Below are 115,343 nucleotides of genomic sequence, written 5' to 3' on the forward strand. Positions count from 1 at the left end.
GAGAGTTCGAGTGAGCTTGCAACCTTGTTTGGCTCGTACTATGCCAAAGGGGACATCTCTCCACTACTCACCTATGAAGAGAGCATTAACACACTAAAAAAAGAGGATATTATCAAAGCTGTCAATACCTATTTGGTTCCACAATCATCCACGACCGTGATATTAAGAAAGGATTACTAACATGCAACAGGCGTTACAAGGAGCGATGACCGCGCTTATCACACCGTTTAAAAATGGAAAACTTGATGAAGTTCAATACGCAAAATTAATCGAAAGACAGATAAAAAATGGGATCGATGTTGTTGTTCCTGTAGGCACAACGGGGGAGAGTGCGACGCTTGATCATGACGAGCACCGTCGCTGTATCGAAATAGCCGTTGATGTCTGTTCCAACAGCGATGTCAAAGTACTGGCAGGGGCTGGAAGCAATGCAACGCATGAAGCCATTGGTTTAGCCAAATTTGCGCAAGCGCATGGTGCACATGGCATTCTCTCCGTCACACCGTACTATAACAAACCAACGCAAGAAGGGCTTTTTCAGCACTATAAAGCTATCTCTTGCTCTGTAGACATTCCTGTGCTTTTGTACAATGTCCCTGGACGTACAGGCTGTGATTTATTGCCTGACACTATCTTTAGACTTTTTGAAGCTTGCCCCAATATTTATGGGGTAAAAGAAGCAACTGGTTCGATTGATCGTTGTGTTGATTTGCTCGCACACCAACCCAAACTTTCTGTTTTTAGTGGGGAAGATGCGATTAACTACCCTATCTTATCTAATGGTGGATCGGGCGTTATTTCGGTAACTTCGAACATCTTGCCTGATCAAATTGCAGAGCTCACGCATTTGGCACTTAAAGGTGATTTTCACGGTGCAAAAGCGATCAATGACTCACTCTATGAGATCAATAAAACACTTTTTTGTGAGAGTAACCCAATTCCTATTAAAGCTGCCATGTACATTGCAGGATTATTGGAGAGTTTAGAGTATCGCTTACCACTGTGTGCACCAAGCAACGAAAATATGAAACGTATTGAAAATACGCTCAAAAAATATACGATCAAAGGATTTTAATGAAGGGAAAAACACTTGTCATTAGTGGCGGTACCAGAGGTATCGGACAAGCTATTGTGTATGAATTTGCCAGAGCGGGTGTGAATATTGCGTTTACCTATAACTCCAATGAAGAGATTGCAATGGAGCAAGTTAAGGATTTGGAGGCAAACTATGGCATTAAAGCCAGGGCCTATACTCTCAATATCTTAGAGCCAGAGACCTATAAAGACCTCTTTTTAGAGATCGATAAAGAGTTTGATCGTGTGGATTTTTTCATCTCCAATGCCATCATCTCGGGTCGCCTCGTAGTAGGTGGATACACAAAGTTTATGAAACTCAAACCACGTGGCATCAACAACATCTTCACGGCAACTGTTAATGCTTTTGTTGTGGGAGCACAAGAATCCGCCAAACGTATGGAAAAAGTCGGTGGTGGGAGCATTATCTCTCTCTCCTCTACGGGCAATCTTGTTTACATCGAAAACTATGCCGGTCATGGTACCGCCAAAGCAGCGGTTGAGACGATGGTACGTTACGCAGCAGCAGAACTTGGCTGTAAGGGCATTCGTGTCAATGCCGTCAGCGGTGGTCCCATCGAAACCGATGCTTTAAGAGCGTTTACGAACTACGAAGAGGTGCGTGATGTCACTGCAAAACTCTCTCCTTTGGGACGTATGGGTCAGCCACAAGACCTTGCAGGGGCGTGTCTGTTCCTTTGCTCTGAGAAAGCTTCGTGGATCACAGGTCATACCATGCTCATTGATGGTGGAACGACGTTTAAATGATGAACTTACCCAACGCACTTGCAAGCATGAGAATCGCCTTAGCACCTCTTATGTTTATTTTTTTAGTCAATCGCGATTCAAGCCTCTTTTCAGGTTTACATGTAAGCTGGATAGACTACTTTGCCACACTCATTTTTGTGATCGCCAGTGCGACGGATTTTTTTGATGGCTACATCGCACGCAACTGGGATCAAAAAACGCAACTGGGTGCTATCCTAGATCCCCTCGCCGATAAAATGCTCACCCTAGCCGCTTTTTTAGGACTGATGATAATCGATCGTGCCAATCCTTGGGCGATTTTTCTCATCCTGACGCGTGAATTTTTCATCACGGGACTTCGCGTGGCTGCGATGGGTGAAGGTAAAGATATTGCTGCGAGCATGGCAGGCAAAGTTAAAACGGTTCTTCAGATGATCGCCATTGGCTTTTTAATGATGAACTGGCCTTTTGCAAACCTCCTTTTGTGGGCAGCTGTGGCACTGACACTTTACTCTGGCTATGAATACATCATCGGCTACACCCAAAAAGGAACCCACTAATGGGAACACTTACCTCCATTCTGGTTCTCTCGTTTCTGATTTTTTTTCATGAATTGGGACACTTTTTAGCCGCACGTTTTTTTGGCGTGCATGTCGAAGTTTTCAGCATCGGATTTGGCAAAAAAGTCTTCTCCAAAGTGGTTGGAAAGACGGAATATTGCCTCTCGCTCATTCCTCTAGGCGGTTATGTGCAGATGAAAGGGCAAGACGATCGTGATCCGACCAAAATCAGTTATGACGCGGATAGCTACACGACTAAAACGCCGTGGAAGCGCATTATCATCCTTTTTGCAGGCCCTTTTGCGAACTTTTTACTTGCTTTTTTACTCTTCATCGCCATCGGTTCCATGGGTGTTACCAAATTTGCTCCGATTATTGGTCAAATCAGCCCAAGCTCACCCGCACTTGAGGCAGGTCTTCAAGAGAATGACCGCATTGTGATGATCAACGGCACGCTCATTGAGGCATGGGATGAAGTAAGTCAACTGATTCAAGAGAGCACAGGCAAACTCGAAGTCAAAATCGAGCGTTTAGGCAGTCTCCAAACCCTTCTTTTAACCCCAAAAATCAACGAATACCAAAATATGTTTGGCGAGACCAAACAGAAAAAGATGATCGGCATTGCACCGAGTGGAAAAACAATGGAAGTGGTCTATGGCATCAGCGAGCTTCCAAACTTTGCGTGGCAGCAGACGGTTAAATCGACCACGCTCATTTTGACCAGTCTTCAAAAATTGATCGAAGGCGTTGTTTCACCTAAAGAGTTAGGCGGTATCATCTCCATCGTTCAAGTCACATCCGAAGCGAGCGAAGCAGGTCTTGTAGCACTTTTTGCGTTAACAGCGCTCATTTCAGTCAACCTTGGCGTGCTCAATCTTCTTCCCATTCCTGCCCTTGATGGCGGACACATTATGTTCAATCTGTACGAGCTTATCACAAAACGAGCACCGAGCGAGCGCGTACTGACCAGTATGACAACCGCCGGTTGGATGTTGCTTTTAAGTCTGATGGCGCTCAGCATTTTTAATGATATTTACAGGCTAACCAATGGAAGCTAAAAATTGTGTCACCACACTGGATGAAATTCTCACACGCGTTGAAAAAGCGCGTTTGAGTGTCGATCAACACCTGATTGTTAAGATCGTTGCGGCAAGTAAAAGTGCCGATCCTTCAATGATCGAAGCGATGTACAACGCAGGGCAACGCTGTTTTGGAGAAAATAAAATCCAAGATATGAGCGATAAAGTGCACGCCCTCTCCCATTTGCCATTAGAGTGGCATTTCATCGGGCGTTTACAAACCAATAAAATCAATCAGCTCATCGACCTAGACCCTTCGTTAATGCACTCGCTTAGCTCACTCGAACTCGCACTAGAGATCGACAAACGGTTACATGTAAAACATAAAACGATGAACGTTCTGCTTCAGATCAACAGTGCGTATGAAGAGCAAAAAACAGGCGTTCTGCCTGAAGAGGCGATGGAAGTGTATGAGCAAATTAGCCTTACATGTAAGAACCTTCACCTCAAAGGGGTCATGAGCATCGGTGCGCACAGCGAAGAGAGTGCCATCATTCAAAAAAGTTTTGAAACCACGCACAAAATTTTTGAATCCCTCCAAAAGCATGGTGCAAAGTACTGTTCGATGGGCATGAGCGGTGATTTTGAACTTGCCATTGCGTGTGGCTCTAATATGATTCGTTTAGGCAGTATCCTATTTAAATAGCGTTCTGTACAGAACGCTTAACACGCTTTTAAAGCAAAGCTTCTTAAGCTACGTTAACGCTGAGTTTTCCTCAGCGGAAAGCTCACGCACCTTTGGCGCTTTCATTTAAATAAGTTCTCTACCTTTTTTAAAGGAGATGATCACATGTCACACCTCACTTCACGAGAAGGTTACACGCACCTCATTGAGCGGCTTAACCGCTTTCCTTTGGGTGCGCCTCCCTCTCAAACCCTCTATGAAATTCTAAGCCTTCTTTTTACACCCAAAGAAGCCGAACTGGTTGCTCTCCTTCCCATCAAACCTTTTAAAGTAGAAATTGCCGCACAAAGCTGGAACGTCAGTGTTTTGGAAGCACACAAAATGCTCGATACACTCTGTTCCAAAGCACTTTTGATCGACATTGAACAAGAGGGAAGTTCAACCTATGTGCTTCCTCCTCCGATGGCTGGTTTTTTTGAGTTTAGCTTGATGCGCACAGGCGGCAATATTGATCAAAAATTGATCTCAGAGCTTTTTTACCAATACCTCAGTGTCGAAGAGGATTTCATCAAAGCGCTCTTTACCGGTGAAACCAAACCCGGTCGTGCCTTTGTCAATGAAAATGCTCTCTCGCCTCAAAACAGCCTGCATGTGCTTGATTATGAGCGTGCTTCACATATCATCGAGAGTTCTAAATTTATGGGTGTGGGACTCTGTTATTGTCGTCATAAAAAACAACATCTTGGCACGGCATGTGATGCCCCACTGGAGATTTGTATGACGTTTGGAAACACAGCACATTCACTCTCCAAACATGGCTACACAAGGCTTGTTGAAAAAAGTGAAGGGTTAGAACTTTTAGAGCAAGCCAGAGAGTATAAGCTGGTACAATTTGGTGAAAATGCCCAAAGTGGAGTCAATTTTATCTGCAACTGTTGCAGTTGTTGTTGCGAAGCACTCACTGCCGCGCGCCGTTTTGCCTTTTTAAATCCCGTAGAAACCACCAATTTTTTACCCAAAATGGGTCTTACATGTAATGGCTGCAGTAAGTGTGCGCAAGTGTGTCCCGTAGAGGCTATTTCAATGGTTTCAACGCACGATCCACAAAAGCCAAAAAGACTAAAAGCGATGCTTGATGAGAGTCGATGTTTGGGATGTGGTGTTTGTGCGACGGCCTGTAAAGAGAAAGTTATTTCTCTCAAAGAACGTGCTAAACGCATCATAACACCCGTGAATTCAGCACATAAAACGGTGATGATGGCAATAGAGCGAGGGAAACTGCAAGAGCTTATTTTTGATAACCACGCACTCTGGAATCACCGCGCAATGGCAGCCATTTTAGGCGTGCTGCTCAAACTTCCACCCATCAAACAGATCATGGCAAGTGAGCAGATCAAATCGCGTTATTTTGCAAAACTTTTGGCAGATCTCTAAAACCTAGTACTCTTTTGGACTTAAAAGTTTTTTGTAATAAGAACCTGTTGTATAAAGTGCGACAACCGGATTGTGCCCTAAAACACGATCTTTGACGACAAGATAGGTCGTCGTCGCTTTGGCGTATTTGATAAACAGTGAATCATGCCCAACGCATAAACCCATAATGACATTGAGATCGCTCTTGGCTTTGTTTAGGTACTTGGCTTGAAGCACGGGATTGCACATCGGCTCAAAGGTATTGGGGCGAATCTTTTGCGCTTCTTTGAGTCCTATCTCAACCTTATCACGTGAACCTACTTTGCAAATTGCCATAAAAACGTCAAAACCATTGACTTTAAGAATTTCTGCAAAGATTTTCGACTCAGCCGCTAAGCCAACACAGGATGCAATGCCAATTTTCTTCGCACCAATGCGTCTTGCAAAAGCTAAAATCTCTTCAACCCGTGTGAGTTGTCCATAATATTTGCCTTCGATCTCAGCCGCAGCCATCGCAATTTTACGATCAATCCCCTCTTCTTGGTAGCACTCAAGAGACTCTTCAAGCATCGCATCATCGACATTCGTGGTCAAACAAAACTTAGGGTAACGGCTCTCATGTTTATGGCAATTCAGCGTTCCACACTCAGTACAACTGAGCTCTTTTTCATCTTCTTTCATCTAAAATCCTTTTTACATGTAAAGGTGTTTGCCATACAAACTTAGGTAAACACCAAGCAACTCTTTAAGCCCTTGGCTCAGTAAAGCGTTCTCTTCTTCGTTAAAAACAAGCTCCAAAAGCTTTACATGTAAAGCTTCTCCAAACGCAACTAAACGCTCTGGCGTAAAGGATGAAGCCTCCTCTTTGCCTAAGACAAAAAAGAGTGCAAGGGCGCGATTGAGTCCTGAAACGTAGGCTAAAAGATTTTCGTAGATGCTCTTTTCCACGGGTTCGAGTTGGGAAAGAAACAGCTCCAACGAGACCGATAAAAAGCTTTTTTTCTTAGGAAAATTTGCATTCAAAAGGGTTATGAAAAGGCTTTTTTTCGCCTCTTGCAAGGGGAGTGGAAGCAGTTGCTCCAACGCAGCATCAAGCGCCTTAACGCCCACATCATAAGAAGAAGGTGCACACAAGCCTTGACGCATCATCAGTGCGCCAATCTGTGGTTGTGTAAATTTGGTCGGCGTGTAAAGCTCGAACGTTGCGAGGGTTTGCACCAACACTGCGTAAAAAGCGCTCACGTGCGCATTGTCACTTTTGGCTAAATATTCGGTTAGGTAAAGGATCTCTTTTTTCATGCCTCCATTCTGCCAAAGCCCAACTGAAAAAGTGCTATAATGCCAACTCTTTTTAAGGAGATACTATGATTCACCTCTCTGCTTTTTTTGCGATTTATGTCAAATTTTTTTTTATTATGACGCCATTTTTTGTCACAACCATCTTTTTATCGGTGACAAAAGGGATTGACGAGAGCGATAAACGTCGCCTTGCGATCAAAGTGACCTTGGCGATTGCGATTAGCTGTCTGATTATTCTCTTTTTTGGCAAATATATTTTTGAACTTTTTGGCATTACCCTCGATGCGTTTCGCATTGGTGCAGGTGCACTTTTGTTTTTAACCGCCGTTGATTTGGTGCAAAAAGATGTCAATGCTGAGCCTACATGTAAAGCTGACATCCTCAAACATGCCGTTGTGCCGTTGGCGATTCCCGTCACCGTGGGACCTGGAACCGTGGGTGCGCTGATGGTCATGGGTGCCGATATGGATGGGCTTGAAGATCTTATTTTAGGCTCTAGCGCGCTTTTAGGGGCGATTTTAAGTATTGGCGTGTTGCTTTATCTCTCTGGGCATATTGAAAGGCTCATCGGTCGCACAGGACTCATCGTGTTCAGTAAAGTGACAGGGCTTGTGCTCTCAGCCCTTTCGGCGCAACTTATCTTTACAGGCATTAAAAACTTTTTACATTAAGCTTTACATGTAACGCTCTGTTTACAAGCTGCTCGCTTTAAGCATCTTGTAAATCGTAGGCGTACTTGCAAGATCAATCGCTTTAAAATCATCCAAATTGCTGATGGACGCATCGGCGTGAAAATCCAATAAAAGCCGTGTCATCGCCTCTTTTCCTGAACTCGCACAGTACATCAACGCCGTTACGCCATTGTCATTTTGACTGTTGAGTTCAATGCCAGCTTTCACCAAAAGCTCCACACAGGTAAAATCCCCACCAAAACAGGCGTTCAAAATCGCCGTATTGCCATCGATGTTTCTAAGCTCCAGATCAACCCCTACTTCGATGAGTTCCGTAGTCACAGCCGCATTGCCTTCGCGCACCGCTTTCATCAAAGCTGAGTTGCCGTGCTTTCCCACGCGGTTCAAATCATTGGTATCATACCCATTGGAAGAGAGCCAAAGCAAAGTTTGCTCACTCATGCGCCCATCCAGTTCTCGTGCGCATGCCCTTTTTTCTTAAAATGGATCGCTTCATCAAGCTTCGTCTCAAACATCTCTAGATCAAACGCATCTTCCACATCGCTCGTGATCTCTTTGTAGACAAATTGTCCATCTTTATTGATGATAAAGATGGATTTTGCACAAAGTGTTTCATCGACGTAAACACCAAATTTCTTAGCAAATTCTTCAAAATCAACTGAAGTACAGGAAGGATTGGTTGCTTGATCTAACGGCTATGGGCTGATAAAGTAGATAAACACTTGTTCATGGTATTTTTGGATAATCTCTAACAGTGAGGAGCTTAGCGAATCGTGATACGGCAAAGTGATCATCACCTGCACCTTGGTTGCCAACATACCGATGACTTTGCTTTCACCATCTTGCATCACAAGACTGATAGCAGGCGCTTCAGAGCCCATTTTTCGCTCATTTTTAAGTAAGGGTTTACGGACACCTTTAACGATTGTTTCCAAGAAGTCTAATGTTTAAGGAGTTTATGCAAAAGCCATACCATGCGTCACAAAAGTGTTACATGTAAAGTGTGGCGACCCTATTTTGATCGCTACCTGTCTGCTTTTTACGCTTTGGGGTGAATCATCTCTGAGGGAATCACATAACGATCAAACTCTTCAGACGTGAGAAGGGAGAGTTTGATGCACGCTTCTTTGAGGCTGAGATGCTCTTTGTGCGCGAGCTTTGCCACTTTCGCTGCGTTTTCGTACCCAATGTACGGATTGAGTGCGGTGACCAGCATCAACGAATTTTGAAGGTTTGACGCGATCTTCTCACTGTTCGCTTCGATGCCTTCCACGCAGTGAATGCGAAACGACTCCATCACATCTGCAAGAAGTCTGACTTGTTGCAAGAAATTGAGGATGATGACGGGTTTAAAGACGTTGAGCTCAAAGTTACCTTGACTTGCACCAAAGGCAATCGCCGTATCGGCACCAAACACTTGGCACGCAACCATCGTGACCGCTTCGGCTTGCGTTGGATTCACTTTGCCTGGCATGATGGAGCTTCCTGGTTCATTTTCAGGAATGTTCAGCTCGCCAATACCACACCTTGGACCCGAAGCGAGCCACCTGATGTCATTGGCGATTTTCATCAAATTTGCGGCTAATCCTTTGTTTGCCCCACTCGCAAAGACAAGCGCGTCGTGCGAGGTTAAAGCGTGAAATTTATTGGGAGAAGAGACAAAGGTTTTGCCTGTGAGTTTGCTCAGCTCAACGCTTACAAATTCGCTGAGTTTGGGATGCGCGTTGATGCCCGTTCCCACAGCCGTTCCACCGATGGCAAGCTCACGCAAGGATTGAAGCGCTAAGAGAATGTGTGAAGAAGAGTGCTCCAACATACTGCGATACCCGCTAAACTCTTGCCCAAGCGTAAGGGGCGTTGCGTCTTGAAGGTGGGTACGACCGATTTTAATGATGCCACCAAACTCTTTTTCTTTGATTTCAAGTGTCTCTTTGAGCTTTTCTAATGAGGGAAGCAGTTGCTCTTCGATCTCAATGACGCTAGCGATGTGCATCGCTGTTGGAAACGTGTCGTTCGAGCTTTGAGACATATTGACATGATCATTAGGGTGAATCAGTTTCTCTTTTCTAAAATCGCCTCCGAGTATTTCTGTAGCGCGGTTGGCGATGACTTCGTTCAGATTCATATTGGTCTGAGTGCCACTACCCGTTTGCCAGATGGCGAGGGGAAATTCGCCATCAAACTTACCCGCAAGGATTTCATCGCACGCTTGAATGATCGCTCCTGCTTTGGTAGCATCGAGTTTGTTTAACTTTTGGTTGACCGTGGCTAAAGAGCGTTTTAAAAGTGCAAAAGCACGAATAAGCTCTTTGGGCATCTTCTCAGTACCGATCTTAAAATTCTCCAAACTACGCTCAGTCTGTGCTCCCCAATAACGCTCATTGGGAACGTTGATCTCACCCATCGTGTCTTTTTCGATTCTATAATCCATAATGACTCCTTGATTTCATTTCATTCATTATGGCACAGCAGAGTTTGAAAAAAATAGCACTTTAAAAACTATTTTTAAAAGCTAAAGTTTGTTTTTACATGTAAAGATTTTACACGACTTCACCAGCCGAGTGTGCTATAATGCCTCCTTATAAAAGGTAGGTGTAATTCTATAGAATAGAGAAATATTCTTATGAAATAAGCATTTATAAAGCTTCTAAAAATTAAGAATTTATTATGTTAAAATCATACTATACCCATGTAAATCTATATAAAATGACGGAAAAGCAATAATAGCTATGAAAATATTATTGTTAAAATTTTAAGTTAGAGATCAATAAATAAATTGGTCTTTAGGTAAATTTTACTTAGACCTATACTTTTTTAGATAAAATCAAAAAAATTAATCGACTGAAAATAATAAGGCTCTCGAAGAAATGAATGATAAACGACCAATTGGAATTGACTTATTTGCTGGAGCGGGAGGGATGTCACTTGGATTCGAAAAAGCTGGATTTAATATACTTGGCGCAGTAGAAATTGACCCCGTCCATTGTGCAGTGCACGAATATAATTTTCCTAAAACAAAAATGATTTGTTCAGATATTTGCAAAATTACAGGTCAAGATATTAGAGAGTACTGTGGATTGAAAAACGACGAAGCGATTCATGTTGTTTTTGGGGGGGCTCCTTGTCAAGGGTTTTCAATGATTGGGAAAAGAACATTTGATGATCCGAGAAATACTTTGGTTAAAGAATATCTTCGTATTGTATCGGAATTAGAACCAAAATATTTTGTATTTGAAAATGTTAAAGGATTAACACTTGGAAAACATCGTCAATTTTTAGAAGATTTTTTTGAAGAAACTGAAAAAATGGGATATCAAATTGAAAGACAATACCAAGTATTAAATGCTTTAAATTATGGAGTTCCTCAAAGCAGAGAACGGTTGTTTCTACTTGGATGGAGAAAAGGACTTAAACCTGTTAAATATCCTTTGCCTACCCACAATGCTAAAAATAAAATGGATTTAAAACCTACACCAACAGTTTTTGATGCAATAGGTGATTTACCAGACATAGAACATCTTGACGAATTGTTCGAAAATGATTATTCAGAAAATGTTATATTCGGAGAACCAAGCGAATATGTTCGTAATTTAAATAGTCCAGATGATTACTCTTATATACGCGTTTACAACGAAAAAGTTCTGACTTCTAGCACTAGAACTAAGCATTTGGAAATTTCGATTGAAAGATTTAAAAATACTGAGCAAGGAAAAGCTGAAACTATTAGCCGTTTTTTTAAATTGTCTCCAACAGGTCATTGCAATACCTTAAGAGCTGGAACTGCTAGCGACCATGGAGCACATACTTCACCGAGACCTATTCATCCGTATAAACCAAGATGTATTACAAATCGAGAAGCATTAAGATTGCATTCTTATCCTGATTGGTTTAGAGTTCATGTAACAAAATGGCATGGATTTAGGCAAATTGGTAATTCAGTACCTCCTCTGCTAGCAAAAGCTGTTGCTTCTGAAGTCATAAAAGCACTTCAATATCAACCTACAAAGCCTAAAAAGAAAATTGAATTGTACAAAGATGAATTATTAAGCTTTAATATGAGCAAAGCTTCGCTAAAATTTAATGTTTCTAAAAATGTTATTCCTCAACGAAATCGTAAAAAGGCTAAAAATGGCTAAAGAAAAATCACAAAATCGTTATGTTGCTATCATAGAGAAAATTTTTTTATCTCATTTTGATAATAAAATAAATTATTTACAACCTAATACTGCTGTTATTTTTGAGCGTCAAGAGATTGAAGTCGTTGCTACGCAATTAGGTATTAGTTTACCTAAAAATATTGGGGATATTTTATACTCATTTCGTCATAGGGTAGAACTTCCTTTATCCATTAGTGCAACTGCACCAGAAGGATATGAATGGATTATAGAAAGTTCTGGAAGAGCATCGTATAAATTTAGTTTGAGTAAAGCAAGTAGAATTGTTCCAAATCCGAATTTAGCAACAATTAAAATTCCTGATTCAACACCACAAATCATTGTAAAATATTCCTTATCAGATGAACAAGCACTATTAGCAAAGTTGAGATACAACAGGTTAATAGATATTTTTATAGGAGTGACTGCATTTTCCTTACAAAATCATCTTAGAACAACGGTTACTGGAGTAGGACAAATAGAAATAGACGAGTTATATATCGGTCTAAATAAACAAGGAGCACATTTTATTATTCCTGTTCAAGCAAAAGGTGGTAGTGATTCATTAGGTATCGTTCAAACGATCCAAGATTATGAATTTTGTAAAAACAAACACCCAAATCTGATTCCACGACTTATTTCTGCTCAATTTATTGATTCGGAAAAAGTAGCTATGTTTGAATTGAAAGTTAATATTGATGAAAGATCCATCGAGATTGTTGATGAAAAGCATTATGCTTTGACTAAAGCAACTGCAATTACGGTGGAAGATTTGCAAGAATATAGTTTTCGTTGATCTTGATTAAATATTAATTAAATCAAGATCAAAGGGAAAAACTAATAAACTTATACTTTAGATATACAACGTATAAAATGGAAAGACGTATATGTTATTGTTGGTAAATAAAATCATCTAAAATGAAAATGCGGGTGTAACTCATTGGTAGAGTGTTAGCTTCCCAAGCTGAAAGTAGCGAGTCCGATTCTCGTCACCCGCTCCACATTTCATACTTCCCAAAGGTCTTTATTGAGAGAAAAACTCCACAAAATCGCACACCATCCTGCTACACAAAAAGCCCTGATGGATATGAAGCCCAAAAAAACGGTTTGGGGAATTTTAGGCGTGGTCCTCTTTTTTATCGCTCCTGAAATCATCGCTTATTTTTATGCCAACGACATTGTTCATTTTGCGCAAAACGGCTTGGCAATGCACCCAACAACACTTGAAAGCTACAACTACGAACTGCTCATTTACCTCTTTGAAGAGGGTGTGAGTTGGGTTAATCTTGGTTTTGGAGTGGTTTTACTTGTCTGGTTGTTTTTCTAAAAGAGTTTTACATGTAAAGCAGTGAGCCCTTCGGAGTTTACCCCGAAGAGCTTAATATTTTAAAGTGTAGCCAGAGCCTCTTTGGCGTATTTGACGCCAAGCTCATACGCTTTATTATTGGCAGCATGAACCTTTTCAGGTACTTTGGAGAGCATAACTTCACGGACTAAGTCATGTGGCAGTACTTGTGTCATCTCAACGGTAATAGAAAGTGCCACAACCGATTGGGTGATCACATTGCCTACCTCTTCTTTGGCAATCGTAATAATAGGAATTTCAATGATATTCCATTTTTTACGATCTTCCTCGTTTACGGTAACCAAGTTTGGCTCAACAACAATGATTCCACCGGGTTTGACACCATTTTTGAATTGATTGAAACTGACTTGCGCCGTAGCGATCATAAACTCAATTTCACCCTCGTTCGCATAAGGAAAAAGGATTTCGCTCTCATCGAGCAAAATATCAACTTTTGTTGGACCCCCACGCACTTGAGAGGTATAGGTGGAAGCTTTAACGCCGTATCCACCCTCTTTGATCTTCGCAACCGCTAAAATTTCACCCGCCAAGATAACACCCTGACCACCCACACCTACGAAACGTAATTGTCTTCTCATCAGGGGCTCCTTATAGCACAACGGTTGTTTTGTTTTGTGCGGCGTAAATGACTTTGTCGTACGCTTCACAGTATTCGAGTTTGCCCTCTTCTTGCTTTAAGATGCCTGTTGGAAATTTATCCACACGCTCTTCCGCACTTAAAAGTTCAAACTTATTTTTACCTACGATACGATTTTCAATCCACGCAAGATTTTGTACCGCTTCGCCCATTTTGTTTTTACGTCCAAGGTTGATGTGACAGTTGGAGAACACATCAAAGAAAGAGTAGCCTTTATGCGTAAAACCGGCAACAAACATCTTCTCCAATTTTTGTGGATCAAGCACAGACTCACGCGCAACAAAAGTTGCTCCTGCAGCATCCGCCAGTTTTGCAGCATCAAAGGTTGGATCGACGTTACCGTAGTTTGCTGTTGCTGTCCAAAACCCTTGAGGTGTTGTTGGGCTGGTTTGTGAGTTGGTCAAACCATAGATGAAGTTATTGATCAAAACATGATTCAGATCGATGTTTCTTCGACAGCCATGAATCGTATGATTACCACCGATGGCAAGACCATCGCCATCACCCGTGACAACAACAACGTGTTTTTCAGGATTTGCAAGCTTGATGCCTGTCGCGTATGCAATCGCACGACCATGCGTTGTATGAACCGTGTTACAGTCGATGTAAGAACTAAAACGTCCACTACACCCAATACCTGAAACGATGCACACATCGTTCATATCCCAACCCATTTTATCGATAGCACGAATAACGGATTTTAAGATAACACCATCACCACAACCCCAACACCATAAGGTTGGCATTTTATCTACACGTAGATATTTATCGTAATTAAATGCCATTACATCATCTCCTTAACTTTAGCAACCATTTCAAGTGGAGCGATTGGACGACCGTTTGCTTTGTGCAGTGTCGCAAAATCATCTCGTTTCATAACGCGTTGAATTTCTTCTAAGTACTGTCCCATATTGAGCTCTGTTACCATGATCTTCTTAAATTTCTTACCAATCTCTTGAAGCTTAGCAACCGGACTTGGCCAAAGGGTAATCGGTCTAAACAGACCTGCTTTGATGCCATCATTGCGAAGTTTCATCACCGCTTCTTTCGCGCCACGGCTGATACTGCCATAGGCAATAATACAGACATCGGCATCTTCTAACATAAACTCTTCGTAATGGACAAGATCTTCGGATTTGGTATTGATTTTATTGACCAAACGCTCGATGTTGTACTCACAAATCGTACCATCTTCCGTTGGAAAACCCATTTCGCCATGGTGCAAACCTGTGACGTGGTAGTGATAGCCTTTAAAGAAAGGGTTCAGTACGGCTGGCTCTGTTGGACCTGCAGCATACGGTTTGTAGTCTTTTGGATCACCCGTAAACTCAGCACGTTTGACCACGCTCTTCTCAACGTCTGCAAGATCAGGAAGCATCGCTTTGCCGTGCATATGTCCTAGGGTTTCATCTAAAAGAACAAAGACAGGTGTCATATATTTTTCAGCGATATTAAACGCTCTTACGGTTTCCGTGTACGCCTCTTCAAGACTGCCTGGGCAGAGTGAAATGGAGGCAAAATCGCCATGTGTTGGGTATTTTGCTTGACCAATATCCGCTTGAGAAACACGGGTTGGAAGACCTGTTGAAGGACCACCACGCATAACGTTAACGATGACCAAAGGAACTTCGGTGATAAAGCTGTAACCAATTTGTTCCGATTTGAGTGAAATGCCAGGACCAGATGATGCGGTCATCGACTTTGTTCCACTCATGGAAGCGCCAAGAGCGACACAGATACCAGCGATCTCATCTTCCATTTGAATAAACTTTCCACCCACACGTGGAAGAAGTTTGCTTAAATCCTCTGCAATTTCACTCGAAGGCGTAATAGGATAGCCTCCAAAAAATTTACATCCACATTCCACTGCCGCTTTTGCTACTAAGGCATTGCCGCTTGATATTACTTCTCTTGCCATCAATGATCCTTATGCGCTCAGTTTTCTAAATTTATTTTGTTTGACTTTCTCGGCTCTCTCTTTTGAGGTTTCAGAAAGTTTTGCAAACTTAAATTCGCTTTTATCCGCTACGTAAATAGCAAAATCAGGACAATGCAATTCACAATCCCGACACCCAATACAGGCGTCTGGTACAACAACCTCTATCATCGAACCCAGTGTCGAGTTGGGTGCTTGAACCATGCCTAAAACACCTGCTGGACACATACTCACACAAATATCGCACGCTTTACACCTAGAAACATTAACCCATACAGGTGTATTACTTGGAGCGGTAATTAAACCCATTCTTCTCTCTCCTTATCCTAAATCTTTTCGTTGCAATGATCATCTTAAGAGTGGCTAGATTGTACACTAGAAGACCATCTAGCTCTCTTAAATAGTCTTTATTTTTTCAAAACTTCCGCTATCTTTGTTCCAATTTCAGCAGGGGATTTGACAACATGTACGCCTGCATTGCTTAGCGCTTCCATCTTCTCTGCTGCGGTTCCTGCACTACCACTTACAATCGCACCGGCATGTCCCATACGTTTACCCTTCGGTGCGCTTTGCCCTGCGATAAACGCAACAACAGGTTTTTTAATATGCTCTTTAATGTATTTGGCAGCTTGGATTTCAAGATCACCTCCAATTTCACCAATCATTACGATCGCTTCCGTCTCAGGGTCTGCTTCAAACATGCCAAGGAGTTGAATATAGGAGAGTCCAATAATAGGATCGCCACCAATACCAACGGCTGTCGTAATGCCAAAACCTTCATTGCACACTTGGTTCGCACCTTCATAGGTCAATGTACCTGATTTACTAATCAGTCCAATATTGCCTTTTTTGAAAATGGAACCTGGCATAATGCCGATTTTGCACTCTTCCGCGGTGATAATGCCTGGGCAGTTTGGTCCAATGGTTTTCATCCCTTTTTTAACCGCGTACGCTTTGGCTCTTTGCATATCACGAACGGGTGAGCCCTCGGTGATAATCACTGCCAGTTCAATACCAGCGTCTGCTGCTTCTAAAACCGCATCGCCCACAAAGGCAGGTGGAACAAATACCATACTTACGGTTGCTCCCGTTGCAACAACGGCTTCACGAACCGTATCAAACACGGGTTGTCCCAAATGTTCTGTGCCGCCTTTGCCCGGAGTCACGCCTCCTACAATTTTTGTACCGTATGCCAAACACTGTTCCGCATGAAAACTACCCTCTTTACCCGTAAACCCTTGAACAATTACTTTTGTATTTTTGTCAATCAATATGCTCATAATTAGTTTCCTTTAGCAGCAGCGACCGCTTTAATCGCACCATCGTTAAGATCACTGGCTGTAATAATATTTTTGATATTGGCATTTTTCAAAATTTCAGCGGCTTCTTTCGCGTTCGTTCCATCCAATCTAACGATGACAGGAACATGAACATCGACCAGTTTGGTAGCCTCTAAGATACCATTGGCGATGCGGTCACATCGTACGATGCCTCCAAAAATATTGACAAAGATTGATTTGACGTTGGGGTCTTTAAGGATAATCTCAAAGCCTTTTGCAACGGTCTGAGCATTCGCTCCGCCGCCCACGTCTAAGAAGTTTGCAGGAGTGCCTCCCACATGGTTAATCGTATCCATCGTACCCATCGCAAGACCAGCACCATTGACCATACAGCCAACGTTACCATCCAGTTTAACGTAGCTCAGACCAAAACCTGACGCTTCACGCTCAATAGGGTTTTCTTCACTCTCATCGCGCATCGCTTCAATGTCAGGGTGACGAAACAGGGCGTTATCATCAAAACCCATTTTGCCATCAAGCGCTATAAATGCTCCACTTTTGGTTTTAACCAGTGGATTGATTTCGATCATCTCAGCATCATTTTCCATGTAAACTTTATACAGTGCTGCTGCAAATTTAATAAAACTGCTGATCTCTTCTTTTGCAAGACCTAATCCGTAAGCAAGTTCTCTACCATGAAACGCTTGAAATCCGATAAAAGGATCAACCGCCACTTTGATGATCTTTTCAGGTGCTTCTGCGGCTACTTTTTCGATCTCCATACCGCCTTCGCGTGATGCCATAATCACAGGCATTTCACGAGCGCGATCAAGAACAATACCCAAGTAAAGTTCATCCGCGATGTCAGCACCCTCTTCGATGTAGACTTTCTGAACCAGTTTGCCCGCAGGTCCAGTTTGGTGCGTGACCAAGGTCATACCAAGAATTTCGTTTGCAAGTGTTTTGACTTCATCTAAGCTTCGGGCAAGTTTTACGCCACCACCAAGACCGCGTCCACCTGCATGAATTTGTGCTTTAACCACCCAGATAGAACCACCCAGTTTCTTTGCATTTTCGACAGCCTCTTCCACAGTAAAAGCAACATATCCATTTGGAGTAGGAACATTGTACTTTTTAAAGATCTCTTTGGCTTGATATTCGTGAATATTCATAAAACCTCCATTTCCGAATTTTTATTTAATTTGTATGACTGTATTGAGAAACAAACACTTTAGTCAATTAAAATATCAACTATATCTTTTTTTTGTTACGTTTTTAAGGTTCATCGTTTATCATGCAATCTACTAAAAATCTTATATTCTAGTCTAAATTCAATAAATCAAAAATCTTTTAGTCATTCTGATATCTTTTATAATAATAAAAAATAAATATCAAAACATTCCTTAATAGTTTGTGTCAGAGTCCCATTTTGGCAGGATTTAAAATATTATTTGGATCAAATGCTTTCTTGATGGAGCGGAACAGCTCCATCTCACCTTCGCTAAAGGCAAGGTGCATAAACGGTGCTTTACTGAGCCCAATACCATGTTCACCACTGAGTGTTCCACCTAAAGCAACAGTCGCTTTAAAGATCTCTTCAATCGCAACATGACCGATTTCAAGCTGTTTAGGATCACTGCCATCGACCATAACATTGGTGTGAACATTGCCATCGCCCGTATGTCCAAAGCAAGGCACGGTAACGTTGTATTTTTTTGAAACTTCACCAATGGCTTTAAGAAGTGCTGGCAGTTTGCTACGAGGAACGGTAATGTCTTCGTTTAGTTTTTTGCTACCATAAATCGTGATCGACTGACTGGCATTTCGTCTGGCAAACCAAAGGTTTTTAGACTCTTCAACACTTCCTGCTCGTTTAAATCCGCTGCAACCATTTTCCAAAAAAGCGTGTTCAATGATGTCAAGTTGTTGGGTCAGTTCATCCTGTGTATTGCCATCAACATCGGTGATTAAAATAGCCCCTGCATCTTTAGGCAAGCCTTTGTTAAACTTTTGCTCAACCGCGTTAATGGAGAGATTATCCAAAAACTCCATTGCCACAGGCGTAACACCTGCTGCCATTGTTTTATAGACCGCATTCATTGCCTCTTCAACACTGGGGAAAATACCCATTGCGGTTTGAGACATTTTAGGTTTGGCAATCAGTTTGAGTGTGATTTCAGTGATACACGCGAGTGTGCCTTCACTGGCAATAATAATACCTGCAATGTTATAACCTGCGACATCTTTAATGGTGCGTTTGCCCGCACGAATAATCTCGCCATTCGGTAACACAGCACGGAGTGCCATCACGTAATCTTTGGTAATACCATACTTTGCAGCACGCATACCGCCTGCATTTTCACTGACATTACCACCAAGGGTTGAGTACTCTTCGCTGGCAGGATCAGGCGGATAGAAAAGGCCTTGTGCTTCAACGGTTCTTTGCAAGTGCATATTAATGACACCTGGTTGCACCACTGCGACTAGGTTTTCCATATCAATTTCTAAAATTTTGTTCATATGCTTTTCAAACGCTAAGATAATGCCCCCATTTGCAGGTAAGGCACCACCTGTAAAGCCACTTCCAGCTCCACGAGGGGTGATGATAATACGGTGTTCGTTGCAATACTTGAGTATTTCGCTGACATCGCTTTCATCGCGTGGAAACAGAACCGCATCAGGCTCATAACGGGTACGTGTGGCGTCGTAACAATAAGCAATCAGATGAGCTTTATCGTCGTAAACGTTCTCGCTTCCCAAAAGATTTTTAAAATAGTTAATATATTTTATTTCCATAATGTATCCTTTTTATTTTAAAGCATTGAATTGAGTCCTTCAATAGTTATATATGTCATATTATTGAGCAATCTATCAAATATTCCAACTCACTTAATGCTCTTCTTAATTTTAACGCTTATTGCAGTGAGAGTGAATTCTCATAATATAAGCTTTCAACTTACCCCTCTCTCAATGCTTTAGCAATCAACTCAATCGGGTTTTTAAACACAACATCGACCTTTTGTCCGTGCATGGCATCACTCAGCTGCATACGACAGGCGCTACACTCAGCACTGACATACTCAGCACCTGTTTCTTTAATCATCGCGGCTTTTGGGAGTCCTGCGGCTTTAGCAAAACGGTAATTTCCAGTTTGCATGGTAACGCCACCAAAACCACAACAGCGATTTGGGTCGCTCATCTCAATCATGGCGTAATTTTTAGAGAGTAAGTTGCGTGGTTCTTTCCAAACGCCTTGCATTTTACGAGCGTGGCATGGGTCGTGGTAGGTGATCGTCTCGGATCTGCGAGATTTACTGGCTAAAATCTCGGCTAAATTGGTCTTTTTCTCTAGGTATTCCGTTGCCATAAAGATGTGTGGAGCGATGGCTTTGGCTCTTGCTTGCCATTCGGGTTGGTCATGAAAAAAGTGTACATAGTCTGCTTTGATCATCGCGCTACAGGTCGCTTCGGGAATGATGATGGCGTCTAGTTCGTTTACAAAACCCTCGATATACTCGATGTTAAATTTTGCGAGATAATCCACGCTGTCAAAATCGCCCGTGAAGTACTGTGGAGCGCCACAGCATTTTTGTTGTTTGATAAGGTACGCGTCGATCTCAAGCACTTTGAGAATTTCCAAAAGTGACTTGCCGATGTCGGTGTACATGTAATTGGCTAAACAACCGATGAAGATGCCCACTTTGCCTTTGCCACCATTGTAAATGACATCAGGATGGGAATTTAAAAAGGTCTTTTTGGCAAGGCTTGGAAAGAGTCTGTCCATCTTAATGATAGGGAAATTTCTAAGATACATAGAGCTTTGTTTCTCTACCATCTTAAAACCACAGGTTTGAAACATGTAACCAAAGCGTGCAAGCACATCCATAATGTTACGGTTGCGCAGTAAAAAGAAGGCGAGTTTTTTGTACCACGCAAGTCCAAATTTTTTACGAATATCATTACGTGCTTGTTCGATGAGCATATCCACAGGCAGATCGTTTGGACAGACATCCACACAGTTAGTACATAAAAAACAGCTCTCAAAGATGTTTTTAGCGTTTTTATCGAGCTCTAATTCGCCTCGTTGGTACGCGCCTAAAAGATCTAAAAAGCCTCTAGGACTGGTAACTTCATCGCGATTGACCTTGTGAATCGTACACACAGGTATACACTTACCGCACTTAACACATGCATCGCTCGTTACATTAAATTTAAACATCTCTTACACCTTCTGCTCTTTTCTTAATAGCCTAAAATAAACCTATCCAACTCCAATACGTGTAAACCATAATCGTACTAAAGACAGCACCAAATAGACTCATAATAGCACCGACTTTAATCAATTCGCTTGATGTGATCTCTTCGGTTGCAAGACTAATGATGTTTGGAAGATTTGAAACAGGGAGTAAATATTGGTGGAGCATATTCATCGCAACCAATAGAACAAATGCCGTGACTTGCATGCTTGCATTGGCAGGAAGTGCTGCTACGGCTACGGCATGCGCGATAACTACAGGTGTTAAAGCCGTTGTTTTAGGGCCAGCTCCGGTGAATAAAACTTGAAGAGCAAGCATCAACCAGATGAAAATGACCACTTGTAATCTTACATCCAACGTCAGCAATGGATGAAAAAATGTACTTGCGAGCCACTTTGCCGCACCGGTTTTCACTAAGAGTGAACCCATAGACAACCCTGCACCATACACGATAAAAACATTCCAAGGAACTTTTTTTTCAGCCTCTTTCCATGTCATAACTTGCGTAGGAACAGGGGCAATCATTGCGGCAACGGCAAGCATGGCAACCAATGTGGTATTAAGTCCATGAAGCTTGTCCGTAGCCCACAAAAGAAGAGTTGCTATGAAAATAACAAACGCATATATCTCTTTTGAACTCATTTTTCCCATATCTGTCAATTGTTGATTCATCACAACACGACCTGCAGATATATCTTCAATATCAGGCGGAAACATTTTAATAATAATATACGTCGCAATTAAACCCATGAGTATAGCAGGTGGCATACCTATTTTAAACCATTCCATCCAACTTACTTCAACACCTGTTGCATTTTTTAGAAGACTAACAGAGATTGGGTTTGCAGCATGTGATGTCATAATGCCCATACAATACATGGTTCCAGCAACAGTGACAATATAAATCAAACCTTTTACGAGGGTACTTTTCCCTTTTTCTGCACCAAATGCTAACCCCATAGAGGTTATGATAGGTAAAACTAAAAGAGTTTTTGCCGCGAGTGAAGGGATAAAAAACGTCATAATGAGTGTGACGAGGGAGATTGCCCAGTATAAGTTGATGGCGGATTTACCAATTTTGCTGACAATAATTAAGGCAAGCCGTTTTGAAAGCCCACTGTCTCCCATACAGGCAGCCATAACCATACCTAACATAACAATCCACACGCCCGTTGAAGAGTATCCAACCAGTGCTTCGCCAATTTTTCCTGCCCCAAAAAGAACCAAAAAAGCGATGATTAAAAACCCGCTTTGCGCATCATCAAGAGCTTGTGTAATCCAAGAAATAATAGCAAAGATACCAACTCCAAGTGCCACTTTTCCTTTAGCACTCAATCCCTCAATCTCTGGAGTAAGATAAATCATCGAAAGCATAGCGACTAAAGCAATACCTAACCAAAACATTTGCTTGACATTGAACATACGAACCTCCTCAAGAATTTCTTTGTAAACTCAACTTCACATATCACATACCAGCACTTAAAAATGTTTTCATATTTGAAACAATGATGCACTCACAGTTACATTGATTAATAACTTTTTCTTTTATAAGTCATTAGAGATAATTGTACAAGCTTACTCTACCATGTATCTCTTACGTTAAAAAAGAAAAACTATAGTTTGAGAGAATTTAGAGAGGATTAAGGATTGGTATAGATAAGATGTTGGGGAATAGATACACCCCTTTCTTTGTAATATCGAAGTGCACCCTTATGCAAAGGAATGACAAGCTCATCAAGTGCATGTTGCAGTGAAAGTGACATAGTCCCTTGATTTACCGAATTCAAAAAAGCCAGATTTTGATACATCGTTTTTGTCAAACGATAAGCCACTTCTTCTGGAGTATCAACATCGGTAACAAGATAATTAGGCTGTGCAATCGTTTGAATCTCTTTTGTTTGCCTAGGATAGGTATTGGCTTTGATAATATAACGTTTCCAAATAGGATATTGTTTTTGAATTTTTTTTAAATCTTCATCGCTAAATTCTAACAACGAAACTTTTAAGGAACCCATCGCACTAAATACGCTTCCTACGGCAACGACTGGTGCTCCTGCTGGAGTATTCATTCCTTTAATTTTACCTTGTTGTAAGGCAACGGCACTTTGATTGTAACCAAGATAATATAAATTCATTTTGGAATATTCTATCCCGAGTGTATCCATGATAATTTCAGCAGATGCTTTACTCCCTGAATCATTTTCGGCTATAGAAAAATTTTGTCCGTATAAATTTTTAAGATCTTTAATGTTACCTGTCGTAGCAATATCTTTTGTTACTAAAAAATGTTCTACATTATTCCAAAGCAAAGAAACGGAACGAAGATTTTTATGAGGTTTATTATGATACATATGTGTACCTTCCCATGCCATCATGCCGGCAAGACCTTGGATCATAGCAAAATCAACTTTTTTAGTATCAAGCATCCGAATATTATCAAAACTTCCGTTGCTGCTAATCGCCGAAAATGGCATACCTTCCTTTAATGACAAGAGGTTGGCAATCCCCATTCCCACGGGGTAGAAAGTTCCTCCAGTATTTGCGGTTGCTAGAATGTATTTGTGATTTGGTTCAACTGCATAAGAAGTAGATATAAAAAGAGAAAACATCCATAACAAACAGAATAAAAGACGTTGCAACCTTGCTTCCTAATTATTAAAAAGATGGTTCATTATATAAATAAGCCTATGTATTTATCTTGAAGTCTTTGCAATCTATTTATCATTGTAACGATGTGTAGCATTAGTAAACACTTTTATGAAAATGCTATAATCAAATTTTGCAAATCATTTATCGTTTAAGGACTAGCGTTTACATGATAAAGCTGTTTTTTCTTTGCTTTTTTCTCCTATTGTCAGTACATGCATCTGATCAAACTTTAAATTTAACCGCAAAAGAACGTGCTTATCTAAACAGTAAAATGACCTTTAAAGTCTGTGTCGATGCGCAATCCTCTCCTTTTGAAGAAATTACACAAGAAGGTATTTATAAAGGGATTATCGCTGACTTGTTGAAGCTTGTCGCAAGGCGTTTGCATATAGCTGTAGAAGTACAGCAAGTCCTAACATGGGATGATAGTTTAAAATTAGCCAAATCAGGACAATGTGATATTGTTACATTTATGAAACCTTCCGTGGATAATAACAAATGGCTATTATTCTCAGAGCCTCTGTTTGAAGACCCTTATGTGCTGATTACCCGAGAAGAGCATCCTTATATTGAAGATTTAGCTTCTTTAGCGCATGAAAGCATCTCTATTCCGATTGTTTCAGACTTATTTACACGTATCAGTAAAGAGTATGCCAATCTTATTGTCATTCCAGTTTCCACGAATGAAGAAGCCTTTGGCATGGTTTCCACACAAAAAGCAGATATGACGCTTCGTTCTATGACAGCTGCTGCTTATATTATCAAGAAACAGGGATTTTTTAATCTCAAAATCGCAGGTGAATTGCCCAAAAGCACCAATACCATCCGCCTAGCAGTGATGCATGATGAACCCATGTTACTCTCTTTGCTAAATAAAGCAATTGCGACAATAACGCCACAAGAGAAAGAAGCCAGTGTCAATGAACATGTTGCGATTATTATCGAAAATAAAATGAGTAAAGAATCCATTCGGTATATCGCTTTTGGTGTTTTGCTGTTTTTATTGATTTTATTTTCTATCATTTTATGGAACAAATATTTACGTGAAAAAATTTCACAAGAAGTTGCCAAAAGCCAACTGATACAAAACAGACTGTTTCAAGCTTCTAAAGAAGCCGAGATTGGAAGAATTATAGGCAATATATCCCATCAATGGAGAGGTACGCTTGCAAAAATTGGTGCATTAAATCTTTTGACCTTAGTACAACTTAAAAACAACCAACCCCTTGATAAAGCATTTGTGCTTAACCAATCTGAAGAAATTGGAAAGCTTCTTGATTTTATGTCCAATACGATGCAAAGCTTTTTGGAATTTTATAAACCTTCAAAAAACATTGAGAGTTTTTTCCTACTTGAGACAATTAAACAAGCCGAAAATATTTTAGAAGTAAAAATCAAAAAGAGTCATCTTGCCATCAGCATAGAGGGCAATTGTGATCGCATTATGACTGGCATTATGAACCAGTGGGTGCACGTTTGGCTGAACCTCATTGATAATACTATCAATGCGGCATTAAAAAATGCTATTGAAGCACCTTATTTTAAAATTGTATTTTCTGAAAATGAGATTGATATTTTCGATAATGCAGGAGGAATGCCAGCATTACCAAGTGAAACAGACATGGGACTGGGTATTTATATGTGTATAGAGCTTGTTAAAAAACATGGAGGCGAAATTACGTACAATACTATTCCCAATGGGTTAAATGTTAAAATTCGATTTTTAACCTAAGCGATAGCCTAAATTTGGAATCATATGAATAAAATCTTTTCCAAAACGATTCCGAATCCGCATAATAAAATTATACAACGCGGAATCACTCATATCTTCTGATTCCCAAACGGAGACTTGAATCATCTCTTTTGTAATCAAACGATTTTTGTTCTTACTCAAAAGTTCCATAAACAAAATCTCTCTCTTCTTGAGTTCAAAACATTGCCCTTCTTTAACGAGCATTTTTTCATCCGCATTATACGTGAACCCATTACTGAGCAAGATGGTTTGTTGAGAGGATTTTGTCATTTTATGCATGCATTTATGAAAAGCCTGCGTTAATTGAGTGTAATTAACAGGTTTAATCAGATAATCTGTTAAACCAAGCGGTATGGCTTTGAGGAGTAGCGCTTCATCTTTGTATCCACTGAGTATGACGATGGGTATTTCTTCGTTGGTGTCACGTACTCTTTTTACAAAATCCAGTCCATTTTCATTTTGGAGATGAATATCTGTAAAAATTATATCAATCGTATGCTGGTCCATAATCTGTATCGCTTTTTGTAGTGTTGGTGCATAAAACACCTCTTTAACAAATACTTTAAATATAGGAATCATCATACACGATAACTCTTCGTCATCTTCGACAAAGAGCATCTGTTTCGATTTTAAATCGTTTAACACAAAGAACCTTATTCAATCAATTTATTTGACTATAAACTATCTTTCTCTTAAACTTCTCTCACATGGTTACATGTAAATCTCTCGTGTTCTAAAAAAAGAAGATGTGTTTAAGAGAGAAACACATCTGTTATTGTGCAAAAAAATCATTCTTTCGCAAGGTATTAAGGAGATTATCGACCGATTCGACACTCTTTGCAAACTGCTTTTTCTCATGTTCATTAAGGGGTAATTCAACAATTTGCTCCACACCGTTTGCACCCAAAACAACGGGCACACCGTTCACTGTGTCATGGTAACCATACTCTCCCTCTAACAAAACAGCACAGGGGAAAATTGAGCGTGAATCACTCAAAATGGCTTCAATCATCTTGACGGTTGAATTTGCAGGCGCATAATACCCAGATGTTCCCATATAGCTCACAATCTCAGCACCACCATGGCGTGTTTTTTCAATAATGTCTTCAATTTCCACATCGGTGAGTAGATCGGTAAGCGCCACGCCATTAACGGAAGAGTAACGAGGCAGTGGAACCATGTCATCGCCATGTCCACCCATCACACTTGCCGTGACCTGCCCATAGCCAAAACCCAGTTTTTGAGAGATAAACGTCTCCATGCGTGAACTGTCCAAAATCCCTGCCATACCAATGACACGATTGCGCGCATACTTCCCAACTTTGAGTGCAACATAGGTCATTGCATCCAGAGGATTGGAGACAATGATAATAATAGCATTGGAAGCATACTGTGCGATTTTTTCAATAATTTCTTGGGTAATGTTCGCATTAATCATCAAAAGATCGTCTCGGCTCATGCCAGGTTTTCTAGGGCTTCCTGCGGTAATAACGACAATGTTGCTGTTGGCAATCGAGCCATAATCCGAAGAGCTTGAAATTTGCGTGTGGCTGCCCTCGGGACTGGTCGCTTGAAGAATGTCGAGAGCCTTGCCTTGGGCAAGACCCTCATAACGGTCTATCATCACAATTTCACGACAATGTTTGCGCATCGCAAGCCAATAGCAGACGGTTGCACCAACATTTCCTGCACCTATAATCGCAACTTTTTTCCCTTGTGACAAACAGACTCCTTCTTTACATGTAAATCAAAAAATTATGCTTTAAGTGCGTCCAACGCTGTATTAAATGTTACACTTGGGCGCATGGCTTGACTTGTTTTCTCAAAACTTGGCATGTAGTATCCGCCCATATCCACGGCTTTGCCTTGAACGGCTGCAAGCTCTGAAACAATTTTTTGCTCATTGGCTTTGAGTGTTTCAAACAGTGGCTTAAACTGAGTAGCGAGCTCTTGATCTTCACGTTGTGCTGCCAAGGCTTCTGCCCAATACATTGCTAGATAAAAATGGCTTCCACGATTGTCTAATTCACCTACTTTGGAAGAAGGCGATTTGTTATTATCTAAGAATTTTCCCGTTGCGGCATCAAGCGTTTTGGCGAGTACCAAAGCTTTTGTATTGCCAACAACGTTATGAAGATGTTCAAGTGAAGCAGTGAGTGCCATAAATTCACCCAAAGAGTCCCAACGCAAGTGATTTTCTTCGACAAATTGTTGAACGTGTTTGGGAGCAGACCCACCCGCACCTGTTTCAAACAATCCACCACCACTCATCAGTGGCACAATGGAGAGCATTTTAGCCGATGTACCCACTTCTAAAATAGGGAAAAGATCGGTCAGGTAATCACGAAGTACATTACCCGTCACCGAAATCGTATCTAAGCCTTTAACGATGCGTGCTAATGATTCACGAATCGCATTTTCAGGCGTCATGATTTTAATATCAAGATCAGAGGTATCGTACTCTTTGAGGTATTTTTCAACTTTTTTGATCATCTGCGCATCGTGACCACGCGCGGGATCAAGCCAGAAGATTGCAGGAGTATGGCTTAAACGTGCGCGATTAACCGCCAATTTGACCCAATCACGAATCGGTGCATCTTTGGCTTGGCATGCACGGTAAATGTCACCTTTTTCAACGCTGTGTTCCATCAAAACGTTACCACTGGAAATCTCTACAATGCGGACAACACCATCGGTGGCACATTCAAAGGTTTTATCGTGAGAACCGTACTCTTCAGCTTTTTGTGCCATTAAACCTACATTGGGAACCGAGCCCATTGTTTTAGGATCAAGAGCGCCATTTTTCTTACAAAAATTCATCGTCTCTTCATAAATTCGTGCGTAACAACGATCAGGAATCAACGCTTTCGTATCGTGCAATGCACCATCTTCGCCCCACATTTTGCCCGATTCTCTAATGCACGCTGGCATAGACGCATCGATAATCACGTCGCTGGGTACATGTAAATTGGTAATGCCTTTGTCAGAATTGACCATCGCAAGTTTAGGACGCTTGGTGTAGGCGTTCATAATGTCAGCTTCAATGGCTGCTTTTTGCGCTTCAGGGAGTGTGGCAATTTTGGTATAAAGATCGCCCAAGCCATTGTTTGCATTGACACCAATCTCAGCAAAAAGCGTGGCATATTTTTCAAAAACGTCTTTAAAAAAGACTTTGACCGCATAACCGAACATAATCGGATCGCTCACTTTCATCATCGTCGCTTTGAGGTGTAATGAGAGGAGAATGCCGCTTTTTTGAGCCTCTTGCATTTGCGCCTCAAAAAAAGCAGAGAGTTTTTGACTGCTCATGTACGTACCATCGATGATTTCATCTTTTAAAAGTGCCAATTTGTCTTTTAACACTGTCGTTGATCCATCTTTGCCAAGCAATTCAATGCGAACCGTGGTGGCTTCAGGTACGGTAACAGACTTTTCATTGCCGTAAAAATCGCCCTCGCTCATATAAGAGACATGCGATGCAGAATCGCTCGTCCATTTTCCCATACGATGTGGATTTTTGCGGGCGTACTCTTTGACACATAGCGGAGCACGTCTGTCCGAATTTCCTTCACGAAGGACTGGATTGACTGCACTGCCTAAGACTTTTGCAAAACGCGCTTTGATCTCTTTTTCAGCTTCCGTTGTAGGGTTTTCAGGATAATTTGGAATGTTATAGCCTTTTTCTTGAAGCTCCTTGATCGCGGCTTGAAGTTGGGGTAACGAGGCACTGATATTGGGAAGTTTAATAATATTGGCTTCTGGCTGATTGGCAAGCTCCCCTAAATAGGTTAGATCGTCATTCACTTTTTGCTCAGCGGTGAGATTTTCAGGGAAATTCGCCAAAATGCGGCCCGATAGCGAGATGTCTCTGATTTCCATTTCGATGTTAGAGCTTGCAGTAAAGGCTTGAACAATTGGCAAGAAAGAGTATGTCGCAAGAGCGGGAGCTTCATCGACTTTTGTATAGATGATTTTACGTGTTTTTTGAACCATGTTTACCCCTTTTTGAACTAGAATTTGATAATGCTACCAGTTAGTTTCTTTATTTCGCTTTATTAAATAAAGGTTATTAATTTTTTATATTTTCCAAATGTGTCTCATAATTTTGGGAAAACGTATGCGTACCATTTTTATTTTTAACGAAATAGAGATAATTGGTCGTTTTAGGAAAAATAGCAGCAAAGATCGCCTCTTTGCTCACACTGCATATAGGATTGGGTGGTAAACCTTTATACATATACGTATTGTACGGTGATGTGTCTTCGCGAATGCGCTGAGGGGTAATTTTAATATGCGAATACTGTCCGTAATTGAGCGTGCCATCCATCTGAAGCTTCATATCTTTTTTCAAACGATTGTAGATGACTGAGGAGACAAGCGGCATCTCATCTGCATTAGCCGCCTCTTTTTGAATAATCGAAGCAATCACGATAAATTTTTGCCACTTGGTTTCATTAAATTCACCAAAGATCTTCTCAAAGACATCTTTATGGTATTTTTTCGCATGCGCGAGTAAAAAATGCACCAAATGCTTTTCGCTAATTCCCACAGGAATATAATAGGTCTCAGGCACGATAAATCCATCCATATACGGTGTCGCAAGGGCATACTCTTGCATCAGTTTTTCGTAAGAGAGATCAAATGCCAAAGCGATCTGAACAAACAAAAGCTCTTTGGTTTCACCGGGAATATAGGTGATGACCTTAAGGGGTGCTTTGGAGTGCGACAACTTATAGAGGAAGTCTCCACGTGTGAGTGGGCTTTGGTTGATGCTCACCCAACCTGATTGTGGCTTGCCGATCATCGAGAGGAGGTATTTGTCGACCTTCTCGTGGAGGTCAAAATTTTTATCAACCATATATGATATAATTTGACTAATTGAGCCTTGTGGCACAAATGCAACTGAGCTTGAAACCATGGGTCTGCTCAAGTGAAAGAGAAGTGAATAGATGATTATTAAAGCAACATCACATACGATTAGGAAGATCTGGATATTTTTACTGTTCATAGTTCTTTTTTTCGTAGCATTAATGGCAACCCTAGTAAATGGCATTTCAATCGATAAAATAAGCTTACCGACGGTACAAATTGATCAATTATATATTAAACTAGATAAAAAATTAATTGTGAGTATCCAAACTCTGGATATTCAAAAAGAGACCCAAACGGACACCTCGATTGAAGAGATTGCGCAGCTTATTAAAAATTTTCCCTATCTCGACCAATTTTTCAGCAAAATCAGCATTGAGCTGATTCACTATGCCAATGAAACGCTCTCCTTGCATTACGAAGAGAATACCTTTAAATTTGACAGCAAACACTTAAGTGTCAATCTGATTATTACGCCCATTGAAAAGTGGAATATCGACGTTGAGATTCAAGAGGCATTCTTGAAAGATTATGCTTTACATGTAAACGGAAAAGCGCGTATGGATTTTAAGACAAAAAACCATACGTTTGAAGGTGATTTTGAGACATTTGGACTTAAAGGCATTGCCCTTTTAGACCTTAAAGATACCCTTTTGACCTATCATCTCCAAAGCGAAACCTTTACCAACACAGAGCTGAAAGATTTGATGGATTTTATTGTCACACAGGTTGAACTGGACCCCATAGCCAAAGACTGGATCGATAAAAATATCGTCGGTGAATCGTATCTTTTGCACTTCATTGAAGGCAAATTTGATCTCAAAACACTGGATTATTATCCAATGCAACTCCACGCGGCAGCAACGGTGAAAAATGCAACCATCACCTTCGCTCCCAATGTAACACCAGGCTTTGTCAAAGAGATCGGCATTGAATTTAAAGAGGATAAACTCCTGTTTGACATTCATGAGCCCACCTATGAAAAACGCCCCATTGAAAAAGCTGATGTATTTATCTACAATCTTATCGGCAAAGGCACGGGAATTGTTGTTGATCTAAACGCCACCTCCAAACTCGATGCACCCATCCATAACATTTTGCATGCGTTTAAAATCGATGTGCCCATTACACAAACTTCGGGTAAAACGAATGCACATATCAAGCTTGACATTCGCTTTTTACCCTACGATCTTAACGCCTCAGGCACCTTTAAACTCTCCCCCAGTGACTTTACGCTCAGCGGTCTTCCAATGTCCACACACTATGGTGAGATTCGGCTTGATAATTTTAAAATAACGCTAGAAAATACAAATCTGCGTTATAAAAATCTGTTTGACATTAATGCAACGGGGCTGTTTGATGCGAAAAAAAGTCGCTTCGATGGAGCGGTTGACATCAATGCGCTACTGCTTGATTTTAGCGGTACCCAGCTTCTCAAAATCGCCAAACTTCTTGATCTTAACGCCTCTTTTGCCATTGAAAACAACATCACTAAAATGACGCTCCCCAGCCTTGATGCGATACTCTTATTTTCCAAAGAGAATAACCAATTTCTCTTTAGTGATCTTACCAAAATCGCTGCTTTCTCACCCTTGATGCGTGATGCCAACCTGAGCGAAGGGGCGGTGAGCGTGCAAACCAAAACGTTTGAAGATTTTGATGCCAAAATCAACCTTCAAAACGTCACCACCCCATTTTTAGAAAATCGTGAACCTGTGCGCAACTTCGACATAGCCCTCACAACCAATACCAAAACACTCGATGCAAGCACCACCAACACGAAACTTTCGCTTCATTTTGACAAAGAGATCACCTTACATGTAAAAGATATGAACATCTCAATGCCTCACAACGATGTGCCTTTGGATGTACCCGTGAAACTAACCATTTTTGGCGAAAATTCCTCTTTTATTGACACTGAAAGCAACAAAACACTGCTGAGCGAGCGTTATACGATGAATCTGTTTAAAGACAAGCTTCATCTCACCTCCAAGCGAGGCAAATCAACCTTTGAATACGAAACGCGCACAGGAAATCTTGGCATTACAGGAACAGAGCTTAATGCTGAAATGATCAATGCGCTGTTTAACAAACAGTACTTTCACAAAGGCGATTTTTCACTCAACATTGATGGTACCGATGCAAACACGATGCAAGGTACGTTCATTATGCACCAAACCTACATCAAAGATCTTAAATTTTTCAACAACCTGATGGCAACGATCAATACCATCCCTTCGCTGCTTGTTTTTAGCGATCCTAACTTTAACCAAGAGGGTTATTTTGTCGACAATGGCTATGTGGAATTTAATCAAACCAAAGAGGCAATGAACATTGCAGATCTTCAACTCAGAGGAAAAAGTGCCGACATTTTGGGCAAAGGGCATGTCGACTTAACGAAGGATACCCTCAATCTTCAACTCCAAATTAAGACGCTCAAAAGCTTTAGTAACGCGATTGATATGATTCCGATTGTGGGTGGCATTATTTTAGGGGAAGATAAACGAATCGCGACGAATGTGGATGTTACAGGTTCCGTGAGCGATCCAAAAATTGAGACGCATCTCATTTTAGACACGCTCAAAACACCGATGAATATCATCAAACGAACCTTTGAAGCCCCTTTTGAACTGCTTAAATAAACGTATTGAGCAGTGCTAAAAGCTCATGGATATTTCCAGCCCTCAGCGTTGCAGTTTCACTCGTGCCATAACCCCATCCAGCAAAAATAAAGGCAATGCCTGCATTTTTTGCTGCCCCCTCATCTTTGATGCTATCGCCGACTAAAATCGTTTGAGAAGGCTCACTCTCTAAGAGCTGCATAAGATGGTGAACCATTAAAGGGCTTGGTTTGGGCTCAGCAACATTATTGGCACCCACAATCGCAGAAAAATAGTCTAAAATGCCCATTTTCTCCAACATATGTCGCGCAAAAAAGTCACTTGCATTGGTCGCAATGGCAAGATGTGCTTTCGATGAGAGCCGTTGTAACATCGCCTCAACATCGGGATAGAGCGCTATCATAGAAGGAGAGTTTTCCATATAGTGCTCTTTGAACAACGCCCGATGATTGGGGTCATACACTTCGGTATTGTAAAAAATCTTCGGCAGATGTTGATCGGGTTGGTTGATATGGTACTCTAAATATTTCTGCCCAATGGGCTCTAAGCCTAAAGCGTGACGCACGTAATTCACACTGTTCGTCATCGCCGCACTCGAATCAATGAGCGTTCCATCCATATCAAAAATAATCGATGCTTTTGTGCTCACTTACGCTCCAATACGAAAACCCAAAATGAGCAGGTCTTTATCCACACCCTCAATCGTCGCAACACGGTTCAGATTGCCCCACTCTTTAAAACCTAATTTCTTAAACAGCTTTAAACTTGGCGCATTTTCTGAGAAGATCAGCGCTAAAAGCGTTTTGATCCCATAGCTTTTGGCTTGTTCAATCGCCTCACTTAAAAACTGTTGCCCCAATTTTTTGCCTTGGAAGTTCTTATCGATGTAGATATTGATGCGCGCACTGTTGGCATACGCTAAAAGGTTGGCATAAAAAGGTTGCAAACTGATCCACGCAATGATGCGTCCGTGATACTCTTTGACCAAAATAGGACGCGATGCGTCGTGGGCGTTAAACCACTCTAATTTATCTTCGACACTGACGATTTTACTATCTGCCGTGGAGATGCCATCTTTAATCGCCTCGTTGTAGATCTTGATGATCTCGGGTAAATCTTCAAGGGTTGCACATCGTAACTCGTTTAACATTAGCATCCTTAGTCATATTTGAATAATAATCGCTGATTATACATTACAGATTTGTAAGATTCGCTTTACTCCATCTCAAGACGCATCAGATACATCTCTTCACCATCAATGACGCGAAGATCCGTACTCTTACATGTAGGGCAAATAAACTCATTGTGTATCAGTGTTGCTTCGGCGTGACAGCTTTCACAATGCACCACAATCTCCTGCAGATGAATGATAAACTCACACCCAGCACAGATCCCCTCTTCTTTAAAGGTGTCAAATGCCGTTTCCAAAAGATAAGGCTCCACACCACTGAGCTTGCCGACTTTGATCTCGACTTTGGTGATTTTAGTAGCGTTATTTTCTTGAGCATTTTTCTCGCACATCTCTAAAAGTGCCGTAACAATCGAAAATTCGTGCATCAACAGATCCTTGGAAGTAGCTCACCTTTGGGCGGCTCTAAAAAGCGCTCCGAGCCCCAAGGCGTGTGTAAAACAACTTTACATGTAAAGGCAGTGGTGACTTTCCCGATGAGTGCACATTTGGCGCTCTCAGGAAAGCGTTGCAGCACATCAATGGCTTTTTGCGCTTCGCTCTCGGGTAAGCAGATGACCATCGTTCCTTCATTGGCAAACTCATAGGGCTCAAATCCTAAAAGTTCACACACTCCTTTAACCTCTTGCGCCACAGGGATTTTCGCCTCGTCCACTTCGATGCACACTTTAGATGTCTCCGCCCATTCGTTGAGAACCGCACTCAGCCCTCCACGGGTCGCATCACGAAGCGCATGAATTTTCACCCCTGCATTTATGAGCGCTTCCACAGGTTTCCACAAGCTGGCGCAGTCCGTTTGAAGATCACTCTCAAGCTCGATCTCTTCGCGCGTTGCCAAAATACACGCACCATGATTACCCACTTCATTGGAGACGATGATGACATCGCCCTGTGTTAAGTTATGCGCTGAAATGCCCTCATACTGAATCTCACCAATACCAGCGGTGTTGATAAAAAGACCATCGACTCCACCGCGAGGGACGACTTTGGTATCGCCAGCAACGATCTTCACTCCACTTTTTGCCATCTCATCACGCATGCTGATGACGATCTCTTCGAGTTTTGCATACTCAAACCCCTCTTCGATCATAAACGAACAGGTCAAATATTTGGGTTTTGCCCCCATCATCGAAAGGTCATTTACCGTTCCTGCAATGGCAAGTTTACCGATATTTCCCCCTTTAAAAAAAAGCGGTGAAACGACAAACGAGTCGGTCGTAAACGCGATTTTCGTGCTACCCATCACCAGACTTGCGGCATCTTCCATACGCAGTAAAATCTCATTCTCAAAGTGTTTAAAAAAAAGCTCTTTAATCAAACTTTGTGTTTCTTCACCGCCACCGCCATGAGAGAGAAGTATTTTTTTGCTCACGCTCTTGCTCCTTTGAGGTTCAATTTTCCATATTTGAAGTACGCTGAACATGCCCCTTCGCTTGAGACCATACACGATCCCATCGGATTAGTTGGGGTACAGGCTTTACCAAACACTTTACAGTCAAACGGTTTGGCACGTCCTTTGAGGATGTCACCGCAAATACACAGTTTATGGTCGTTCAGCTCTGTTTTAGGAAGTACGTCATCAAAGACAATCTCCGCGTCAAAGGCGGCGTATTCAGCTCTCAATTTCAACGCACTATTGGGGATGTCCCCAATGCCACGCCATCTAAAATGACTTCGTTTTTCAAAATAGGTGTTTACGAGCGCTTGCGCTTTGAGATTGCCCTCGCGCGAAACGGCTCTGGCGTACTCATTGTCCACAACACTTTTGCCCGCATTCACTTGACGCACAATGCGCAAAACAGACTCCATCACATCGGTGGGTTCAAACCCTGCAACGACGATGGGCGTGTGGTACTTTTCAGCAATCGGCTCATAGATTTTATACCCTGTAATGACACTCACATGCGATGGTCCTAAAAAAGCATCGATGAGAGCGTCACCACTACTCATAATCGCCTCTACCGCTTCAGGCACCGTAACATGATTGATATGAAAAAAGACATTGGTCAGTTTATTTTCAATGGCGTGTTGCATCAAAACCGCACTCATGGGTGTTGTCGTTTCAAAACCAATCGCAAAAAAGACAACGTTTTTATCAGGATTTTCCTGCGCGATTTTAATGACATCCAGTGGCGAATACAACGAGCGAATATCTTTGCCTTCCGCACGGAGTTTTTGCAAGGAGGTTTTACTTCCTGGAACGCGTATCATATCGCCAAGCGTGGCTAAAATCGTATTGGGCATCGAAGCCAAGGCGATGGCGTGATCAATGCGTTCTTTGGGCATAATACACACAGGACACCCAGGACCGTGGACAAATTCGATAAGCTCTGGCAAAATCTGCGAAAGCCCAAACTTCATAATCGTATGCGTATGTCCACCACACACTTCCATAATGTTGATTTTGGATTTGCACTCTTTTTTGATGAGTGCCGCCAAGGCTTTCATATGTACAGGGTCGCGAAATCCCTCGATGAGATCGACCTCAGACATAGTTGTTATTTCCCTCATCCTCACTGATCTCGCCCTCGCGCATCGCTTCAGCAATCTCGTTGTACGCCGCAATGCTGTCTTCGGCCTCTTCTTTGCTGATCTTGTTCATTGCAAATCCTACGTGAATCAACACATAATCGCCAACATTAACCTCTTCTGAGATTAAATCCAGCGTGACTTTGCGCTTAACACCCATGGTATCAACGGTTGCATAATTATTTTCGTCTATTTCAACGACTTTAGAAGGAATGGATAGGCACATGGTTATCTCAATGCTTTTTTCATTTTTAGGTAATTAATCCACTGATCAATCCCTTTGCCAGACTTGCTGTCTATCTCGATCACATCGACTTTTGGGTTAAGTTTGCGTGCTTCACGAATCGCTTTTTCAACACTAAAATCAAAATGAGGTAACAAATCGCATTTGGTGATCAAAAAGAGGTCAGCACTGCGAAACATTACGGGGTATTTTGCCGGTTTATCATCACCCTCTGGGACGGAGAGCAACACAACATTGAGGTGACTTCCTACGTCATAACTAGCAGGACAAACCAAATTGCCCACGTTTTCGATAAAGACAACATCAAGTCCTTCGATAGGAAGATGATGAAGCCCTTCATGCACCATAAACGCATCCAAATGGCACGCTTGACCTGTGGTGATTTGATGCGCCAATGCACCTTTTGCGATGATGCGATCAGCATCTTGGTTGGTCTCAAGATCGCCCTCAATGACCGCTAGTTTGATCTGCTTGGTATCAATCGTCGCTTCCAAAAGCGTGGTTTTCCCACTTCCTGGGCTGCTCATAAGATTGATCGCAAGCACACCATGCTCTTCAAAGTGAGCGCGATTGTGTCCTGCTTGTTTGTCATTGGCATCTAAAATTTTCGTGATCACTGCGATGGTTTTTTTATCATTCAGTTGAGGATTGGCATGAATCTCGTCGTGGTGTTTGTGCTCGTGGTGATCGTGGTCATGCGCATGAGGATGATCGTTCTCGGTATGATCGTCATGATCGTGTGAATGGCTATGCGTATGACCATCGTGAGTGTGCTCATGCGCATGCGCAGACCATTGGGTAGGAGTGATTGAACAACCGCAATCTTTACACATTTTAAGTCCTTAGATATATTTTTGATCTATTATAGAGCAACTCTTTAAATAGGAGCTAAAAAAAGAAGTTTCTTAGTTATTTTCAGGAAAAATACGCTTATGAGAACAGAAGATAAAACGTGCATTTTTTGCGGACAAACCAAACTCTACAAAGTCTCCTCCACACAGTATCGCTGCGTTACATGTAAACGCACCTTTAGCCATGCAAAACAGACCAAAGAGAGGCAAATACTAGACGCTTTTATCGTCAATCAAAGTGCCCATGCGTGTGCGACCCTTTTAGGGCTCAATTATCTAACCGTAGCCAAAACCTACCAAAAACTGCGCCTTTTACTCATCGAACACTCCGAAGCTCTCTACGCGAAACACACACAGACATTTTCACAGTACGACGAGTACTATTTTCTGCCTACATGTAAACGGGGAAAACCAAAGTATCTCTTCGATGCCATCGGTATTTTAGGCATGTTGTACGATAAACGTATTCACACGCTTTTGCTCCCCAATCAATTTGCCCATCTGAAAAATTTAGAGGAAAATTCCATCGAAAAAGAGACCTACGCGCGCTACCTTAACCAACATAAAGTGGCACATTACGAGAGTTTTGACAACGCCTTAGTCGATTTTTGGTATTTTTTAGAAAGATGGATGGATCATTTTAAAGGGATTAAAAAAGAGAATTTTATCTATTATCTCAAAGAAGCCGAGTTTAAATTTAATTATACGCATGAAGAACAGAAGCTGATATTGGGAAAGATGATTCTAATTTAGCTTAAATTATATCATCCTCTATATATCGTATTCGATTTTCATAAATAGTGATATTATCAACTTTTAACCTAACATGTAATCCATCAATGACAATATTTTCATCAAAATTCCAATACAATCCTAAAGCACAAAAAGTACTCTTTCTTCCTTTAAATACTTTTCCATCTGTTAATCTCGTTGCGAAAACTTTAACATCATAAGTCTTTCTTTGAGCATTTTCAAAATGAAAAATTATTCTATTTGCTTGTAATTCTACTTTTTCAAGCGATAACCATCTGTGATTAAAAAGGCCTAATGAATCAACTTTAATTTTTCCATGAAGTTTTCTTTTTGCATGATCATTTAACCAATATAACAAGCTCTCTTTATCCGATTGAGAACGGACAACAACAAGTTTTAGACAATCATAAACATCCAACTCATTTTTAACGAGCACCTCCGCATGACGGCAGTATTTAATGTGGTCTCGATAAGTCTCTTGAGGAAGTGCAGAGCTGTGGAAGATATTATCAAATTCCAATTTTTCTAAATCTGCTAAATTGTTATAAATTTCTGCACCTCTATTTGCAATATTTCCATTGCTAAATAAAATGTTATCAAGTGAAAGTATCTTAATAAAATCAAATAATAAAAAGACAGGAACAGGGCAATGTGCATTATTTTGAACTTGCGATAGTGGGAGAATTCCTTCGTTAATATACTGTGTAGGTGTTTTGGGACGAAAATAAAATCTAGCATAATCTTTATAGTAATTTTGTGTATGTTGGATGACATCGTCGTGCGCATTATCATTCACCATTAGTCCTAACTCGATTGCTTTATTTCGACTGTACAATTTTCCACAATTAAGTATTTTTACAACATTCTCTATGTGTGAGAAGTGGTAAATATAATTAGACCACCATTCTTGTTGGCTTCCTCTAAACTTTTCTTGAAGGTTTTGTTGAAATGTTTTTAAAAATATTTCTTTTTTCATGCAACAAATTCATTTGTGGTGATTGTTTTTTGTGGTTGTTTGTGAGGAAGTATTCTTAGCCCTATCTCCTCTTCATTATTTTTTCCATCTATCCGAGTCAAGGATAAATAATCTAATTGACTTAAAAACAAGAAAACAATTAAATAATTTTTTGCTAATTCTTGAGGAAGCATCTGTTTTAAAAGAAGTCCACCTCTTCTTAGTACCATCCAAATTGAAGATAATTCACTTTCAGATAAATAAAATTTGTTATTTTCTGTTTTTAACACAAAATAACTATCATTTTGATCTTTTTCATATTTAATTTCAAAAGACATCTCCATTCCATTTATGACTTCAGGAATAAGTTTTCCAAATCTTTCTTTTAAGTGAATTAAAAATTCCTTACTTGATAAATAGGACGGTTCAGATTTTAACCAAGTCTCAATTTCTTTAGAAGATTCATGTTCAGGTTTTAAATCATCTTTTTTTGATGTATGAATATAAATATCTATAGGAAGTTTTTTTAAGTATCGTTCCATAACTTCTTTGACTATATCCCAATCTAAGCCACCGTTTCCACATCCTATCATTGGGAATGAGATAGACTGAATACCAAGTCTTTCATAGTTATCTACGAACTTTTGTAACCCTTGTTCAATATACTCTATTTTTGAAGGGTTGCGCCAATTCAGTTTGGTTGGAAAATTCAAAATCCATTTATTGGATGTTTTAAAAAGTTGCAATTTACCAATGGATAAATGTCCACTTTCACAATATTTTTGATAAGCATGAAACATTTCAGGATACAATCGTTTGAAATCGGAAGCTAATCCTTTTCCCATAACACCTACAATGTTAACAGGGTTTACAAGAACTTGTGCATTTGATTCAAACAAATTTGTTCTGACATATGTAATCATTTTATCCTCTAAAATTAACTATGAACTCAATAGTAACGAAATACTACTTATTGACAACTTGATTATAGACAAAATTGATTATTCTTTTATAAATTCTAGCATATTTTAATTTCTAAAGATGGAGGGCATGAGGTTTGTTTTTTTAGAACTATTTCCTTTTACATGTAACCATTAAAGCCCTTCCATCGCCTAAAAAGCTAGCCTAAAGCTCTAGTATACTACACTCTTTTTTTACTATTTTCAAAGCAAATCCCATGAAAAAACAGCTCACCACCTTGACACTCACTGGTTTAATGATAGGGCCCATTTTAGGCTCTGGTATCATTCTTTTGCCACCTATTGTTTATGATCTTATGGGCAATCTTTCCATTCTTGTGTGGTTCATCATTTTAGCGCTTGGATTTGCTTTTGCGCTTGTTCTTGGGAATTTAAGCATCAAATTTTCAGGCGATGAAGGGGTGACAAATGCGGTACAAGAAGCCTTTAGCACCAAGCTCAAATTCCTGACATCGTACTATCTGATCAGCGCTGTTTTTTTTGGGCCTGTTGCCGTTTATCTCATCGGTGCTCATTTTCTGCAACCTCTTCTTGGCATCAACGTTAACGCGCTTGCGTTTTCAATGTTACTGTTTACATTTTTTGCTCTTTTGCGCCCTGTTCATTTTTTAGGAACGCTCTCTTTGATCGTCACGACCATCATTGGTATTATTTTGAGTCTTGGAAGCATCGCTATTTTGGTTGGACATGAAACCACCTTTTCGATAGACTCACCGTTTGATATGACACTAATTTCACGGGCGTTACTGCTTGCTTTTTGGGCGATTGTGGGCTGGGAAGTGGTGGGTAATTACTCCAAAGAGGTGCATGATCCTAAACGAACGATTCCCAAAGCGGTGAAGATCAGCGCTGTCATTATCTCACTCATCTACCTTTTAGTCGTCTGCGCCATCCAATGTGCTTCACTCGATCGCACAAACACCATCACGGCACTGATTTATCCTCTGTTTGGAACAACCAGTGCGTTTGTGATGGGCATCTTAGCGATGTTGCTGTGTTTGAGCACGGTTTTACTCTTTGTGGGAGGTGTTTCAAGGCTCATCAGTGTGTTTTTGAGCTTAATGGCAGCCAATGCACTTGCAGAGTCTGCAAAAAATGTAGATGATACAACAGAAAAAAATGAGGCGTCAGTCCTCTTAGGCATTACAGTCGAAGATATACGTGCCGATGGGCTTAGACCTGAAACGGTAGAAGCAGGAACGTTTCGTGGAACGAACATTATGGATGTGCCCTCAACCGTGAATGTCATCACCAAAGAGGCTTTGGAGTTACAAGCAGCAACAGGAACGTATGATGCGCTGCGCAATACCGCAGGTGTCACCAAACAGCAAAACGGTGGTGAGACGTGGGATCAGTTGGTCATTCGGGGTATTGAAGTGCAAAACCGTACCAATTATCGACTCAATGGCTCTTTGCCACTGATGAACTTTAGCCAAGTTCCCCTTGAAGATAAAGAGCGCGTTGAAGTGCTTAAGGGCGCATCGGCACTCTATTATGGGTTTACGTCTCCTGCTGGGATTATTAATTACGTCACCAAACGCCCGACAAACGAACCTATGGCTACCGTTGGTTTAATGATGGATCAGTATGGCTCAGCCGTTGGATCTGCAGATGTAAGTGAACGTTTTGGCGAAGAAAAACAGGTGGGAGTAAGGGTAAATGCCGCAGGAGGCACACTGGGTTCGTATCTGGATGATGTGGACAATGGCAATCGAAGCTTTGTCGCCATGGCGCTGGATTGGCAAGTGAATGATCGCTTAAGCATTAAAGCCGATGTCGAGCATGAACATCGCCAAGTGACAGAACAAGTAGGCATTGCTCTTCCCAAAGCGGTTAACGGCGTTATCACCTTACCTAAAACGGTTGATCCAACAACATTGGTAGGACCAGATTCGAGTAAGTTTGAAACCGAAACGACCAATGTTTTGCTCAGGTCTGATTATGCGCTTAGCGACACATGGAGTCTTGGGCTAGAAGCAGGACGAGCAAAAACACAGCGTGAGCGAAACCTTGCTACCTTTACCTTTTCGAACCCTCAAGCGACCACGCTCAACACAGGTGCTGGAACAGTAAAAGTGAACCACCAAGAGTACGAGTACACCTCTGATCTGTTGCGTGCTGAACTTTACGGCGTTGTGAATATAGGAGATATTCAACATGATTTAACCTTTGGAACCAGTTACACCGAAAAAATCAAGAGCCTATTTCAAGCAGAACCTCTTCGACGCTTGCTCAAAATCTCTATACACCACACTCCATAACCCCAACGGTTTTCACACAGACGACAGGTGTTTCGTATACCACAAAAGATACGGGTTTTTATACGATGGATCGTGTTACACTGGATCCGCAGTGGCAGGTTATCGCAGGATTGCGTCATTCCAAATATGAGAGTGATCAAGATGTAACGCGCTATAAGGCGAGTGAAACCACGCCGATGATCGCCCTTGTTTACAAACCTTTGAAGAGTGTATCGTTGTATGCTTCGTATTCAGAAGGATTAGAAGAAGGCAAAGCGGCACCCACAGGAACGCAAAATGAATCTGAACGCCTGAATCCTGGTGTTAGTAAGCAGTACGAGCTAGGCGCTCATTGACTGATACCAACGACAGGTACACTTGTCTCAGCAGCGGTGTTTGATATAGAAAGCCCTGGGTATTACACCGACGCGGCGAACTATTATGTCGCAGGTGGGCATAAACGCTACAGTGGCGTTGAACTCTCCGCGCAGGGAAAAATCACCGAACAACTCAGTTGGCTTGCATCCACACAATGGCTAGACCCTCGTTTTGAAGATATGGAAGGTGATGCAACCGCACTCAATGGCAAATTGCCTGAAAATGCGGCACGTCGTACAGGAAGTCTGTTTCTAAGCTATGATCTCAGCAGCATTCCAGGGCTTTCCATCAATGGCGGTGCTTACTATACCGGTCGTCGTCCAGTGAATGACCTAAACCAAGCGTGGTTGGATGATGTGACGCTCTTTAGTCTCGGCAGTCGCTATGTCACCAAACTCTATGGCAAGAAAAATATCTGGCAAATTAATGTCGATAATGTCGCCGACAAAGAGTATTGGGCAGCAGGAGGCACGCGCCTTGCGGCTGGATCTCCTCGCACGATTCGCTTGAATTATAAAGTGGAATTGTATTAGTATTGGGTAGGTCAATCGTTTACATGTAAAGATAGGTGAGTCAACAAAACGTTGACTCACTCTCGTTAAAAAAGCTTAAGAAGCGGGGATGGATGCCTCTACAAGTTTGGAGAATTTAACCCCTTTAAGCCCTGCGATTTTTTGTGCAAAGTCTTTGACTTCAGAGACTTTTCCCGTCACCATCACCGTTTCTAAACAGTTTTCATGACTGACATGTACGTGTGTGTTACACATAATGTGCACTTTGGCATCGTGTTGAATCTCTAAAATCTTTTGAACAAGCTCATTTTGATGATGCGTATAGATCATCGTCAAAACGCCGATGACATCGCTGTTATCGTCTTGCCAATCGTCTTTAACGATTTTTTCACGAATGAGGTCTCTGGTAAATTCACTGCGTGAGGCATACCCTTGTGCATCGACTTTTTTATCAAGCTCTTCTAGGAGTTTTTCGGGTAATGAAACACTAAAACGAATAATTTTATCCATGGTATATCCTTTCTTAATAGACTTCATCTGCATTCTAATCTTACTAATCTTTAAATATTAAAGGGTAAAAATATTAATATTATTTTACAAGGGATTTAGAGAGCTGTCCAACACAAATTCCGCCATCGTTGATTGCTAATTGTAGCGGAAAATAGAGATTTTGTGTGACATTTTGAAGAATTTGCTCCATAAGTGTGCGATTTTGAAACACTCCACCACCGAGTACCGCAGGGTATGGGTAGCGCGAATGTACCTCACAGAGAATTTTGACCAGTGTATTTAAAAACTTAGACGCGATCACGCGAGGCTCACTCTCTTTAAGCATTTGGGCAAACATGGGTTTGTAACGGACCAATTTAGCGTCAATTTCAACCTCATAAAATTCTGTAATCAAAGGATCGTAGAGTGCTTCAAGAAGCAATCCACTCTCGCCATCGTAACTCACATTGCCCTCCATGCCGCACAAAACCGCTACCGCATCAAAGAGTCTTCCCACAGAGGAACAGCGTGGTGCATTGATCTTTTTGGTATACACCTGTTTAAGGCGTTGGAGCGATTTTTCATCGAAATACTTTAACAGATGCGCATCCGCATCGTCGCCTAAAACATCCCACAACAGCGAGGCTAAAATACGTCTGATCTCTTTGATGCTTGCATCCCCTCCCAAGAGTAAAAAAGGCTCAAACGAGACGACACGCTCATAACTCTTTTGATCACACACCAAAAACTCGCCACCCCAAATCGTGCCATCGTCTCCATACCCCGTACCATCCCACGCAATTCCAAGGACGGGTTCACTAAGATGATGCTCAAACATCGTCGAAAGAATATGTGCATAATGGTGTTGGACTTGCATAAAAGGAATTTTTTGCTTTTTTGCCCATTGGGTTGAGGCGTAATGGGGGTGCAGATCACCCACAATCAGATCCGGTTTAAAGTCGTAAAAACGGGTGAAATTCTCTATCATTCTTTCAAAAAGTTCAAGAGACGCGATGTTATCCAAATCCCCAATGTAAGGGCTGATGATCATTTGATGATGAAGGTAAATCGCAATCGCATTTTTTTGATGCGCGCCTACGGCTAAAATCATACGCTCATCGTTTGAATCCACGCGAAAACTCTGCGGTGCCATGCCCCTCGATGCACGCATAATGAGGGTTTGATCGCCCAAGTATTGCAAAACGCTATCATCACTGGAATTGACGATCTCACGGTTGTAATCAAGATAATACTCCACCACGTCGCTTAATTTTTCCACCAAAAAGGACGCGTCGCTGATAATAGGCTCACCCGAACGATTGGCACTGGTCGCGACGATGGGGTTTTTGAGGTACTCAAACAAGATTACATGTAAAGGGGTGTAGGGCAAGAAAACACCGAGGCGATCAATGCGTGGTGCGATCAGTGGACTTATTTTAGCGGCGCTAACTTGGCACTTCACAAGCACAATCGGACGAAGCAGTGATGTAATGCCCTCCTCTTCGTGTGGGCTTAACGTACACACGTCTTTGATCGCATCAAGGTTTTTAAACATCACCGCAAAGGGTTTGGAAGGTCTGCGTTTTCGTTCCCTTAAACGCGCAACAACGGCGTCATTGGTCGCATCACACATCAGATGAAAACCACCCATCCCTTTCATCGCGACGATATGCCCAGCATTTATCAGCTCGGCTAATGTTTGAATCGCCGCTTCGTTAATGCCCAGTAATTCACCCTCTATCGAACGTAATGTGAGGGTTGGTCCACAGTTGGAACAACTGATGGGTTGGGCGTGGTAACGACGGTTTAAGGGATTGGTATATTCCTCTTGGCACGCGTCACACATTTCAAAAGGGTGCATCGACGTATACGGACGATCATAAGGTACGGTTTGAATGATGGAGTAACGAGGGCCGCAATTCGTGCAATTGGTAAAAAAGTAGTGGTAACGGCGATTGGTTGGGTCGTGCAACTCTTTGAGGCACTCATCGCAAATTGACATATCGGGCAGAACCAGTGAGGATTTTGTGCTCGCTTCATCGCTATGGTGGATTTCAAACGTGGTATCGTCTTTACATGTAAGGATTTCTTTTGTGTAAACATCGATGCGCGCAAGCGGAGGAAGTTCTTTAAACAAAGCCAGCTCAAATGCTTCAAGACTCTCTTTAAACCCTTCGATCTCAATCGTAACACCGTTGGAACTGTTAAATACAAAACCTGTAAGGTTGTAGCGAAGAGCAATCGTATAGACAAAGGGGCGAAATCCAACCCCTTGGACGATACCTTCGATACGATAAATCAGACGCGATTTACTGATCAATCGGCAACTCTTTATTAAAACAGATCGTATGATTGGGTTTAAGATTTTTGATGATCATCTCAGAAAAACGTTTATAGCCAAAAAGAGAACCACACAACGCCATCTTCATACTCATCAAGTTTTCTTTATGCGCATCGGCAAGATCAGAGATAAAATACGAAAGGCTCTCCATATACCCAAAACTTAAGGTCGTGTTATCGGTACCTGCGAGTTTAAAGCTCATACCACTGCGAAGCAGTCTGACGTAATCAAGATTGGAGCTCAGCGCGTCCTCTTTTTGCAAAAAGTAGTCAATGCGTGGCCCTTTAAGTCCACCAAAATCTTCTGCATTTTCTAAAAGTTGCTCACCTGCGCGCTCAAAATCATCGCTTAACCCTAAAGCGATTGCCATCATTTTCCACAGTGAATAGACACTTTTGGGTGTATCGCTTGGAATGTTGGTTGCAATGGCTTTGGCGTAAATCTCAGGAAATTGCTCTTTATAATGTGATACCAAACGCTCTGCACTTTCGCTACTTCGCTCGACTTCGGCAAAAAGTTCTTCAAAAGAAGAAGGCAGTGAAATCTCGACAAGATTAAGCATGCCATGCTCTTTGGAGTAGTGCATCATGCGATCATTGTGAAGGGTACTAAAGTAAAAACAGCTTGATACCGCATCAAACAGTTGATGCTCTTGCATGATAGACGCAAACGCGGCATGCGAAGGTTCTTCAAATTTTTTCAAACTACCTTTCAGTGCCATGGAAGCATAGTCACTTCCCTTAAGAATAAGAATCGCACCATTTTCAAGCACGCTGATGGTGAGTGGTTCTAAGGCATTTTGTGTGGCACTCATTGTCACACGGTATGTTGCTTGGCACGATGAGGCTTTGAAAAGAAACTGAATACCTTTTGCAAACAGATGTTTCGAAAGCTGATAGAGAAAAAGATTATCGGCAAGACGTAAGGTGACACGCGCTTGTGTAATAATTTCTTTTTGTGCAAACAGCGCATTGACTTTAAAACGAATCGCAGGACGCTCCAACGAAGCCAACGCTTTGATCTCATTTTCCCTGCACACAACCATGCGCTCAACAACCGACAAATCGGTCGCGATCACTTCAAAGGCTTTACACTCAGTGCAATTTTCAATTTTACCAAAGACAAACGAGCCATTTTTGGTTTGAATCGACACATTTTCACCATTTGAAATCAGTTCAGCAACGTTGCTATAAAGCGTTTCATAGCCTGCCGATGTGTTTACATGTAAAAGCTCTTTCTCGTCATGAAAAAGGCTTACATGTAACGCTTCTTCACCCAAAATCGGTGAGAGATAGTGTGGCGAACTTGGTGCATCAACGGAAGCCAAGATTTTAGGCGTAAACTCCACGTTGTAGGATAAAGGAGGCAAAACTTCTGCCTCATCTGGCATGGTATCCACCACTTCAACACTCGAAGATTTGAAGAAAATGGACAGAGGAAGTGAGGCGGAGAGTGTATCGGCGAATGAGCCTAACGTGGCTTCATCGGCATCCACAAAAAGCGTTACAATCGATTCTTTACGGTTAATTTTATGTAAAACTCCACAATCAAACGCAATCTCTTTCAGTAAATGTTCTAAAATGCCATTATGCGAGACATAATTAAATTCAAAGGCTAAGATCATCGATCCTCCAGACACGACAGATTGGCTACACTTTGGATGTCAATATCGCTGATTTGCTCATACGTAAAGCCTAATTCTACAAGATGTTTCAGTAAAACACTCTCCATCACGACACTTCCTTTTAAAACAGCAGGCGTGAGCTCAAGCGTTGTGTCATCCACGACTTCAGGAATGATACCAACGATTTTTGTGGGAGGGCGATCTCCTACAAGATCCATCATCGTGAGTGTTTGAAGCATCTCAACTTCATGTGCACTGCCTTGCCACGTGATCGTGTTGGGGACATTTTCAAAATCGAAAAAGTAGACATCACCGATCTTCCCATCTTGTGCATCCACACAATCAAGAACGACAAGGTATTCATACTCAGCAATAACGGGGATTAATCTTTCTGCGAGGGTGCCACCATCAACGAACGTGATCGTGTGCTCAGGCGAAGAAAACTGATACTTTTGTTCAACAAGGCGGCACAGATGAACTCCGACGCCTTCGTCGGAGAACATCACATTGCCAATACCTAAAATCAACACTTTCAAGCCAAGACTCGCTTAGTGTTTCGGGTGTTGTTTATGAAATTTGTAACCACTAATAATCGCATCCATTGAACCCTCTTTTCCCATGATAGAGTTAAAGATCGCCATATAGATGTGAATCGGTAAGAAGATCAAGATACCCCACATAACGATGTGGTGGATTTCTCTTACCATAGCAAGTCCGCCAAGCATGGCTTCAATGGGGCGCATATAGTCATATAAAAAGCCCCCAATACCGCCTGCTTGATACGCATGCACATACAAAATAAGACCTGTAATGCTAATGATAAAAATCATGGTATACAGACCCACGTATGCGATAAACTGCAACGGATTATACACACCTCTTAATTGAGGATGTTCCCCCATAAAAAGGTAATATTTAAGCTGCCCAATCCATACTTTTGGACTGACAAAATCTAAAAACGATATTCTCTCTTTTGAACTGATACGATCAGCAAAAAAGAGGTATGTTTTAAATAACGTAATGGCAATGAGTAAAAATCCTGCGATTTCATGCCACATTCTGAATTTTGCATTTAAGAAGAGGATAGGTTCATCTGATGCTTCAGGGGCAATGAACACATAGGTTAAATAAAACCCTGTCACCGTTAATACAAAAATAGCAATTGCTCTAAGCCAGTGCGTCCAACGAAGCCCTGCTGAGAACTCAAATTCTATATCTCTTTTCATGTTAGACTCCCTTTCGCTTTAGCAAGACGCACCGTTAACATTGACCTTATAACTGCTCATCTCATTCCCTTTGGTATCCATGACATGTACTGCACATGCAAGACATGGATCATAAGAATGGATAATCCTTACGATTTCAAGCGGTTGAGAAAGGTCGGTGATCTTTAAGCCAATCAAAGACTCTTCGTATGAACCTCTAACGCCTTTTGCATCTTTTGGACTTGCATTCCATGTGGTTGGAACAACCGCTTGGTAGTTTTCAATCACGCCATTTTTAATTTTTACCCAGTGACTCAAAACGCCTCGTGGCACGTTGCCAATATAACGACCTTTGTACTCTTTGTTTTTATCAATCTTATAGCTCGTACATGTAGAATCATCGACTTTAAGATTTTGAATCAATGCGGTAAAGGCTTCCAATCCATGATCTGCAATCACTTTAGATTCAAGCATACGACATGCAGTACGTCCCAAGGTTGAAGCAACGGCGGTGATAGGAAGACCTGTATCTTTCAAGAATTGATCCACAACCGCTTTAACACGCTTGTTACCAAGTGCATAGTTCACAACAATGTTTGCCAATGGTCCTACTTGGAGTGGTTTTCCATCGTATCGAGGTGCTTTAATCCATGTGTATTTACCGTTTTCATCAATGACTTTTGTAGGCGCCAAAACACCTTTGTCATTAATCGTTTGAGCGTCTTTAAAGCCTGTATAGTTAGGCTCTTGACGACCTTCGTATGGATGGTACGCTGCATTGTCTTTGTACCATGAATGGGTCGCTTCTTCGGTAATTTTGCTCTCATCAAGGGCGTGAACTTTGAAAGGTTTACCTGTGATTAAATTGACTACATCTTCGCCCATCATCACACCACTGTCAAACAAGAACTCTTTGGCATTAATTTGGAACTCTTTATAGGTAAAGAGGTTAGCAACACCTAAACCAGCCGTCACGCTTGGTTCGCTTGCATACGCAAGTCCCGCCATCACAAGATCAGGATAATATGCACGGTTAACAAAATCTGCCAACTCCTTGAACTTTGTCATAAATTCACCTAAGCGCGCTGGAGATTGAAGATCCATAATACATGTCACACCACCCACCGTTAAGCTTTGTGGATGCGGCTGTTTTGCACCAAATACGGCCATCATTTGAGCTGCAATACGTTGCATTTCGAGTGCCTTTAAGTAGTGAGAAACAGCGATAAGATTTTGTTCCGGTGTTAATTTATACGTTGCATGTCCCCAATACGCATTTGCGAATGGTCCAAGATTTCCTTTTTTAACAAACTCTGCCACTCTTTTTTGCGTTGCCACAAGATCATCTGCACCACACGCAATAGGAGCATCGGTGTATTTAAATGCCTCAGCAGCCGCCTTGTGCGGATCGGCTTTAAGCGCAGAAACAACATCTACCCAGTCAAGTCCATGAAGATGATAAAAATGAACAGGGTGATCATGCAAGAAAAGTGCACAGTTCATTAAGGTACGTGTCAATTTTGCGTTAAGAGGTGGTTCGATACCCAGAGCATCTTCAACTGCCATAATGCCTGCTTTGTAGTGTGAGTAGGTACAAACACCACAAATTCTTTGGGTCATAAAGCCAGCATCTCTTGGATCTCTACCTTTTAAGATGGTTTCAATACCTCTCCAAAGTGTTGAAGAAGAGTATGCTTCTGTTACAACATTGTTATCATCAACGATAACTTCAACCCTTAAATGCCCTTCGATTCTGGTTATTGGATCGACTACGATTCTTTTACTCATTTACTTATCCTTCTCTTATTCTTCAGTTTTTCCACTGCCCTTAACCGCAGCAATCGCCGCATGAGCCGCAATACCTACCGCAGTCACAGTCAGAAGCGCCACACCTACTTTATCGGCAGTTTTATCCGCACCTTCGCCATAAACGGTATGGTAGAGTCTATCACCAAGAGGTTCTTCAAATGGTCCCATATTGTCCCAAAAACCAGGTTCTGAACAACCGATACAGCCGTGTCCTGCTTGAACAGGCCACGAAGTGTGTTGGTTAAATCGCTCACGTGAACAGTTGTTAAAGGTATAAGGACCTTTACAACCCACTTTATAAAGGCAGAAGCCTTTTTTAGCACCGGCATCGCCGAACTCTTGAACGAATTCACCCGCATCGAAATGTCCGCGTCTTTCGCAAAGATCATGGATTCTAAGACCATAAGCCCATTTTGGACGGTTATACGCATCGAGTGCGGGAAGGGTTCCAAAAAGAATATAATGAAGGACGTTACCGACGATGTTTTTCTCGCTTGGAGGACAGCCTGGCACGTTAATAACGGGTTTATTCGTTACTTTGCTAAGCGGTTGAGCATTGGTTGGGTTTGGATGTGCTGCTTGGATACCGCCAAAGCTTGAACACGAACCAATGGCAAAAATCGCCGCTGCAGAATCTGCTGCTTTTTTAGCACTTGCTTGGCCTGTTTGACCATGAGGTCCAACGGTTAAGAAGAATTCACTACTGCCTGCAGGAATACCACCTTCAACCATTAAAATGTATTTACCCTTGTATTTTTCAATCGCACTCTCTAAATTATGCTCAGCTTGCCAGCCACAGGCGACCATTAATGTCTCGTGGTACTCAAGTGAAATGTGATCAAAAATCAAACTATCGATGGTTGGAGCATCAGTTCTGAGTAAACTCTCACTACAGCCCGTACACTCAGCCATATGCAACCAAATAACGGGCAAACGATCTGTCAGCTCCGCTGCTTGTGCCATCAGTGGTGTAAATGTTGAAGGTAATGACAACATAGCAGTAACGCCTGCTGCCCACTTCATAAAATCTCTACGGCTGATACCATGTTCTTCCATCAGTGCCGCAATAGATTTTTCCTCCTTAATACGGGGGAACTTCTCAAGATTGCTCAGTCTCTCAGCAAGCCTTTCGTACAGTTTAGCGTGTTCCATAAATTTCTCCTGTGTAAATTTTCCAAGATCAAAAGATTAAGGCATTATTCAGGAATAGACAAATTTTGTTTACCTGAATGAGTATTCATTTAGTATTAAATCAAAAACTCATTCACAAGATGGCAGGAGAGCATACTTTTAAGATTAATTTAAATCGATAGTGCATAAATGTAACAAATAAAGAAGATAAAAAGTGTATAGTATTAAAAATATTTAAATTGTCATACTAAAATCAGCTGTTTATTGGGTCGTACAGACAGAGCAAACATCAAAACTTTTGAGGATAAAGTCGGCTTTGGTAAACGAATGTAGACCAATAAGTGCTTTTTGTGCTGTGGAGGGATTTTGCTTATCACCGTTGCCTAAATTCCAAACCGTTGGCGTGATAATATCAAACGATTGAATCATCCCTTGCTGCACTTTTACATGATGGATGAGTGAGCCACGAGGTGCTTCAACCACGCCCATTCCCTCGCCACTTAAACTGTGAATATCTTTTCTGGGCGGAATAAACGAGGGCTCTTTGAGGTTTAAATGCTCTAAAAGCTCTTTGGTGCGCCAAAGCAAATGGGAACACTCCACCGCGCGTGCCACCACACGCGTGAGCGCTGCGTCTTTAAATCTTCGGTGAAAATCACGCATCAATGGCTCTTTTGCCACCATGAGGCGTGAGAGAGGACCGACTTCATAATAATTTTTTTTGTACATGGCACTTTTTGAGTACGTATACCCTTTATGCTTGTCTTCAAAAAAAGTGTGTTCCAAACTCTCATGCACGTATTTGACATCGGCACCCAACACTGCTGTTTTGGAAGCTTTAAGGCTTCCTTCGTACATGTAAGATGTACCCAAGGCTAAAAAACGATCAAAACTACGTCCCAAACGATCAAAACCGTGCTTGAGCATCTCATCGATCCCGTAAGAGAGTGCTGAAGGTGCTGACATCACCTGCAAGGCAGAATCAAACTCCAACAACTCTTCTAAACGCATCCCGTAAAAATGCTCTTCGCAAAAGGCAATCACAGCATCTAAACAGCCAAGCGCGCTGAGCACATCGCTTTTAAGCGGATCGCATGTCACGCCTCCTGCCATCACAAACGAGCCATGCGGCCACTGTCCTGTAAAATGCGCGCTCATTTTAAGCGTCTCCATAATCGCATTTTGTGCGTGGAACCACTGCTTTTCTTTAAAAGCATTGCCGTGATAGGTTGGATCGGAAATTCTTTTTAGCTCTGGTAAGATGGTGAAAAAATACCACTTGATGTGGTTGTGAATCTTCTCAGCATTGAGCGCAATTTCACGAATATCTTTGGCTTTTTGGCTTACATGTAAAAGCTCACCTTCGTTTTTATAACACGCTTCGATGGCGTGTACAGAGGCAATGGCATGCGAATGCGAACAGATGCCACACACACGAGGTGTTAAAGCCAACGCATCCAAAAGCGGACGCTTTTGCAAAATCTCTTCAATGCCACGGTAATTGAAAAATTTGATGCGCGCGAAGCTGACCTTCTGCTCTTCCCATTCGAGCTCCAAAGTCGCTTCACCCTCGATGCGTTCTATAATCTCTTTAGTGATTTTCATCGATTAGCTTCTTTTCAAGTCTTTCGATTTTAAAACTCTTTGCCACACCTGCAAGGCTATAATACGCGCGCTTTGAGATGCCAAAAGGGGTTTGAGGCAAAGACATATTTTTTTGAGTTTCATACAAAGCAACTCTTGGAAAGTCAAACTCCGTGCATCCTAAACAGGGAGAACCAGCTCTTGTTTTAGAACTCACCCCATTCCACAAAATTTTATTGCAATTGGCATGACTCATAGGTCCCACACAGCCGTGCTCGTAAAACAAACACCCTTCCCTTTCACCCAGTTGCTGGCTATCGACCTTCCATTCAAAATATTCATTGCGCAGACAGCCATGATGGACCAAATATGAAAAGACCTCTTTAGGGCGCAAGAAGTCATCTAAAAGCACTTTCTCGCCCACATGCAACGCTAAGAGTGTCTCCACCAGCCAGCGCGGATGCACGGGACAGCCAGAGATGTTAATGACATTAGCTTTTTCCAACCAATATCCGCCTTTTTCTTTACCACAAAAGAGTGCGCCTGTAATCTTTTGCGGATCACGTAATCTAAAAACACCGCCAAAACTTGCACAACTGCCTGCGCAGATGATATGCTTCGCACGCGCGGCAAGAACATCAAGGATTTCATAAAACGCAATTCCAAAACGTTCAATAAGTCTCTCATCATGGCTTAAAGCACCTTCAAGGATTAGAAAATCAAACTTCGTATCGCTCTTAAGCAGACTGAGGAAATCCTCTGCACCGCATAAAAGCGGATGATACAGCATCTCAAAAGAAGCGGCAAAACTGGGCATCTGTGGGTAGTTAAAAAAGGAGTGGCTGTTGCCATTACATGTAAGCCCTTGAAGCCAGATGATGGTGGATTTTTGAGACATTAGTGTTTGAGCGCATTGTAGATATTGAGCGCAATCTCATCAACGTAATGGTTAAGATCTTTTTCCAAAACACCTTCGCCACTTAAAAAAACAAATCCACCCAAATAGCCCATAAACAGCCCAAAAGCAGAGAAAAAGTCTTGATTGCGAAGTTCCCCACACGCAACACCCTCTTCAAAAAAGATCATCAGCTCTGTCACAAACGATGAGACGCACAGCATGCCCTCACACCCATCTTTAAAAACCTCTTTGTTCGCAAGATAAACACGTAAAAAGTAGTTGATGTGCTGTGGTTTGGAAGATGCCATCTCAAAATAGACCGCCACAATTTTGCGAATCTTCTCTTTGGTGTTTCCCTCTTCTTCGTTCACGCGCCGAATCTCAGCGCCTAAAATATCGGAAGAGTATTTGATGATCTCTTTGGCAAGCATCTCTTTGGAAGAGAAGTAGTTATACATATTGCCAACACTCATCCCCATCGCTTTGGCAATGTCGGGAATCGTCGTGGCATAAAAACCTCGTGTTGAAAAGAGCATTAACGCTGCATCTAAAATTTTTTCGCTTTTACGTAATTTTTTATCCACAGGCGTAATCCTTCCTACGTACAATTTTGCCCATTTTACCATCTTTATTAATATTTGTTTAAAATGTTTGACTATAATTTCTCTGATTTAATCTCAAAGGAGTACGAATTGTTACTTATGAAACTGAAAACTGAAGAGAAATTTGCTTTTTTACAACTCGCACAATACGTTGCGAAACTCGATGGAGAATATGGCTTAAAAGAGCGCGAATTGGTCAATGAATATTGTACCGAAATGGGTATTGAAAATATGGAAATAAATTTAGAACAGTTCAATTTAGAAGAGACTCTACAGATCTTTAGATCGACACAAAGCCGAAAAATTACCGTTCTTTCGTTAATGGTTTTAGTGCATATCGATGATAAATTTGGCATTTATGAGCACAAAACGATGGATCAAATCGCGCAGAGATTTACGATTACAGAAAAAGAGATGCACCTTTTTTCAATGTGGGGGAAAATGGGTTCCGCGTTGTTTGAACAAGCGATGGTATTTACGGCAGATTAAGTGTAAACGCCTTTGGGCGTTTACACAAGACACATACTATTTTCCTTTTTTAGAAAAGCTCTTCTTCTCTTCGATCAATTTACCCTCAAGAATTTTTTTACCACTCTCGACGCCTGGTTGGTCGTAGGTATTGACATTCATCATTTGACCAACAAGCGAAGTTAAAAGCTCGTAGTAAAAAATCAATTTACCAATGTTTTCCTCATCAATGTGCTGAATGGTAATGGTATCGATTGGAATATCTTTTTTATCCAAAAGCGCTTCAATGGTCGAATCAGCTTGCATGTTAATCAGATCACAAAAGGCAATGCCATTCATCAAATCCAAGTTCTCAAGCTCTTTAAGCGTAATGGCAGGAATCTTAATTTTATCATCAAAATTTTCGATTTTGAGCACGGTCACGCTTTTATCGCGAAGCCCTTCCACGATGAGTTGTAAAAACGAGTGTTGATCTTTTGGACCAATAAGCCCCACAGGCGTAAGACCCACGTTAAAGCTACTGTGTTTCTGTTTTTTACCCAAACTCTCACCCCAAAGTTGAACATACCAATCGGTAAAGCAGTCCAAACTCTCCGAGTATGCAAACAGAGTATTGATATTGTAGTGCATCGAATTTTTGGCATAGTAGGTTGCCTTTTTAAGCAGTGTCTCTTTGATGTAACCATCTTCAAAGAAGCTTTTTTTAATCGCTTTAGCACCATCGAGTAAGCGTTGAATATCCACACCCACTAAAAACAGTGGTGCAAGTCCAGCGGCACTTAAAACGGAAAAACGTCCGCCAACATTGATAGGAATGTGCAAGATAAACGAGTTAAACGTTTTAGCATGAGCTTCGAGTTTTGAGCCATTGTCGGTCACAAAGGTGAAGCGATAATCGAGTGAAATCTCTTTGGCTTTTAAAAGCGAAAGAATGTATTTGTAAACCGAAATGGTCTCAATCGTGGTACCTGATTTACTGATAACAAAAAAGTGGGTGTTTTTGATGTCGAGTTTATTGAGCGTGGAGCGAATGGACGCAGGATCGGTACTTTCAAAAAGATGCAAGCGTTTGTCAAAATCACGAATCCCCTGAAGCGCTCTAAAAATGGCTTTTGGTCCCAAAGAGCTTCCACCAATACCGATAATAGCGATGTCTTTGATCGCATCGTAATCATTTTTAGATTTAAACTCTTCTAGGTAATTGACAAGATCGCTTATCTCTTGATCGGGCAAGGCGTAGTAGCCAATGGTCTTTTGTTCTTCTATGATTTTTTCAAAGATGCCCTCTTCTACTTTAATGTTAAAATAGAGTGAATTTTTCAAACGTATCCTCCAAATGATAATTGTTGAGATATTACTACGAACAATCTTAAAAAAGCCAAAACATAGAGGTGTTGTGCTATATTAATACCTATATTAACACCAGAGGATGAGCATGTTTTTACCCACCACACACGAAGAGATGAGACAAAGAGGATGGACGCAACTTGACATCATTTTGATCACCTCCGATGCCTATATCGACAGTCCGTATATGGGCGTTGCGGTTGTGGGTCGTGTGCTCGAACGTGCTGGGTATAAAGTCGGCATCATCGGGCAACCTGATGTTACATGTAAAGAGGATATTACGCGATTGGGAGAGCCTAAACTTTTTTGGGGTGTGAGTGGTGGAAGTGTCGACTCAATGGTGTCCAACTACACCGCGACCAAACGATTTCGCAACAGCGATGACTACACCCCCGGTGGTGTGAACAATAAACGCCCTGACCGCGCCAGTTTGGTCTACACCAACCTCATCCGCCAGCACTTTAAAGAGACCGTGCCGATTATGCTTGGCGGCATTGAAGCGAGTCTCAGGCGTGTGACGCACTATGATTTTTGGAGCAATAAACTTCGCAAACCCATTTTATTTGATGCCAAAGCCGATTACCTGCTGTATGGCATGTCCGATCACAGCATTGTCGAGTTTGCCGATGCACTCAAAGAGGGGACCCAACCTTTACATGTAAAAGGGTTGTGCTACATTTCTAAAGAGCCAAACGAAGCGTTTTTAGCGCTTCCAAGTCATCAAGAGTGCTTGAATGACAAACTTAAATTTATGGATATGTTCGACATTTTCTACCACAACAACGACCCGATTTCTGCCAAAGGACTCTGTCAAAAAGTGGATGCGCGTTACCTCATCCAAAATCCGCCCGCACTTTACCTCACCACCGAAGAGATGGATGCCGTAAGCGCCCTTCCTTTTATGCGCGATGTGCATCCCTGCCACAAAAAAGAGGGAGCGGTGAAAGCGCTTGAGACGATTAAATTTTCGATCTCAACCCACCAAGGCTGTTATGGCGAATGCAGTTTTTGTGCGATCAGCGTGCATCAAGGAAGAACGATTCGCTCTCGCTCAGAGACGTCCATCCTCAAAGAAGCGAAACACTTTACGACCTATAAAGATTTTAAAGGCATCATCTCCGATCTTGGAGGACCGACGGCGAATATGTACGGGTATGAGTGTCACAAGAAAGTGACCAAAGGCACCTGCGAAGACAAAAGCTGTATGTTTCCCAAACTCTGCAAAGCACTGAAGCCAACGCATAAAAAACAGATCGATCTGCTACGTAAAGTACGCGCCCTTCTAGGCATTAAAAAAGCGTTTGTCGCTTCAGGCATTCGCTATGACCTTATCAGCGAAGATAAAGCCTATGGCTATGAATATCTTAAAGAGATCGTCGGACATCACCTCAGCGGTCAGATGAAAATCGCTCCTGAGCATATCGACGATGAAATCTTAGCGCTCATGGGCAAACCCGGAAAAGAGTCGTTGGTGGAGTTTAAAGCACTTTTTGACAGACTCAGCCGCGAATCGGGCAAAAAGCAGTTTCTCACCTATTATCTGATCGCCGCACATCCGGGCTGTGAGGAGAAGCATATGCACTCCCTCAAACAGTTTGCAAGCAATGTCTTAAAGATCAATCCCGAACAAGCGCAAATCTTTACGCCAACCCCTTCAACCTATGCAACGTTGATGTACTACACAGGGCTTCACCCCGTAACGCGTAAACCGCTTTTTGTGGAAAAAGATATGCAGAAAAAAGAGCGTCAAAAAGAGATCGTTGTCTCCAAAGAGCGCAAGTTTTACAGTGGATTAGACAGCTGATCTAGCCAAATTTCGGTACAATAATTCCAAAGAGGTCGACAATGGATACGCTTGTTTTTCAAAACATCATTATCGCTATTGTTCTGGGGCTGCTCATTGGCTTGCAGCGTGAAATGAACCTTTTGTATGCCAACCGCCAGAAAGATTTTGCAGGAGCACGCACCTTTGCGCTTATCTCACTGATAGGCTATCTCTCTGCGTGGCTCAATGGGTCTGTTCCCTATCTGCTGATTGCCTCTACCTCTGTTTTAGGCGCTTTGCTAATGGGTGCGTATATGCTCAATCGGACACCTACGGAAAATGGGATGACCACAGAGTTTTCAGCGCTGGTGGTTTTTTTCATAGGTGCCTTGCTCGCGTATGAAAAGATAGCACTGGCTATTTTTGTCGCTATGAGTGTCCTGTTTATCCTCAATCTTAAAGAGAAAATCCAGACCTATGAAAAAGTGATTGAGAAGCAAGATCTAAGCGCTATGATTCTCTTTTTGATGATGAGTTTTGTGATTTTGCCGCTTTTCCCCGACGAACCACTTGATCCTTGGGGTTATTTCAATCTGTATCATATCTGGCTTATGGTTGTTTTAGTCGCAGGCATCTCTTTTTTAGGCTATATCGCGGTGCGCCTCGTGGGAGCCAAGCATGGCATCGGGTTGGCAGGTTTGCTAGGAGGAATTGTCTCTTCAACTGCCGTAGCCCTGAGCCTTGCAAGACGCTCTAAAGAGACTCCTTTACTTTCTAAAAATCTGGCTATTGGTGTAGGGCTTGCCTGCTCGATTATGCTTTTTCGCATTTATATCGAGCTTCTTATCATCAATGTGGTGCTAGCTCAAGAAATTTTATACCCTGTTTTGATCGCTTCGGGGGTTGGGTATCTCTATCTTGGGTTTCTCTACGTCACCACGGAAAAAGAGAAAATCATCCAAGAGACTGTCTTTAAAAACCCTTTTCAACTCTCCGAAGCGCTTATTTTAGGAATTTTATTTGGCGCTGTTATCGCTTTGGTTAAATTTGCAGATACCTCTTTTGGCAATTTAGGTGTTTATGTGATCTCGTTCATTTCAGGCTTAACCGACACCGATGCGATAGCGCTTTCCCTTGCTTCTTTGTCTAAGAATGGGCTGGATGTGACAACGGCATTAAACGCCATCACCCTTGCGATCATCGCTAATTCTTTGCTGAAAAGTATAATTGTTTTTCTACTGGGGACGCGTAGCATCGCCTTTTATGTTGGGATCTATCTGATGCTGACGATTGGAACATTTTGTGGTGTGTATTATGCACTCTCCTAGTTTACATGTAAAGGAAAAAAATGAGCGTTTTAATGGAATTGAGTATGTTTCCCCTAGAGACACAAGAGAGCAAAAGTGCGGATGTGGCGCGCATTGTCAAGATGATCCACGAGAGCGGTTACAGCTATAAACTGACCCCCATGAGTACGGTGGTTGAAACACCCACGATGCGTGAAGCGCTGAAACTGGTCGAAGAGGCTTACGCGCTTTTAGAAGCATCTGGGCGTGTGTATGCGTGTTTGAAATTTGACATACGACCCAACCGCGAAGATGGCATGCACCAAAAAATTGAATCGGTGCAAAACAGACTGGATTGTTTGATTACGATTTAAAAAAATTTTCATTGTGCCGATCTTGCTCGTATGTTTAAATAAGGGGGCAACTTATGGAAACCATCGGAGCCAATAATTACAATTATAATAGCTTTGGTTTTTCACTGCAAACCAGTAGTGGCGATGTGATCGATCTGAGCATGTATGACGCGCGCTATGCAGAGATTTCACAAGAGAGTGATGGCAACACACAAAGTACGACACTGACACTCGCACACGCGTATGGCTATAGCTTTCATTACGAAGGTAATGGCATCGACGCCAATGATCAAAAAGAGATTGACGCGGCAATGGAAGCCGTTCAGCCAATGATGGACAAATACCTCAAAAGTGTTCAAGAGAGTGCGAATAACACCAACCTTGCAAGCTTAACCAACACAGCGTATGAAATCAACGCAGCACTTCCTCAAACCAGTGATGCAAACACGCAAAATTTGATTAACGATTCTCTGCTCAAAAGTCTTGATAATCTCTTAGCCAAAGTCGAAAACCAAAATACAACAATGCTCCAAGAGACGCAAAAACTCTTTGAAAGTATCTTGAAACAACAAAAAGGGTTTGAGCTTTACATGTAAAGAAGGTGGTGGTATGGTTTCATACCACCGTGAGGGTTATTTAAACGTTTTTTCCAAATGTGCGATAAAACGCACTTTCTCTTTTTCCAAATCCAAATCGCCTTTGAAAATGTCATGCACGGAGAAAGTCTCTAACGGTGTTGCGCCACAAAATTGGAAGGTTTTATGCGTGGCGACATTGGCTTCATCGAGGCTAAGTCCGCTGAAAAAGCCCTCTTTGTCGTTAAATTCTGACGTTGGGCAGTTGTAGGTGATGGAGAGCATGTACGATTTGCCCTGCATCAAGCCGCCACTTCCATAACGTTTGGTTGCGTCACTCCTCGTTCTGCCATCATTCTCATAGGTAACGGTTCCTTGACCTGTGGAAAAAATCTCATCGATGTATTTTTTAGCCAGCCAAGGCACGCCCATCCAGTAGGTGGGAAATTGGAAAATAATACTATCGGCCCATGCAAATTTCTCAACCTCTTCTTTGTCGTTGTAGTCGCTTTCTACGGCACTGTGTTTGATGGCATAGCCTGCTTTGTGAAAAAACTCTGTGGCAGTGTCGATGTAAAACTGTGTGAGTTTGCCCTCGGCGACGACGGGGTATTTTTGATGTCCGTTGATGATCAGTACATTTTTCATTCGTTTCCTTTTGTGTTAATTGTTGGAAAATTATAATGTCAGCATGCTTAATATATCCTTACGATACTTTTAGAATGTAATGATATATTTTTATATTTATGCTATAATTGACTTCAAAAAAGGTCATACGCCATGTATTTAGTCAACGGAAAAGAGTACACCTGCGCCATTGCCATCGCACAAGATATTTTTAACGACAAATGGAAATTGGGCATTATTTGGCATCTGCTCTCAGGAGAAAAACGCTACAAAGAACTTTTTGAAGAGGTGTGTGAGATTACTCAAAAAACCTTAACGGTCAAACTGCGAGAGCTTGAAGAAAAAGGGATTATTGCGCGCGAAGCGTTTCCTGAGATTCCACCCAAAGTGGTCTATTCACTCACACCCATTGGTGAAAAATTGCGCCCCGTGCTCAATGAGATGTTTGACTGGGGCATTGATTATGTGACAGAACGTGGAAATTTTAGCGAAGGAAGTGTGTGCGAGCCAAAGCTCTCTAAAAAAGCGTGAAAAGTGTTTTACATGTAAAGCGTTTAAAGCGGCGCAATCGTTACATGTAAACGGTCTTCACACGCCAAAGGCTTGGAAATACGCGCACTCTCGATGCAGAGCATGTGCGTATAGTCATTCTCTTTCATATCAGCAAAACTCACTTCTCCCTCACGCCAAGGAGTCCACACCACCACATCACTGTGATTTTCATGCGTAATGCTGAGCGTTCGATCCCCCTCACACAGAAGCGTTGTCGCTTCAGGCGATGTGTAGATTCTATCAATCGCATCGTTTACATGTAAAACAGGCGCTTCATTGTTACAGACCATTCCAGCATGCAAAGCGTCGTTGTACACATCGCCCAAACCCATCACTGTGACGTTATGAATATCTTTACATGTAAGGTAAGTGTGAAGTGCCGCCGTACTCTCTTTTTCAGCGTTGATATGTAAATCAAGTTCAACAGTGCGCCCTAAGTTCATCTCAAGTCGTGCGCTAAACGCAAAATCCCATAATAACCTCGTAAATGCGCTATCGTGCAGTTCAAAAACCAGTTGCACGCCCTCTTCGCTTTCACGATACTGCGCCATTTCCCACTCGACGATGCGCGCAAATCCATGTGAGGGTGTACCCATTTTGCCAAACCACGGCCAGCACAGCGGAATGCCGCCTCGAAATGCCTTGCCTTTTTGAAAAGTTGAATGCATGGCACTCCAGAAAAATGGTTTACCGCCTTTGGGCTGAAAGTGGATGAGTTGCGCGCCTTGTTTGAGGAGGATCGCATCAAAAAGCGGATGGCAAATCTCACAAAAAAGATCGTTTTGGGTAAGGTATTGCGCGTTAATGGAAACTCTCCACCAGTCGTTGTACCAGTAAATTCCACCCATCAACCAATACAAAGATGAGCAGTTTAAACGGTAGCGAGATCATAACCGGTGGCAACATCATCATACCCATTGCCATCAAAACAGAACTCACGACCATGTCGATAACCAAAAATGGTAAATAGAGCAAAAAGCCGATCTCAAAAGCAGTTTTAAGCTCACTGATCATAAACGCAGACATTGCCACCGTCATAGGCACATCTTCGATATTTTTAGGATTTTCAAGGTTACGAATCCGAAAGAAAAGCGCTAAATCTTTCTCACGGGTATTACGAATCATAAACGCTTTAAACGGCGCAGCGCCTTTCTCAAATGCCTCTTGATAGCCCATCTTCTCTTCCAAATACGGTTTGACTGCTACATCGTACGACTCTTTCATCACGGGTTCCATAATGAAAAAGGTCAAGATCATCGCTAAAGAGACCATGACTTGGGACGGCGGCATTTGTTGCGTTCCAAGGGCTTGGCGAAGAAATGAGAAGACGATGAGAAGGCGTAAAAAACTGGTCATCATAAACACCAAAGAAGGTGCGAGGGTCAAAATCGTTAAAACAATAACAAGGTTTAAACTGGTCACCAACTGCTGGGGTGTATCGGGGGCACTTAAAGAGAGGTTCACCGTAGGGATCGTGTCAGCACCAAACGCAAGCGGTGACATAAACACCATCAACAAAAAGAGTACCTTTGTTATTTTTCTCAACCCGATTCCTTTGAATGTATTGTAGGATTTTAGTTGCTTTTGCGTTAAAAACCATTTAATCTTTAAACAACTTTTCGTTAAAATAGATTTTATCTGATTGTTAGGAACACACTTTATGACTATTTCGATTGCAATTATGGCGGCGGGCTTAGGCACGCGCATGAAATCTACCCTTCCCAAAGTCCTTCACGAGATCAGCGGTTTTGAAATGCTTTACCACATCATCAAAGAATCCCAAAAGATCAGCGATGATATTCACGTCATTTTATACCACCAAGCAGAACTGGTGCAAGAGCGGATGAACCGCTATTTTTCCAACATCACATACATCATTCAAGACCATCAAAACTTCCCAGGCACGGGCGGTGCGATTCGCGGTGTGAAGCCAAAATACGAACACCTTTTAGTGCTTAATGGCGATATGCCGCTTTTGGAAGCTGAGAATATGCAAAATTTTACACATTTGGACGCTGACATCGTGATGAGTGTGTTTACATGTAAAGAGCCTTTTGGGTATGGTCGTGTCATCATGGACGAGCATTTAAACGTGCAGAAAATCGTCGAAGAGAAAGATGCGAGCGAGGATGAGAAAAAAGTAACGGCGGTCAATGCAGGCGTTTACCTTTTTAAAACCGCATTTTTAAACGAAAATCTTCCAAAACTTTCCAATAATAACAGTCAAAAAGAGTATTACATCACCGATTTAATCGCTTTAGCCAATGCAGAGAAAAAGAGTGTCAAAGCGCTTTTCGTCGATGAAGCGACGTTTATGGGTGTCAACTCCAAGTACCATCTCTCACAAGCCGAAGAGCTCATGCAAGAGCGCATCAAACGACGTTTTATGGAACAAGGGGTGAGTATGCGCCTGCCTCAGACGATCTACATTGAAGCAGATGTTGAGATCAAGGGCGAATGCAGACTTGAAAACGGCGTGAGCTTACTTAAAGGCACCGTTTTAGAAAATGCTCATATTAAAGCGCATTCGGTCATTGAAAAAAGTGTCATTAAAAACTCTGACATTGGTCCCATGGCGCGTGTACGACCTGATTCAAACATCGAAGATACGCACATCGGTAATTTTGTGGAGATCAAAAAATCAACACTTAAAGGCGTTAAAGCAGGTCATCTCAGTTACCTAGGGGACGCGACCATTGATGAGGGAACCAACATCGGGTGTGGAACGATTACATGTAATTATGACGGCAAAGGCAAATACCAGACGATCATCGGTAAAAATGTCTTTGTGGGCAGTGATTCGCAATTGATTGCCCCTGTGACGATTGAGGATGATGTCTTAATTGCTTCGGGTACAACGGTCACCAAAAACATCCCCAAAGGCGCGCTAGCGATCAACCGAGAACCCCTAAAAATCATAGAGGGTTTCTTCTACACATTTTTCGGGAAAAAAGATGCGAAATAATCAACTTGCAGGGAAAAAAATCCTTTTAGGCGTTACGGGAAGCATCGCGATTTACAAAGCCTTAGAGCTCATTCGTCTTTTCATCAAAGCAGGCGCTGAAGTCAAAGTGCTGATGAGCGAAGATGCGAAACGTTTTATCACACCGCTCACCTTTGAGGCGATCAGCCAAAATAAGGTTTTACATGCTGACACGGAGAGTTGGAGTGAGGGGCTCAGCCACATTCACACGGGCAAATGGGCAGATCTGTTTGTCATCGCTCCAGCTTCCGTGAACACGATCAATAAACTCAGCCATGGCATCGCGGACAATCTCTTAACGCAAACCGCGATTGCTTTTACCAAAACCATCGTTTTAGCCCCCTCCGCCAATACCAACATGATGCTAAATCCCATCACCCAAGAGAGCCTTTTAAAGCTTGAAACGCTCGGCTACGAGATCATCGCACCGCAATCCAAACTGCTGGCATGCAATGACGAAGGTGTGGGCGCTCTTGCAGATGTTGAGCAGATTTTCTACCACTGCGCACGGTTGCTGCTTAAAGAAGCCTTTTGGAGTGAACGTGAAGTCGTTATCACCGGTGGCGGTACGATGGAAAAGATCGATGATGTCAGATGCTTGACCAACTTTTCCAGTGGAAAACAAGCCTCCGCGCTTGCGCTTGCGTTTTACCTCAGGGGTGCCAATGTAACGCTGATTAGCAGTGGCGAAACCCCTCAGATCAACGCGATCAATACCTTACATGTAAAGAGTACGGCAGAGCTTCACGCTGCCCTTCTTTCGCAGATGCAGTATGTCACCAAAAACGAGAAAACGCCCTATCTTTTGATGGCAGCGGCGGTGAGCGATTATGTGCCCATCAAAACCCATGAGGGTAAACTCAAAAAAGAGGAGCTTGGGGAGTCGTACACTTTGGAGCTCAAACGCAACGTCGATGTACTCACATCACTTCCCAAACGAGGCTTTAAAATGGTGGGATTTAAAGCGGAGATCGATGAGAGTAAAGCGCTTGCCAATGCAAGCGTGATGCTTGAGAAAAAAGGGTTGGACGCCGTGTGTCTCAATGTGCTTAAAGAGCAAAACAGCTTTGGAAGCAGTAAAAATGAGGTTCATTTTATCACCGCTTCGCATGTTCAAAAATTTGCGCTTGCCGGTAAATTTGAGATCGCAGAACAGATCGTGAAGCAATGTTCACACCTATGATCTCAACCCTCCAAAAATTAGCAGGCATTGGCTCAGACATTGGACATACAAGCAGTTCGAGCATCAATTTTAATGCCAATTTACCGGTGAGCATTGAAGTCATACGCCAAATTGATGGAGGACGCTACTGCCTTAAAGTAGGACGCAAAGAGCTCACCACCAAAAGCAGTAAAAATCTCAAAGAGGGTGAAAAATACTGGGCAAATTTTGCTGAGGGCAGAGGCGGTATTTTAACCATCTCAAACCTCTACCGACAACCCAAACTCTTTGAAAATGATGCCTATTTTTTGCCCATGGGATTGGAACAAGTACTGGACTCTAACGACTTTAGCTACACTGAATTCAGGGCTTTTTTACTCAAACAGCTAGAGAGTGAGATCCATAAAGAGCTCTTTACCCTCTATGCGTACATGCTCCTAGCCCTCTCCAAAGCTATCATTCATCTTCCCTTTATCCATGAAGGTAAAAAAGTGATGGTGCAGTTTCAAAAAAAAGAGGATGCATCGCTCCTGTTTTACATCGCTTATGAGCATTTAGGACCAATGTATGGCATCATCCAAGCATCCAATGTTGAAATTGCGGCGATGTATGAGAAAAGTGTGTACTATTTACAAAAAGAGTGTTCTAAATTGGGTATGATTACACATCTTAGCCTAGACAAAGAGTTCACTCCTCTTTTTGATCTTGGCGATGTGGCATTAGACGTAAAGGGTTAGTCGATGGGGTTTGAAGCTGTTTTTATCATGATTGTTGGTCTGTGCATAGGATCGTTTTTAAACGTTGCGATTGTGCGCCTACCTCGTCATCAAAGCATCAATCTGCCTGCATCTCACTGTCCAACATGCTTGCATCCGCTTAAGTGGTACCACAATATTCCGCTTTTTTCATGGCTCTTGTTAAGAGGGAAATGCGCCTTTTGCAACGTGGGCATTTCGGTGCAGTATCCACTCGTTGAGCTTGGCACTGCTTTGCTTTATGCTCTGTGTTTTTTGCGTTTACAGAGTCTCACCCAAGCGCTTTTGATGGGCACAATCTTTGCGCTTTTACTCGCACTCAGTATCATTGATTTGCGGTATAAAGCTGTTCCGGATGCACTTAGTCTGCCAGCACTCATCCTCGCTTTTTGCACACAAGCGCCTCTGCAATCGCTTCAAAACGGGCTTTTACTGATGGGAGCGTTTACGTTTTTGCGCTTTGGTATCTCAGCGCTGGCTAAAAAAGAGGTGATGGGCGAAGCGGATATTATTATTGCGGGTATTATCGGTGCGGTACTTGGTATCAAACTGGGGCTTGTGGCGATTTATATCAGCGCGCTAATTGCCTTGGTTGCATTTATGATCGTATGCAAAAAGGGGTATGAACTTCCCTTTATCCCGTTTCTCGCCTTAGGGCTTTTGCTCACGTGGTTTTTTGATCTACCAATTTTACATGTAATGGAATTTATCTTATGAATAGAGTCAGTCGTTATCTTTTAAAACATTTCAGTGAGCTCTTTAGTTCGCTCTTTTTTATTCTCTTTTTTATCACATCCGTGGTATTTTTTATTAAAATAACGGCACTGACCGCTATTATTAAGATGAACTTTTGGGAGTTGGGAACGCTCTACATCTATCTTCTGCCCAAAACGCTTGTGTATACACTGCCCATTACTTTTTTTATTGCCTTGTGTATTACCCTCTTTAACCTCTCCAAAGAGAACGAAACCATCGTACTTTTCACGCTCGGATACGATCCCAAGAAAATTGCACAGCTCTTTTTAGGACTCTCCACCCTGCTCTCTTTTATCTTGATTTTAGATGTTTTATTGCTGATTCCGGTCTCCAAACAACTCAATGCAAACTTTGTAGAGTACAAAAAAGCCGAAGCCAAATTTAACATCAAGGCCAACGAGTTTGGTCAAAAATTCTCCGATTGGCTCGTCTACATCGAACACAGCGATAATGACAGACACTATAATGGTGTCACACTCTACCAAGCCGCGACGCAAAAAGAGGATGAAAAACTCATTGTAGCCACCAATGCCATCATCGACAATGAAAAAGGTGTTCTAAGACTCAATCTTAACCAAGGTAAAATTTTTGAATTTACCAAAGAGGGCATTCAGCAAGTTGACTTTGAACGCATGCACATCAACTCGCAGCCTAAGACGATTGTGGGGAAACTACAGAGTATTGTTGAGTACTGGAACGGTGTGTTTACCGATCAGAAACGCGCTTACGACCTCTCCTTTTTACTGCTTATCTCCCTTTTTCCACTTGCCTCAACGTTGGCAGCACTGAGTATTGGGATTGTTACGTACCGCTATAACAAAGGTGGTATCTATTTTGAGATGTTTGCAACGATCTCATTTTACCTTGTCCTTGCAACGCTTTTATCCACATGGCATCCGCAAAGCGCGCCCCTTGTTGTGTTTCTGATTATGTTTTTGAGTGCCTATAAAATTTACCAAAAGCGCATTCGCGCTATGTTCTAGATACGCATGCGTGTTAAAATCATTCTGAGTTACGACGGAAGCGCTTTCATTGGCTTTCAGATTCAAAAAGATGAGACCAAAACCTGCCAAAGTGTTGCAGGTGCGCTAACAAGGGCTTTGCAGCATATCAACATCGAAACCACCGTTGTGGGCAGTGGACGTACCGATACAGGAGTGCATGCAACCCATCAAGTCTTACATGTAGACCTTCCTCCTTATTGGAGTAATCTTGCAAAACTTCAAACCCATCTCAATGCGTTGTTAGCACCACATAGTTTTATTCAGCGCATTACACCTGTGGATGCCTCGTTTCACGCACGTTTTGATGCCAAAAAAAGGCTCTACCGTTACGTACTTTACGATGGGGCGTATCAGCCTTTTTTAGCCCAGTATGCTTTACATGTAAAGAGGCTGGATGTTCAAAAATTAAACGAATATGCACAGGTTTTTGTCGGATTTCATAACTTCGAGTATTTTAAAAAATTAGGTGGTGGTACAACCAAAGATGAGCGTACGATCTTTAAAGCAGGAGCGTACCGCTATAAGCATCTGATTGTTATCTACTTTTTAGGCGATGCTTTTTTGCGCTCACAAGTACGGATGATGTGCGGAAGTTTACTTAAAGCGTGCGATGGAATGCTTGATTACCATGATCTTATCGCACAACGCGATCGTAAAATGAAAGTGTCCACAACACTGATTCCAGCGTGTGGACTTTATCTCTCACGCGTCTTTTATTAACTAATGTTACGCAGTTTGCGTAACGGTATCTTAAACAATGAGTAAAACCCATTGTTTAAGGTCAGGGATTCATCCCCGACACCTCCTAAAGCTTCATAAAACAAGTTTTATGAGAAATAAAAGGTAAGATGTTACGCTCTTTTGAAGAAGTGCGTAACATCCGTTATTAATTCAATAGCAGCTTTCCAGCGACAATCACTTTTTTGACTTTGCCATGCAAGGTTTCCCCGTAATAGAGCGAATGTGTATTGCTCACTTCATAGCTCTCTTTGGGGTCAAACAAGACTAAGTCAGCATCGTAGCCCACTTCGATAGCCCCTTTAGACGAAAGCCCTAAAATATGCGCAGGATTGACACAACAGATGCGAATCAGGTCGTTAAAATCAATCACGCCATTTTTGATTAAAAACGTATGGGCGAGCGTTAAGAACTCTTCAATCGAGCCTATACCAAAGGCAGCATCTTCAAATGCAACATCTTTGTATAAAATGGATTTAGGCGAATGCGAGGAAGTGAGAATATCGACTAAGCCCTCTTTAAGTGCGCTAATGAGCGCTTTGCGCTCCTCTTCTTCGCGAAGCGGTGGCATCAATTTTGCATAGGTATTAAAGCCATCGCAACTGGTGTCATTTTTGGCAAGATGATGAATCGACACTTCTGTGTAAAGGTCAGATTTAAGGGCTTTATGCGATTTGGCGATTTCAAAAGCGCGTTTGGTTGAGAGCGATTTTAACACCACTGTTGCACCGTAAAAATGCGTCATTTCTGCCACTTTAGCAACTTCGGCTGTTTCGGAGATTTTAGAGATGCCAGAGAGTCCCAATTTCGAAGCAATCACACCATCGTTCATCAGTCCGTTATCGTCCAAGTTTGGTTCATAGCACTGCACAAACAGTGGTCTTTTTTTCATCGTTGCGTACTGCATGCCACGCCTTAAAAGATTGGCATTACGGTGTGAATCGGCTAAAATAGCTGCGGCACCATTGTTGAGCAACGTCGCAATATTGTGGAGTTGGTCCTCTTTTTCATCGGCTAAAGGAGCGCTCATATGCAGATTGACTTTGGCTTGATCGATCTTAAATTTTACCAACTCCAAAAGAGTCGCACTCTCAAGACGTGGGCTAAAATCAGACATCACCACCGCTGTGGTAACACCCCCTTTAAGACAACTGTTGGAGAGTTTATCGATGTATTCTTGATTGAGACAACTGTTGGAAAAGCGCACGTTAAGATCAATGAGACCTGGAAGCACATAAAGTCCATCAGCATCGATCACTTCATCATTTGCTGCTGCATCAAGCGCTTTGCCAACGGCAACAATTTTACCCTCTTGGATCAATACATCGTGGCGAACCACTCCCTCTTGGGTTGACACCAAAGCATTTTTAATTAACATGGCTTCCTCTTTTGGATAATTTTTGTTTGAAACGCACAATGCGCTCATAAGAGAGTGCAATTCGCTCAGAGCTCAACTCCCCATTGTGAATTGCTTCTTTAATAATTTTATTCACCGTAAAGGTCATACTTGTACTCTCTGCAAAATAGTTGGTAAAGACCAAAATATCAGCCCCTGCATCGATACTGCGAATCACGCGTTGCTTAAAATCAAGACTACTGGCAATCGAGTGGGTGCGTAAATTATCGGCAAACACAACCCCTTCAAAGTGCATTTTATCTCTGAGCAAGCCTTGGATGATGCGCTTTGAAAAGAGTGTTGGATTTTGGGGATCAAGCTCTTGGTGCATCGCATGAGAGATCAAAACTGCGTCCATTTTACCAAACGCGATCAGATCATAATAGGGTTTTAACTGCTCAAAACGCCATGTTTTGGTGACGTCTTCTTCGCTAGAGAAGTTATTCCAAAGATTGGCACCTGCTGTGGGAAAATACTTGACAACCGGCATCACACCTTCGGCTTTCAGGGCATTGATAAACAGCATCGCATAGGTCGTCACCATCTCTTCGTATGCAGCATAACTGCGCTGTAATTTTGAGCTATCAAGTACATCGTATTTGGGTTGAAGATCAAGAACCGGTGCAAAATTGACATTAATGCCACTTTTAGCAAGATCTAAACTGAGTGCTTGATAAAGCGCTTCACTTTCTGCAATATTTTTACTTTGAAACAGTTCATGCGCAGAAGGAGCTTCACTAAAGCCATTTTTAGCATTGAACAGACTGTTTCCACCCTCTTGTTCAACCGCCACGATCAAGGGAAGCGCTTTGGGGACTTGTGCCTTTAAATACTCATTCAGTTTTTTAAGCTGTACTGGGTTTTGAACATTTTTTTCGGTGATAAACACCCCACCAATTTTTTCACGTTTAATATCTTTTGCGATCTGTTCAACCCATTTGTCACCCTCTTTTACGCCATCAAAGCCGATGATGATCATCTGAGCAATCATATCTTCTAAGGGTGGTGTTTTGGCGTGCACAAGAGAAGTGAAGAGTAAGCAAGAGAAAAAGAACTTAAGCATCATCAATCCGACAACAGGTCTTTCACGCTGATGCGTGGCTCTTTACCCTTTAAAATCAGTGCTATTTCGTGAGCAATGGGTGTATAAATCGCATGTTTTTTAGAAAGCTCAAAAATGGCTTCAGAGGTAAAAACACCCTCTGCCACTTCGCCAAGAGCGACTAAGATGTCTTCTAGTTTTTTGCCTTCTGCTAAAAAAAGTCCCACACGATAGTTGCGCGAAAGGGTACTAGACGCCGTTAAAAAGAGATCGCCTGCACCACTGAGCCCCAAAAAGGTCTCATCGTGCGCACCAAAATATTTTCCAAAACGGCGCATCTCCACTAGCCCTCTAGCTATCAAACTCGCACGTGCGTTATTGCCAAGTTTCAGTCCATCACAAATGCCACTGGCAATCGCCAACACGTTTTTATACGCCCCACATACCTCTGCACCCATCACATCTTTTGAGGTATAGGTTTTGATAAACGAAGGGAAAAAGGCGGCGAACTCTTTGGAGAGTCCTTCGTTGGTTGAATTAATCACAAGCGCCGTAGGCAGTCCTTGCATCACCTCAGAGGCAAACGAAGGGCCCGATAAAAAACTGAGATTTTCTTCTGGCACATGCTGCGCAAAAATTTCATTTAAAAAAGCGCCACTGCCCTGCTCGATTCCTTTGGCAGCAACCAGAATTTTTTGCCCCTTAAAGCTAAAATGCGCTTCCAACCAATGGCGCACCACTTGAGCAGGCAGTGCAAAAATAAGGTACTCACACGCGAGCGCTTCTTCAAGGCTTACAAAATTTTGAATGGCTTTGGGTTGGCGTGAAGTGATCTTACATGTAAAGTTAAACGAGAGTGCAAACTGAAGCGCTTGCCCCCATTTTCCCGCTCCAATGACTGCTATACTCACGCCCATAACCGTTTAAACATCGAGTCTGGATTTTAAAAGTTCATTCACTTTAGCAGGATTGGCAGCACCTTTGCTCTCTTTCATCGTTTGCCCGACAAAGAAACCAAAGAGTTTATCTTTTCCACTTCTGTATTCTGCTACTTTATCGGCATTGGAACTGATGATCGCATCGATAATCGCTAAAATAGCGCCATCATCACTCACTTGTTTCAGACCCAATGTTTCAATGGCATCATCCACACTTGCATTATTTTCCATCAAATAATCCAACACCTCTTTGGCCGCTTTTCCACTAATGGTTCCATCTTCAATGCGTTTGACAATGGCTGCTAATTTAATCGCATCCACAGGTGAGGTCATAAGCGTCATACCATTGTTCAGACGTGCAAGAAGCTCAACCGTAAGCCACGTTACAGAGTTTTTAGCACCAGCTCCCTCATTGATCATCATTTCATAAAAATGTGCCATTTCAACACTGGAGGTAATCACATTGGCATCGTACTCTTTAATGCCGTACTCTTTGAGGAAACGATCACGTTTTTGGTCAGGAAGCTCTGGAATTTGGATGCACTCTGCTAACATATCATCCGGAATCAAAACAGGCAGCAAGTCAGGATCGGGGAAATAGCGATATTCAGCGCTATCTTCTTTACCTCGCATGCTTCTCGTTTCATTTTTCTCGGTATCGTACAGACGTGTCTCTTGTACGACTTCCCTTTCATAAACGCCATCTTCCCATGCGTTACTTTGACGCTCTACTTCGTAGTCAATCGCTTTTTGGATAAATTTAAACGAGTTGAGGTTCTTGATCTCCGCTCTGGTATAAAGCTTGGTCTCACCTTTTGGGCGAATCGAAACGTTTGCATCACAGCGAAAACTTCCCTCTTGCATATTGGCATCGCTGATGTCGAGGTAGCGCAAAATGGCATGCAGTTTCTTAAGGTATAAAATCGCCTCTTCGCTGCTTCGCATATCGGGTTCACTCACGATCTCAAGCAGCGGTGTTCCTGCGCGGTTTAAGTCCACATGCGAGACACTTCCATGGTGAATGTTTTTACCCGCATCCTCTTCAAGGTGCGCCCTTGTGACACCAATGCATTTTGTTGATCCGTCTTCAAAATCGATGTAAATTTCACCTGCTTCAACAATGGGTATCTCAAATTGACTGGTCTGATACCCTTTTGGAAGATCAGGATAGAAGTAGTTTTTTCGGTTGAAAATGGATTTTTGATTGATCGTTGCATTGATAGCAGTGCCAAGTGCAATCGCTTTTTTGACAACCTCTTTGTTTAAAACAGGCAAAGCGCCAGGAAGTCCCAAACAGACTTCACACACGTTGGTATTGGGTTCGTCGCCAAAACTGGTTGGACAACTGCAAAAAATCTTGGTTTTTGTGTTTAACTGAGCATGAACCTCAAGTCCAATAACAACTTCAAATTGCATTAAATACCCTTTGGGATTAATCTAAAAAAAAACGAATTGAGGCAAAACCGTATACGCCAACCTCTTCACACGCTTGTACGTGTTCAGCGTTGATGATGCCACCAAGCGCGAAACATTTAATGTTGATTTTATCATTTATTTCTTTTAACTTCTCTAAACCAAGTGGTTCGCCCTTGTTGGGCGTCGCAAAAATGGGACTAAAGGTGATCGCATCGGCGCCTCGTTTTTGGGCTTCAAAAGCTTCTTCAAACGTATGCGTACTTGCAATGACGTCTAAACCTAACGCTTTAGCTTTTTGGATTACATGTAACGCATTGGAAGGTAGATGCACGCCATCGCAGCCAAGTTCACTTGCGAGTTGAAAATCGGTATGTAAATAGAGTTTCGTTCGATTATCGGAAATACCAGCATTGACAACAGCTTTGGCAATGGAAGCATAATCAGAGGTGATTTTATCGCGCAAGCAGATGTAATCAGGCTGATATTTTGCCTTTACATGTAAAAGTGTTTGAACGACTTCGGTTGGATGGGAAGTATAAAATGAGGGATCAGTGATGAGATAGCGTTTGATCATTGAGGCTAAGTTTTTCTAAAAGGTGCGTCTGCTTTTTCAGCTCTTCATATTTATCCAGCTGCAACTGTGCCATTTCAAAGATAATGGCAAAAAAACACCCTGCTAGAAAAAAGAAAAGTGCAATGATCGAAGCGATAATCAAACCAAAAGGGAGAAAAAGAAGGAACGTATAGCCTCCACCAGCCAATGCAAGTGCCCAAGAGGCACCGTGCAAAAAGCTGAGGAGTTTTTCAAAACGCGTTTGTTGGTGTTGCAACAAGGGAGTACTTTTTAGTGCTCTTCGCTAATTAAAACAGCACCTGCAAGATATACATAGGTTAAGATCATAAAAATAAATGTCTGCAAAAATGCAGAGAATGTTAAAAGCGCATACGCAGGAAGTGGGGCAACCCAAGGAGCCAGCATCAAGACTACGGCTAAAAACAGATCATCACCTTTGATGTTACCGAAAAGTCGGAAAGACAAAGAGACGATACGAGAAAGATGTGAAACAATCTCGATAGGGAACATGAGTGGAGCCAAAACTTTCAAGGGTCCCATAAAATGCGCAAAGTAATGCACGACACCGTTCACACGGATACCTTCAAAGTTATAGTAAACAAAGACCATAAGTGCTAACGCTAATGTCATGTTGAGGTTGCTTGAAGGAGCTTCAAACCCAGGAATAATACCGATAACGTTTGCAATAAACACCATCAAACCAAGGGTTGCTACCAGTGGTAGATATTTACGCGCTAATTCTTCACCAATGACATCTTTACCCATGGAGACAACACTCTCAAGATACGCTTCCATGACATTTTGAACACCACTTGGTACCAGTTGCATTTTAGACGTTGCAAGTTTTGCCAAAACAAAACTGATAACGCCGACTAAAACAATGTGTGATACAAAGATGAAGTCATGGGAGTGATTAATAAGACCTAAAAATGTAAACATTTCGCCCATTACACATTTCCTTCGTTAATTAATTTTGCGTGATTGTAGCTATAAATCATTTAATAGTAGTTTAAGGCTTCGGTTTTTTACGAAGTTCGCTGACCTGTTGCCCACCTATTCCCCAATTATCCATATCCACTTCGTCAATCGTAACAACCGTTGTGGCTGGATTTTTACCTAAAACACTCACTAAAAGGTTTGTTACGCCCTCAATAAGCTCAGCTTTTTGCTCTTTGGTCGCACCCTCTTTGGTGATTTTGATATTAACATAAGGCATCTTTACTCCTTCATTAAAAGTCGATGAGCACGTGAAAGTGCCATATCGATATTGTCGGTAATGTTTTCTAGCCCTATTTTTTTCTCAAAACCAAGACGTCGCATTTTAAGCTTGATGTGCTCATTGACTCCAGAGAGTACAAGAATCGTTCCGTTACTTTGGCAAAGATCAAAAAACTCCTCTAACGCATGAAGTCCCGTCGCATCGACCATAGGCACATGACGCATACGCAGTATAAAGACTTTGGGAGGGTTACTCACTTCACCCAAGACATTTTTAAGCCGATCAGCAACACCAAAGAAAAACGGTCCATCGATCTCATACACTTCCACATCTTTAGGAACAATTTTCTTGGAAATAGCGTTCGCATCATCCACTTCAAGGGGCTCATCGTCTTCATCCAAAGGCATACCAATCGTATTTTTGGTATCCACAATGCCTGTTACGTCTATCATTCGTTTGATAAACAAAAGACCTGCTAGCATAATACCTGTTTGAACACCGGTGTTAAGATCGATTAAAACGGTTAGGAAAAAAGTCATTAACAACACAACCATATCGTTACGTTCAGACTTAAGGGCAATGGCTTTAAAGTGGTGAAACTCACTCATATTCCATGCCACAACGATCAAGATAGCCGCCAGAGTCGCTAAGGGAATCAGCACAATGAGTTTTGAAAATAAAAACATAAAAATAAGCAACATAAGGGCATGAATAACACCTGCAACAGGACTATAGGCACCGGCTTTAATGTTCGTAGCCGTTCGTGCAATTGCACCTGTGGCGGCAATGCCCCCAAAAAGTACCGAAGCGATATTGGCAACACCTTGTGCCATAAGCTCTTTGTTGGAGTGGTGGCGATCTCCCGTCATACCATCGGCTACAACGCAGGAGAGCAGGGATTCGATGGCGCCTAGGAGGGCAATCGTTATCGCATCAGGAAAAACCGCTCGCACTTTTTCCAATGAAAATGCAGGTATGGAAGGGTATGGTAACGTCGATGGTAAAGTGCCAAATTTAGAACCAATCGTCTCAACAGGAAGTTTAAACAGATAAACTGCTAAGGCTGAGAGAATAATGACAATAATGGGTGCAGGAATATGCGGAAAACGGTGGCGCAATTTAAGTAAAAGACCCATACTCACCACACCAATCGCCATAGCATAATAGTTTACATGTAAAAGCTCTGTCGAGTAAAGTTTCCACTGATCGACAAACTCTGCTGGCATTTTGGCAATAGGAAGCCCAAAAAAATCTTTAATCTGCGAAGAGAAGATAATAAGCGCGATACCGGTTGTAAAACCCACTGTAACAGGATAAGGAATGTACTTGATGATGTTACCAAGCTTAAAAACACCCATTAAAAAGAGCATAATGCCTGCCATAAATGTGGCAATGACTAGACCATCGTATCCGTGTTTTAAAATAACCGCATAGAGTACCACAACAAAAGCCCCTGTAGGACCTCCAATCTGGTACCTACTCCCACCAAAGAGAGAGATAATAAGCCCAGCGACAACCGCTGTAAAAAGCCCTTTTTCAGGACTAACACCACTGGCTATGGCAAATGCCATCGCTAAAGGTAAGGCGATAATCGCAACTGTAGAGCCTGCTACAATATCGGACGATAACTTTGCAACATCATACCCTTCCCTCAAAACCATAAAGCTCCTAGGGAGCCAATACTTCACATTCATTGTGAACCTTAAAGAAGAATTTTCTCTTGTCCTAAGCGATAGAGTGCAAAATCATATTTGACAGGATCACTTGGATCAATCTTTTGGAGTGCGCGACTCAACTCTAAGACAGCCTTAAAATCATACGATTTTCGCTGAATCAAGCCCAGTTTTTTACCCAATGCGAACGTATGTGTATCGAGTGGAACGAGCAGATCTTTGGTATCAACACCCTTCCAAAGACCAAGATCAAGATGATCTTTTCTAACCATCCATCTAAGATACATATGCCATCGTTTATAAGGAGAGTGAGGGTTTGCTGGAGGTATTGTACCCAATAAAAACTGATAGCCACGTGAGCGGTAAGGATTAATATCGTACAACAATGCGATCAGTGCGCGTAAACCATCCATCACATCTGATTTTTTTTGGTACGCAGGGAGAAAAACGGACTCGAATGAGCCAATGTCATGTTTAACACGTCCAAACGTTGTAAAAAGTGCTTGAATATCTTTGGCATTTTGAAAGCGGTAATAGTGATGCGCTAATGCCTGTTCAATCGTGCTTTCATCCGCATCTAAAAGTGAAAAATCCAAGCTCTCTAAAAACTTGATGATGGCTGGAACATTCCCGTACGCAAACAGTGCACAAATGAGTGCGCTAAATTCATCATTATACCGTGAAGCAATCATGAGAGGGTCAGGACGATTTAAACTGATCTCATCGGCATGATTACGTTTAGTTGCCTCTTCGTTTAAACGTTTTGCAATAGTTTCAAACGTCATTTAAGACATCTTTTTCGTTACTTTTTGATTGAAGATAATCAGAGAGATTAATCAAAGAGAACGTGACGAGAAAGATAAGAAGACCAGGGAAAAAACTCAGCCACCATGCAATATCGATCACTTCCTTCCCCTCACTGATAATCACACCCCAACTCATCTGTGGAGGCGTAATCCCAATACCTAAAAAACTCAGCCCACTCTCTGCCAAAATCGCGCCACTCACCCCAAAGGTAAAGCTGATAAAAAAGATAGGTGCTAGCAGAGGAGCGAAGTACTTGAAGATGATTTTGAAGGTATTGACATCGGAGAGTTTAAGAATTTTAATAAAGGGTGCGTTTGAAATGGCAAAGCTCTCACTTCGTATCATTCTCGCCATTCCCATCCATCCAGTAATGGAGATAATCAAAACAAGCACCCATACGGAGGCATTCATATAGCTAATTAATGCTAAAAGGAGAAAAAATGTCGGAAAGGTTAAAAAAAGATCAATCACAACAATCACAAGTTTATCAATACCCCGTTGAAAATAGCCTGCACTAATCCCAATCATAAGCCCGACAATACTCGAAATCAAAGCACTTAAAACACCAATGGTTAACGAAACTTGCCCCCCGATCATCAAACGCCTCAAAAGATCACGCCCTAGTCTATCCGTTCCTAAAAGATGCTCAAAACTTGGAGGCAATAAAATAGTATTCGGATTGATTTCATACGCTGATCCAGCATAAAAAGAGGGCAATGCAAAGCAAAAAAAGAAGATGAGCACCAAAAGAGTGGTGCTCACAAACGGAAATCGTTTCACTAGGATTTCATGCCTAAAAGGGTATCTAACATCTCATCAATGGTTGTGATAATTTTAGCCGCAGCCGTATAAGAGGCTTGATACATAATCAAGTTCGCAAGCTCCTCATCTTCATTCACACCGCTCGTCGATTGAAATTCGGTATACGCCGTATTATAAAGTGTTGAGTTGGTTGAAAGACTCGAATCTGCAGCATTTGCTTCTGAAGCAATATGCGTTGTCAAGCTAGTGTAATATCCATCCAGTGTTCCACTGGTGACAAGCCCATTATTGTAAAAGCTGAGTGAATCGTATTGCAGTTGCACCATGGCATTCGCAACCGTATTATCTCCTGAGGTGGGGGCTGCAAATCCTGCCATCGAAGAAGGATCTTTTTGATATTGCGTTGCGACGCTAATGTCAGAGGCATCCGTTCCCGTTAAAAACTGACTAATACCAATAGCACCTGGAAAATTCGTTCCATTATCTTCTATGGCAATAGTGTATCCGCTGTTATTGGTCGTAGGAGAGAGTGAAAAGGTTCCATCTTCCATATAAATAGCTGTAAAGTAATCATCTACGTCGTTTAATGAGTTATTATCGCTATTGTCATCGGTACTGGAGTTAATTTGAGAGACAATACTATCAGAGAAGGTATTGTCGGTCATGGTTGTTGTACTTCCAATCGTAATCGTTTTACGACCCACTTCAAGACCGCTACTATCATAAACAATGACATCAAAGGTGCCCGATTCAATATTTTCATAGGCATTTTTTAAAGAGGTATTCCCTGAAATATCTAAAATCGGTGATTGCATACTTGATTGTGCACTTTGCGCATAAATGTTGTTCGTTGCGGTAATCAGTGTTTGCGCAAAGGTATCTAATTCATCGATATAATCTTGGATCGTTCCATCGGTAGGATACCCATTCTCACCATTGAGAGCACGACCACGAAGATCGAGCATAGCGCCGACTTTACCCCCTGAAATTTTTCCTGTCAAATCATACTGTTTGCCATCTTGTGTTTCGTAGTAAACAGAGTAATAACCACTTGTATTCGAGCTATTACTTGCCACAAGGGGGTGGTACGTCGATCCATCAATAATCGTATACCCAGCAATATTCAAGCTATACTCTGTGCTACTTGATTCAGAAGAGCTGAGGTCTGCTGAAACTGAGGAGGTGTAACTGCTCGTACTGCCTTTAGAAACCGAAATATCCACTAGATTTGCTAAAGTCAGTTCAAGCTCATCACGCGCATCCCTTAAATCATTGGCATAATTACCCGCTTCTGATTCTATCGCATTGATTTGTTTATTAATATCGGCAATTTGTGAGGCAATACTGTTAATTTCATCAATAGATGTTTTAAGCTGTGAATTCACAGAATCTTGAAGATCCCGTAAGGATTCACGCGTGGATTGAATATCACTTGTCATCGTTAAAGCCGATTGAACCAAAGCGATTTTTTGAGAACCTTCTGTTGCATTGGAAGCCAAATCACTCCAAGCAGCAAAATACTCTTCAAGATCAACCGCAATGCCTGACTCGTCCAAGTCAGGAAAATACGTTGAAACTTCTTCTAATGTTTGTGTTGTGTAGGTATCATACGAAACAGCCGTGGCTGCTTTTTTTAATTGTGCATATGTAAATTCATCGTGCACACGTGTCACAGAAGTCACCGTAACGCCAGTCCCAACGCTAACACCACCCGAACTTACCGCAGAACTTGCTGCTAAATTAACGCGTTGTCTGGTGTACGAAGTATTATCTTGATTAGCAATATTTTGACTGGTAGTGGCAACAGCAACTTGAGAGGCATTGAGAGCCGATGTTCCTGTGTTGAGTGTGCTAAAAAGTCCCATAATTATGCCTCAATTTTGAGTAACGAAGCTGGCTTGTGATTGGCTATTTTATAACCATCCATCTCTCTTGGAAAGATATTATCGAGTAAGACATTGTAAAATTGACTAATGGTAACCACATATTTTGCATACTGCTTATTGCAAACTTTAAGTGCTGTGAGCTTTGATTTCATTTGAGTGAGGAGCTCTTTTTGAGTCGCGTCCAATAACTCTTCAAGTGATTTTTTACCACTCTCTTTCAGCATTTTGGAAAGTTCATTGTCCAAAAGAGACTTTTTGGTCTCAAAGGAGTGAATCAAATCTTCTTTAATTTTAGATCGTTCAGCTACATCTCCATGCTGTGCAGCTTTGATAGCAACAATATCTTTTTCAGTCTGCTCTATAAGGCTATCAATATCTTTAATCGCATTGTGCAAATAGTGTGTTAACATCGTTTGATCCTTTTACATGTAAGGATTTAGAGCAACTCTTCCGCGACAGCTTGAGCCGTTTTTGCTAGATCGAAGGTGTACGTTCCATTTTCGATTCCAGCTTTAAGCGCGGAGACTTTGTCTACCCCTTCACTTTTTTCTGTTTTTAAGACGCCTTTGGAGGCATCTTCTTTCAGACTGTTTTGTTGTACATACACCACATTGGACGATTGAACGGTTGAAATCATTTTAGAACCTTTACAGTTAAATTAGTATCGCTTGCAACTATATCGTCTAAAATGATAAAACTTTAACGTTCCTCTTTTAAATAGTTAAATAACATTTCACTTAAACCCAAATTACCACTCAAAGCATTACTCATTGTGTCGTTATACATCGATTTATAAATTTTATCACCCGCATCTTTCTCATAAAGTCCACCCTCTTCATCACTGCTAAGCGCAATATCCAAGATCTGTTTTAAGAAAAATGCTTCAAACTTGTCGGTTTGCTCTTTCAGCAACGCATCATTTTGCTCTGTACTGCCTACGGGAGTGGGCGTTGGATTATAATTCGCATTTAAAAGAGCTATGCTGCTATCAGTTTGCATTAGATGATCTCCAACGGAGCCGTAATGGCGCCTGCACGCTTGATATTTTCTAAAATAGAGATAATATCTTTAGGCCTAGCTCCTAATTTATTGAGGGCACGTGCAATGTTTGCAACCGTCATACTCTCTTGTTTGATTTTAATGCGATTTTCCGCTCCAGCGATCTTAACATTACCACCAATATCAATATTTCGCTCATCGGCTAACACATCTTCGGCTTCAATCTTGATCGTAATATCCCCATGGGTCACCACAACAGGATCAACCCTGACATTGACACCTGAAACAATCGTTCCCGTACGCTCATCGATCACAATTTTTTCTTCTTTTTCGTACCGCACATCGACATCCAATGTTTTCGCTAAAAACTCAACGGTGGAGTGACCTTCAGGCTTCATCAAACGAACGGTTCGTGAATCCGTTGCTACGGCAATTTTTTTACCAAATTTTTTATTGAGTTCATTTTGCACGGAAACGGCAGTATTAAAATTGGCTTCTTTTAAGGAAAGATCCACAAATTCTTGTTCATGGAGATTGTTTTCAATTTCACGCTCCACCAAAGCACCATTAAAGATGTTCGCAGAAGCGGGGTGATTGAGTTGTCCTTTCTCTTTACCGTTCATACCACCAATGGTGAGTGAGCCTTGTGCTAAAGAGTAGATTTTTCCATCCACACCTTTGAGCGGTGTCAAAAGCAGATTGCCACCTTGCAAAGACTTTGCATCACCAATGGACGAGACCGAGACATTGATTGTATCACCTTGTCTAGCAAAGGCTGGAAGTTTTGCGGTCACCACCACAGCGGCGATATTTTTAGACTTAATATCCGCAGGATCAATTTTAACGTTGACCGTTTGCAAAAGATTGGAGAGTGATCGTAGTGTAAATTCGGACGATGAACCATCTCCCGTGCCGTTAAGTCCCACGACAAGACCATAACCGATAAGTTGGTTTTCCCTCACTCCAATGACATTGGCAATATCACCAAGCCTTTGAGCATAGAGTGTGCTGAGTGCTGAGATCAGTACGAAAGAGAGTGTAACAAGCTTCATCAATTCCCTTTAAATTTAGCGTTCTTGCCAATTTAAAGCAATTAATGTTCCACGTTCTTACATGTAAAAGGAGAGTGAACTGTTTCCAAATTTTTTACGCTTTGCTAACGTATACGAACCAATCGCTTCTGGAAGGACAAGGGTGCTCATATGTTCAATGACAATTAAATGTGCCTTTTCAGCGGGAATCGAAGCAATTAAGCGTATCACTTTTTCATACACATCTTCCATCCCTTCACGAATGGAAAAAGGCGGATCGAAATAGAAATACGCTTTACATGTAAGCTTTCCTAGCAGTGTAGGAAAAAGGATAAAACTGTCACCTTCAAGAGGCGTTGTGTGTGCTTCATCGATTGCTTTACAGTTACGTTTGAGTGTTTGAAACGCGGCTCTATCTTTTTCTATAAAATAGGCGTGTTTAGCACCACGACTCAGTGCTTCAAGCCCCATTGAACCACTACCACCAAATACTTCGACAAAGAGTTCATCGATGATGTCGTATTGGAGGCTATCAAAAAGAGACCCTTTTAAGATGGCTTTGGTACTTCGAGTGCTCTCTAAAGAGGGAAGAAAAATCTTTTTTCCCTTGTATTTGCCTACACTAATGGTTGAAGAAAGGGGCTTAGTTGCCATAATAGGCTCGAATCGTCTGGATCAGTTCTGCTCTAAATTTTTCAGTCAAGGCAGTGATTTTTTCTTCAAGAAGAAGGGTGTGCCTAGAAGCAGATACCCCTTCATCCATCGTATCTTGACGTAAAAGAAGGTGTTGAAAAAATTTATCCAGTTCCAAAAGCAGTGAAGATTTAGAAAAGGGAATCATCAAATTACCCTCATGAGAAGAGATATAGAAAATAGGTTTATCGAGTTCAATTTTTTTATCGCTTATGACAAAATCACACTGTTTATAAGGCACAACCCTATCGCCTAAAAAACTCTTGAGTGCTCGACTTAACAGCAACGATTGACACACTAACGCTATTTTCATCTTATTCCTCTGCTTGTAATCATGAAATAGTAACACACTCAATCTTAATCCTCTTTTGTCTTCTTTCACACGGTGTTAAAGAGAAAAATAGATCTGTCGATCTTGTTGTTATAAAAGTTATGGAGGGCAATTATGGACATTTTTAGCACGACCAGTAAGCAAGCCGAAACTGCAACTACTCCTAAAGTCGCAACGACGCCACAAGTCAATGAGATTAAACAAAGCAGTGATGCTAATTTGAAAAACCAACAAAATCAACGAAACCAAGATGAAACCACTGCCATCCTCGAACAAACGGTTAATGAACTGAATGACCAAATGGATCTTTTAGAGACCAATATTGCTTTTGGTTTTAACAAAGAGTTGAGTAGAATGTATGTCAGTGTTATTGAGAAAAGCAGTGGCGATACCATTCGTCAAATTCCCACAGAAGAGGCGATGGCACTTTCTGTAAAGATGAAAGAAATTGTCGGAATGATTTTCGACAAAAAAGGATAACCTATGGCAACCTCTAGTTTAAGCTCACTCGGACTTGGTAGTGATAGCGTTTTAAGTTATGATGTTATTGATAGCTTGCGTGCAGTGGATGAAGAAGCACTGCTTGATCCAATTGATACAGATTTAGCAACCAATTCAACACAACAGACAGACTTAGAAACACTCACAACACTAGCATCAGCACTTTCAACATCAGCAAGTGCCTTGGCAGATGATACCTATTACCTACAACGCACAACCACTGTTTCCAATGATGCGGTGAGCGTTACGGTTGATGGTGGTACCAATGTTCAAGAGTTCACGTTACATGTAGATCAACTCGCACAGCAAGATATTTACCAAAGTACTGGATTTAGTTCCGAAACCAGTGCGGTTACCACAGCATCTGATACATTAACAATTGAAGTGAATGGCACTTCATACGCTTTGGCTGTCTCTTCCTCCACAACACTCAGTGATCTTGCAAGCATGATTAATGATAAGTTTGATGGCAGCATTACCGCATCTCTTTTAAACACAGGTGGAACCACACCGTATAAACTCGTTTTAAAATCAGACAACACCGGGGCAGATTATGATATTACTCTAACATCCGCTAATTATGAGAGCGATCCCACGTCAACCAATATTCTTACGAGCTTAGGCTGGGATGATACAGACAACCACGTGCAAACAGCACAAGATGCAAAGTTTACCTACAATGGTATTAGCATTACCCGCTCTTCAAATACGATTGATGACTTAGTAACAGGTGCGACGATTACACTGAACGAAGTCCAAAGTAGTGGTGTAACAACTAAAGTATCCATCGAACAAGATTGGAGTGATGTTAAAACACAAATTGAATCTTTTGTCTCTGCGTTTAACAGCTTAGTGGAAAACTTAGATACGGCCACCAGTTATAATTCAGAGGAAGAGACAGCAGGTGTTTTTCAAGGCGTGAGTCAACTTACAGGCTTTTTCTCTAGCTTAAAAAGGCAGATACAAAGTATTGATAGCCTAGGACGTAGCCTTGTGGATTATGGTCTTTCCTTTGAAGATGGGGAACTTACCTTTGATGAAGATACTTTCAATACAATGGTAGAAGATGATGCTACCGATGTACAAGACTTTTTTATGGGATCAAAAACTTACGAAACAACAACAGCCTATTCAGGAACTAGCGTTGCATCTGGCGCTTTAGATATTACCTATAAAGGGTTGTATATTAATGAGACCAGTATTCGTTTTACAACCGATGCAGGCTCCACCTCAGAAGAAAATGCCTTGGCACTTCAAAATGCCATTAATAAAGCAGGTGTTGAGGGGGTTACCGCAACGGTTGGAGATGATGGAAACATCATTTTAAAAAGTACGACAGGCGAAGATATTGCCATTACCGGCGATGCAACCGCTTTAGCAACGCTTGGTTTAAAAGCGACAACTGTAAACGGACAGAGCACCACGAACAATGGATTTTTTACCGATTTTAGTGATCTGTTAACAACGTATACAAAAAGCAGTACTGGTACTTTGGCAATCTACTCTACGTATCTTGACACCAAAGCAGATTCCTTAACCGAACAAAGAGAAAAAAGTGTAACGATGTTAGATAAACGATATGAAATTATGGCATCAAAATTTGCGGCATACGATAGTATTATAAGCTCAATGACAACAGCGTTTAATACACTCTCTATGATGATTGATTCAGCAAGTAGTAGCGATTAATTTTAAAGGATTTTTACATGTATACCAATCTAGCCTATGCAACCTATTCACAAAATAATGCCTCTATTGAATCTCCTGAGAAGTTAATTAAGATGCTTTATGAAGGTATTTTACGTTTTGCATCGCAGGCAAAAAAAGCCATTGAAAAAAGAGATATTGAAAAAAGAACCTATTGGATCAATCGCACATCTGCTATTTTTGCGGAACTCATTCATTCCCTCAATTACGATGGCGGGCAAGTTGCCTATTATCTTCGTGGGCTTTACACGTATCAACTCAAACTTCTCTCAGAGGCCAATCTTAAAAATGATGCTACAAAATTAGACGAGGTCATCAATGTTGCGCTTGGACTTTTAGAGGCGTGGAAAGAGGAGACAGAAAATGAGCTGGAGTGACGCTTTTACCATTGCAATCATTGAAAAAAATCCTATCAAACTGGGTAAACTCATCGCTGAAATGCCAAAAATAAGCGATATTCAAGAAGCAAAACATGCACAAGCCCTTATTCAAGAAGCATTACATATCATGAAAAACGAACAGGCTCAACTGCATGATTCTATGGAAAAACTCAAAAAAACAAGAGCCTTTATTACCTCTGCTGCTATTATTGCATCTCATAAAAAAGAGTACTTGGGATAATTTTATCCCCACGTACTCTTAATTCTCAAAACACTTCTTAAGCAATGTTGAACTCTCTGGCTTCGTTAGCAAAGAGACAACCACCGCGGTTAAAGCAGAAAGTGGCAATGCCACGATCATCGCATCGACAAAAATAATTTTTCCACTTAAAAGTGAGTTCACACCAAAAAGCATTTTACACAGACCCAACTCTTTTGCCTCTTGAAAGTGAACAAATAAGAGCCAAAAAGTGGTAATGACCGTACCCACAACCATTGATGCAATCGCTCCTTTTTGTGTCATGCGCTTCCAAAAAAGCCCACCAAAATAGACCGGTAAAAAGATGCTCGCACACAGAGCAAAAAAGATAGCTGTACTTCGAGCAATGATCGCTGGCTGTTTATCAAACAGATACGCCAAGGAGACCGAGATCACGATCATGATAACAATGCCTGTACGGGTAATCAGCAGTGAATTTGACGTGTGTTTTCCAACAATCTGCTCAAACACATCGCGACCAATTGCCGTTCCCATCGCATGAAATTGACTTGAAAGTGTACTCATCGCCGCTGAAATCAATGCAAACAAGAAGATAAAAGCAAACCATTTTGGCATCGCAGCGTTAATGAAATGTGGAATCACTTTTCCCACGCCACCTGCACTTTGGAGTGCATTTTTCCCTTCATTAAACTCATAATACCACACATTGGTCAGTGAACCTACGATAAACACAATTCCCGTCATCGCAATGATAAAAACACCCCCAATCAAAACAGCGCGATTGAGCTCATTTTTACTTTTAACCGTCATAAAGCGAACGACCAACTGAGGTTGTGCTAAAACACCAATACCAACGCCCATCGTAATCGTTGTAATCACAAAAAGCCATCCCTCAGAGAGAAAAATAGGCATCTTGTTCCAGCCTTGAAAACCCCAATTCATAGAGAGTTTCATCATAAAATCAGGACTTCCTGCTTTGAGATCTTTAAGGTTAGCACTTCCAAGCGATGCAACCGTTTTGTTCCACACCATTTCCAGTTTTGAAAATCCTGCATCAATGCCACCCACAGCATCAAAAACCATGACCAACAGAATCATCATCGCCACAAACATGATGACCCCTTGCAGGGCATCGGTCAGCATCACCCCTTTTAATCCACCGGCTAAGACATAGCCTGTAATGATGATTGAAAAGACTAAAAGCGCCATATGATAATCCACTTTAAAATACGCCACAATGAACTCTGTCCCACCAATCAAAACCGCTGAAGCATACAATGGCATAAAAAATGCGATCAAAATACCCCCAAATACTTGAATAAACTTAGAATTAAAACGTCGTCCTAGTAATTCAGGAAAGGTGTGTGCATTAAGGCGAATGCCCATTTTACGCGTAGGATTGCCCAAAAAGACAAAGGCGATGAATACACCCACAAAAATGTTACAAAACGTAAGCCATAACAGTGAATTTCCAAGCCACGCTGCCACACCGCCAAACCCAACAATCGCGGCTGTAGAGATAAAGGTAGCTCCGTAGCTGAGTGCCATCACAAACGGATGCGTGTTGCCTCCTGCGATTAAGTAATCGGCAGAGCTTTTTGTCTGTTTATAGCCCACAAACCCAAGATACCCCAATACCGCAAGGTAAATAATGATGATGATATTTTCAAGCATATTCATTATAAATCCTTATTGATTCGCGCTTCATCTTTGTCCCAAGATTTCGTGTTTAAGACCTTCTCCTCTTTGTCTTTGTTCCAGTTGATGACACCGTAAACCACGCATAAAAGTGTACTCGCATTCATTAGCCAAAATGCCGATCCTACACCTAGATCAAATGTTTCCATGCCTATATCTCCTTTTAAATGTTTCCCAAAGTAATATAAATTGCTTTAACGAAACGTTAGTTTTATTCTTAATCCGTTCTAAAAAAATAATTTAGTTTCAAATTTGCTCACTTTACATGTAAGGATTTTGCCAAACTATCTTAGATAAGTAATTTATAATCTTAGTTTCAATACCCTTTAAAATTACAATGCAGAAGCGATGGAGCACAACGATATGAAACAGATTTTGATGGGGAATGAAGCGATTGCCTTGGGGCTGATTCATTCGGGTGTGGATATGCTCTCAGGCTATCCAGGGACACCTTCGAGTGAGATTTTGGGGAATTTTCAAAAATTTCGTGATAAATTTAAACTGAACGCCTATGCACAGTGGGCGACCAATGAAAAAGTAGGTTTTGAAGTCGCCTATGCAGGCGCCATTTCGGGCAAACGAACGTGTGCGACAATGAAACAAGTCGGACTCAATGTAGCGAGTGACCCTTTAATGAGCGCTTCGTACATCGGACTTAAGGGTGCAATGTTGCTCATCTCCTGTGATGATCCGGGCTTTTACTCCTCTCAAACCGAGCAAGACAGCCGCAGTTTCGCCAAGTTCGCGCGTATTCCCGTGCTTGATCCTTCAACGCCGCAAGAGGCGTACGACATGGTCAAACTAGGCATTGAACTCTCGCATCAATTTGAGTCGATCGTTATGCTTCGCCCCGTCATGCGCGTTAGCCATGCCAGAGAGATTTGCGAGGTCGATGATGCTTTACATGTAAAGGCAAATCAAGGCAATTTTGAGCGCAACATTCCACGTTGGGGCGCTGTGCCACCTGCGGGAAGATTTCGCCAAGGGTTGGAGCAGATTGAGCGTTTGGAAGCGATCAAGCTGTGGAACTGGGAACATCTAATAGAACCTAAAACGCATGCACTGAAAGGTTCACGCGTACTCTGCCTCACGAGTGGAACGGGAGATGGTTATGTGAAAGAAGCCATCGAAGAGCTTAGCATAGAAGCCGATATTTTAAAACTTGATATGCCCTACCCACTTCCCAAAGAAAACCTTGAAGCGCTATTTACCAACTACGATAAAGTGATCGTCTTTGAAGAGAGTTTTCCCTGTATCGAAGAGCAGTTAAGCTCACCAAAACTCTACGGCAAACTGACCAAACACGTTCATCTCATCGATGAATTTTCAAAAGACAAAGTCCTCTCCACCTTCGCAAAAGCAGGTGTCATTGAGCCAAGCCATGCGTACCAAAGTGAAAAATACGATAAAGAACTCCCCAAACGCCCACCCAATATGTGTCCAGGTTGTCCGCACCGCGATGTGCATTATGCCATCACTAAAACCTTTAAAAAGAAAAAGTCCATCTACACATCCGACATCGGCTGTTACACGCTAGGACTCAATCAAGCGGCAATTGACACCATTTTGTGTATGGGGGCAAGCATCTCGATGGCGAGTGGTTTTAGCATCTCTGATCCCGATAAAACGGTCGTAGCGACGATTGGGGATAGTACCTTTATGCACTCAGGTGTCGCACCGCTCATTAACGCCGTCTATCAAAACCATAAGTTTGTTCTCATCATTTTAGACAACTCCACCACCGCGATGACGGGTCGTCAAACCACGCCTGAGCGAACCAATCCGAACCAAATCGACATCAAACGCATCATTGAAGGCTGTGGTGTCACGTGTCACGAATACGTTTACGAGCAAGACTTGAACAAAACCGTTGACTTTATGAAATCGCTCCAAGAGGCGTATAAAACTGCCACGGCACCTGTGGTTGCCGTTGTGCGCGAATTTTGTGTGCTCGATAAAGAGAACGCCTCAGGTCGTCTTGGCAATGTCGTCGTTGAAGTCAATGAGGACAAATGCGTTGCCTGTGATTCGTGTATCACCAACTACAAATGTCCACCGATGCACTACAACGATGCAGGCAAGATGGAAATCGATCCGTTCTTATGCGCAGGATGCGGTTCGTGCCTTGATGTGGTCTGTCCGACCGATGCGTTTGTGAAAAGAGAGGAGAACTAAGATGAAATATCAAATCGTTATTGCAGGTATCGGCGGACAAGGTGCGGTCTTTTTGGTCAAAGTGCTTAGCATCGCCTCAGCCCTTGCCAAACAAAAATGTTTAGGAACTGAAAACCACGGCATGAGCCAACGTGGCGGTTCGGTTTCGTGTTACGTTAAAATCGGCGATTTTTACGCCCCTGCGATTGATGAAGGGCAAGCCGATCTTCTCATCGCACTTGAGGGCAATGAAGCCCTTCGCAACATCCAATATTTGAGCAAAGACAAAGGTGTCATCGTGATGAATGCACCTAAAAATTTTCCCAAAGTCAGCTTTGAAACCCACAGCATCGACGCGTTTAAAAAAGCGAAATCCAAAGAGTTTCCCATTGATGCGCTCAACGTCTATATGTTAGGTGTTACGCTCGCTTTAGATGCACGTTTCCCGTTTACATGTAAAGAGATCGAAGAGGCGATAACCGCGATGAATGCAAAAGTGGCAGAGAAAAATATCGCGGTGCTTCATCAAGGCATGAACGACGCAAAGGCACAAAAATGATCTGGTCAAAAGAGGAGACATTACCACGTCATAAACTGAGCGAACTTCAAACCACAAGGCTTCAAGACACCGTTGCGCGCGTCTATGCGCATGTGCCTTTTTACCAAAAAAAGTTTGCGGAACTGGGCATCACACCCTCTGACATCAACTCCATTGATGACATCGCAAAATTGCCGTTTACCAAAAAACAAGATCTGCGTGACAACTACCCTTTTGGGCTTTTTGCCGTGAAAAAAGATGCGGTCGTGCGCATTCACAGCAGTAGTGGAACGACAGGAAAACCCACCGTTGTCGGCTACACCAAAGCCGATTTGGATACATGGAACGAAGTGATGGCGCGCGTCTTTACAATGGCAGGTGTCACGAGCGAAGACACCTCGCACAATGCTTACGGCTATGGGCTTTTCACGGGCGGTCTTGGGCTTCATTATGGGGCTGAAACCGTCGGTGCGACCGTTGTACCAAGCTCAGGTGGTTTTACTTCACGCCAACTGATGCTCATGAAAGACTTTGAAGCAACCGTTTTAACCTCTACACCTTCTTTTGCCCTGCATATGGCGGAAGCCGCAGTGGCTGAGGGCTATGACATAAAAAAAGATTTCAAACTCAAATGCGGCATCTTTGGAGCCGAACCGACCAGTTTGGGGCTCAAAGAAGAGGTCGCACGCGTTTGGGGCATTCACTACTGTGAGATTTACGGGCTCTCAGAGATCATAGGACCTGGCGTGTCGTCTAACTGTTTTGAAAGCAATGATCTGCACGTCTTTGAAGATCATTTCTATCCTGAAATTATCGACCCTAAAACCTTGGAAGTCCTGCCGTACGGCGAAAAAGGCGAACTGGTCATCACGAGTTTGACCAAACAAGCCTTTCCAATCATTCGCTACCGAACGGGCGACATTACCTCGCTGGATAGAACCCCATGCAAGTGTGGTAGAACACATGTGCGCATGAAAAGCGTGATGGGACGTGTCGATGATATGCTGATCGTCAATGGCGTCAATGTCTTTCCATCGCAAGTCGAACACGTGCTTTCCAACATCGAGGGCATTACGCTCAACTACCAAATCATCGCCGATAAAAAAGGCTACCTCGATAAACTCGAAATCATGGTCGAAGTCACCGAAGCGATGCCACTGGATAGCATCGGAGCCCTCGAAGCCTTGAAAAAGAAAATCCAACACGAACTGCTCAACAACCTCTACATTAACGCCGAGATCAAACTTGTAGAGCCTCGTACCATAGAACGCAGTGTCGGCAAAGCCGTCCGCGTCATCGACAAAAGGAGTCTGTAATGAAATGCAACATTAAACAACTAACGATTTTTTTGGAAAATAAGGCGGGCGAGCTCTCGGTACTGACCAGCGTGCTTTCCAAAAATGGCATCTCAATCAAGTCGATTTTACTCGCGGATTCGACCGATTTTGGTTTGGTTCGCACCATCGTGGACAATCCCGAAAAAGCCAAAGCCGTACTTGAAGATGAAGGCTTTAGTGTGCGTTTTACCGACGTTTTTGGCGTGAAGATCGAAGATGTTGTGGGAAGTTTCGACAAAGCCGTGAGCGCGCTTTCACGTGCGGGCATCAACATTCTCTACACCTACAGCTTTTACGAAGCGAGTACGGGCATTTTTATTTTCAGTGTCGATAAAGACCGTTTTGATGACGCCATTGCCGCACTTCAAGCTCAAAATATCGAGATCGTTCAAGCCAAACACTTTTACATGTAAAGGCTGGATAGAGCGATGACATTCAGTAAAAACGAAAGTTTGTGTAAAGACGAACTTCAAGCGTGGCAACTCAAACACCTCAAAGAGACCTTGCTTCGCGTGTATCATCTTGTGCCGTTTTATAAGAAAAAGTTTGATGAACATGGCGTCTTGCCACAAGATATTAAAACGCTTGAGGACATCGCCAAACTCCCTTTTACCCAAAAACACGACCTTCGCGACAACTACCCTTTTGGCATGTTCTCCGTCGATATGGACCAAATCGTGCGCATTCACAGCAGTAGTGGAACCACGGGTAAACCGACCGTCGTAGGCTACACCGAGCACGATATGGACATCTGGGCGGAAGTGATGGGGCGCGCGTTTACGATGGGTGGTGTGACGTGTCAAGACATCATGCAAAACTCGCACGGATACGGACTTTTTACGGGCGGTCTTGGCTTTCATAACGCCGCAGAACGCATGAAAATTGCCGTCATTCCAAGCTCCACGGGCTTTACTTCTCGCCAACTGTTGTTACTCAAAGACTTTGGAGCGACTGTGCTCACCGCAACGCCTTCGTTTGCGTTACACATGGCAGAAGTCGCGAAAGCAGAGGGCTATGACATCCAAAAAGATTTCAAACTACGTGTGGGATTTTTTGGTGCAGAGCCTACGAGTGAAGGGCTTAAAAACGAGATCGCGCATATTTGGGGTATTGATTACCACGAGATTTATGGACTCTCCGAGATCATCGGACCGGGCGTGGCGTGTAACTGCAAACACTCCAATCTTTTGCATATTCACGAAGACCATTTCTACCCTGAGATCATCGACCCCAAAACGGGCGAAGTTCTACCAGAAGGCACACGAGGCGAACTGGTCATCACGACACTGACCAAACAAGGCTTGCCGATCATTCGCTACCGAACGGGCGACATTACTTCTCTGACACGCATTCCATGTCGTTGTGGCAGAACCATCGGCAGAATCGAAAGCATTGTAGGACGAAGCGACGATATGCTCCTCATCAACGGCGTCAACGTCTTTCCATCGCAAATCGAACACGTACTCTCCAAACAAGAAGGCATCATGCTCAACTACCAAATCATCGCCGACAAAAAAGGCTACCTCGATAAACTTGAGATCGATGTAGAACTCGATGAACACTTAATCAGCGATGATGTCAGCTACCTCGGAAACCTCAAAAAAGAGCTTCAACATGCTCTTTTAAATAACCTCTACATCAACGTCGAAGTTAAGCTTGTTGCACCCAAATCTTTGCAAAGAAGTGAGGGGAAAGCCACTCGCGTGGTGGATAAACGAGCGAAATAATTGTTTACATGTAAAGTCTTTGGGCTTTACATGTAAAATTCTTTTAGTGCATTATGACTTGGCTTTTTTAAGCATCTTCTCCGTTGTATCAATATACGCTATAAAATCTTGCTCAACTCGTGAAAGTTCATCTTTGGTTTTTTCTCTGTATTTTTCATATTCATCGTATGCTTTTAGAATGGCTTTGTCGTGGCTTATTTTTCCCGCATTTTTAAGTATATCTTTGCCTGTCATTTTCAAAAAATCATCCAATCTTGCTATCCAATCGCTCATATACATAGGCGTTTTATCCATCGCTTGGATTTCAGCAATTTCGATGTATGCCGTAATCATGCGATTTAAAAGGTTGAGTTCATCTTCACTAAGATAATTCTTGGCGACACTGATTTCTTGCCTTGTAGGGTGTGTGCCTTTGAAATTGGTAAGCCCCATATGTGGCTTGGCACTATCCGCCCTTTCATAGACAAGTTCAGCCGCCGTGTTACCATGAACCGCCCAGTGCATTTTATTTTGTACCGTTTGAAAGAAGAGAATGCTTTGCTCTGCTTTTGGGTCATAGTCTATGCTCGTAGCATAGATGTCAAGCACCTTGCGCCAAAAAATCTTTTCACTGCTTCGTATATCGCGGATGCGTGCTAAAAGCTCTTCAAAGTAGTTTCCACCACCTGCACGTTTAAGCAGTTCATCGTTCATCGTAAAACCTTTAACGATGTACTCTTTGAGCCTCGCCGTTGCCCATTGGCGAAACTTCGTACCTTGGAGCGACTTTACACGATACCCTACGGAAATGATGACATCAAGATTAAAATATTTTGTATATGAAATCTGTGTTTTGTTTTCTATCGCACCGTGCTTAGTGGTATGTGCACAATGTGCACATACCACTGTTTCATCAAGCTCTCCCTCTTGAAAAATATTTTTGATGTGTTTGGATATGACCGTTCTATCTCTTTGAAAAAGCTCCGCCATTTGCTCAATATTGAGCCAAACCGTCTCATTTTCAAGCCTTGTTTCTATCTTTGTTTTGCCATCTTCACTTTGGTAAATAAGGATATTTGATATTGGTGTGGTGTTGGTCATTTTAAGTTACCTGTCCTCATTTTTATTGTGTCTTTGCATTTAATAATCTAAAATTACAAATACACTTTTTGCGGTATCATACAAAATTCTTAATGCGTAAATAAACGTTCCTATTAATAATGCTTCGACAAGTATTTTATATTCTTGGTGATTTTTTATGAAAGTTGAATCTATAATCATGAACAGTACTATGGCAAGAAGTATTAAGATAATTTGCTCTTGTATTGATAAAATCATCTGATCTTTTGTAGCGGAAAAATTTCCCGTCCCCTTTTTATCAATTAATTCTCTAATTTTTGTTAAAACAATACTTAAAGTTGCAGAATTAATTGCAATTAATGCAACTAAAAGTGTTATTAAATTACTTTTTAAAAATTCAAATAGAAATTTTGTATCACAAAGTAATTGTAATTGAGCCAGAAAAAATCCTAATCCTATTGAAAAAAAGGTATTTACAAAAATATTATTTTTCATTAATAACTCTTTGTAATAAATTTGCAATATTTTGAAAATTACCACTTTTAATTTCAAGTTCTTTAATTTCTAATGATTTAATAGATTTTGAAGTTTGAATTCTTTTTTTAAGCCCTTTAATTTTGATTGATATATTTCCACCGCCCTCACTAGCATAATCAACAAGGCTATTAATTTGTTTATCTTCATGTGTAATATGTAATTTCGAATCATCTGCATCAATTTCTAAGAAAGTTTTTGCTGTATTTGTTCCTTTAGCTAAATTTTTCAAATCTTCGCTTAAAGTAGCTGATATGTTAGCCATATTAGGAGTAATAAGCTCAAATTTAATATTTTTTATCGTACTTGGATATTCATTAATAATATTCCAAAATGCTTCTTTATAAAATATAGGTTCAGCATAAAATTTGAGTTGTTTATCGCCAAGAACTCCATTAATTGACTGAAGAAAAGTATTAAGAACTGATTTTGTATCTGCAAATGCTTGTTTTCTATCTTGAATTAAAATATATTGTTTATCAGGTTGATTCCAAATAGCCACAAGAATTGATGGCCAATTTTCATATTGTTCTTCTTCAAAAGTTTGACTTTCCAACTTTACTGTTTTTTTGGATGCAAACCTATAAATTAAAAAATTATCTTGGTTATAAACCAATTTTCCATTTATCATAGTTCTTTTATTTTTCCATTCTTTAATTGAAATAAGTTGTTCAGCAAAAATATCATTTTTTTTAGCTATTAAGTCTTCAATATTTATAATTTCACCAAATAATGCACCTTGAAAATGTCTATCTTTCGGTAAAATTTGAAACCTATATAAATTAAAATTTACATTTTTGATACTCTTCACTTCCATTTTCTTCTCCTAATTTGATGTTTTTAACCATTTCAACTCAAAACTTTTTTAAATATATTATCTCATATATTCTGATTAATCTAATACTTTTCCAATAAGCCTTTTATCAAAAGTACGAGCTATAATAGTCATAGCTTTTCGCAAAGGAACTCCATGCTAAAAATAGCCGTTTCAGCCTGTTTACTGGGCGAACCTATTCGTTACGACAAAACAGGTCAACGGGATCGCTTTATAACCGACAAACTTGGCAAATACGCTTCGTTTATTCCGTTTTGTCCTGAACATTTAGCCTTTGGAACACCGCGTGAGACGATACGCATTGTGCTTGAAGAGGGGCATAAAAACGTCATCACTGTCTTTTCCAAAAACGATGTCACGCAAGCGATGAATGATGCGGTGGCGCATGAACTACACAAAATTCAAAACGAAGAGATTTGTGGCATTATCCTCAAATCAAAATCACCCAGTTGTGGGCTTGGCAGTACTAAGTACTACATGAAAGAGATGAGTAAAGGGAAAAAAGATGGGCTTTTTGCGCTTACATGTAAAGAACATTTTGTGGATTTCCCCATCGAAGATGAGGCGCGTTTGATCGACCCTTGGCTTCGGGAAAACTTTGTGATGCAACTCTTTGCGTATGAAGATGCGATACTCCTTCACAAAAACATCCAAACCATGCAAGAGCTTGTGGCATTTCATACCGCGTATAAGTTTCTGCTGCAAAGCAAACATGAGACGAACTACCGCCTTTTGGGCAAAATCGTTGCCAATCACGACAAAAAAAGTTTGCAAGAAATAACAGAAGCGTACCTCGCGCTGTTTAAAAAAACGATCACCTGCAAAGGGACGATTGGTAAAACGGTCAATGTCCTGCAACACATGGTCGGCTTTTTCAAAAAAGAGCTGAGCAGCAGTGAAAAGCAAGAGCTACATCTGCAAATTGAGGAGTTTCGTGACGAGATCACTCCGCTGATTGCGGTGATGAGTACCATCGAATTTTTGGCTAAAAAGTACAACACAACCTACCTTTTAGGGCAGAAGTTTTTAAACCCCTACCCTAAAGACCTCTCCCTTCGCTCCATGATCCAAGAAGGCAAATAAGCATGAAAAAAGTCCTCTGGTTTAGGCGCGATTTGCGTGTTCATGACTCGATGCTTTTAGCGACTGAGGGCGAGGTTTTGCCCATTTTTATTTTCGATACGAACATTTTAAATGCTCTTGAAAAAAACGATAAAAGAGTCTCGTTTATTTTTGAGCAGGTACTTAAACTCAAAGACGATCTGAAAGCGATGGGGCTTGATCTTGCGCTCTTTTATGGCACGCCTTTGGAAGTGTTTACCTACCTCAAAACATTAGGGTTTAGTGAGGTTTATGCCAGTGTGGATTATGACAGCTATGCCAAAGAGCGTGATGCTAAAATTGCGGAGCACTTAAACTTTCATGCACTGAACGATTGCTACCTTTTTGAGCCAAACGAAGTGTTAAAGAAAGACGGCACTCCTTACCTTGTTTTCACCCCTTATTACCGTGCTTGCCAAGCACTTTACACACAATTTTACGCATTAGAGTACAAAAAAGCCGAACAATGCCTTGTAAACTTCGACTACAGAGCACTTTGGTGCATTCAAGATGGGGACAAAAAACCTTTACATGTAAAGCTAGAAAGCATGGGGTTTGAGCCTTTACATGTAAACAGTTTAGAGCCTCAAAAAGCGTTGAAGTTTTTTACATGTAAAGTCGATTTGTATGATGCAAAACGTGATTTTTTAGACGAAGATGCTACGTCTCATTTGAGCGTTCATCTGCGGTTTGGCACACTTTGCATTCGTGAAGTCGTGCGTTTTTTAGTGAACCTCAAACAGCAAGGTCACGCCACAGAGCCTTTTTTCAGACAGCTTATGTTTCGTGAATTTTATGCTTATTTGCTCTTTCATTTTCCCAAACTCGCATGGGAAAATTACAAATATTCGCCACCCATTTCCAATGACAAAGATGCGTATGCGCGTTTTAGTAGAGCTCAAACGGGCTATCCATTGATTGACGCTGCGGTTACGGAACTACTCACAACTGGCTTGATGCACAACCGCGCTCGTATGGTCGTGGGGTCATTTTTTACCAAGCATTTGATGTTGCCATGGCAAAGGGGCGAGGCGTTTTTTGCGAAGCATCTTTTGGATTATGACGCGTCAGCGAACATCCTTTCATGGCAGTGGTGTGCAGGAACGGGCATCGATCCGCAGCCCTATTTTCGCATCTTTAACCCTTATGCGCAGTCGTTGAAGTTTGACAAAGAAGCTGGTTATATCAAACGCTATCTTCCGCTTTTACGCGACGTTCCAGCCTCGTGTTTGCACAAAGAAGCGTATCTGATGAGCCATGACATCACAGGGTATCCAAAGCCGATGATTGAGCATGAACGTGCGCGAAAACGGTTTTTAAGTGAGTTTACGCGCGACCATTAAATGTGTTTACTCTGTGTTGCTCAAATCGTGTTAAACTATCCTCAAAACAAAAGGAGTATCGTATGTTAAAAGAATTTTTACATGTAAGCTTAGGCGGAATGGTTGTCCTTAAAGAGAAGATCGAAGAAGAGCTCAAAGTGCTTGAAGAAAAAGGCAAAATCAGCACGAGCGATGCGAAGAGTTTCATCGAGTCTATTAGCCAAAGAGGCAAAGATGAAGATGAGCGCGTGAAAGCAAAAATCAAAGAGATGATTAAAGAGGTGGTCGGCGAATTAGGTCTTGCCACCAAAAGCGACATCGAGGAGCTTAAATCAAAACTCTCTTAGTCTATTGGCATCTTTTCAACCCAAAAAGGGTTTATGATGTTTTTTATTTTTTACTGAGTGTCTATTTATTGCTCAAAAAAAAGGAGCGATTTCTCTTTTTAAAACCGCTCTCTCCTGTCAACTTACGCCGTACGATTGTCAATTTGGGTGCTAGTTTTATTAAGCTAGCGCAAGTGCTAGCCACTCGGGCGGACTTTTTTAGCACGGAGTATTTGGATGAGCTCAAATCACTGCATGACCAACTTCCGCCCATGTCTGAAGCACAGTTAAATGTGGTGCTCTCTCGTGCGTTTACGCCCATGCCTTTTGAGCATTTTGACCCTTCACCTCTTGCTTCGGCTTCCATTGGTCAAGTGCATGAAGCACGCATTGATGGCATCAAAGTTGCTGTTAAGATTAGGCGTTTGGACATTGAAAAACGCGTCCGTGCCGATATTGTCATTATCTCGTTTTTCAACCGACTGTTTAGACCTCTGTTTTCACACTACACGAAAAATTCCATTGAAGCAGTCATCGTTGAGTTTTCAAAGATGATTCTTCAAGAGGTCAATATGACCACCGAGCTTCACAATCTTCAAAAATTCTCTACCATGTACGCGCGTTCAGGCATTCTTTTTCCCACACCTTTTGTGGAGTATTGCAGTGAAGATGCGCTGGTGATGAGTTATGAAGAGGGTTTTCGTTTTGATGATAAAGAGCGTTTGCAAAAAGAGAAAATTGATTTTATAGCGATTATTGCAAAGCTTATCTCTTTTTACACCGAGCAAATGCTCCTTCGTGGCTATTTCCACGCAGATCCACACCCTGGCAATCTGCTCATTACGACCAAAGGGGAGTTGGTTTTACTTGATTTTGGCATGGTGAAGTCCATCCCAAATCAGACCCGTATTGCTATCATTGAGCTTCTAAAAGCTGCCAATGAGAAGGATTATGAGCTGTACATTAGTGCGAGTAAACGACTTGGAACCGTTGCATATGAAGCGCCTGTAAGTGAATTGGCACTGTTAAGTGAGCGCATGTTTGAGATCTTTGGCAATGAAAATCTAAGCTCTGAGAGTATGCAAAAACTTGCCTTAGATGTACTAGGTTCCACCCGTGATTTGCCGTTTAAACTGCCACAAGAGGCGATTTATATTTTACGTGTGAGTGCGATTATTGAAGGATTGGGGACAACGTACATTGAAAATTTTAACGGCATTAAAGATATTTTGCCCGTTTTGCAAGAGAATATTCCCAAAGCGTTAGGCATGGATGGGGGGATTTTGGAGAGCTTGATCAAAGAGTTTAAGTCACTTCCACTGACGCTTCACCATCTCAAATCGTCTATCAAACAGATCAGCGATGGCGAGGTTAAAGTTGAACTCTCTCTTTCGCAGTTAGAGTGGCTCAAAAAAGAGTTAAAACAGTACCTAAAACCTTTTATGTTTGGAATGGTACTGCTACTCAGCGCACTGTTTACGCTGATGTACGACCCCGAACTCAAAGAGGTCGCACTGGTTTTATTTACGCTAGGATTGGCGCGAATTATTTTTTAAAGATTAGGTTACGCAGTTTGCGTAACGGTATCTTAAACAATGCGTAAAACCCATTGCTTAAGGTCAGGGATAAATCCCCGACACCCCCTAAAGCTTCATAAAACAAGTTTTATGAGAATTATTTTTTAAACTCTACAACTTCGTCAAAACTCAAGCGGTGTTTGCCTCTTTGCTCTAACGCGCGATACCCAAAAGGAATCACTAAAGCACTTTGGTACACAGCTGTATCAATGCCCAAAAGCGCATCGACTTTTTGGTACTCAAAGCCTTCAATCGGGCATGAATCAATGCCGATGCTCGCCGCGGCAGTCATCATGTTTCCTGCCGCGATGTAGCACTGTTTTTCGCTCCACATCTCAATCGTATGGTCATCTCTGCCATCGACCCACCCTTTGTAAATACCCATAAACCCTTTAAACGCATCTTCTGCTAAACCCCAGCGTTTTATCTGTGTTTGGGTGTACGCGTCACTGCTTCGCACATCTTTGCGCGCTAGGATGATGAGAAGATCGCTGCACGTTGAGATCTGTTTTTGATTCCATGAGACGTTTTCGATCTCTTTTTTGAGGGCTTGATTTTGTACGACAACAAATTTCCACTGCTCAACCCCAAACGAACTAGGACTCAAACGCCCTGCTTCTAAAATAAATTCTAAATCTTCTGTGGGGATTTTTTTCTCAGTGAAAAGCTTGCATGCGTGACGAAAGTTCATAGCGTCTAAAAAAAGTTCTTTTTTATCCATCGGAAATCTCCTTGTAATTTTGGTAAATTATAATATAACTCGAACACGCTTTGCGTTAAGCTAAAAATGAAGGTCATTTTGTTAAGGAATATCTTAATAAAATGAAATAAAACACTATTACATACAAAAAATATCGTAAGAGAAATTAAAGTAAATTATTTCTATAATTATCTTACTATTTAAAAAAAAGGATTACGAATGCAAAACGACTTTACCAAAGCGATGGACTTTCGCCACGCGTGCAAGATTTTTGATGAGACGAAGAAAATCAGCGATGATCAAATGCACTTCATTCTAGAAGCTGGTCACACATCGCCCTCTTCGTTTGGCATGGAGCCGTGGAAATTTTTAGTCATCACGAACGATGAACTTCGAGCTAAACTTCGCCCTGTCTGTTGGGATCAACCCCAAGTGACGACATGCTCACACCTCGTTGTCATTCTAGCGGCGATTGATGCGGTTAAAGTCGAGAGTGGCATACCAATGATGCGTTTTGCACGACGTGAAATGCCCCAAGAGAAAAAAGATTTTTACATCAATTTGTACGCCAATCATCTTAAAGAGACGCTTAGTTCAGATGCCAATGTCTACGCATGGACGGCGCGTCAATGCTACATCGCAGCGGGAAACATGATGACCGCAGCGGCGTTTATTGGCATCGATTCTTGCCCGATTGAAGGCTTTGAAAAAGAGAAAGTCGAGGCCGTTTTAGAATTGGATACGAGCAAATACCAAGTGGCGATGGTGCTTCCTTTTGGATATCGCATCAACCCACAATCCACACAACTTCGCGTGCCGTTTAACGAAGCCGTAGAATTTATTAAGTAATCCACTTTCAGAGCCTAGATATTAGGCTCTGCCCTCTTTCACATTTCATTTTGAAATATTTTAGCCTTTACATGTAAAAAAATTCTATCATGCTTGCATGAAACTTACAACAGAAGATAAACTATCACTCTTAGCAGGCAGTGCCAAGTATGACGTCTCATGCTCGTCGAGTGGCAGTGAGAACAACTACAAAACAGGCGAACTTGGCTGTGCTCATAACAGCGGTATTTGCCACAGTTTTACGAGCGATGGACGGTGTGTTTCGCTTTTAAAAGTTCTGCTTACCAATGTCTGCATTTACGACTGTGCGTACTGCATCAATCGCGTGAGCAATGACACGCCAAGGACGGCATTTACCCCACGAGAACTCGCCGATCTTACGATCAACTTTTACAAACGAAACTACATTGAAGGGCTCTTTTTAAGTTCTGGAATCATTAAAAATGAAGACCATACAATGAGTTTATTACTTCAAACGTTGCGCATTTTACGGCACGAGTACCGCTTTAACGGCTACATTCATGTCAAACTCATCCCCGGAGCTTCTAAAGAGCTCATCGAAGAAGCAACCCTTTTAGCACATCGTGTCAGCTCCAATATCGAACTTCCAAGTTCTAAAAGCCTTGCCCTACTCGCACCCGATAAAACCAAAGAGAAGCTTCTCTCCCCGCTCAAACACGCACGTGGCATCAGCCTGCAACGAAGTGCCAAGCCTATTTCCATGAGCACGCAGATGATTATTGGAGCTACCAGCGAGAGCGATTTTGAGATCCTCAAACTCTCTTCAGCACTCTATGATAAAGCGTTATTAAAACGGGTTTATTACTCCGCGTACATTGCGGTCAACAACCACAAGCATCTACCCGTTCCTGAACTATCTAAACCGCCTTTGCTTCGAGAACATAGACTCTATCAAGCCGATTGGTTGTTGCGCTTTTACGGCTTTTCGTACGATGAGATTTTGAGTGAAAATCAAAACCTCGACATCCAATTTGACCCAAAAACCTTTTGGGCGCTTTCCAATCTTCATCTGTTTCCCATCGATGTCAACCATGCACCCCAAGAGATTTTAGTACGCATTCCGGGCATTGGCATCCGTGGAGCGCTGAAAATTTTGCAAGCAAGACGCTTTAAGAAGCTCTGCTTTGAAGACCTTGTCAATCTTAAAATATCGCTCAAAAAAGCACGTTATTTCATTATCGCAGGTAAAGATTTTCACAGAAGTTCCTCTCTTTATACCGAAAAAATCAAACTCGCCCTCATTCATCAAGGCTCTAACATCATTCAACCAACGCTGTTCGACACTTCTATCTACACGGGAGAGCTGTGATGATCTTGCTCTATGATGGAAGTTTTGAAGGGTTTTTATCCTTGGTGTATGAGGTCTATTATGAGAAGTTACATGTAAGCTCGATTGTCAAAAAAATTCCAGAAACGCTTCTGTTTGAGAGGTTTCATGAAATTTTTACCGATGAGTCAAAAGCGCGCAAAGTGTTGGATGCCATCTCCAAACACTTTACTAAAGAGCAACAACGCACGATTATTAACATTGTTTTATGCGACACGAGGGAGTATGAGATGGCGCTTTTGGAGTATCTTCGCATTGGGTTTAAAAGCCCCAAAGAGCTTCGAAACATTAATAATACCAACCTTTTTTACATTCAAAATCTTGAAAAAGAGCTCTTGTCTTTGGTACATAAAATGTACGGGTTTACCCGCTTTGAGGAGTTAGAAGATGGAACACTCTATGCCAAAATCGAAACGAAGTTTAACATCGTCCCTTTTTTGGGTGAGCATTTTTGCAAACGTTTGGGAAACATTCCTTTTATTATTCACGATGTCAAGCGTTCTCTTGCCTTTGTCAAAAACGATACACTTCGAGAAATTCGCTCTATCGCCTCTTTTGATGCCCCAACTTTTTCAAGCGAAGAGGAAAATTTTAAAGCATTATGGAAGAGCTTTTTTAAAGCAGCCGCCGTTGAGAGTAGATACAATCCAAAGCTTCAGCAAAGCTGGGTTCCACTGCTGTATCGTACGTATATGAGTGAATTTCAAGTGTAGAAAAAGCTTACATGTAAAGCAGGTGTAAACGCCCAAAGATAAAGTTTTGGACGTTTACATGTAAAGACTTAGAGCGTATCCGCGTGGCGTTCAAAGACCTCTTTGTCCCAGCCACCGCCGAGGGATTTGTACAGCGAAACGCCTGAACTGATCAGAGCTTGTTTCGTTTGAGACGTTGCGAGTTTGGCGGAGAGCAAATTACGCTTCGCATCTAAAAGCGTTAGATAATCGCCATAGCCATTCTCATACTGTTTTTGAGCCAAAAGATAGACTTGCTCAATGTTTTTCTCGTAAGAGAGTTGATGTTCAAGCTTTTGAGTGAGCGTATGACGTTTGTTAAGTGCGTCATAGGCATCTTGAAACGCTTGTTGCACGGTTTGCGCGTAAGCGATCTCTGCAAGCTCTTTGTTCGCTCTTGCACTTGCAACATTGGAACTTGTTTTGCCCATGTTGAACAGTGGTGAGGCAAGACTTCCACCAAAACTGTTCATCGCTGATTTGGACTTCATCAGATTGGAAAGCTGTGTGCTCTCAAACCCAAGGGCACCCGAGAGACTAATGCTGGGGAAATACGCCGCTCTGGCTACGCCAATGTTCGCATTCGCCGCTTTGAGATTCTCTTCGGCTTGTTTAATGTCAGGACGTTTGGTTAAAAGCTCAGATGGCAAATTCGCTGGTACTTTCACATCAGCAGGTAACACACGTGGCAATCCATCGTTGCTAAAGTTCGCAATCGCTTCGGGTGATTTGCCCACCAAGACGGCTAACGCACTTTGTTGCGTTAAAATAGATTGCTCTAACGCATCTTTGGTGATTTGAGCACTGTTAAGCTCGGCACGTTCTGACAAAAGCGTTCCTTTTGAAATGGCGCCAACGGAGTACTTAAACTCATTGCGCTTAAGCCCTTCTTCACGTGCTTTGATCGTATCATTGGTGATGTCGAGTTGCTCATAGAGGCTAATCAGCGTAAAGTAACTGTCTGCCACACTGGATGCAAGGGAGATCTTAACGGTATCTTTTGCCGCGTATGTCGCAACTAAAGAAGCGCGTGAAGAGGTTTCAGCCTCTTTGTATTTTCCCCAGAGATCAAGCTCGTAACTGAGCACCGCACTCAATGAAAAATCATTGTACGTGTTGTGCGCTTTTGAGGTAAAGGTATCGGCACTGCTTCTGATGCGCTGACCTGAACCTTGAAGATCAAGGCTTGGGTAACGATCCGATGTGCTACTTGAGAGCGTTGCACGCGCCAAAGAAATATTTGCCATCGCTGTTTGAAGATCATAATTATTTGCCAATGCCTCTTCAATCAAAGCGGTCAGCTTTTCATCATGATAATTGCTCCACCAAGCCGCGTCCACATAGGTTGTTTCTTTTTTTACATCGGCACGGTAGGCTTCTGGAAACTGGGTGGTGGGGACGTTCAGCTCTGGAGAGAGCGAACATCCACTAAAGATTAACGTTGCCAATGAGAGGGCATAGAGATTACGCATCATGACGCTCTCCTTTTTTACTAAATTTTGCATTAAGCTGCGCTAACCAGTTGTAAAAGAGTGGAATGAAAAAGATCGCAATCGTCGTTGCTGCGATCATTCCACCAATAACACCTGTACCAATGGCGTGGCGACTTCCCGCACCTGCACCAGAACTTAAAGCCAATGGTAAAACACCAATCGTAAAGGCGAGTGATGTCATAACAATCGGACGGAAACGAAGTCGTGCTGCTTCGAGGGTTGCATCAAAGATTGATTTGCCTCGCTCTTGGGCTTGCATCGCAAATTCAACGATCAAAATTGCATTTTTAGCCGATAAGGCTATAAGTACCAATAGACCGATTTGGAAGTAGATGTCATTACTAAGACCGCGTAAATAAACTGCCACAATCGCTCCAAATACGGCAAATGGAACCGATGTTAAAACAGCAAGTGGCATCAACCATCTTTCATACTGCGCGGCTAAAATCAAAAAGATAAAGACAAGACCAAAGATAAAGGCTTGTGAACCACTACCTTCCATCTCTTTTTCTTGGAACGATGTTCCCGCCCATCCCGTACTATATCCCTCAGGTGACACTTCTTTCACCACTTCTTCAATGGCTTTAATCGCGTCACCAGACGTATACCCAGGACTTGGTTCACCTACAATTTTCGATGCCGTAAAAATGTTAAAACGATCAACGATATCCGGTCCAATAGTACGCTCATACGTTACTAACGCACTCATAGGAATCAATTTTCCACTACTTGATTTCACAAAAACATTTTGCATATCTTCAGGTTTTTCTCTAAAGTCTGTTTCAGACTGAACATTCACTTGATAGGTTCGCCCAAAAAGGTTAAAGTCATTGACATAGTACGCACCAAACGTTGATTGTAAAGTCGTAAAAGCATCTTTAATCGAAATACCCAGCGCCTTAGTTTTTTCACGATCAAGGGTGATTCGATACTGAGGTACAGCTGTATCAAACGTACTTCGCACCATCGTAAGTTCAGGTCTTTGTCTCGCTTTGGCAACAATCTGATTCGTAATATTACCAAGCTCTTCTAATGAGCCACCTGTTTTATCTTGCAAGTACATCTCAAATCCACCTGAGATACTTAGACCCATAATCGGTGGAGGATTGAGTGCAAAGATCGTTGCATCAGGGATACCAAAAAATGCACCATTTAAAGCGCCACTCATCGCTTCGGAGTGTTGATTAGGCTCTTTGCGCTTATTCCAATCATGTAAAGAGATGAACGTCGTTGCCGCATTGGTTTTTGCTGCACCACTAATGAGATCATACCCTGTAATAGAAATGGTATATTCAATCTCAGGAATTTTTGCTGTGATAGCATTCAATTCATCACTAACAGCACCTGTTCTATTCAACGAAGAGGCTGGTGGCAAAGCAGTTATAGCAAGTAAAAAGCCCTTATCTTCCATAGGTACAAGGCTTGAAGGCACTTTTTGGAAAAGCTCATACGTAACGCCCATGAGTGCTGCAAAAATGATAATACTAATGACTCCATGTCGAACAACTAAACTAACGCCACTTGTAAACCAGTTGGTTGAGGCATCAAAGAATTCATTAAACTTTCGGACAAACCAAAACGGTTTTGGCTCTTTCTTTTGAAGAAAAATGGCACACAAGGCAGGTGTTAGCGTTAAGGCTACCATACCTGAAATGATGACCGAAATAACAATCGTAATCGCAAATTGTTGGTACATTTGCCCTGTAAATCCACCCATAAACGAAACGGGAATAAATACGGCACAAAGTACCAAAACAATAGCAACAACCGGGCCTGTGACCTCTTGCATTGCTTTAATGGTCGCATCTTTGACGCTAATATCTTTTTCGGAATGCAAAATACGCTCAACGTTTTCAATAACAATAATGGCATCATCCACAACGATACCAATGGCAAGCACCAATCCAAAAAGTGTTAAAAGGTTGATGGAGTAGCCAAGCGCATACATCCCTGCAAACGTTCCAATGATCGAAACAGGAATTGCAAGAATTGGAATAATCGTTGCACGCATATTTTGCAAGAACATATAAACAATAATAACAACGAGGAGTAACGCTTCAATAAGAGTTTTTACCACTTCGTTTACAGAAATTTGAATAAATTTCGTTGTATCGTATGGCGTTAGATAAGCCATATTTTCAGGGAATGATTTTGAAAGTTTCACCATCGCTGCATCGACTTTTTTAGCCGTTTCCAACGCATTAGCACCTGATTGCAAATAGATTCCAATAGGAGCCATCGTTTGACCATTTAACTTTGCTGTTACATCATAAGACTCAGCTCCAAGTTCCAATCGTGCTACATCTTTAAGGCGTAAGGTTGAGCCATCTTTGTTTGATTTTAAAATAATATTTTCAAACTCATCGACTTTATCAAACCGTCCTTGTGTTGTAACTGTATACGTATATGCTTGAGAGGTTTTTGTAGGAGATTGATTAAAACGCCCTGTTGCAAACTGCGCATTTTGCTCACTAATGGCATTAATCACATCGGTTGGAGTGAGATTGTATTTTGATAGTTGATCGGGTTTCATCCACACACGCATGGAGTAATCTTGATTGCCAAACAAAGAAGCATCACCGACACCATCAACACGTTTAAGTTCATCAATGACATTCACAAGCGCATAGTTTGCCATATAAATTTCATCATACGTGTTATTGGGAGAAATAATCGAGACAACCTTCAAAATAGTCGATGATTGCTTTCGTACCGTCACACCTTGGGCTTGTACTTCACTTGGAAGACTACTCAAAGCTGCTTGAACACGGTTATTGACGTTAATCGTCGCTTGATCGGCATCGGTTCCAATTTTAAAATAGACATTAATCGTTAATGAACCTGTTGAAGAAGCGGTGGAAGACATATAGATCATATCTTCAACACCGTTGATCTGTTGCTCTAGGGGGGCTGCTACTGTTTTAGAGATAGTTTCTGCACTTGCTCCCGCATAAGTAGCTTTCACACTGACTTGAGGAGGCGTGACTTCAGGGTATTCTTCAATAGGCAAGCCGCGAATAGCCATCAAACCCGCAATAATCACAACAATCGAAAGAACGGTTGCGAAAATAGGTCTGTTGATAAAAAATTTAGAAAACATACTTTATTCCTTTGCTTCTGCAACAACAACGGCAGACCCTGGACGTAGTTTGGTCAGATTGTTTGTAATGACAAGATCGTTTACATGTAAACCACTCTCAATGATATAGGTATCATTATGAACCGTACCTGCCTTAACAGGCACTTTTTCAGCCTTACCCTCTTTGGCTACATAGACAAATGAGCCAATGGCTTCTTGTAAAAGAGCCTTTTGAGGAATGCTAATGGCATCTTTATAGACTAAACCCTCAACATTGACACGAACAAAAAGTCCTGGTATTAAAATATTGTTTGGATTTGAAAAAGTTGCACGTGCTTTAATCGTAGAGGTTTCACCATCCACATAACTGTCTAAAAAGTCCAATGTACCCATTTTGGCATATTTTGTACCATCGGGTGTAGAGAGTTGTACAGGAAGTTTCGCTTGAGCGATACTATTCCAATTACCTTGCCCCATCACATAACGTTTTTTCAAAAGCTCAATATCTGGTAAGGAAAATTCAACATAGACAGGATCAGTTTGAGTAATGGTCGTAAGTGTCATCGTGTCACTGCTTGATCCTACGTAACTTCCAACGTCTTGGGCATTGAGGCTGGTCATCCCTGAGATGGTCGCTTTTACTTTTGTATAGTTGAAATCAATCGTCGCTTTTTTAAGAGCCGCCTGTGAAGCTTTAAGTGAAGCGCCTGCTGATTCATACGCTGAAAGGGCTGAATCTCTCTCTTTTTGAGAAACGGCATCTTGTTCAAACAACACTTTCGTTCGATCCCAATCGCGTGTGGCTTGTTTGAGGGTAGCTTCTTTAATACCTACATCTGCCACAGCTTCTTGCATCAATGCTTCATAACGATCCGAGTCGATTTGATACAGCATATCGCCCGCTTTGACGAAACTGCCTTCGGTGAAGAGTTTTTTCTCTAAAACACCACTCACACGTGCAACGATGCCCACTTGCTGCATACTTTTCACTTTTGCTGGGTATTCCAAAGAGACAGGCACATCGTTTGAGACAACTTTATACGTTGCAACGGATAAAGGTGGCATAGCGGGCATTCCTGCTGCTTTGTTACCTGATTCATTTGAGCATCCTGAGACCAAAAAAGCCCCCAATGTCGCTACTAATGCGTATGTGGCATACGTCATGTATCCTTTGTTTTTAGTCATTTTTCAGCTCCATAAATTAGTGTAATGTATATTACATTACATTTTGTAGGCGAATTATAGTCGCAAAAGGTAAATAAGTCAAGCTTTTTTACTTTAACCGTAAAAAATGTAATTATTGATTTCTCAGCAACCCTTTGCAAAAAATAGTCACGACTTGTTTGGACGCTTTTAAGTACGTTTCTTCTGAAATATCAATCGTAACACCCATGATACGTGGAAAGATAAACGGATCTTTTAGGGCATTTAAAAATTGCTGCGCACATAAGGCTGTATTTTCAACATCAATACGTCCACTTTTTTTCTCATTTTCCAAATACTCTGCAATAATAAACACAGGGCGCATCATGAGATTTAAAATCGTCTCCTTCTGCAACTTCGTTTCATCAAGATAACCAATAGAGATAATTAAACGGTGAAATAATACCGCATCTTCTGTACAAATCACATCAAAAAAGAGCTTTCCGATCTCTGCCAAAAACTCTTCAAGTCGTCCTTCATAGCAGTGACTACGTCGCCCCCACTCACCAAATAGCTCTTCTGATTTTTCCTCAAGGATATAAATCAACAGCTGCTCTTTATTTCCAAAATGTTTATACAACGTTGCCAGTGAGCCCCCTGCTTCTTTCACAATATCATTCATACTGACTTTTTCATACCCATTATCCAAAAAAAGACGATACGCAACATCAACGATTTTTTGACACCGCGATTCTGCTTTTCCGCTTAATCGTTCAGATAAAGTACTGATGCAACATTTATGATCATTCATTACGCTTTTCCTCCTTTTACATCATTGTCTGTAATTATACACTAAATCAATTTTTATGCTTTAAGAGAGCCAATAGTACCATCTTGTCTAAGGAATAATGTTATATCATTGCTTTACATGTAAAGTTTTTCATCTTTTAACCGATAATGCTTGCAACTGTTTGAATACTATTTTTGGAGCTGACTTTATGGACTTAACCGTCATTTTGGGCATGGTCATTGCCATTACCACCATTTCCGTAGGCGATATTATGGAAGGTGGGAATCCTCTTCATATTTTGCATATCACTTCCTTTATTATTGTTATTCCGACTGCGATGGCAGCAGCGATGACGGCAACACCTCAAGAGTATGTCAAGGGTGCGTTCAAAGAGTTTAAAGTGATTATGAAAAAATCTCCTGTTGATTTTCATGCACGCATCAAACAAATTGTTGATTTTGCTATTATCGCAAGACGCGATGGTATTTTAGCATTGGAATCACATGCGAACATTATGGAAGATGAGTTCTTTAAAAAAGGGCTGAGCATGGCGGTGGATGGTGTCGAAGCGCATGAAATTGAAGAGACGCTTGAAATCCTGATTAAAGAGACCGAAGAGTATTACCATGGATCAGCGCATTACTGGATTCATGCCGGTGAGACGTGTCCTGTTATGGGACTCATTGGTGCAGTTTTGGGTCTTATTTTGGCACTTCAAAAATTGGACAATCCTGCTGAAATGGCGATGGGTATTGGTGGTGCGTTTACAGCAACCGTTTTTGGTATTGCCGGTTCATACATCTTTCTAGGGCCTTGGGGACATAAGCTCAAAGGAAAATCAAAAGATATTATTAAAGAAAAACATGTCATCTTAGCGGGCATTTTAGGCATTTCACATGGTGACAATCCTCGTACACTCGAGATGAAACTTCTCAATTATCTCTCACCACTTGAAGAGAAAAAAAGCCAATTTGATAAATCATAAGGAACGACACCGTGGGTAAGAAATGTAAAAAAGTAGTCTGTGAAGCCGGTGAAAAATGGGCAGTACCCTTTGCTGACTTTTTTAGCCTTTTACTCGCACTTTTCATTGCCCTTTTTGCCATTGCCTCAACCAATACTGAAAAAATGAAAGCGCTCAAAGAAGAGTTTGTCAAAATCTACGACTACAGTGCCAAGCCTGAAGAGGCGACACCTGTTATGAATATGGCGGTTAAATCAGGGGATGCTTCCAAAGATCAAGATAAAGACAAAGGCAATGCAGGGGGAAGTTCTGCACAACTTGAAGAGATCGCGAGAATGGCTCAAATGATTGAGAAAATGAACATCGGTGAAGGCTCTTTGGAGCAAAAAATTGACGGTGCCATCATCAAACTCCCCACCAAAATGCTTTTTGCACCCGGTTCTGCTGACATTATTAACAGTGATTCAATGCTTTTCTTAAAACGTGTTTCAGACATTATCGCGATGCTTCCTAAAAATGTTGAAGTGATCGTTAAAGGCTACACTGACACGACACCGCCACCAAGTGGTTCTAAATTTCAAGACAATCTAGAACTCTCCAGTGCTAGAGCTAACGCAGTCATTCGCGTACTGGTGCGCAATGGCATCGCCAAAGATCGCTTAAGCTCCGCAGGCTATGGTGACACTAAACCACTTGCGAGCAACGATACGGCAGAAGGTCGTGAGAAAAATGGACGCGTTGAGTTTACCATGCGCATTTCAGGACCTGATAACGCTGCTAAAAAATCTATTTTAGACACACTGAACACACTCAATAAAAATGCAGAATAGCCTTCTAACAAAATTTTTTTGCAAGCAGAAAAAGTACCGAGGTGCGTGGGCTTTCTGCTCAAGATTACGCAGTGTTAACGTAGTTTTTAAAGCTTTGCTTTAAAAACGTGTAAAAAGTTCTGTAAGAACTCTAATAGTTAATCTAGTTCTTGTAAAACTTTTTTTATAATACCACTCGCCTCTTTGAAGGCAAAAAATCTTTACATGTAATGAGCTTTCACCATGATTCAAGTTATCAATCTATCCAAACACTTTGGGGCACAAACCCTTTTTGAAAACATTAGTTTTACCCTAGCCCATGGCAATAAAATAGGCTTTGTCGGACGCAATGGCTCGGGGAAATCGACCCTTTTTAAAATTCTTTTGGGTGAAGAAGAAGCCGATGCTGGCGATATTCTGATTCCAAAGAACTATACGATTGGCGCCCTTCGTCAGCATATTGAGTTCACTCATAAAACCGTGCGTGCGGAGTGTGCTTCGGCACTACAAGGCGATGAAGTCTTTGATGTCTACAAGATCGAAAAGATGCTTTTTGGGCTTGGTTTTTCACTCGACGATTTAGACAAAGATCCGATAAGCTTTTCAGGAGGCTATCAAATTCGTCTCAATCTTGTCAAACTCCTTGCGACCAACCCTTCCCTTTTGCTGTTAGATGAACCGACCAACTACCTTGACATCGTCTCAATGCGTTGGCTTCAAAACTTTTTGAGAGAGTTTAAAGGCGAAATCATTCTTATCACCCATGATCGTGACTTTATGGATGCCGTTACCACACACACGATGGGGCTCAGGCGTCAAAGCTTGATGATGATAGAGGGAAACAGCCATAAATACTATGCAAAACTTGAAGAAGATGATGAGCGTTACCTTAAAACCAAAGCCAATTTAGATAAAAAACGAGCCGAACTCGAAGACTTCGTGACACGGCAAAAAGCACGCGCGTCCAAAGCGGTGATGGCACAAAGCAAAGCCAAACAGCTTGAAAAAATGGGCGAAATGGATGATCTTGAAGAAGAAAGCAATCTCTCATTTTCGTTTAACTACAAAAAAACACCTGCCAAAATCGTGCTCGATGCTCACGATGTCCGCTTTGGGTATGACCCAGAACGACCTTTGTTTCAAAACCTCTCGTTTAAACTTGAAAAAGGAAAATGCCTTGCGATCATTGGTAAAAATGGCAAAGGAAAATCAACCCTTCTCAACGTTTTAGCAGGCGAACTGCCACTGCAACACGGAAGCCTGAACTATCATCCTGAGACTGCGTTTGCACACTTTGGACAAACGAACATTCAACGACTCAATCTTAAAAATAACGTTATGGATGAAATTTACGAGGTTGACCCACTGCTAGGCATCACCAAAGTGCGTGCCATTTGCGGTGGTATGATGTTCAGTGGCAAGATGGCAGAAAAAGAGATCAACATTCTCTCAGGAGGTGAGCGCAGTCGCGTCATGTTGGGTAAAATCATCGCGACACCTGCAAATCTTCTTTTCTTGGATGAGCCGACCAACCACCTCGATATGTACTCCATCGACTCTTTGTGTGAGGCGATCAAAAGCTTTGAAGGCTCTACCATTTTGGTCACTCACTCGGAGATGATGCTTCGAGAACTTGCCGATGCACTCATTATCTTTCATCACGACAAAGCTGAATTTTTTGAGGGCAATTACACGGAGTTTTTAGAGAAAATTGGCTGGGAAGAAGAGAGCGAAAGCGCTCCTAAAAAAGTGGTTTCCAATGACTACAATGAGAGTAAAAAACTGCGCGCCAAACTGATTCAAGAGCGAAGTTCCAAACTCTCACCGCTTAAAAAACAGATCGAGCAGTGCGAAGCGAAGATCATGACGCTTGAAGAAGCAATGAAAACAAACAATGAAGCGCTGATCGCGTGTTCATCGGGAAATGAGATCGGCGAATTGCATCGCCTCTCTAAAGCA

The 115,343-nt window shown here is 41.8% G+C and carries 118 protein-coding genes and 1 tRNA gene (2 of these 119 cut by a window edge); 49 read left to right on the forward strand and 70 right to left on the reverse strand.

Annotated features, from left to right (window positions below; genetic code table 11):
• The 7 genes from JU57_RS00575 to JU57_RS00605 all read left to right on the forward strand — a co-directional run.
• On the forward strand, positions 1-180 hold the 3' end of the coding sequence (locus tag JU57_RS00575) for a pitrilysin family protein (protein ID WP_294874905.1). Its footprint begins 1,080 nt before the window's first position; only the last 180 of its 1,260 coding nucleotides appear in the window; the start codon falls outside the window, past its left edge; it ends in the stop codon at positions 178-180.
• 1 nt (position 181) lies between these two features.
• A complete protein-coding gene (gene dapA, locus JU57_RS00580) occupies positions 182-1,075 on the forward strand; it encodes a 4-hydroxy-tetrahydrodipicolinate synthase (RefSeq protein WP_037955562.1) in 894 nt (297 codons plus the stop codon).
• A complete protein-coding gene (locus JU57_RS00585; protein WP_037955563.1) occupies positions 1,075-1,842 on the forward strand; it encodes an enoyl-ACP reductase in 768 nt (255 codons plus the stop codon). The genes dapA and JU57_RS00585 overlap by 1 nt, the downstream gene beginning before the upstream one ends.
• Positions 1,839-2,381 (forward strand): CDP-diacylglycerol--glycerol-3-phosphate 3-phosphatidyltransferase, encoded by a 543-nt coding sequence (gene pgsA, locus JU57_RS00590; protein WP_037955565.1) that lies wholly within the window; start codon positions 1,839-1,841, stop codon positions 2,379-2,381. The genes JU57_RS00585 and pgsA overlap by 4 nt, the downstream gene beginning before the upstream one ends.
• On the forward strand, positions 2,381-3,439 hold the full coding sequence (gene rseP / locus JU57_RS00595) for an RIP metalloprotease RseP (protein WP_037955567.1): 1,059 nt from the start codon (positions 2,381-2,383) through the stop codon (positions 3,437-3,439). The genes pgsA and rseP overlap by 1 nt, the downstream gene beginning before the upstream one ends.
• A complete protein-coding gene (locus tag JU57_RS00600; RefSeq protein WP_037955572.1) occupies positions 3,429-4,106 on the forward strand; it encodes a YggS family pyridoxal phosphate-dependent enzyme in 678 nt (225 codons plus the stop codon). The genes rseP and JU57_RS00600 overlap by 11 nt, the downstream gene beginning before the upstream one ends.
• 144 nt (positions 4,107-4,250) lie before the next feature.
• Positions 4,251-5,519, forward strand: coding sequence for a 4Fe-4S binding protein (locus tag JU57_RS00605; RefSeq protein ID WP_037955574.1), 1,269 nt, complete (start codon positions 4,251-4,253; stop codon positions 5,517-5,519).
• A gap of 3 nt (positions 5,520-5,522) precedes the next feature.
• Here JU57_RS00605 and JU57_RS00610 read toward each other — a convergent pair whose 3' ends face one another.
• Entirely contained in the window at positions 5,523-6,179 is a 657-nt protein-coding gene (locus tag JU57_RS00610; RefSeq protein WP_037955576.1) for a DUF1847 domain-containing protein, read from the reverse strand.
• A gap of 12 nt (positions 6,180-6,191) precedes the next feature.
• Positions 6,192-6,797 (reverse strand): hypothetical protein, encoded by a 606-nt coding sequence (locus tag JU57_RS00615; RefSeq protein ID WP_037955578.1) that lies wholly within the window; start codon positions 6,795-6,797, stop codon positions 6,192-6,194.
• Positions 6,798-6,862: 65 nt separating this feature from the next.
• On the opposite strand from JU57_RS00615, the gene JU57_RS00620 reads away from it, so the two are divergent.
• Positions 6,863-7,468 (forward strand): MarC family protein, encoded by a 606-nt coding sequence (locus tag JU57_RS00620; RefSeq protein WP_037955589.1) that lies wholly within the window; start codon positions 6,863-6,865, stop codon positions 7,466-7,468.
• A gap of 21 nt (positions 7,469-7,489) precedes the next feature.
• Here the strand turns inward: JU57_RS00620 and JU57_RS00625 are convergent, their stop codons facing one another.
• The 3 genes from JU57_RS00625 to fumC form a co-directional block, all read right to left on the reverse strand.
• Positions 7,490-7,930: an ankyrin repeat domain-containing protein gene (locus JU57_RS00625; protein ID WP_037955592.1), complete on the reverse strand. Its 441-nt coding sequence runs from the start codon at positions 7,928-7,930 to the stop codon at positions 7,490-7,492.
• Between the two features lie 254 nt (positions 7,931-8,184).
• A complete protein-coding gene (locus tag JU57_RS00630; protein WP_037955594.1) occupies positions 8,185-8,370 on the reverse strand; it encodes a hypothetical protein in 186 nt (61 codons plus the stop codon).
• 158 nt (positions 8,371-8,528) lie between these two features.
• Entirely contained in the window at positions 8,529-9,920 is a 1,392-nt protein-coding gene (fumC, locus tag JU57_RS00635) for a class II fumarate hydratase (RefSeq protein ID WP_037955596.1), read from the reverse strand.
• 436 nt (positions 9,921-10,356) lie between these two features.
• Here fumC and JU57_RS00640 point away from each other — a divergent pair, with 436 nt between their 5' ends.
• The 4 genes from JU57_RS00640 (at position 10,357) to JU57_RS00655 (ending at position 12,970) form a co-directional block, all read left to right on the forward strand.
• Complete coding sequence (locus tag JU57_RS00640; RefSeq protein WP_037955598.1) at positions 10,357-11,625, forward strand: DNA cytosine methyltransferase; 1,269 nt, start codon at positions 10,357-10,359, stop codon at positions 11,623-11,625.
• Positions 11,618-12,439: a hypothetical protein gene (locus JU57_RS00645; protein ID WP_037955601.1), complete on the forward strand. Its 822-nt coding sequence runs from the start codon at positions 11,618-11,620 to the stop codon at positions 12,437-12,439. Before JU57_RS00640 ends, JU57_RS00645 begins: the two co-directional genes overlap by 8 nt.
• A 130-nt stretch (positions 12,440-12,569) precedes the next feature.
• A tRNA-Gly gene (locus JU57_RS00650) sits at positions 12,570-12,644 on the forward strand.
• A gap of 26 nt (positions 12,645-12,670) precedes the next feature.
• Positions 12,671-12,970, forward strand: coding sequence for a hypothetical protein (locus JU57_RS00655; protein WP_037955603.1), 300 nt, complete (start codon positions 12,671-12,673; stop codon positions 12,968-12,970).
• A 59-nt stretch (positions 12,971-13,029) separates the two neighbouring features.
• Here the strand turns inward: JU57_RS00655 and JU57_RS00660 are convergent, their stop codons facing one another.
• The 10 genes from JU57_RS00660 to JU57_RS00705 form a co-directional block, all read right to left on the reverse strand.
• The gene (locus tag JU57_RS00660) at positions 13,030-13,587 is read right to left on the reverse strand and encodes a 2-oxoacid:acceptor oxidoreductase family protein (RefSeq protein WP_037955605.1); all 558 of its coding nucleotides are present in this window, start codon (positions 13,585-13,587) and stop codon (positions 13,030-13,032) included.
• Positions 13,588-13,597: 10 nt separating this feature from the next.
• Complete coding sequence (locus JU57_RS00665; RefSeq protein WP_037955607.1) at positions 13,598-14,431, reverse strand: 2-oxoglutarate ferredoxin oxidoreductase subunit beta; 834 nt, start codon at positions 14,429-14,431, stop codon at positions 13,598-13,600.
• Positions 14,431-15,564, reverse strand: a complete 1,134-nt coding sequence (locus JU57_RS00670; protein WP_037955609.1) for a 2-oxoglutarate synthase subunit alpha — start codon at positions 15,562-15,564, stop codon at positions 14,431-14,433. Before JU57_RS00670 ends, JU57_RS00665 begins: the two co-directional genes overlap by 1 nt.
• A 9-nt stretch (positions 15,565-15,573) precedes the next feature.
• The gene (locus JU57_RS00675) at positions 15,574-15,891 is read right to left on the reverse strand and encodes a 4Fe-4S dicluster domain-containing protein (RefSeq protein ID WP_037955612.1); all 318 of its coding nucleotides are present in this window, start codon (positions 15,889-15,891) and stop codon (positions 15,574-15,576) included.
• Between the two features lie 98 nt (positions 15,892-15,989).
• Positions 15,990-16,862: a succinate--CoA ligase subunit alpha gene (sucD, locus tag JU57_RS00680; RefSeq protein ID WP_037955614.1), complete on the reverse strand. Its 873-nt coding sequence runs from the start codon at positions 16,860-16,862 to the stop codon at positions 15,990-15,992.
• A 2-nt stretch (positions 16,863-16,864) separates the two neighbouring features.
• Positions 16,865-18,034 (reverse strand): ADP-forming succinate--CoA ligase subunit beta, encoded by a 1,170-nt coding sequence (gene sucC, locus JU57_RS00685; protein ID WP_037955616.1) that lies wholly within the window; start codon positions 18,032-18,034, stop codon positions 16,865-16,867.
• 244 nt (positions 18,035-18,278) lie between these two features.
• Complete coding sequence (locus JU57_RS00690; protein WP_037955623.1) at positions 18,279-19,658, reverse strand: FAD-linked oxidase C-terminal domain-containing protein; 1,380 nt, start codon at positions 19,656-19,658, stop codon at positions 18,279-18,281.
• Positions 19,659-19,818: 160 nt separating this feature from the next.
• Positions 19,819-21,081, reverse strand: a complete 1,263-nt coding sequence (locus JU57_RS00695) for a (Fe-S)-binding protein (RefSeq protein WP_037955624.1) — start codon at positions 21,079-21,081, stop codon at positions 19,819-19,821.
• Positions 21,082-21,112: 31 nt separating this feature from the next.
• Complete coding sequence (locus JU57_RS00700) at positions 21,113-22,522, reverse strand: DASS family sodium-coupled anion symporter (RefSeq protein WP_294874934.1); 1,410 nt, start codon at positions 22,520-22,522, stop codon at positions 21,113-21,115.
• Positions 22,523-22,758: 236 nt separating this feature from the next.
• Complete coding sequence (locus tag JU57_RS00705) at positions 22,759-23,757, reverse strand: TAXI family TRAP transporter solute-binding subunit (RefSeq protein ID WP_294874937.1); 999 nt, start codon at positions 23,755-23,757, stop codon at positions 22,759-22,761.
• A 176-nt stretch (positions 23,758-23,933) separates the two neighbouring features.
• Between JU57_RS00705 and JU57_RS13580 the strand changes: the two genes are divergently transcribed.
• Positions 23,934-25,499 carry a transporter substrate-binding domain-containing protein gene (locus JU57_RS13580; RefSeq protein ID WP_294874939.1) on the forward strand — a complete coding sequence of 522 codons (1,566 nt, stop codon included), beginning with the start codon at positions 23,934-23,936 and terminating at the stop codon, positions 25,497-25,499.
• Here JU57_RS13580 and JU57_RS00715 read toward each other — a convergent pair.
• From JU57_RS00715 to mltG, 4 genes are all read right to left on the reverse strand, one after another.
• A complete protein-coding gene (locus tag JU57_RS00715; RefSeq protein ID WP_051906423.1) occupies positions 25,491-26,165 on the reverse strand; it encodes a response regulator transcription factor in 675 nt (224 codons plus the stop codon). The genes JU57_RS13580 and JU57_RS00715 overlap by 9 nt on opposite strands.
• A 127-nt stretch (positions 26,166-26,292) precedes the next feature.
• Complete coding sequence (mdh, locus tag JU57_RS00720; protein ID WP_037955627.1) at positions 26,293-27,243, reverse strand: malate dehydrogenase; 951 nt, start codon at positions 27,241-27,243, stop codon at positions 26,293-26,295.
• Positions 27,244-27,275: 32 nt separating this feature from the next.
• On the reverse strand, positions 27,276-29,513 hold the full coding sequence (locus JU57_RS00725; RefSeq protein ID WP_037955634.1) for an NADP-dependent isocitrate dehydrogenase: 2,238 nt from the start codon (positions 29,511-29,513) through the stop codon (positions 27,276-27,278).
• Positions 29,514-29,589: 76 nt separating this feature from the next.
• A complete protein-coding gene (gene mltG / locus JU57_RS00730) occupies positions 29,590-30,438 on the reverse strand; it encodes an endolytic transglycosylase MltG (protein WP_037955636.1) in 849 nt (282 codons plus the stop codon).
• 112 nt (positions 30,439-30,550) lie between these two features.
• Here mltG and JU57_RS00735 point away from each other — a divergent pair, with 112 nt between their 5' ends.
• A complete protein-coding gene (locus JU57_RS00735) occupies positions 30,551-33,031 on the forward strand; it encodes an AsmA-like C-terminal domain-containing protein (RefSeq protein ID WP_294874944.1) in 2,481 nt (826 codons plus the stop codon).
• Here the strand turns inward: JU57_RS00735 and JU57_RS00740 are convergent.
• The 7 genes from JU57_RS00740 to hypB all read right to left on the reverse strand — a co-directional run bounded on the left by JU57_RS00740 (position 33,024) and on the right by hypB (position 37,805).
• Positions 33,024-33,659, reverse strand: coding sequence for an HAD family hydrolase (locus JU57_RS00740; RefSeq protein ID WP_294874947.1), 636 nt, complete (start codon positions 33,657-33,659; stop codon positions 33,024-33,026). The two genes, JU57_RS00735 and JU57_RS00740, sit on opposite strands and share 8 nt — an antisense overlap.
• On the reverse strand, positions 33,660-34,160 hold the full coding sequence (locus tag JU57_RS00745) for a GNAT family N-acetyltransferase (protein ID WP_037955642.1): 501 nt from the start codon (positions 34,158-34,160) through the stop codon (positions 33,660-33,662).
• A 65-nt stretch (positions 34,161-34,225) separates the two neighbouring features.
• The gene (gene hypA, locus JU57_RS00750) at positions 34,226-34,567 is read right to left on the reverse strand and encodes a hydrogenase maturation nickel metallochaperone HypA (protein ID WP_037955646.1); all 342 of its coding nucleotides are present in this window, start codon (positions 34,565-34,567) and stop codon (positions 34,226-34,228) included.
• Positions 34,567-35,571, reverse strand: coding sequence for a hydrogenase expression/formation protein HypE (hypE, locus tag JU57_RS00755; protein WP_037955648.1), 1,005 nt, complete (start codon positions 35,569-35,571; stop codon positions 34,567-34,569). Before hypE ends, hypA begins: the two co-directional genes overlap by 1 nt.
• The gene (hypD, locus tag JU57_RS00760) at positions 35,568-36,692 is read right to left on the reverse strand and encodes a hydrogenase formation protein HypD (protein ID WP_037955650.1); all 1,125 of its coding nucleotides are present in this window, start codon (positions 36,690-36,692) and stop codon (positions 35,568-35,570) included. Before hypD ends, hypE begins: the two co-directional genes overlap by 4 nt.
• On the reverse strand, positions 36,685-36,954 hold the full coding sequence (locus JU57_RS00765; RefSeq protein ID WP_037955653.1) for a HypC/HybG/HupF family hydrogenase formation chaperone: 270 nt from the start codon (positions 36,952-36,954) through the stop codon (positions 36,685-36,687). The genes hypD and JU57_RS00765 overlap by 8 nt, the downstream gene beginning before the upstream one ends.
• A 2-nt stretch (positions 36,955-36,956) precedes the next feature.
• Positions 36,957-37,805, reverse strand: coding sequence for a hydrogenase nickel incorporation protein HypB (hypB, locus tag JU57_RS00770; protein ID WP_037955655.1), 849 nt, complete (start codon positions 37,803-37,805; stop codon positions 36,957-36,959).
• Positions 37,806-37,904: 99 nt separating this feature from the next.
• On the opposite strand from hypB, the gene JU57_RS00775 reads away from it, so the two are divergent.
• A complete protein-coding gene (locus JU57_RS00775) occupies positions 37,905-38,576 on the forward strand; it encodes a hypothetical protein (RefSeq protein WP_037955658.1) in 672 nt (223 codons plus the stop codon).
• 1 nt (position 38,577) lies between these two features.
• On the opposite strand, the gene JU57_RS00780 is transcribed toward JU57_RS00775, so the two are convergent.
• Positions 38,578-39,552 carry a DUF4433 domain-containing protein gene (locus JU57_RS00780; protein ID WP_037955661.1) on the reverse strand — a complete coding sequence of 325 codons (975 nt, stop codon included), beginning with the start codon at positions 39,550-39,552 and terminating at the stop codon, positions 38,578-38,580.
• Positions 39,549-40,454 carry a macro domain-containing protein gene (locus JU57_RS13585; RefSeq protein ID WP_051906425.1) on the reverse strand — a complete coding sequence of 302 codons (906 nt, stop codon included), beginning with the start codon at positions 40,452-40,454 and terminating at the stop codon, positions 39,549-39,551. Before JU57_RS13585 ends, JU57_RS00780 begins: the two co-directional genes overlap by 4 nt.
• Before the next feature lie 254 nt (positions 40,455-40,708).
• On the opposite strand from JU57_RS13585, the gene JU57_RS13905 reads away from it, so the two are divergent.
• Genes JU57_RS13905 through JU57_RS13915 form a run of 3 tightly spaced genes read left to right on the forward strand, consistent with a single transcriptional unit; the run spans position 40,709 to position 43,662 of the window.
• Positions 40,709-42,772 (forward strand): amino acid permease, encoded by a 2,064-nt coding sequence (locus tag JU57_RS13905; protein WP_294874962.1) that lies wholly within the window; start codon positions 40,709-40,711, stop codon positions 42,770-42,772.
• Positions 42,769-43,107 carry a TonB-dependent receptor gene (locus JU57_RS13910; RefSeq protein WP_294875125.1) on the forward strand — a complete coding sequence of 113 codons (339 nt, stop codon included), beginning with the start codon at positions 42,769-42,771 and terminating at the stop codon, positions 43,105-43,107. Before JU57_RS13905 ends, JU57_RS13910 begins: the two co-directional genes overlap by 4 nt.
• Before the next feature lie 36 nt (positions 43,108-43,143).
• Positions 43,144-43,662, forward strand: coding sequence for a hypothetical protein (locus JU57_RS13915; protein ID WP_294874965.1), 519 nt, complete (start codon positions 43,144-43,146; stop codon positions 43,660-43,662).
• Positions 43,663-43,737: 75 nt separating this feature from the next.
• On the opposite strand, the gene nikR is transcribed toward JU57_RS13915, so the two are convergent.
• From nikR to JU57_RS00840, 10 genes are all read right to left on the reverse strand, one after another.
• Positions 43,738-44,151: a nickel-responsive transcriptional regulator NikR gene (nikR, locus tag JU57_RS00795; RefSeq protein ID WP_037955666.1), complete on the reverse strand. Its 414-nt coding sequence runs from the start codon at positions 44,149-44,151 to the stop codon at positions 43,738-43,740.
• A 79-nt stretch (positions 44,152-44,230) separates the two neighbouring features.
• Entirely contained in the window at positions 44,231-46,450 is a 2,220-nt protein-coding gene (hypF, locus tag JU57_RS00800) for a carbamoyltransferase HypF (RefSeq protein WP_037955668.1), read from the reverse strand.
• Complete coding sequence (locus JU57_RS00805; protein ID WP_037955671.1) at positions 46,440-48,095, reverse strand: hypothetical protein; 1,656 nt, start codon at positions 48,093-48,095, stop codon at positions 46,440-46,442. The genes hypF and JU57_RS00805 overlap by 11 nt, the downstream gene beginning before the upstream one ends.
• Positions 48,092-48,631, reverse strand: a complete 540-nt coding sequence (locus JU57_RS00810) for a HyaD/HybD family hydrogenase maturation endopeptidase (RefSeq protein ID WP_037955673.1) — start codon at positions 48,629-48,631, stop codon at positions 48,092-48,094. The genes JU57_RS00805 and JU57_RS00810 overlap by 4 nt, the downstream gene beginning before the upstream one ends.
• A 12-nt stretch (positions 48,632-48,643) precedes the next feature.
• Positions 48,644-49,321, reverse strand: coding sequence for a Ni/Fe-hydrogenase, b-type cytochrome subunit (gene cybH / locus JU57_RS00815; protein WP_037955676.1), 678 nt, complete (start codon positions 49,319-49,321; stop codon positions 48,644-48,646).
• A gap of 18 nt (positions 49,322-49,339) precedes the next feature.
• The gene (locus JU57_RS00820) at positions 49,340-51,088 is read right to left on the reverse strand and encodes a nickel-dependent hydrogenase large subunit (protein ID WP_037955678.1); all 1,749 of its coding nucleotides are present in this window, start codon (positions 51,086-51,088) and stop codon (positions 49,340-49,342) included.
• Between the two features lie 15 nt (positions 51,089-51,103).
• Entirely contained in the window at positions 51,104-52,261 is a 1,158-nt protein-coding gene (locus tag JU57_RS00825) for a hydrogenase small subunit (RefSeq protein WP_037955680.1), read from the reverse strand.
• Positions 52,262-52,501: 240 nt separating this feature from the next.
• Positions 52,502-53,845: a nickel-dependent hydrogenase large subunit gene (locus JU57_RS00830; RefSeq protein ID WP_037955683.1), complete on the reverse strand. Its 1,344-nt coding sequence runs from the start codon at positions 53,843-53,845 to the stop codon at positions 52,502-52,504.
• Positions 53,832-54,722, reverse strand: coding sequence for a hypothetical protein (locus JU57_RS00835; RefSeq protein ID WP_051906427.1), 891 nt, complete (start codon positions 54,720-54,722; stop codon positions 53,832-53,834). Before JU57_RS00835 ends, JU57_RS00830 begins: the two co-directional genes overlap by 14 nt.
• Entirely contained in the window at positions 54,722-55,306 is a 585-nt protein-coding gene (locus JU57_RS00840; protein ID WP_037955686.1) for a TetR/AcrR family transcriptional regulator, read from the reverse strand. Before JU57_RS00840 ends, JU57_RS00835 begins: the two co-directional genes overlap by 1 nt.
• A gap of 117 nt (positions 55,307-55,423) precedes the next feature.
• Here JU57_RS00840 and JU57_RS00845 point away from each other — a divergent pair, with 117 nt between their 5' ends.
• Complete coding sequence (locus tag JU57_RS00845; RefSeq protein ID WP_294875131.1) at positions 55,424-55,813, forward strand: TerB family tellurite resistance protein; 390 nt, start codon at positions 55,424-55,426, stop codon at positions 55,811-55,813.
• Positions 55,814-55,849: 36 nt separating this feature from the next.
• Here the strand turns inward: JU57_RS00845 and JU57_RS00850 are convergent, their stop codons facing one another.
• Positions 55,850-57,115: a glucose-6-phosphate isomerase gene (locus JU57_RS00850; protein WP_037955690.1), complete on the reverse strand. Its 1,266-nt coding sequence runs from the start codon at positions 57,113-57,115 to the stop codon at positions 55,850-55,852.
• 112 nt (positions 57,116-57,227) lie between these two features.
• On the opposite strand from JU57_RS00850, the gene JU57_RS00855 reads away from it, so the two are divergent.
• From JU57_RS00855 to JU57_RS00870, 4 genes are read left to right on the forward strand one after another with little or no spacing between them, the layout of a single operon-like run.
• Complete coding sequence (locus tag JU57_RS00855; RefSeq protein WP_294874976.1) at positions 57,228-58,943, forward strand: YgiQ family radical SAM protein; 1,716 nt, start codon at positions 57,228-57,230, stop codon at positions 58,941-58,943.
• A 41-nt stretch (positions 58,944-58,984) separates the two neighbouring features.
• Positions 58,985-60,232 carry an MgtC/SapB family protein gene (locus tag JU57_RS00860; protein ID WP_037955692.1) on the forward strand — a complete coding sequence of 416 codons (1,248 nt, stop codon included), beginning with the start codon at positions 58,985-58,987 and terminating at the stop codon, positions 60,230-60,232.
• 20 nt (positions 60,233-60,252) lie between these two features.
• Entirely contained in the window at positions 60,253-60,564 is a 312-nt protein-coding gene (locus JU57_RS00865) for a thiamine-binding protein (RefSeq protein ID WP_037955694.1), read from the forward strand.
• A gap of 53 nt (positions 60,565-60,617) precedes the next feature.
• Entirely contained in the window at positions 60,618-61,139 is a 522-nt protein-coding gene (locus tag JU57_RS00870) for a hypothetical protein (RefSeq protein WP_037955697.1), read from the forward strand.
• A 36-nt stretch (positions 61,140-61,175) separates the two neighbouring features.
• On the opposite strand, the gene JU57_RS00875 is transcribed toward JU57_RS00870, so the two are convergent.
• Entirely contained in the window at positions 61,176-61,766 is a 591-nt protein-coding gene (locus JU57_RS00875) for an NAD(P)H-dependent oxidoreductase (RefSeq protein ID WP_037955711.1), read from the reverse strand.
• A 132-nt stretch (positions 61,767-61,898) separates the two neighbouring features.
• Here JU57_RS00875 and JU57_RS00880 point away from each other — a divergent pair, with 132 nt between their 5' ends.
• Entirely contained in the window at positions 61,899-62,276 is a 378-nt protein-coding gene (locus tag JU57_RS00880; protein ID WP_037955714.1) for a helix-turn-helix domain-containing protein, read from the forward strand.
• Positions 62,277-62,299: 23 nt separating this feature from the next.
• Here JU57_RS00880 and JU57_RS00885 read toward each other — a convergent pair whose 3' ends face one another.
• Positions 62,300-63,145, reverse strand: a complete 846-nt coding sequence (locus JU57_RS00885; RefSeq protein WP_051906431.1) for a D-hexose-6-phosphate mutarotase — start codon at positions 63,143-63,145, stop codon at positions 62,300-62,302.
• Positions 63,099-63,833 carry a flagellar type III secretion system pore protein FliP gene (gene fliP, locus JU57_RS00890; RefSeq protein ID WP_037956020.1) on the reverse strand — a complete coding sequence of 245 codons (735 nt, stop codon included), beginning with the start codon at positions 63,831-63,833 and terminating at the stop codon, positions 63,099-63,101. Before fliP ends, JU57_RS00885 begins: the two co-directional genes overlap by 47 nt.
• 124 nt (positions 63,834-63,957) lie before the next feature.
• Here fliP and glmU point away from each other — a divergent pair, with 124 nt between their 5' ends.
• From glmU to truA, 6 genes are read left to right on the forward strand one after another with little or no spacing between them, the layout of a single operon-like run.
• The gene (gene glmU, locus JU57_RS00895; RefSeq protein WP_037955718.1) at positions 63,958-65,262 is read left to right on the forward strand and encodes a bifunctional UDP-N-acetylglucosamine diphosphorylase/glucosamine-1-phosphate N-acetyltransferase GlmU; all 1,305 of its coding nucleotides are present in this window, start codon (positions 63,958-63,960) and stop codon (positions 65,260-65,262) included.
• Complete coding sequence (gene coaBC, locus JU57_RS00900; RefSeq protein ID WP_037955720.1) at positions 65,252-66,463, forward strand: bifunctional phosphopantothenoylcysteine decarboxylase/phosphopantothenate--cysteine ligase CoaBC; 1,212 nt, start codon at positions 65,252-65,254, stop codon at positions 66,461-66,463. Before glmU ends, coaBC begins: the two co-directional genes overlap by 11 nt.
• Positions 66,460-67,179 carry a hypothetical protein gene (locus JU57_RS00905; protein ID WP_037955722.1) on the forward strand — a complete coding sequence of 240 codons (720 nt, stop codon included), beginning with the start codon at positions 66,460-66,462 and terminating at the stop codon, positions 67,177-67,179. The genes coaBC and JU57_RS00905 overlap by 4 nt, the downstream gene beginning before the upstream one ends.
• 3 nt (positions 67,180-67,182) lie before the next feature.
• Positions 67,183-67,914, forward strand: coding sequence for an A24 family peptidase (locus JU57_RS00910; protein WP_037955723.1), 732 nt, complete (start codon positions 67,183-67,185; stop codon positions 67,912-67,914).
• Positions 67,911-68,936 (forward strand): LptF/LptG family permease, encoded by a 1,026-nt coding sequence (locus tag JU57_RS00915; RefSeq protein ID WP_037955724.1) that lies wholly within the window; start codon positions 67,911-67,913, stop codon positions 68,934-68,936. The genes JU57_RS00910 and JU57_RS00915 overlap by 4 nt, the downstream gene beginning before the upstream one ends.
• Positions 68,937-68,942: 6 nt before the next feature.
• Positions 68,943-69,677, forward strand: coding sequence for a tRNA pseudouridine(38-40) synthase TruA (truA, locus tag JU57_RS00920; RefSeq protein ID WP_037955725.1), 735 nt, complete (start codon positions 68,943-68,945; stop codon positions 69,675-69,677).
• A 166-nt stretch (positions 69,678-69,843) separates the two neighbouring features.
• On the opposite strand, the gene JU57_RS00925 is transcribed toward truA, so the two are convergent.
• From JU57_RS00925 to JU57_RS01010, 18 genes are all read right to left on the reverse strand, one after another.
• The gene (locus tag JU57_RS00925) at positions 69,844-71,073 is read right to left on the reverse strand and encodes an amidohydrolase family protein (RefSeq protein WP_037955728.1); all 1,230 of its coding nucleotides are present in this window, start codon (positions 71,071-71,073) and stop codon (positions 69,844-69,846) included.
• On the reverse strand, positions 71,063-72,154 hold the full coding sequence (locus tag JU57_RS00930; RefSeq protein ID WP_037956023.1) for a glycoside hydrolase family 3 N-terminal domain-containing protein: 1,092 nt from the start codon (positions 72,152-72,154) through the stop codon (positions 71,063-71,065). Before JU57_RS00930 ends, JU57_RS00925 begins: the two co-directional genes overlap by 11 nt.
• A 2-nt stretch (positions 72,155-72,156) precedes the next feature.
• Entirely contained in the window at positions 72,157-73,050 is an 894-nt protein-coding gene (locus JU57_RS00935) for an NAD(P)H-dependent glycerol-3-phosphate dehydrogenase (RefSeq protein ID WP_037955731.1), read from the reverse strand.
• A gap of 6 nt (positions 73,051-73,056) precedes the next feature.
• Positions 73,057-74,487, reverse strand: coding sequence for an Asp-tRNA(Asn)/Glu-tRNA(Gln) amidotransferase subunit GatB (gene gatB / locus JU57_RS00940; protein WP_037955733.1), 1,431 nt, complete (start codon positions 74,485-74,487; stop codon positions 73,057-73,059).
• Positions 74,488-74,503: 16 nt separating this feature from the next.
• Entirely contained in the window at positions 74,504-75,061 is a 558-nt protein-coding gene (locus JU57_RS00945; RefSeq protein WP_051906433.1) for a thiamine phosphate synthase, read from the reverse strand.
• Entirely contained in the window at positions 75,036-75,320 is a 285-nt protein-coding gene (locus tag JU57_RS00950; RefSeq protein WP_037955734.1) for a hypothetical protein, read from the reverse strand. Before JU57_RS00950 ends, JU57_RS00945 begins: the two co-directional genes overlap by 26 nt.
• 11 nt (positions 75,321-75,331) lie before the next feature.
• Positions 75,332-76,009: a F0F1 ATP synthase subunit A gene (locus tag JU57_RS00955; protein ID WP_037955735.1), complete on the reverse strand. Its 678-nt coding sequence runs from the start codon at positions 76,007-76,009 to the stop codon at positions 75,332-75,334.
• A gap of 61 nt (positions 76,010-76,070) precedes the next feature.
• A complete protein-coding gene (locus JU57_RS00960; RefSeq protein WP_037955736.1) occupies positions 76,071-76,277 on the reverse strand; it encodes a 4-oxalocrotonate tautomerase family protein in 207 nt (68 codons plus the stop codon).
• A gap of 2 nt (positions 76,278-76,279) precedes the next feature.
• Positions 76,280-77,941, reverse strand: a complete 1,662-nt coding sequence (gene sulP / locus JU57_RS00965; protein WP_037955737.1) for a sulfate permease — start codon at positions 77,939-77,941, stop codon at positions 76,280-76,282.
• A 41-nt stretch (positions 77,942-77,982) separates the two neighbouring features.
• Positions 77,983-78,738, reverse strand: coding sequence for a TIGR02757 family protein (locus tag JU57_RS00970; RefSeq protein WP_037955738.1), 756 nt, complete (start codon positions 78,736-78,738; stop codon positions 77,983-77,985).
• Complete coding sequence (locus JU57_RS00975) at positions 78,728-79,540, reverse strand: ABC transporter permease (RefSeq protein ID WP_037955741.1); 813 nt, start codon at positions 79,538-79,540, stop codon at positions 78,728-78,730. Before JU57_RS00975 ends, JU57_RS00970 begins: the two co-directional genes overlap by 11 nt.
• Positions 79,540-81,387, reverse strand: coding sequence for a flagellar hook-associated protein FlgK (gene flgK, locus JU57_RS00980; protein WP_037955746.1), 1,848 nt, complete (start codon positions 81,385-81,387; stop codon positions 79,540-79,542). Before flgK ends, JU57_RS00975 begins: the two co-directional genes overlap by 1 nt.
• A 2-nt stretch (positions 81,388-81,389) precedes the next feature.
• Positions 81,390-81,818 carry a hypothetical protein gene (locus JU57_RS00985; RefSeq protein ID WP_037955749.1) on the reverse strand — a complete coding sequence of 143 codons (429 nt, stop codon included), beginning with the start codon at positions 81,816-81,818 and terminating at the stop codon, positions 81,390-81,392.
• Between the two features lie 26 nt (positions 81,819-81,844).
• Positions 81,845-82,045: a flagellar biosynthesis anti-sigma factor FlgM gene (locus JU57_RS00990; protein WP_037955751.1), complete on the reverse strand. Its 201-nt coding sequence runs from the start codon at positions 82,043-82,045 to the stop codon at positions 81,845-81,847.
• A gap of 62 nt (positions 82,046-82,107) precedes the next feature.
• Positions 82,108-82,407 (reverse strand): rod-binding protein, encoded by a 300-nt coding sequence (locus JU57_RS00995; RefSeq protein ID WP_037955753.1) that lies wholly within the window; start codon positions 82,405-82,407, stop codon positions 82,108-82,110.
• A complete protein-coding gene (locus JU57_RS01000; protein ID WP_037955754.1) occupies positions 82,407-83,459 on the reverse strand; it encodes a flagellar basal body P-ring protein FlgI in 1,053 nt (350 codons plus the stop codon). Before JU57_RS01000 ends, JU57_RS00995 begins: the two co-directional genes overlap by 1 nt.
• A gap of 57 nt (positions 83,460-83,516) precedes the next feature.
• Positions 83,517-84,092, reverse strand: coding sequence for a 16S rRNA (guanine(966)-N(2))-methyltransferase RsmD (gene rsmD / locus JU57_RS01005; RefSeq protein ID WP_037955756.1), 576 nt, complete (start codon positions 84,090-84,092; stop codon positions 83,517-83,519).
• Complete coding sequence (locus tag JU57_RS01010; protein ID WP_037955759.1) at positions 84,082-84,444, reverse strand: hypothetical protein; 363 nt, start codon at positions 84,442-84,444, stop codon at positions 84,082-84,084. The genes rsmD and JU57_RS01010 overlap by 11 nt, the downstream gene beginning before the upstream one ends.
• 132 nt (positions 84,445-84,576) lie before the next feature.
• On the opposite strand from JU57_RS01010, the gene JU57_RS01015 reads away from it, so the two are divergent.
• The 4 genes from JU57_RS01015 to JU57_RS01030 are packed head-to-tail and all read left to right on the forward strand — an operon-like array spanning position 84,577 to position 87,291.
• Positions 84,577-84,942 (forward strand): flagellar protein FlaG, encoded by a 366-nt coding sequence (locus JU57_RS01015; RefSeq protein ID WP_037955762.1) that lies wholly within the window; start codon positions 84,577-84,579, stop codon positions 84,940-84,942.
• A gap of 3 nt (positions 84,943-84,945) precedes the next feature.
• A complete protein-coding gene (fliD, locus tag JU57_RS01020; protein WP_037955770.1) occupies positions 84,946-86,652 on the forward strand; it encodes a flagellar filament capping protein FliD in 1,707 nt (568 codons plus the stop codon).
• 17 nt (positions 86,653-86,669) lie between these two features.
• Positions 86,670-87,047, forward strand: a complete 378-nt coding sequence (gene fliS / locus JU57_RS01025) for a flagellar export chaperone FliS (protein WP_037955773.1) — start codon at positions 86,670-86,672, stop codon at positions 87,045-87,047.
• Positions 87,034-87,291 (forward strand): hypothetical protein, encoded by a 258-nt coding sequence (locus tag JU57_RS01030; protein ID WP_037955776.1) that lies wholly within the window; start codon positions 87,034-87,036, stop codon positions 87,289-87,291. Before fliS ends, JU57_RS01030 begins: the two co-directional genes overlap by 14 nt.
• An 18-nt stretch (positions 87,292-87,309) precedes the next feature.
• On the opposite strand, the gene JU57_RS01035 is transcribed toward JU57_RS01030, so the two are convergent.
• Both JU57_RS01035 and JU57_RS13920 read right to left on the reverse strand, forming a co-directional pair.
• Positions 87,310-88,950 (reverse strand): sodium:solute symporter family protein, encoded by a 1,641-nt coding sequence (locus tag JU57_RS01035; RefSeq protein ID WP_037955778.1) that lies wholly within the window; start codon positions 88,948-88,950, stop codon positions 87,310-87,312.
• Positions 88,950-89,117, reverse strand: a complete 168-nt coding sequence (locus JU57_RS13920; protein WP_294875017.1) for a symporter small accessory protein — start codon at positions 89,115-89,117, stop codon at positions 88,950-88,952. Before JU57_RS13920 ends, JU57_RS01035 begins: the two co-directional genes overlap by 1 nt.
• A gap of 214 nt (positions 89,118-89,331) precedes the next feature.
• Here JU57_RS13920 and JU57_RS01040 point away from each other — a divergent pair, with 214 nt between their 5' ends.
• Genes JU57_RS01040 through JU57_RS01060 form a run of 5 tightly spaced genes read left to right on the forward strand, consistent with a single transcriptional unit; the run spans position 89,332 to position 94,724 of the window.
• Positions 89,332-91,143 carry a thiamine pyrophosphate-dependent enzyme gene (locus tag JU57_RS01040; protein ID WP_051906438.1) on the forward strand — a complete coding sequence of 604 codons (1,812 nt, stop codon included), beginning with the start codon at positions 89,332-89,334 and terminating at the stop codon, positions 91,141-91,143.
• 1 nt (position 91,144) lies between these two features.
• Complete coding sequence (locus JU57_RS01045; RefSeq protein WP_037955782.1) at positions 91,145-91,681, forward strand: 2-oxoacid:acceptor oxidoreductase family protein; 537 nt, start codon at positions 91,145-91,147, stop codon at positions 91,679-91,681.
• Positions 91,678-92,976: a phenylacetate--CoA ligase gene (locus tag JU57_RS01050; protein WP_294875022.1), complete on the forward strand. Its 1,299-nt coding sequence runs from the start codon at positions 91,678-91,680 to the stop codon at positions 92,974-92,976. The genes JU57_RS01045 and JU57_RS01050 overlap by 4 nt, the downstream gene beginning before the upstream one ends.
• Positions 92,976-93,410 (forward strand): hypothetical protein, encoded by a 435-nt coding sequence (locus tag JU57_RS01055; protein ID WP_037955784.1) that lies wholly within the window; start codon positions 92,976-92,978, stop codon positions 93,408-93,410. The genes JU57_RS01050 and JU57_RS01055 overlap by 1 nt, the downstream gene beginning before the upstream one ends.
• Positions 93,411-93,425: 15 nt before the next feature.
• Entirely contained in the window at positions 93,426-94,724 is a 1,299-nt protein-coding gene (locus JU57_RS01060) for a phenylacetate--CoA ligase (protein WP_037955788.1), read from the forward strand.
• A 51-nt stretch (positions 94,725-94,775) separates the two neighbouring features.
• On the opposite strand, the gene JU57_RS01065 is transcribed toward JU57_RS01060, so the two are convergent.
• Genes JU57_RS01065 through JU57_RS01075 form a run of 3 tightly spaced genes read right to left on the reverse strand, consistent with a single transcriptional unit; the run spans position 94,776 to position 97,134 of the window.
• Positions 94,776-95,804, reverse strand: a complete 1,029-nt coding sequence (locus JU57_RS01065) for a virulence RhuM family protein (protein ID WP_037955791.1) — start codon at positions 95,802-95,804, stop codon at positions 94,776-94,778.
• Between the two features lie 39 nt (positions 95,805-95,843).
• Entirely contained in the window at positions 95,844-96,278 is a 435-nt protein-coding gene (locus JU57_RS01070) for a hypothetical protein (RefSeq protein ID WP_037955794.1), read from the reverse strand.
• On the reverse strand, positions 96,268-97,134 hold the full coding sequence (locus JU57_RS01075) for a hypothetical protein (protein WP_037955797.1): 867 nt from the start codon (positions 97,132-97,134) through the stop codon (positions 96,268-96,270). Before JU57_RS01075 ends, JU57_RS01070 begins: the two co-directional genes overlap by 11 nt.
• Before the next feature lie 153 nt (positions 97,135-97,287).
• On the opposite strand from JU57_RS01075, the gene JU57_RS01080 reads away from it, so the two are divergent.
• From JU57_RS01080 to JU57_RS01095, 4 genes are all read left to right on the forward strand, one after another.
• Positions 97,288-98,235 carry a DUF523 and DUF1722 domain-containing protein gene (locus tag JU57_RS01080; RefSeq protein ID WP_037955800.1) on the forward strand — a complete coding sequence of 316 codons (948 nt, stop codon included), beginning with the start codon at positions 97,288-97,290 and terminating at the stop codon, positions 98,233-98,235.
• A 2-nt stretch (positions 98,236-98,237) separates the two neighbouring features.
• Entirely contained in the window at positions 98,238-99,596 is a 1,359-nt protein-coding gene (locus tag JU57_RS01085) for a deoxyribodipyrimidine photo-lyase (protein WP_037955806.1), read from the forward strand.
• A 62-nt stretch (positions 99,597-99,658) separates the two neighbouring features.
• On the forward strand, positions 99,659-99,922 hold the full coding sequence (locus JU57_RS01090; RefSeq protein WP_025344505.1) for a hypothetical protein: 264 nt from the start codon (positions 99,659-99,661) through the stop codon (positions 99,920-99,922).
• Positions 99,907-101,457 (forward strand): AarF/UbiB family protein, encoded by a 1,551-nt coding sequence (locus JU57_RS01095; protein WP_294875133.1) that lies wholly within the window; start codon positions 99,907-99,909, stop codon positions 101,455-101,457. The genes JU57_RS01090 and JU57_RS01095 overlap by 16 nt, the downstream gene beginning before the upstream one ends.
• Positions 101,458-101,575: 118 nt before the next feature.
• On the opposite strand, the gene JU57_RS01100 is transcribed toward JU57_RS01095, so the two are convergent.
• Entirely contained in the window at positions 101,576-102,199 is a 624-nt protein-coding gene (locus JU57_RS01100) for an NAD(P)H-dependent oxidoreductase (RefSeq protein WP_037955809.1), read from the reverse strand.
• 198 nt (positions 102,200-102,397) lie between these two features.
• On the opposite strand from JU57_RS01100, the gene JU57_RS01105 reads away from it, so the two are divergent.
• From JU57_RS01105 to JU57_RS01115, 3 genes are all read left to right on the forward strand, one after another.
• Positions 102,398-103,027, forward strand: coding sequence for an NAD(P)H-dependent oxidoreductase (locus tag JU57_RS01105; RefSeq protein ID WP_037955811.1), 630 nt, complete (start codon positions 102,398-102,400; stop codon positions 103,025-103,027).
• A 97-nt stretch (positions 103,028-103,124) separates the two neighbouring features.
• Positions 103,125-104,357 carry a putative DNA modification/repair radical SAM protein gene (locus tag JU57_RS01110; RefSeq protein WP_037955814.1) on the forward strand — a complete coding sequence of 411 codons (1,233 nt, stop codon included), beginning with the start codon at positions 103,125-103,127 and terminating at the stop codon, positions 104,355-104,357.
• Complete coding sequence (locus tag JU57_RS01115; RefSeq protein WP_037955817.1) at positions 104,357-105,088, forward strand: TIGR03915 family putative DNA repair protein; 732 nt, start codon at positions 104,357-104,359, stop codon at positions 105,086-105,088. The genes JU57_RS01110 and JU57_RS01115 overlap by 1 nt, the downstream gene beginning before the upstream one ends.
• Positions 105,089-105,156: 68 nt before the next feature.
• On the opposite strand, the gene JU57_RS01120 is transcribed toward JU57_RS01115, so the two are convergent.
• From JU57_RS01120 to JU57_RS01135, 4 genes are all read right to left on the reverse strand, one after another.
• Positions 105,157-106,581 (reverse strand): efflux transporter outer membrane subunit, encoded by a 1,425-nt coding sequence (locus JU57_RS01120; protein WP_037955820.1) that lies wholly within the window; start codon positions 106,579-106,581, stop codon positions 105,157-105,159.
• Complete coding sequence (locus JU57_RS01125) at positions 106,571-109,699, reverse strand: multidrug efflux RND transporter permease subunit (protein WP_037955823.1); 3,129 nt, start codon at positions 109,697-109,699, stop codon at positions 106,571-106,573. Before JU57_RS01125 ends, JU57_RS01120 begins: the two co-directional genes overlap by 11 nt.
• A 3-nt stretch (positions 109,700-109,702) precedes the next feature.
• The gene (locus tag JU57_RS01130; protein WP_051906440.1) at positions 109,703-110,863 is read right to left on the reverse strand and encodes an efflux RND transporter periplasmic adaptor subunit; all 1,161 of its coding nucleotides are present in this window, start codon (positions 110,861-110,863) and stop codon (positions 109,703-109,705) included.
• A 112-nt stretch (positions 110,864-110,975) separates the two neighbouring features.
• The gene (locus tag JU57_RS01135; RefSeq protein ID WP_037955826.1) at positions 110,976-111,632 is read right to left on the reverse strand and encodes a TetR/AcrR family transcriptional regulator; all 657 of its coding nucleotides are present in this window, start codon (positions 111,630-111,632) and stop codon (positions 110,976-110,978) included.
• Positions 111,633-111,819: 187 nt separating this feature from the next.
• Between JU57_RS01135 and motA the strand changes: the two genes are divergently transcribed.
• The 3 genes from motA to JU57_RS01150 form a co-directional block, all read left to right on the forward strand.
• Positions 111,820-112,596 carry a flagellar motor stator protein MotA gene (motA, locus tag JU57_RS01140; RefSeq protein WP_037956037.1) on the forward strand — a complete coding sequence of 259 codons (777 nt, stop codon included), beginning with the start codon at positions 111,820-111,822 and terminating at the stop codon, positions 112,594-112,596.
• Between the two features lie 11 nt (positions 112,597-112,607).
• Positions 112,608-113,405, forward strand: a complete 798-nt coding sequence (gene motB / locus JU57_RS01145) for a flagellar motor protein MotB (protein WP_037955829.1) — start codon at positions 112,608-112,610, stop codon at positions 113,403-113,405.
• A gap of 222 nt (positions 113,406-113,627) precedes the next feature.
• Positions 113,628-115,343: the 5' portion of an ABC-F family ATP-binding cassette domain-containing protein gene (locus JU57_RS01150; RefSeq protein WP_037955832.1), read on the forward strand. It continues 117 nt past the right edge of the window; only the first 1,716 of its 1,833 coding nucleotides appear in the window; it begins with the start codon at positions 113,628-113,630; its stop codon lies off the right edge, out of view.

The sequence above is a fragment of the Sulfurospirillum sp. SCADC genome, from assembly GCF_000743525.1.
Classification (GTDB): domain Bacteria; phylum Campylobacterota; class Campylobacteria; order Campylobacterales; family Sulfurospirillaceae; genus Sulfurospirillum.

Excerpts from the sequence above, each read along its gene's own strand:
- dapA (WP_037955562.1), top strand. The coding sequence starts at position 182 with ATGCAACAGGCGTTACAAGGAGCGATGACCGCGCTTATCACACCGTTT.
- JU57_RS00585 (WP_037955563.1), top strand. The coding sequence starts at position 1,075 with ATGAAGGGAAAAACACTTGTCATTAGTGGCGGTACCAGAGGTATCGGA.
- pgsA (WP_037955565.1), top strand. The coding sequence starts at position 1,839 with ATGATGAACTTACCCAACGCACTTGCAAGCATGAGAATCGCCTTAGCA.
- rseP (WP_037955567.1), top strand. The coding sequence starts at position 2,381 with ATGGGAACACTTACCTCCATTCTGGTTCTCTCGTTTCTGATTTTTTTT.
- JU57_RS00600 (WP_037955572.1), top strand. The coding sequence starts at position 3,429 with ATGGAAGCTAAAAATTGTGTCACCACACTGGATGAAATTCTCACACGC.
- JU57_RS00605 (WP_037955574.1), top strand. The coding sequence starts at position 4,251 with ATGTCACACCTCACTTCACGAGAAGGTTACACGCACCTCATTGAGCGG.
- JU57_RS00610 (WP_037955576.1), bottom strand. The coding sequence starts at position 6,179 with ATGAAAGAAGATGAAAAAGAGCTCAGTTGTACTGAGTGTGGAACGCTG.
- JU57_RS00615 (WP_037955578.1), bottom strand. The coding sequence starts at position 6,797 with ATGAAAAAAGAGATCCTTTACCTAACCGAATATTTAGCCAAAAGTGAC.
- JU57_RS00620 (WP_037955589.1), top strand. The coding sequence starts at position 6,863 with ATGATTCACCTCTCTGCTTTTTTTGCGATTTATGTCAAATTTTTTTTT.
- JU57_RS00625 (WP_037955592.1), bottom strand. The coding sequence starts at position 7,930 with ATGAGTGAGCAAACTTTGCTTTGGCTCTCTTCCAATGGGTATGATACC.
- JU57_RS00630 (WP_037955594.1), bottom strand. The coding sequence starts at position 8,370 with ATGGGCTCTGAAGCGCCTGCTATCAGTCTTGTGATGCAAGATGGTGAA.
- fumC (WP_037955596.1), bottom strand. The coding sequence starts at position 9,920 with ATGGATTATAGAATCGAAAAAGACACGATGGGTGAGATCAACGTTCCC.
- JU57_RS00640 (WP_037955598.1), top strand. The coding sequence starts at position 10,357 with ATGAATGATAAACGACCAATTGGAATTGACTTATTTGCTGGAGCGGGA.
- JU57_RS00645 (WP_037955601.1), top strand. The coding sequence starts at position 11,618 with ATGGCTAAAGAAAAATCACAAAATCGTTATGTTGCTATCATAGAGAAA.
- JU57_RS00660 (WP_037955605.1), bottom strand. The coding sequence starts at position 13,587 with ATGAGAAGACAATTACGTTTCGTAGGTGTGGGTGGTCAGGGTGTTATC.
- JU57_RS00665 (WP_037955607.1), bottom strand. The coding sequence starts at position 14,431 with ATGGCATTTAATTACGATAAATATCTACGTGTAGATAAAATGCCAACC.
- JU57_RS00670 (WP_037955609.1), bottom strand. The coding sequence starts at position 15,564 with ATGGCAAGAGAAGTAATATCAAGCGGCAATGCCTTAGTAGCAAAAGCG.
- JU57_RS00675 (WP_037955612.1), bottom strand. The coding sequence starts at position 15,891 with ATGGGTTTAATTACCGCTCCAAGTAATACACCTGTATGGGTTAATGTT.
- sucD (WP_037955614.1), bottom strand. The coding sequence starts at position 16,862 with ATGAGCATATTGATTGACAAAAATACAAAAGTAATTGTTCAAGGGTTT.
- sucC (WP_037955616.1), bottom strand. The coding sequence starts at position 18,034 with ATGAATATTCACGAATATCAAGCCAAAGAGATCTTTAAAAAGTACAAT.
- JU57_RS00690 (WP_037955623.1), bottom strand. The coding sequence starts at position 19,658 with ATGGAAATAAAATATATTAACTATTTTAAAAATCTTTTGGGAAGCGAG.
- JU57_RS00695 (WP_037955624.1), bottom strand. The coding sequence starts at position 21,081 with ATGTTTAAATTTAATGTAACGAGCGATGCATGTGTTAAGTGCGGTAAG.
- JU57_RS00700 (WP_294874934.1), bottom strand. The coding sequence starts at position 22,522 with ATGTTTTGGTTAGGTATTGCTTTAGTCGCTATGCTTTCGATGATTTAT.
- JU57_RS13580 (WP_294874939.1), top strand. The coding sequence starts at position 23,934 with ATGATAAAGCTGTTTTTTCTTTGCTTTTTTCTCCTATTGTCAGTACAT.
- JU57_RS00725 (WP_037955634.1), bottom strand. The coding sequence starts at position 29,513 with ATGGTTCAAAAAACACGTAAAATCATCTATACAAAAGTCGATGAAGCT.
- mltG (WP_037955636.1), bottom strand. The coding sequence starts at position 30,438 with ATGGTTTCAAGCTCAGTTGCATTTGTGCCACAAGGCTCAATTAGTCAA.
- JU57_RS00735 (WP_294874944.1), top strand. The coding sequence starts at position 30,551 with ATGGCAACCCTAGTAAATGGCATTTCAATCGATAAAATAAGCTTACCG.
- JU57_RS00745 (WP_037955642.1), bottom strand. The coding sequence starts at position 34,160 with ATGTTAAACGAGTTACGATGTGCAACCCTTGAAGATTTACCCGAGATC.
- hypA (WP_037955646.1), bottom strand. The coding sequence starts at position 34,567 with ATGCACGAATTTTCGATTGTTACGGCACTTTTAGAGATGTGCGAGAAA.
- hypD (WP_037955650.1), bottom strand. The coding sequence starts at position 36,692 with ATGTCTGAGGTCGATCTCATCGAGGGATTTCGCGACCCTGTACATATG.
- JU57_RS00765 (WP_037955653.1), bottom strand. The coding sequence starts at position 36,954 with ATGTGCCTATCCATTCCTTCTAAAGTCGTTGAAATAGACGAAAATAAT.
- hypB (WP_037955655.1), bottom strand. The coding sequence starts at position 37,805 with ATGTGTAAAGATTGCGGTTGTTCAATCACTCCTACCCAATGGTCTGCG.
- JU57_RS00775 (WP_037955658.1), top strand. The coding sequence starts at position 37,905 with ATGAGAACAGAAGATAAAACGTGCATTTTTTGCGGACAAACCAAACTC.
- JU57_RS00780 (WP_037955661.1), bottom strand. The coding sequence starts at position 39,552 with ATGAAAAAAGAAATATTTTTAAAAACATTTCAACAAAACCTTCAAGAA.
- JU57_RS13585 (WP_051906425.1), bottom strand. The coding sequence starts at position 40,454 with ATGATTACATATGTCAGAACAAATTTGTTTGAATCAAATGCACAAGTT.
- JU57_RS13905 (WP_294874962.1), top strand. The coding sequence starts at position 40,709 with ATGAAAAAACAGCTCACCACCTTGACACTCACTGGTTTAATGATAGGG.
- nikR (WP_037955666.1), bottom strand. The coding sequence starts at position 44,151 with ATGGATAAAATTATTCGTTTTAGTGTTTCATTACCCGAAAAACTCCTA.
- JU57_RS00805 (WP_037955671.1), bottom strand. The coding sequence starts at position 48,095 with ATGATCTTAGCCTTTGAATTTAATTATGTCTCGCATAATGGCATTTTA.
- cybH (WP_037955676.1), bottom strand. The coding sequence starts at position 49,321 with ATGAAAAGAGATATAGAATTTGAGTTCTCAGCAGGGCTTCGTTGGACG.
- JU57_RS00820 (WP_037955678.1), bottom strand. The coding sequence starts at position 51,088 with ATGAGTAAAAGAATCGTAGTCGATCCAATAACCAGAATCGAAGGGCAT.
- JU57_RS00825 (WP_037955680.1), bottom strand. The coding sequence starts at position 52,261 with ATGGAACACGCTAAACTGTACGAAAGGCTTGCTGAGAGACTGAGCAAT.
- JU57_RS00830 (WP_037955683.1), bottom strand. The coding sequence starts at position 53,845 with ATGAAAATCACTAAAGAGATTATAGAACGCATCGAGGGTGAAGCGACT.
- JU57_RS00835 (WP_051906427.1), bottom strand. The coding sequence starts at position 54,722 with ATGTCTCAAAAATCCACCATCATCTGGCTTCAAGGGCTTACATGTAAT.
- JU57_RS00845 (WP_294875131.1), top strand. The coding sequence starts at position 55,424 with ATGAAACTGAAAACTGAAGAGAAATTTGCTTTTTTACAACTCGCACAA.
- JU57_RS00855 (WP_294874976.1), top strand. The coding sequence starts at position 57,228 with ATGTTTTTACCCACCACACACGAAGAGATGAGACAAAGAGGATGGACG.
- JU57_RS00860 (WP_037955692.1), top strand. The coding sequence starts at position 58,985 with ATGGATACGCTTGTTTTTCAAAACATCATTATCGCTATTGTTCTGGGG.
- JU57_RS00865 (WP_037955694.1), top strand. The coding sequence starts at position 60,253 with ATGAGCGTTTTAATGGAATTGAGTATGTTTCCCCTAGAGACACAAGAG.
- JU57_RS00870 (WP_037955697.1), top strand. The coding sequence starts at position 60,618 with ATGGAAACCATCGGAGCCAATAATTACAATTATAATAGCTTTGGTTTT.
- JU57_RS00875 (WP_037955711.1), bottom strand. The coding sequence starts at position 61,766 with ATGAAAAATGTACTGATCATCAACGGACATCAAAAATACCCCGTCGTC.
- JU57_RS00880 (WP_037955714.1), top strand. The coding sequence starts at position 61,899 with ATGTATTTAGTCAACGGAAAAGAGTACACCTGCGCCATTGCCATCGCA.
- JU57_RS00885 (WP_051906431.1), bottom strand. The coding sequence starts at position 63,145 with ATGGGTGGAATTTACTGGTACAACGACTGGTGGAGAGTTTCCATTAAC.
- glmU (WP_037955718.1), top strand. The coding sequence starts at position 63,958 with ATGACTATTTCGATTGCAATTATGGCGGCGGGCTTAGGCACGCGCATG.
- coaBC (WP_037955720.1), top strand. The coding sequence starts at position 65,252 with ATGCGAAATAATCAACTTGCAGGGAAAAAAATCCTTTTAGGCGTTACG.
- JU57_RS00905 (WP_037955722.1), top strand. The coding sequence starts at position 66,460 with ATGATCTCAACCCTCCAAAAATTAGCAGGCATTGGCTCAGACATTGGA.
- JU57_RS00910 (WP_037955723.1), top strand. The coding sequence starts at position 67,183 with ATGGGGTTTGAAGCTGTTTTTATCATGATTGTTGGTCTGTGCATAGGA.
- JU57_RS00915 (WP_037955724.1), top strand. The coding sequence starts at position 67,911 with ATGAATAGAGTCAGTCGTTATCTTTTAAAACATTTCAGTGAGCTCTTT.
- truA (WP_037955725.1), top strand. The coding sequence starts at position 68,943 with ATGCGTGTTAAAATCATTCTGAGTTACGACGGAAGCGCTTTCATTGGC.
- JU57_RS00925 (WP_037955728.1), bottom strand. The coding sequence starts at position 71,073 with ATGTTAATTAAAAATGCTTTGGTGTCAACCCAAGAGGGAGTGGTTCGC.
- JU57_RS00930 (WP_037956023.1), bottom strand. The coding sequence starts at position 72,154 with ATGCTTAAGTTCTTTTTCTCTTGCTTACTCTTCACTTCTCTTGTGCAC.
- JU57_RS00935 (WP_037955731.1), bottom strand. The coding sequence starts at position 73,050 with ATGGGCGTGAGTATAGCAGTCATTGGAGCGGGAAAATGGGGGCAAGCG.
- gatB (WP_037955733.1), bottom strand. The coding sequence starts at position 74,487 with ATGCAATTTGAAGTTGTTATTGGACTTGAGGTTCATGCTCAGTTAAAC.
- JU57_RS00945 (WP_051906433.1), bottom strand. The coding sequence starts at position 75,061 with ATGATCAAACGCTATCTCATCACTGATCCCTCATTTTATACTTCCCAT.
- JU57_RS00955 (WP_037955735.1), bottom strand. The coding sequence starts at position 76,009 with ATGGGCGAAATGTTTACATTTTTAGGTCTTATTAATCACTCCCATGAC.
- JU57_RS00960 (WP_037955736.1), bottom strand. The coding sequence starts at position 76,277 with ATGCCTTATGTTAATATCAAAATCACCAAAGAGGGTGCGACCAAAGAG.
- sulP (WP_037955737.1), bottom strand. The coding sequence starts at position 77,941 with ATGGTTTTGAGGGAAGGGTATGATGTTGCAAAGTTATCGTCCGATATT.
- JU57_RS00970 (WP_037955738.1), bottom strand. The coding sequence starts at position 78,738 with ATGACGTTTGAAACTATTGCAAAACGTTTAAACGAAGAGGCAACTAAA.
- flgK (WP_037955746.1), bottom strand. The coding sequence starts at position 81,387 with ATGGGACTTTTTAGCACACTCAACACAGGAACATCGGCTCTCAATGCC.
- JU57_RS00985 (WP_037955749.1), bottom strand. The coding sequence starts at position 81,818 with ATGTTAACACACTATTTGCACAATGCGATTAAAGATATTGATAGCCTT.
- JU57_RS00990 (WP_037955751.1), bottom strand. The coding sequence starts at position 82,045 with ATGATTTCAACCGTTCAATCGTCCAATGTGGTGTATGTACAACAAAAC.
- JU57_RS00995 (WP_037955753.1), bottom strand. The coding sequence starts at position 82,407 with ATGCAAACTGATAGCAGCATAGCTCTTTTAAATGCGAATTATAATCCA.
- JU57_RS01000 (WP_037955754.1), bottom strand. The coding sequence starts at position 83,459 with ATGAAGCTTGTTACACTCTCTTTCGTACTGATCTCAGCACTCAGCACA.
- rsmD (WP_037955756.1), bottom strand. The coding sequence starts at position 84,092 with ATGGCAACTAAGCCCCTTTCTTCAACCATTAGTGTAGGCAAATACAAG.
- JU57_RS01010 (WP_037955759.1), bottom strand. The coding sequence starts at position 84,444 with ATGAAAATAGCGTTAGTGTGTCAATCGTTGCTGTTAAGTCGAGCACTC.
- JU57_RS01015 (WP_037955762.1), top strand. The coding sequence starts at position 84,577 with ATGGACATTTTTAGCACGACCAGTAAGCAAGCCGAAACTGCAACTACT.
- fliD (WP_037955770.1), top strand. The coding sequence starts at position 84,946 with ATGGCAACCTCTAGTTTAAGCTCACTCGGACTTGGTAGTGATAGCGTT.
- fliS (WP_037955773.1), top strand. The coding sequence starts at position 86,670 with ATGTATACCAATCTAGCCTATGCAACCTATTCACAAAATAATGCCTCT.
- JU57_RS01030 (WP_037955776.1), top strand. The coding sequence starts at position 87,034 with ATGAGCTGGAGTGACGCTTTTACCATTGCAATCATTGAAAAAAATCCT.
- JU57_RS01035 (WP_037955778.1), bottom strand. The coding sequence starts at position 88,950 with ATGAATATGCTTGAAAATATCATCATCATTATTTACCTTGCGGTATTG.
- JU57_RS13920 (WP_294875017.1), bottom strand. The coding sequence starts at position 89,117 with ATGGAAACATTTGATCTAGGTGTAGGATCGGCATTTTGGCTAATGAAT.
- JU57_RS01040 (WP_051906438.1), top strand. The coding sequence starts at position 89,332 with ATGAAACAGATTTTGATGGGGAATGAAGCGATTGCCTTGGGGCTGATT.
- JU57_RS01045 (WP_037955782.1), top strand. The coding sequence starts at position 91,145 with ATGAAATATCAAATCGTTATTGCAGGTATCGGCGGACAAGGTGCGGTC.
- JU57_RS01050 (WP_294875022.1), top strand. The coding sequence starts at position 91,678 with ATGATCTGGTCAAAAGAGGAGACATTACCACGTCATAAACTGAGCGAA.
- JU57_RS01055 (WP_037955784.1), top strand. The coding sequence starts at position 92,976 with ATGAAATGCAACATTAAACAACTAACGATTTTTTTGGAAAATAAGGCG.
- JU57_RS01060 (WP_037955788.1), top strand. The coding sequence starts at position 93,426 with ATGACATTCAGTAAAAACGAAAGTTTGTGTAAAGACGAACTTCAAGCG.
- JU57_RS01065 (WP_037955791.1), bottom strand. The coding sequence starts at position 95,804 with ATGACCAACACCACACCAATATCAAATATCCTTATTTACCAAAGTGAA.
- JU57_RS01070 (WP_037955794.1), bottom strand. The coding sequence starts at position 96,278 with ATGAAAAATAATATTTTTGTAAATACCTTTTTTTCAATAGGATTAGGA.
- JU57_RS01075 (WP_037955797.1), bottom strand. The coding sequence starts at position 97,134 with ATGGAAGTGAAGAGTATCAAAAATGTAAATTTTAATTTATATAGGTTT.
- JU57_RS01080 (WP_037955800.1), top strand. The coding sequence starts at position 97,288 with ATGCTAAAAATAGCCGTTTCAGCCTGTTTACTGGGCGAACCTATTCGT.
- JU57_RS01085 (WP_037955806.1), top strand. The coding sequence starts at position 98,238 with ATGAAAAAAGTCCTCTGGTTTAGGCGCGATTTGCGTGTTCATGACTCG.
- JU57_RS01090 (WP_025344505.1), top strand. The coding sequence starts at position 99,659 with ATGTTAAAAGAATTTTTACATGTAAGCTTAGGCGGAATGGTTGTCCTT.
- JU57_RS01100 (WP_037955809.1), bottom strand. The coding sequence starts at position 102,199 with ATGGATAAAAAAGAACTTTTTTTAGACGCTATGAACTTTCGTCACGCA.
- JU57_RS01105 (WP_037955811.1), top strand. The coding sequence starts at position 102,398 with ATGCAAAACGACTTTACCAAAGCGATGGACTTTCGCCACGCGTGCAAG.
- JU57_RS01110 (WP_037955814.1), top strand. The coding sequence starts at position 103,125 with ATGAAACTTACAACAGAAGATAAACTATCACTCTTAGCAGGCAGTGCC.
- JU57_RS01115 (WP_037955817.1), top strand. The coding sequence starts at position 104,357 with ATGATCTTGCTCTATGATGGAAGTTTTGAAGGGTTTTTATCCTTGGTG.
- JU57_RS01120 (WP_037955820.1), bottom strand. The coding sequence starts at position 106,581 with ATGATGCGTAATCTCTATGCCCTCTCATTGGCAACGTTAATCTTTAGT.
- JU57_RS01125 (WP_037955823.1), bottom strand. The coding sequence starts at position 109,699 with ATGTTTTCTAAATTTTTTATCAACAGACCTATTTTCGCAACCGTTCTT.
- JU57_RS01130 (WP_051906440.1), bottom strand. The coding sequence starts at position 110,863 with ATGACTAAAAACAAAGGATACATGACGTATGCCACATACGCATTAGTA.
- JU57_RS01135 (WP_037955826.1), bottom strand. The coding sequence starts at position 111,632 with ATGAATGATCATAAATGTTGCATCAGTACTTTATCTGAACGATTAAGC.
- motA (WP_037956037.1), top strand. The coding sequence starts at position 111,820 with ATGGACTTAACCGTCATTTTGGGCATGGTCATTGCCATTACCACCATT.